The 115,343-nt window shown below is 37.7% G+C and carries 120 protein-coding genes, 2 pseudogenes, 1 riboswitch and 2 other annotated features (2 of these 125 cut by a window edge); of the genes and pseudogenes, 25 read left to right on the forward strand and 97 right to left on the reverse strand.

What is annotated here, in order from left to right; translation table 11 throughout:
- From SB717_RS11335 to SB717_RS11350, 4 genes are all read right to left on the reverse strand, one after another.
- A protein-coding gene (locus SB717_RS11335) for an ABC transporter ATP-binding protein (RefSeq protein ID WP_074681237.1) crosses the window boundary here: on the reverse strand, positions 1 to 400 show its start. 749 nt of this gene lie to the left of the window's left edge; the window shows 400 of its 1,149 coding nt (coding positions 1-400); its start codon is at positions 398 to 400; the stop codon falls past the left edge of the window.
- Positions 401 to 700: 300 nt separating this feature from the next.
- Complete coding sequence (locus SB717_RS11340) at positions 701 to 865, reverse strand: hypothetical protein (RefSeq protein WP_312036153.1); 165 nt, start codon at positions 863 to 865, stop codon at positions 701 to 703.
- A 258-nt stretch (positions 866 to 1,123) separates the two neighbouring features.
- Positions 1,124 to 3,790, reverse strand: coding sequence for an MMPL family transporter (locus SB717_RS11345; RefSeq protein WP_410903740.1), 2,667 nt, complete (start codon positions 3,788 to 3,790; stop codon positions 1,124 to 1,126).
- Positions 3,787 to 4,248 (reverse strand): MarR family winged helix-turn-helix transcriptional regulator, encoded by a 462-nt coding sequence (locus SB717_RS11350; RefSeq protein ID WP_074681241.1) that lies wholly within the window; start codon positions 4,246 to 4,248, stop codon positions 3,787 to 3,789. The genes SB717_RS11345 and SB717_RS11350 overlap by 4 nt, the downstream gene beginning before the upstream one ends.
- Positions 4,249 to 4,504: 256 nt before the next feature.
- Here SB717_RS11350 and SB717_RS11355 point away from each other — a divergent pair, with 256 nt between their 5' ends.
- On the forward strand, positions 4,505 to 5,713 hold the full coding sequence (locus SB717_RS11355; protein WP_410903741.1) for an MFS transporter: 1,209 nt from the start codon (positions 4,505 to 4,507) through the stop codon (positions 5,711 to 5,713).
- A gap of 65 nt (positions 5,714 to 5,778) precedes the next feature.
- On the opposite strand, the gene SB717_RS11360 is transcribed toward SB717_RS11355, so the two are convergent.
- On the reverse strand, positions 5,779 to 7,179 hold the full coding sequence (locus tag SB717_RS11360; protein WP_029714325.1) for an amino acid permease: 1,401 nt from the start codon (positions 7,177 to 7,179) through the stop codon (positions 5,779 to 5,781).
- 385 nt (positions 7,180 to 7,564) lie between these two features.
- Here SB717_RS11360 and SB717_RS11365 point away from each other — a divergent pair, with 385 nt between their 5' ends.
- Entirely contained in the window at positions 7,565 to 7,771 is a 207-nt protein-coding gene (locus SB717_RS11365; protein ID WP_029714323.1) for a hypothetical protein, read from the forward strand.
- A gap of 171 nt (positions 7,772 to 7,942) precedes the next feature.
- On the opposite strand, the gene thrS is transcribed toward SB717_RS11365, so the two are convergent.
- From thrS to SB717_RS11380, 3 genes are all read right to left on the reverse strand, one after another.
- A complete protein-coding gene (gene thrS, locus SB717_RS11370) occupies positions 7,943 to 9,160 on the reverse strand; it encodes a threonine--tRNA ligase (protein WP_410903742.1) in 1,218 nt (405 codons plus the stop codon).
- A 52-nt stretch (positions 9,161 to 9,212) separates the two neighbouring features.
- Positions 9,213 to 9,441, reverse strand: a binding site (T-box leader).
- Between the two features lie 39 nt (positions 9,442 to 9,480).
- Positions 9,481 to 9,706 (reverse strand) — a binding site (T-box leader).
- 401 nt (positions 9,707 to 10,107) lie between these two features.
- A complete protein-coding gene (locus SB717_RS11375; protein ID WP_410903743.1) occupies positions 10,108 to 11,850 on the reverse strand; it encodes a sulfatase family protein in 1,743 nt (580 codons plus the stop codon).
- A 486-nt stretch (positions 11,851 to 12,336) separates the two neighbouring features.
- On the reverse strand, positions 12,337 to 12,795 hold the full coding sequence (locus tag SB717_RS11380; RefSeq protein ID WP_029714319.1) for a cell wall hydrolase: 459 nt from the start codon (positions 12,793 to 12,795) through the stop codon (positions 12,337 to 12,339).
- Positions 12,796 to 13,052: 257 nt separating this feature from the next.
- Here SB717_RS11380 and rpsN point away from each other — a divergent pair, with 257 nt between their 5' ends.
- Entirely contained in the window at positions 13,053 to 13,322 is a 270-nt protein-coding gene (gene rpsN / locus SB717_RS11385; protein ID WP_071274461.1) for a 30S ribosomal protein S14, read from the forward strand.
- Between the two features lie 92 nt (positions 13,323 to 13,414).
- Positions 13,415 to 13,807, forward strand: coding sequence for a (2Fe-2S) ferredoxin domain-containing protein (locus SB717_RS11390; RefSeq protein ID WP_410903744.1), 393 nt, complete (start codon positions 13,415 to 13,417; stop codon positions 13,805 to 13,807).
- A gap of 165 nt (positions 13,808 to 13,972) precedes the next feature.
- Here SB717_RS11390 and SB717_RS11395 read toward each other — a convergent pair whose 3' ends face one another.
- The 41 genes from SB717_RS11395 to SB717_RS11595 all read right to left on the reverse strand — a co-directional run bounded on the left by SB717_RS11395 (position 13,973) and on the right by SB717_RS11595 (position 55,037).
- Positions 13,973 to 15,274: a valine--pyruvate transaminase gene (locus SB717_RS11395; RefSeq protein WP_410903745.1), complete on the reverse strand. Its 1,302-nt coding sequence runs from the start codon at positions 15,272 to 15,274 to the stop codon at positions 13,973 to 13,975.
- A 15-nt stretch (positions 15,275 to 15,289) separates the two neighbouring features.
- The gene (locus SB717_RS11400; RefSeq protein WP_410903746.1) at positions 15,290 to 16,525 is read right to left on the reverse strand and encodes a DUF6421 family protein; all 1,236 of its coding nucleotides are present in this window, start codon (positions 16,523 to 16,525) and stop codon (positions 15,290 to 15,292) included.
- A gap of 27 nt (positions 16,526 to 16,552) precedes the next feature.
- Complete coding sequence (locus tag SB717_RS11405; protein WP_029714313.1) at positions 16,553 to 17,491, reverse strand: DMT family transporter; 939 nt, start codon at positions 17,489 to 17,491, stop codon at positions 16,553 to 16,555.
- Positions 17,492 to 17,523: 32 nt separating this feature from the next.
- Positions 17,524 to 18,084, reverse strand: coding sequence for a hypothetical protein (locus tag SB717_RS11410; protein WP_029714312.1), 561 nt, complete (start codon positions 18,082 to 18,084; stop codon positions 17,524 to 17,526).
- Between the two features lie 15 nt (positions 18,085 to 18,099).
- Positions 18,100 to 19,362, reverse strand: a complete 1,263-nt coding sequence (locus SB717_RS11415; protein WP_410903747.1) for an ATP-grasp domain-containing protein — start codon at positions 19,360 to 19,362, stop codon at positions 18,100 to 18,102.
- 540 nt (positions 19,363 to 19,902) lie between these two features.
- Entirely contained in the window at positions 19,903 to 21,108 is a 1,206-nt protein-coding gene (locus SB717_RS11420; protein WP_410903748.1) for an MFS transporter, read from the reverse strand.
- Positions 21,109 to 21,289: 181 nt separating this feature from the next.
- A complete protein-coding gene (locus tag SB717_RS11425; protein ID WP_410903749.1) occupies positions 21,290 to 22,462 on the reverse strand; it encodes an iron-containing alcohol dehydrogenase in 1,173 nt (390 codons plus the stop codon).
- Positions 22,463 to 22,652: 190 nt separating this feature from the next.
- Positions 22,653 to 23,114 (reverse strand): GNAT family N-acetyltransferase, encoded by a 462-nt coding sequence (locus SB717_RS11430; protein WP_410903750.1) that lies wholly within the window; start codon positions 23,112 to 23,114, stop codon positions 22,653 to 22,655.
- A gap of 39 nt (positions 23,115 to 23,153) precedes the next feature.
- Positions 23,154 to 23,411, reverse strand: coding sequence for a SunI/YnzG family protein (locus tag SB717_RS11435; protein ID WP_029714305.1), 258 nt, complete (start codon positions 23,409 to 23,411; stop codon positions 23,154 to 23,156).
- A gap of 66 nt (positions 23,412 to 23,477) precedes the next feature.
- Positions 23,478 to 24,224, reverse strand: coding sequence for an MBL fold metallo-hydrolase (locus SB717_RS11440; protein WP_410903751.1), 747 nt, complete (start codon positions 24,222 to 24,224; stop codon positions 23,478 to 23,480).
- Positions 24,225 to 24,463: 239 nt separating this feature from the next.
- Entirely contained in the window at positions 24,464 to 25,945 is a 1,482-nt protein-coding gene (locus SB717_RS11445) for an amino acid permease (RefSeq protein ID WP_410903752.1), read from the reverse strand.
- 101 nt (positions 25,946 to 26,046) lie between these two features.
- Entirely contained in the window at positions 26,047 to 26,325 is a 279-nt protein-coding gene (locus tag SB717_RS11450; protein ID WP_335537973.1) for a YokU family protein, read from the reverse strand.
- Positions 26,326 to 26,327: 2 nt separating this feature from the next.
- Positions 26,328 to 27,737 (reverse strand): lysine 2,3-aminomutase, encoded by a 1,410-nt coding sequence (kamA, locus tag SB717_RS11455; protein ID WP_029714300.1) that lies wholly within the window; start codon positions 27,735 to 27,737, stop codon positions 26,328 to 26,330.
- Between the two features lie 42 nt (positions 27,738 to 27,779).
- Complete coding sequence (locus tag SB717_RS11460) at positions 27,780 to 28,259, reverse strand: GNAT family N-acetyltransferase (protein ID WP_410903753.1); 480 nt, start codon at positions 28,257 to 28,259, stop codon at positions 27,780 to 27,782.
- On the reverse strand, positions 28,247 to 29,767 hold the full coding sequence (locus SB717_RS11465; protein ID WP_410903754.1) for a M81 family metallopeptidase: 1,521 nt from the start codon (positions 29,765 to 29,767) through the stop codon (positions 28,247 to 28,249). The genes SB717_RS11460 and SB717_RS11465 overlap by 13 nt, the downstream gene beginning before the upstream one ends.
- A 29-nt stretch (positions 29,768 to 29,796) precedes the next feature.
- Positions 29,797 to 31,254, reverse strand: coding sequence for an aldehyde dehydrogenase family protein (locus tag SB717_RS11470; protein WP_410903755.1), 1,458 nt, complete (start codon positions 31,252 to 31,254; stop codon positions 29,797 to 29,799).
- 28 nt (positions 31,255 to 31,282) lie between these two features.
- The gene (locus SB717_RS11475) at positions 31,283 to 32,578 is read right to left on the reverse strand and encodes an aminotransferase class III-fold pyridoxal phosphate-dependent enzyme (protein ID WP_029714294.1); all 1,296 of its coding nucleotides are present in this window, start codon (positions 32,576 to 32,578) and stop codon (positions 31,283 to 31,285) included.
- Positions 32,562 to 33,947, reverse strand: a complete 1,386-nt coding sequence (locus tag SB717_RS11480) for an aminotransferase family protein (protein ID WP_410903756.1) — start codon at positions 33,945 to 33,947, stop codon at positions 32,562 to 32,564. The genes SB717_RS11475 and SB717_RS11480 overlap by 17 nt, the downstream gene beginning before the upstream one ends.
- The gene (locus SB717_RS11485) at positions 33,935 to 35,125 is read right to left on the reverse strand and encodes a thiolase family protein (protein WP_410903757.1); all 1,191 of its coding nucleotides are present in this window, start codon (positions 35,123 to 35,125) and stop codon (positions 33,935 to 33,937) included. Before SB717_RS11485 ends, SB717_RS11480 begins: the two co-directional genes overlap by 13 nt.
- Positions 35,125 to 35,787 (reverse strand): 3-oxoacid CoA-transferase subunit B, encoded by a 663-nt coding sequence (locus SB717_RS11490; RefSeq protein WP_029714289.1) that lies wholly within the window; start codon positions 35,785 to 35,787, stop codon positions 35,125 to 35,127. Before SB717_RS11490 ends, SB717_RS11485 begins: the two co-directional genes overlap by 1 nt.
- A 1-nt stretch (position 35,788) precedes the next feature.
- On the reverse strand, positions 35,789 to 36,445 hold the full coding sequence (locus SB717_RS11495; protein WP_029714288.1) for a CoA transferase subunit A: 657 nt from the start codon (positions 36,443 to 36,445) through the stop codon (positions 35,789 to 35,791).
- Between the two features lie 178 nt (positions 36,446 to 36,623).
- Positions 36,624 to 36,953 carry a DUF3870 domain-containing protein gene (locus SB717_RS11500; protein WP_013057066.1) on the reverse strand — a complete coding sequence of 110 codons (330 nt, stop codon included), beginning with the start codon at positions 36,951 to 36,953 and terminating at the stop codon, positions 36,624 to 36,626.
- Between the two features lie 213 nt (positions 36,954 to 37,166).
- Positions 37,167 to 37,415, reverse strand: coding sequence for a ferredoxin (locus SB717_RS11505; RefSeq protein WP_013083172.1), 249 nt, complete (start codon positions 37,413 to 37,415; stop codon positions 37,167 to 37,169).
- 37 nt (positions 37,416 to 37,452) lie between these two features.
- The gene (pdxS, locus tag SB717_RS11510) at positions 37,453 to 38,337 is read right to left on the reverse strand and encodes a pyridoxal 5'-phosphate synthase lyase subunit PdxS (RefSeq protein ID WP_410903758.1); all 885 of its coding nucleotides are present in this window, start codon (positions 38,335 to 38,337) and stop codon (positions 37,453 to 37,455) included.
- A gap of 192 nt (positions 38,338 to 38,529) precedes the next feature.
- A complete protein-coding gene (locus SB717_RS11515) occupies positions 38,530 to 39,513 on the reverse strand; it encodes a quinone oxidoreductase family protein (RefSeq protein ID WP_410903973.1) in 984 nt (327 codons plus the stop codon).
- Between the two features lie 14 nt (positions 39,514 to 39,527).
- A complete protein-coding gene (locus SB717_RS11520; RefSeq protein ID WP_308201684.1) occupies positions 39,528 to 40,301 on the reverse strand; it encodes an enoyl-CoA hydratase/isomerase family protein in 774 nt (257 codons plus the stop codon).
- 29 nt (positions 40,302 to 40,330) lie between these two features.
- Complete coding sequence (locus tag SB717_RS11525; RefSeq protein ID WP_410903759.1) at positions 40,331 to 41,092, reverse strand: SDR family NAD(P)-dependent oxidoreductase; 762 nt, start codon at positions 41,090 to 41,092, stop codon at positions 40,331 to 40,333.
- An 11-nt stretch (positions 41,093 to 41,103) separates the two neighbouring features.
- Positions 41,104 to 42,882 (reverse strand): acyl-CoA dehydrogenase family protein, encoded by a 1,779-nt coding sequence (locus SB717_RS11530; RefSeq protein ID WP_410903760.1) that lies wholly within the window; start codon positions 42,880 to 42,882, stop codon positions 41,104 to 41,106.
- Positions 42,870 to 43,613, reverse strand: coding sequence for a 2-phosphosulfolactate phosphatase (locus SB717_RS11535; protein ID WP_410903761.1), 744 nt, complete (start codon positions 43,611 to 43,613; stop codon positions 42,870 to 42,872). Before SB717_RS11535 ends, SB717_RS11530 begins: the two co-directional genes overlap by 13 nt.
- Entirely contained in the window at positions 43,610 to 44,668 is a 1,059-nt protein-coding gene (locus SB717_RS11540) for a phosphotransferase family protein (RefSeq protein WP_029714281.1), read from the reverse strand. Before SB717_RS11540 ends, SB717_RS11535 begins: the two co-directional genes overlap by 4 nt.
- A gap of 25 nt (positions 44,669 to 44,693) precedes the next feature.
- Positions 44,694 to 45,095 (reverse strand): acyl-CoA thioesterase, encoded by a 402-nt coding sequence (locus SB717_RS11545; protein ID WP_410903762.1) that lies wholly within the window; start codon positions 45,093 to 45,095, stop codon positions 44,694 to 44,696.
- Positions 45,096 to 45,109: 14 nt separating this feature from the next.
- The gene (locus SB717_RS11550; protein WP_410903763.1) at positions 45,110 to 45,892 is read right to left on the reverse strand and encodes an enoyl-CoA hydratase; all 783 of its coding nucleotides are present in this window, start codon (positions 45,890 to 45,892) and stop codon (positions 45,110 to 45,112) included.
- Positions 45,889 to 46,773, reverse strand: a complete 885-nt coding sequence (locus tag SB717_RS11555; protein ID WP_074681279.1) for a 3-hydroxyacyl-CoA dehydrogenase family protein — start codon at positions 46,771 to 46,773, stop codon at positions 45,889 to 45,891. The genes SB717_RS11550 and SB717_RS11555 overlap by 4 nt, the downstream gene beginning before the upstream one ends.
- 83 nt (positions 46,774 to 46,856) lie before the next feature.
- Positions 46,857 to 47,420: a TetR/AcrR family transcriptional regulator gene (locus SB717_RS11560; RefSeq protein ID WP_029714277.1), complete on the reverse strand. Its 564-nt coding sequence runs from the start codon at positions 47,418 to 47,420 to the stop codon at positions 46,857 to 46,859.
- 90 nt (positions 47,421 to 47,510) lie between these two features.
- Complete coding sequence (locus SB717_RS11565; RefSeq protein ID WP_410903764.1) at positions 47,511 to 49,127, reverse strand: long-chain-fatty-acid--CoA ligase; 1,617 nt, start codon at positions 49,125 to 49,127, stop codon at positions 47,511 to 47,513.
- A 19-nt stretch (positions 49,128 to 49,146) separates the two neighbouring features.
- Positions 49,147 to 49,920 (reverse strand): SDR family oxidoreductase, encoded by a 774-nt coding sequence (locus SB717_RS11570; protein WP_074681283.1) that lies wholly within the window; start codon positions 49,918 to 49,920, stop codon positions 49,147 to 49,149.
- Entirely contained in the window at positions 49,898 to 51,142 is a 1,245-nt protein-coding gene (locus SB717_RS11575; protein WP_029714273.1) for an acyl-CoA dehydrogenase, read from the reverse strand. Before SB717_RS11575 ends, SB717_RS11570 begins: the two co-directional genes overlap by 23 nt.
- Positions 51,143 to 51,293: 151 nt before the next feature.
- A complete protein-coding gene (locus SB717_RS11580; protein ID WP_013057050.1) occupies positions 51,294 to 51,557 on the reverse strand; it encodes a DUF1292 domain-containing protein in 264 nt (87 codons plus the stop codon).
- An 86-nt stretch (positions 51,558 to 51,643) separates the two neighbouring features.
- Complete coding sequence (locus SB717_RS11585; protein WP_410903765.1) at positions 51,644 to 53,368, reverse strand: PAS domain-containing sensor histidine kinase; 1,725 nt, start codon at positions 53,366 to 53,368, stop codon at positions 51,644 to 51,646.
- Positions 53,369 to 53,530: 162 nt separating this feature from the next.
- Positions 53,531 to 53,845 carry a YckD family protein gene (locus SB717_RS11590; RefSeq protein WP_013057048.1) on the reverse strand — a complete coding sequence of 105 codons (315 nt, stop codon included), beginning with the start codon at positions 53,843 to 53,845 and terminating at the stop codon, positions 53,531 to 53,533.
- Positions 53,846 to 53,918: 73 nt separating this feature from the next.
- Positions 53,919 to 55,037 carry an NAD(P)/FAD-dependent oxidoreductase gene (locus SB717_RS11595; protein WP_074681287.1) on the reverse strand — a complete coding sequence of 373 codons (1,119 nt, stop codon included), beginning with the start codon at positions 55,035 to 55,037 and terminating at the stop codon, positions 53,919 to 53,921.
- A gap of 337 nt (positions 55,038 to 55,374) precedes the next feature.
- Between SB717_RS11595 and SB717_RS11600 the strand changes: the two genes are divergently transcribed.
- From SB717_RS11600 to SB717_RS11625, 6 genes are all read left to right on the forward strand, one after another.
- The gene (locus SB717_RS11600; RefSeq protein WP_029714716.1) at positions 55,375 to 55,887 is read left to right on the forward strand and encodes a CBO0543 family protein; all 513 of its coding nucleotides are present in this window, start codon (positions 55,375 to 55,377) and stop codon (positions 55,885 to 55,887) included.
- 66 nt (positions 55,888 to 55,953) lie between these two features.
- Positions 55,954 to 56,136: riboswitch (Lysine riboswitch) on the forward strand.
- 138 nt (positions 56,137 to 56,274) lie between these two features.
- A complete protein-coding gene (gene lysA, locus SB717_RS11605) occupies positions 56,275 to 57,603 on the forward strand; it encodes a diaminopimelate decarboxylase (RefSeq protein WP_098623115.1) in 1,329 nt (442 codons plus the stop codon).
- A gap of 52 nt (positions 57,604 to 57,655) precedes the next feature.
- Positions 57,656 to 58,918 carry a dicarboxylate/amino acid:cation symporter gene (locus tag SB717_RS11610; RefSeq protein WP_410903766.1) on the forward strand — a complete coding sequence of 421 codons (1,263 nt, stop codon included), beginning with the start codon at positions 57,656 to 57,658 and terminating at the stop codon, positions 58,916 to 58,918.
- A gap of 134 nt (positions 58,919 to 59,052) precedes the next feature.
- On the forward strand, positions 59,053 to 59,187 hold the full coding sequence (locus SB717_RS11615; RefSeq protein WP_013057043.1) for a hypothetical protein: 135 nt from the start codon (positions 59,053 to 59,055) through the stop codon (positions 59,185 to 59,187).
- 157 nt (positions 59,188 to 59,344) lie between these two features.
- A complete protein-coding gene (locus tag SB717_RS11620) occupies positions 59,345 to 59,530 on the forward strand; it encodes a hypothetical protein (RefSeq protein WP_071274565.1) in 186 nt (61 codons plus the stop codon).
- A 132-nt stretch (positions 59,531 to 59,662) separates the two neighbouring features.
- Positions 59,663 to 60,574, forward strand: a complete 912-nt coding sequence (locus SB717_RS11625) for a LysR family transcriptional regulator (RefSeq protein WP_410903767.1) — start codon at positions 59,663 to 59,665, stop codon at positions 60,572 to 60,574.
- 229 nt (positions 60,575 to 60,803) lie between these two features.
- Here SB717_RS11625 and SB717_RS11630 read toward each other — a convergent pair whose 3' ends face one another.
- The 6 genes from SB717_RS11630 to SB717_RS11655 all read right to left on the reverse strand — a co-directional run bounded on the left by SB717_RS11630 (position 60,804) and on the right by SB717_RS11655 (position 65,836).
- Entirely contained in the window at positions 60,804 to 61,490 is a 687-nt protein-coding gene (locus tag SB717_RS11630) for an O-methyltransferase (protein WP_182005418.1), read from the reverse strand.
- A gap of 183 nt (positions 61,491 to 61,673) precedes the next feature.
- On the reverse strand, positions 61,674 to 62,393 hold the full coding sequence (locus SB717_RS11635; RefSeq protein WP_074681299.1) for a pentapeptide repeat-containing protein: 720 nt from the start codon (positions 62,391 to 62,393) through the stop codon (positions 61,674 to 61,676).
- A 15-nt stretch (positions 62,394 to 62,408) separates the two neighbouring features.
- Entirely contained in the window at positions 62,409 to 62,738 is a 330-nt protein-coding gene (locus tag SB717_RS11640; RefSeq protein ID WP_029714709.1) for a PadR family transcriptional regulator, read from the reverse strand.
- A 162-nt stretch (positions 62,739 to 62,900) separates the two neighbouring features.
- Positions 62,901 to 63,476 carry a GNAT family N-acetyltransferase gene (locus tag SB717_RS11645; RefSeq protein ID WP_410903768.1) on the reverse strand — a complete coding sequence of 192 codons (576 nt, stop codon included), beginning with the start codon at positions 63,474 to 63,476 and terminating at the stop codon, positions 62,901 to 62,903.
- A 181-nt stretch (positions 63,477 to 63,657) separates the two neighbouring features.
- Positions 63,658 to 64,131, reverse strand: a complete 474-nt coding sequence (locus SB717_RS11650; RefSeq protein WP_029714707.1) for a hypothetical protein — start codon at positions 64,129 to 64,131, stop codon at positions 63,658 to 63,660.
- Between the two features lie 244 nt (positions 64,132 to 64,375).
- Positions 64,376 to 65,836, reverse strand: a complete 1,461-nt coding sequence (locus SB717_RS11655; RefSeq protein WP_410903769.1) for an aminoacyl-histidine dipeptidase — start codon at positions 65,834 to 65,836, stop codon at positions 64,376 to 64,378.
- A gap of 516 nt (positions 65,837 to 66,352) precedes the next feature.
- Here SB717_RS11655 and SB717_RS11660 point away from each other — a divergent pair.
- Positions 66,353 to 66,952: a DedA family protein gene (locus SB717_RS11660; RefSeq protein ID WP_014460120.1), complete on the forward strand. Its 600-nt coding sequence runs from the start codon at positions 66,353 to 66,355 to the stop codon at positions 66,950 to 66,952.
- 35 nt (positions 66,953 to 66,987) lie between these two features.
- Here the strand turns inward: SB717_RS11660 and SB717_RS11665 are convergent, their stop codons facing one another.
- The 3 genes from SB717_RS11665 to SB717_RS11675 all read right to left on the reverse strand — a co-directional run bounded on the left by SB717_RS11665 (position 66,988) and on the right by SB717_RS11675 (position 70,810).
- Positions 66,988 to 68,295, reverse strand: coding sequence for a CitMHS family transporter (locus SB717_RS11665; RefSeq protein WP_029714705.1), 1,308 nt, complete (start codon positions 68,293 to 68,295; stop codon positions 66,988 to 66,990).
- A gap of 197 nt (positions 68,296 to 68,492) precedes the next feature.
- Positions 68,493 to 69,200 (reverse strand): response regulator, encoded by a 708-nt coding sequence (locus tag SB717_RS11670; protein WP_410903770.1) that lies wholly within the window; start codon positions 69,198 to 69,200, stop codon positions 68,493 to 68,495.
- Entirely contained in the window at positions 69,197 to 70,810 is a 1,614-nt protein-coding gene (locus tag SB717_RS11675) for an ATP-binding protein (RefSeq protein ID WP_410903771.1), read from the reverse strand. Before SB717_RS11675 ends, SB717_RS11670 begins: the two co-directional genes overlap by 4 nt.
- 206 nt (positions 70,811 to 71,016) lie before the next feature.
- Between SB717_RS11675 and SB717_RS11680 the strand changes: the two genes are divergently transcribed.
- The 3 genes from SB717_RS11680 (at position 71,017) to SB717_RS11690 (ending at position 73,104) form a co-directional block, all read left to right on the forward strand.
- Positions 71,017 to 71,787 (forward strand): SDR family NAD(P)-dependent oxidoreductase, encoded by a 771-nt coding sequence (locus SB717_RS11680; RefSeq protein WP_074681305.1) that lies wholly within the window; start codon positions 71,017 to 71,019, stop codon positions 71,785 to 71,787.
- A 205-nt stretch (positions 71,788 to 71,992) separates the two neighbouring features.
- Positions 71,993 to 72,133 (forward strand): small, acid-soluble spore protein L, encoded by a 141-nt coding sequence (sspL, locus tag SB717_RS11685; RefSeq protein ID WP_074681307.1) that lies wholly within the window; start codon positions 71,993 to 71,995, stop codon positions 72,131 to 72,133.
- 299 nt (positions 72,134 to 72,432) lie between these two features.
- Positions 72,433 to 73,104, forward strand: a complete 672-nt coding sequence (locus tag SB717_RS11690; RefSeq protein ID WP_182005427.1) for an NAD(P)H-dependent oxidoreductase — start codon at positions 72,433 to 72,435, stop codon at positions 73,102 to 73,104.
- A gap of 28 nt (positions 73,105 to 73,132) precedes the next feature.
- Here the strand turns inward: SB717_RS11690 and SB717_RS11695 are convergent, their stop codons facing one another.
- The 14 genes and pseudogenes from SB717_RS11695 to SB717_RS11760 form a co-directional block, all read right to left on the reverse strand.
- The gene (locus tag SB717_RS11695) at positions 73,133 to 73,420 is read right to left on the reverse strand and encodes a hypothetical protein (protein WP_029714700.1); all 288 of its coding nucleotides are present in this window, start codon (positions 73,418 to 73,420) and stop codon (positions 73,133 to 73,135) included.
- A gap of 119 nt (positions 73,421 to 73,539) precedes the next feature.
- Positions 73,540 to 73,758, reverse strand: coding sequence for a spore germination protein (locus tag SB717_RS11700; RefSeq protein WP_029714699.1), 219 nt, complete (start codon positions 73,756 to 73,758; stop codon positions 73,540 to 73,542).
- A 164-nt stretch (positions 73,759 to 73,922) separates the two neighbouring features.
- Positions 73,923 to 74,591: a fructose-6-phosphate aldolase gene (fsa, locus tag SB717_RS11705; protein WP_013057026.1), complete on the reverse strand. Its 669-nt coding sequence runs from the start codon at positions 74,589 to 74,591 to the stop codon at positions 73,923 to 73,925.
- 276 nt (positions 74,592 to 74,867) lie between these two features.
- Positions 74,868 to 75,608, reverse strand: a complete 741-nt coding sequence (locus SB717_RS11710; RefSeq protein WP_029715093.1) for a metallophosphoesterase family protein — start codon at positions 75,606 to 75,608, stop codon at positions 74,868 to 74,870.
- A 303-nt stretch (positions 75,609 to 75,911) separates the two neighbouring features.
- Positions 75,912 to 77,510: pseudogene (locus tag SB717_RS11715) on the reverse strand (M4 family metallopeptidase); the annotation flags it as partial.
- A gap of 605 nt (positions 77,511 to 78,115) precedes the next feature.
- Positions 78,116 to 78,247 (reverse strand): YjcZ family sporulation protein, encoded by a 132-nt coding sequence (locus SB717_RS11720; RefSeq protein WP_074681316.1) that lies wholly within the window; start codon positions 78,245 to 78,247, stop codon positions 78,116 to 78,118.
- A gap of 725 nt (positions 78,248 to 78,972) precedes the next feature.
- Complete coding sequence (locus SB717_RS11725; RefSeq protein ID WP_410903974.1) at positions 78,973 to 79,716, reverse strand: ATP-binding protein; 744 nt, start codon at positions 79,714 to 79,716, stop codon at positions 78,973 to 78,975.
- A 23-nt stretch (positions 79,717 to 79,739) separates the two neighbouring features.
- Positions 79,740 to 81,059, reverse strand: a complete 1,320-nt coding sequence (locus tag SB717_RS11730) for a PAS domain-containing protein (RefSeq protein WP_410903772.1) — start codon at positions 81,057 to 81,059, stop codon at positions 79,740 to 79,742.
- Between the two features lie 133 nt (positions 81,060 to 81,192).
- Positions 81,193 to 81,459, reverse strand: coding sequence for a hypothetical protein (locus SB717_RS11735; RefSeq protein WP_410903773.1), 267 nt, complete (start codon positions 81,457 to 81,459; stop codon positions 81,193 to 81,195).
- 61 nt (positions 81,460 to 81,520) lie between these two features.
- Positions 81,521 to 82,417 (reverse strand): GH25 family lysozyme, encoded by an 897-nt coding sequence (locus tag SB717_RS11740; protein WP_410903774.1) that lies wholly within the window; start codon positions 82,415 to 82,417, stop codon positions 81,521 to 81,523.
- A 26-nt stretch (positions 82,418 to 82,443) separates the two neighbouring features.
- Positions 82,444 to 82,683, reverse strand: coding sequence for a hypothetical protein (locus SB717_RS11745; protein WP_074681318.1), 240 nt, complete (start codon positions 82,681 to 82,683; stop codon positions 82,444 to 82,446).
- A 174-nt stretch (positions 82,684 to 82,857) separates the two neighbouring features.
- A complete protein-coding gene (gene fumC, locus SB717_RS11750; RefSeq protein WP_034266080.1) occupies positions 82,858 to 84,237 on the reverse strand; it encodes a class II fumarate hydratase in 1,380 nt (459 codons plus the stop codon).
- Between the two features lie 219 nt (positions 84,238 to 84,456).
- Complete coding sequence (locus SB717_RS11755) at positions 84,457 to 86,808, reverse strand: immune inhibitor A domain-containing protein (RefSeq protein ID WP_410903775.1); 2,352 nt, start codon at positions 86,806 to 86,808, stop codon at positions 84,457 to 84,459.
- A gap of 381 nt (positions 86,809 to 87,189) precedes the next feature.
- Positions 87,190 to 87,486, reverse strand: a complete 297-nt coding sequence (locus tag SB717_RS11760; RefSeq protein ID WP_013057017.1) for a hypothetical protein — start codon at positions 87,484 to 87,486, stop codon at positions 87,190 to 87,192.
- A 233-nt stretch (positions 87,487 to 87,719) separates the two neighbouring features.
- On the opposite strand from SB717_RS11760, the gene SB717_RS11765 reads away from it, so the two are divergent.
- Positions 87,720 to 88,313: an exonuclease domain-containing protein gene (locus SB717_RS11765; protein ID WP_013057015.1), complete on the forward strand. Its 594-nt coding sequence runs from the start codon at positions 87,720 to 87,722 to the stop codon at positions 88,311 to 88,313.
- Between the two features lie 237 nt (positions 88,314 to 88,550).
- On the opposite strand, the gene SB717_RS11770 is transcribed toward SB717_RS11765, so the two are convergent.
- From SB717_RS11770 to SB717_RS11785, 4 genes are all read right to left on the reverse strand, one after another.
- Entirely contained in the window at positions 88,551 to 88,718 is a 168-nt protein-coding gene (locus tag SB717_RS11770) for a Fur-regulated basic protein FbpA (RefSeq protein WP_074681320.1), read from the reverse strand.
- A gap of 231 nt (positions 88,719 to 88,949) precedes the next feature.
- Positions 88,950 to 90,443 carry a sodium:solute symporter family protein gene (locus tag SB717_RS11775; protein ID WP_410903776.1) on the reverse strand — a complete coding sequence of 498 codons (1,494 nt, stop codon included), beginning with the start codon at positions 90,441 to 90,443 and terminating at the stop codon, positions 88,950 to 88,952.
- Positions 90,443 to 90,640: a DUF3311 domain-containing protein gene (locus SB717_RS11780; RefSeq protein WP_074681322.1), complete on the reverse strand. Its 198-nt coding sequence runs from the start codon at positions 90,638 to 90,640 to the stop codon at positions 90,443 to 90,445. Before SB717_RS11780 ends, SB717_RS11775 begins: the two co-directional genes overlap by 1 nt.
- A gap of 321 nt (positions 90,641 to 90,961) precedes the next feature.
- Positions 90,962 to 91,813, reverse strand: coding sequence for an STAS domain-containing protein (locus SB717_RS11785; protein WP_410903777.1), 852 nt, complete (start codon positions 91,811 to 91,813; stop codon positions 90,962 to 90,964).
- A 234-nt stretch (positions 91,814 to 92,047) separates the two neighbouring features.
- On the opposite strand from SB717_RS11785, the gene SB717_RS11790 reads away from it, so the two are divergent.
- A complete protein-coding gene (locus SB717_RS11790; RefSeq protein ID WP_074681324.1) occupies positions 92,048 to 92,554 on the forward strand; it encodes a PCYCGC motif-containing (lipo)protein in 507 nt (168 codons plus the stop codon).
- 99 nt (positions 92,555 to 92,653) lie between these two features.
- On the opposite strand, the gene SB717_RS11795 is transcribed toward SB717_RS11790, so the two are convergent.
- Entirely contained in the window at positions 92,654 to 93,631 is a 978-nt protein-coding gene (locus SB717_RS11795; RefSeq protein ID WP_074681325.1) for a ring-cleaving dioxygenase, read from the reverse strand.
- Positions 93,632 to 93,870: 239 nt separating this feature from the next.
- A pseudogene (locus SB717_RS11800) lies at positions 93,871 to 93,981 on the reverse strand (acetyltransferase); the annotation flags it as partial.
- A 214-nt stretch (positions 93,982 to 94,195) separates the two neighbouring features.
- Between SB717_RS11800 and SB717_RS11805 the strand changes: the two are divergent.
- The 3 genes from SB717_RS11805 (at position 94,196) to SB717_RS11815 (ending at position 95,453) form a co-directional block, all read left to right on the forward strand.
- Positions 94,196 to 94,552: a hypothetical protein gene (locus tag SB717_RS11805; protein WP_410903778.1), complete on the forward strand. Its 357-nt coding sequence runs from the start codon at positions 94,196 to 94,198 to the stop codon at positions 94,550 to 94,552.
- Positions 94,553 to 94,559: 7 nt separating this feature from the next.
- Positions 94,560 to 95,096, forward strand: coding sequence for a PIN domain-containing protein (locus SB717_RS11810; RefSeq protein WP_029714834.1), 537 nt, complete (start codon positions 94,560 to 94,562; stop codon positions 95,094 to 95,096).
- A gap of 129 nt (positions 95,097 to 95,225) precedes the next feature.
- Positions 95,226 to 95,453, forward strand: a complete 228-nt coding sequence (locus SB717_RS11815) for a hypothetical protein (protein ID WP_074681326.1) — start codon at positions 95,226 to 95,228, stop codon at positions 95,451 to 95,453.
- Between the two features lie 13 nt (positions 95,454 to 95,466).
- Here SB717_RS11815 and SB717_RS11820 read toward each other — a convergent pair whose 3' ends face one another.
- From SB717_RS11820 to SB717_RS11850, 7 genes are all read right to left on the reverse strand, one after another.
- Positions 95,467 to 96,360 (reverse strand): helix-turn-helix domain-containing protein, encoded by an 894-nt coding sequence (locus SB717_RS11820; RefSeq protein ID WP_074681328.1) that lies wholly within the window; start codon positions 96,358 to 96,360, stop codon positions 95,467 to 95,469.
- Positions 96,361 to 96,503: 143 nt separating this feature from the next.
- Positions 96,504 to 97,157, reverse strand: a complete 654-nt coding sequence (locus SB717_RS11825; RefSeq protein WP_410903779.1) for a hypothetical protein — start codon at positions 97,155 to 97,157, stop codon at positions 96,504 to 96,506.
- A 40-nt stretch (positions 97,158 to 97,197) separates the two neighbouring features.
- The gene (locus SB717_RS11830; RefSeq protein ID WP_410903780.1) at positions 97,198 to 97,350 is read right to left on the reverse strand and encodes a hypothetical protein; all 153 of its coding nucleotides are present in this window, start codon (positions 97,348 to 97,350) and stop codon (positions 97,198 to 97,200) included.
- Positions 97,351 to 98,031: 681 nt separating this feature from the next.
- Positions 98,032 to 98,289, reverse strand: coding sequence for a hypothetical protein (locus SB717_RS11835; RefSeq protein ID WP_075419950.1), 258 nt, complete (start codon positions 98,287 to 98,289; stop codon positions 98,032 to 98,034).
- Between the two features lie 652 nt (positions 98,290 to 98,941).
- A complete protein-coding gene (locus SB717_RS11840) occupies positions 98,942 to 99,178 on the reverse strand; it encodes a hypothetical protein (RefSeq protein WP_410903781.1) in 237 nt (78 codons plus the stop codon).
- A gap of 117 nt (positions 99,179 to 99,295) precedes the next feature.
- On the reverse strand, positions 99,296 to 99,421 hold the full coding sequence (locus SB717_RS11845) for a hypothetical protein (RefSeq protein ID WP_410903782.1): 126 nt from the start codon (positions 99,419 to 99,421) through the stop codon (positions 99,296 to 99,298).
- A gap of 108 nt (positions 99,422 to 99,529) precedes the next feature.
- Positions 99,530 to 99,919, reverse strand: coding sequence for a hypothetical protein (locus tag SB717_RS11850; RefSeq protein ID WP_074895748.1), 390 nt, complete (start codon positions 99,917 to 99,919; stop codon positions 99,530 to 99,532).
- 238 nt (positions 99,920 to 100,157) lie between these two features.
- Here SB717_RS11850 and SB717_RS11855 point away from each other — a divergent pair, with 238 nt between their 5' ends.
- The 3 genes from SB717_RS11855 (at position 100,158) to SB717_RS11865 (ending at position 101,545) form a co-directional block, all read left to right on the forward strand.
- Complete coding sequence (locus SB717_RS11855) at positions 100,158 to 100,403, forward strand: hypothetical protein (protein WP_410903783.1); 246 nt, start codon at positions 100,158 to 100,160, stop codon at positions 100,401 to 100,403.
- A 370-nt stretch (positions 100,404 to 100,773) separates the two neighbouring features.
- A complete protein-coding gene (locus SB717_RS11860; protein WP_251443642.1) occupies positions 100,774 to 101,064 on the forward strand; it encodes a hypothetical protein in 291 nt (96 codons plus the stop codon).
- The gene (locus SB717_RS11865; RefSeq protein WP_346254796.1) at positions 101,054 to 101,545 is read left to right on the forward strand and encodes a hypothetical protein; all 492 of its coding nucleotides are present in this window, start codon (positions 101,054 to 101,056) and stop codon (positions 101,543 to 101,545) included. Before SB717_RS11860 ends, SB717_RS11865 begins: the two co-directional genes overlap by 11 nt.
- A gap of 273 nt (positions 101,546 to 101,818) precedes the next feature.
- On the opposite strand, the gene SB717_RS11870 is transcribed toward SB717_RS11865, so the two are convergent.
- On the reverse strand, positions 101,819 to 102,817 hold the full coding sequence (locus tag SB717_RS11870; protein WP_410903784.1) for a tyrosine-type recombinase/integrase: 999 nt from the start codon (positions 102,815 to 102,817) through the stop codon (positions 101,819 to 101,821).
- A gap of 397 nt (positions 102,818 to 103,214) precedes the next feature.
- Positions 103,215 to 104,147 (reverse strand): alpha/beta hydrolase, encoded by a 933-nt coding sequence (locus SB717_RS11875; protein WP_410903785.1) that lies wholly within the window; start codon positions 104,145 to 104,147, stop codon positions 103,215 to 103,217.
- A 200-nt stretch (positions 104,148 to 104,347) separates the two neighbouring features.
- Here SB717_RS11875 and SB717_RS11880 point away from each other — a divergent pair, with 200 nt between their 5' ends.
- Entirely contained in the window at positions 104,348 to 104,623 is a 276-nt protein-coding gene (locus SB717_RS11880) for a hypothetical protein (protein WP_025752355.1), read from the forward strand.
- Between the two features lie 33 nt (positions 104,624 to 104,656).
- Here the strand turns inward: SB717_RS11880 and SB717_RS11885 are convergent, their stop codons facing one another.
- The 3 genes from SB717_RS11885 to SB717_RS11895 form a co-directional block, all read right to left on the reverse strand.
- The gene (locus tag SB717_RS11885) at positions 104,657 to 105,505 is read right to left on the reverse strand and encodes a YihY/virulence factor BrkB family protein (protein ID WP_013056998.1); all 849 of its coding nucleotides are present in this window, start codon (positions 105,503 to 105,505) and stop codon (positions 104,657 to 104,659) included.
- 189 nt (positions 105,506 to 105,694) lie between these two features.
- Positions 105,695 to 105,898 (reverse strand): alpha/beta-type small acid-soluble spore protein, encoded by a 204-nt coding sequence (locus tag SB717_RS11890; protein ID WP_074681348.1) that lies wholly within the window; start codon positions 105,896 to 105,898, stop codon positions 105,695 to 105,697.
- Positions 105,899 to 106,023: 125 nt separating this feature from the next.
- Entirely contained in the window at positions 106,024 to 106,884 is an 861-nt protein-coding gene (locus SB717_RS11895) for a dimethylarginine dimethylaminohydrolase family protein (RefSeq protein ID WP_074681350.1), read from the reverse strand.
- Positions 106,885 to 107,091: 207 nt separating this feature from the next.
- Here SB717_RS11895 and SB717_RS11900 point away from each other — a divergent pair, with 207 nt between their 5' ends.
- Entirely contained in the window at positions 107,092 to 109,263 is a 2,172-nt protein-coding gene (locus SB717_RS11900; protein ID WP_410903786.1) for an MMPL family transporter, read from the forward strand.
- A gap of 43 nt (positions 109,264 to 109,306) precedes the next feature.
- On the opposite strand, the gene SB717_RS11905 is transcribed toward SB717_RS11900, so the two are convergent.
- The gene (locus tag SB717_RS11905) at positions 109,307 to 109,606 is read right to left on the reverse strand and encodes a YxcD family protein (protein ID WP_013056994.1); all 300 of its coding nucleotides are present in this window, start codon (positions 109,604 to 109,606) and stop codon (positions 109,307 to 109,309) included.
- Entirely contained in the window at positions 109,594 to 110,049 is a 456-nt protein-coding gene (locus SB717_RS11910) for a hypothetical protein (RefSeq protein WP_074681354.1), read from the reverse strand. Before SB717_RS11910 ends, SB717_RS11905 begins: the two co-directional genes overlap by 13 nt.
- A gap of 577 nt (positions 110,050 to 110,626) precedes the next feature.
- Between SB717_RS11910 and SB717_RS11915 the strand changes: the two genes are divergently transcribed.
- Positions 110,627 to 111,232, forward strand: a complete 606-nt coding sequence (locus tag SB717_RS11915; protein ID WP_029714758.1) for an RraA family protein — start codon at positions 110,627 to 110,629, stop codon at positions 111,230 to 111,232.
- 22 nt (positions 111,233 to 111,254) lie between these two features.
- Here the strand turns inward: SB717_RS11915 and SB717_RS11920 are convergent, their stop codons facing one another.
- The 5 genes from SB717_RS11920 to proC form a co-directional block, all read right to left on the reverse strand.
- Positions 111,255 to 111,617: a VOC family protein gene (locus tag SB717_RS11920; RefSeq protein ID WP_028408575.1), complete on the reverse strand. Its 363-nt coding sequence runs from the start codon at positions 111,615 to 111,617 to the stop codon at positions 111,255 to 111,257.
- Between the two features lie 38 nt (positions 111,618 to 111,655).
- Positions 111,656 to 111,853, reverse strand: coding sequence for a cold-shock protein (locus SB717_RS11925; RefSeq protein WP_013056990.1), 198 nt, complete (start codon positions 111,851 to 111,853; stop codon positions 111,656 to 111,658).
- A 353-nt stretch (positions 111,854 to 112,206) separates the two neighbouring features.
- Positions 112,207 to 113,469: a glutamate-5-semialdehyde dehydrogenase gene (locus SB717_RS11930; RefSeq protein ID WP_410903787.1), complete on the reverse strand. Its 1,263-nt coding sequence runs from the start codon at positions 113,467 to 113,469 to the stop codon at positions 112,207 to 112,209.
- A 114-nt stretch (positions 113,470 to 113,583) separates the two neighbouring features.
- Positions 113,584 to 114,690, reverse strand: a complete 1,107-nt coding sequence (gene proB, locus SB717_RS11935; RefSeq protein ID WP_029714760.1) for a glutamate 5-kinase — start codon at positions 114,688 to 114,690, stop codon at positions 113,584 to 113,586.
- Positions 114,691 to 114,777: 87 nt separating this feature from the next.
- Positions 114,778 to 115,343 carry the 3' portion of a pyrroline-5-carboxylate reductase gene (gene proC / locus SB717_RS11940; protein ID WP_410903788.1) on the reverse strand. It continues 277 nt past the right edge of the window, so 566 of the gene's 843 nt are visible here — the last part of the coding sequence; its start codon lies off the right edge, out of view; the stop codon is at positions 114,778 to 114,780.

The following is a 115,343-nucleotide window of genomic DNA, read 5'->3' on the forward strand; positions in this document are numbered from 1 at the left end:
CTTTTGGCTTTCTATTTAAATATGTTTCTAGACCTAATGTTTTGGCTGCTTCATTTACACGTCTATCAATTTCATCTTTCTTTATTTTTTTTAACTTCAAACCAAATGCCATATTTTCTCGAACAGTCATATGAGGGTAAAGAGCATAATTTTGAAAGACCATAGCAATGTCACGATCTTTTGGAGCTACTTCGTTCATATGATCTCCATCAATGTAAAAATCACCTTTTGAAATCGTTTCTAGACCTGCAATCATTCGCAGCGTAGTAGATTTACCACAGCCTGAAGGTCCAACAAATACAACAAACTCTTTCTCTCCAATCTGAAGGTTAAAATCATTTACGGCGATATTTTTTTTATCATATATTTTATATACTTTATCTAAATGTAACATTGTCATCTCACCTCGGCTCCTTATATTTAAAGTTTGAGATACATTATTGCAAGTTACGCGCCTCTTTTTCCTTAATGCTTAATTCTTTCCTCCTTTTTATTTAAATTGTTAACTTGAGACATTAAAGTAACTTAATAACTATACTAATTGAATCTAGTTAGACAGAAAATAAATATGTAAAGGTTGCTAACACAAAACATACAAGCAACCGTTCACTTCAAAAAAATAAAAACCTTCTCTAAAATAAGAAGGTTTCACATCATAATCTGCATAGAGACTGCCTTTGCCTTATTTCTGAAGATTTTATTACATATCTTCTTTGCCTTGACAGCTTGGACACTCATAAACATGCACAAAATAAAGTCCAATATGGTGGAATCGTTTACCTAAGCAATCTGGACATGTTCCTGCTCCGCGCATTTGTTCCCGGCGTTTGTCTCGCTGATTAGCTAAGAAATTTACAAATTTCATAAAAAAACCTCCCTCATGTTTTTGACTATAGGTTTTCCTGATGAGAGATCTTTTATTCGACTAGGTGTATTTATAACAGAACCTGCTTGATTGTACTTTTAAACTATAATCACGTTTTCCAATAATACAAAAAGGATAGATAGAGCAGTCTTATGACGCTCATCTATCCTTCATTTTTATCCTGTATAATGTTTAACGCTATATAGGCGTCTATCACTATTTCCTAACAAATAGCTGATTTTTGATACAGCTATCAAGTTATTCTTCTAATTTGTATTTTTCTTTTTTTCGAAGAAACGGCCACCAGTTTCCTTCTCCAAGCGTTACGACAATCGCTGGCATAAGAAGCGGAAGAATGACAAGGCCATAAAGTAAAAGACCAATAATAACAACCGTTGCTACATGTACAAGTGTTAATACACCCGATGGGATCATAGCCCCAAACGTTCCAGCTAAGATAATAGCAGCAGTGATAATAACCGACCCCATCTTACTCATGGACGTAACCATTCCTTCTGCTACGCCGCTTTTCACTTCTTCGTTAAAACGGTCTAACAAGAAAATAGAATAGTCAATTCCTAGGGCAACCAAAATAACAAAACTAAAGAACGGCACTGCCCAGCTGATTCCGTCATTCCCCATTATATCCACGAATAGAAGCTCTGAGATTCCCATTGCTGTATAATACGTAAGCAGCAGTGAAGCAATCATATATACAGGCATGATCATTGAACGGAATAAAATGGTCAAAACAATAAACAGTCCAATCATCATAATGACCATTGTGCGTGAAAGATCCGTTGTGGATAAATCTTTTAAATCCGCATTTGAGCTCGATACGCCTCCGTACACAATTTCCGTATGGTCAAACGGTGTATCGACAACTTCGTTTGCCACCGCTTTTTCAATATTTTTTACGGTTGAAATGGCTTCTTCAGAATATGGATTTTGATCAAGCACTACACTTAGCTTAACTCCTTTTCCATCTGCAAAGGAATAGTTATCGATGGATTGTTTAAACCCTTTATCTTTCATCACTTCTTCTGGAAGATAAATCCCCGTATCTCTAACTATTGAGCTGTCACTCATATTATCAAGCATATCCGTTGCTTTCGTTAAGCCATCTGAGATTTTCGTCAGTCCATCATTCGCGCTGTTAACACCTTTTGCTAACTGATTGATACTGTCTGATAGCGTTCCTACTTGACCTTGCTGAGCTGAAAGATTCTCATTTGCTTGTTGAAGACCGGTTTGAATGGCAGTAAGCTGTTTGCTGATTGCAGCAAGCTGAGGAACTGCTTGCTGCACATTTCCTGTTGTAGAGAGCTGAGTGCTGACAAGCTGCAGCTGTTGATTAATTTGAGCTAATCCGTCTGCAGCAGGGGCAAGTGACCCGTCAGATTCTTTAGAAGCAGAACCGGTTTGACCAGCTATTTGATTTAACCCTTTTTCAATATCACTTAATCCTTTTTTTACATCCCCGATTCCTTTAACAGCATCTTTGATTCCGTCTGATACAGAGCCCAGCTGTGAATTAACATATAAATCATCAATCTTTTCTCCAGTAGGCTGTGTGATCGTCATGACAGAATCCACGTGATCCACTTTTTCAATTGCTTTGCTTATATTTCCTAAATAAGGAATAACATCTGCCTTTGTTAACTCATTATCTCCTTTAATAATAACATTGACAGGAAACGCTTTTCCTTCTCCCAATGCGTCACTGATAGCGTTTAGTCCTTTTATAGATTTATAATCACTGCTGATTTCAGCAGTAGAATCAAACGACACTTTAGAGTCATACGTTACAATAAAAGGCACGGTAATAATCGCTGTAATAACTAAAAATACGAACGGCCGCGCCACTGCCTTTCTTCCTAAAAACCCCCACAGCTTATTATCGCTATGAGAAGCCACTTTTTTAGACGGCCAAAATAATTTTTCTCCAAGCGTAACCATAAAAAGTGGCAGCAGAGTAAATAAAATTACTAGCAGTACACCTACGCCCACTGCTACCCCGACAGCCGACTGGAAAATGGCAAACTTGGCAAATCCAATGGCTGCAAACCCAATAAATACGGCAATTCCGCTGATAAATAACGTTCTTCCTGCTGTACGATAAGCCGTGATTGTGGCTTCTACTTTATCATGTCCGTTTGCCAATTCTTCACGGAAACGATTAAGTAAAAGAATGCAGTAATCCGTACCAATTCCAAACAAAATAGCTACTAAGAACGTCTGCGTGAACGTTGAGATTGGAAAATCAACATTTTTAACTAAAATACCTAATAACGATTGACTGATTAAGTATGTGATTCCCACAATTAAAATAGGAATAAACGGCGTCACGACTGAACGGAAAACGAGTAAAAGCAAACCTAAAATCAAAAAGATAGTAATAAACTCAGTTTTCTTTAACCCTTCTTCTGAACTGTGTGCAAAATCCTGATTAATAAGAGATGCACCTGTTACATATGCTGTAACGTCTTTTGGCACGCTATCGTAAATCTGATCCGCTATTTTTTCAACTTTTTCATCCGATCCACTGACAGTAACCGGAACTAAAACGGTTTTTTTGTCTTTAGACATTAATTGATTACGAACATCTTGATCATCTGTTAAAGGCGTTGCGACATCTTCTACACCTTTAATTTTCTCTGTCTTATCAATGATTTTCTGTATTTGTTTCTCCCTATCTTTATCTAATGCGTTATCTAACTTGATAACCATGCTGATGGTATTACTGTCTTCTCCGGCATTTTTTAGAATTTGGCTGGCTCTAGATGAAACGGCATCTTCGGGAAGCTGAGACTGGCCTTTTTCACTTGCGAGCTTTGTTAAATTTGGTGCCGTTAGCATCAATATAACTGTTAAAGCTAAAATAAAGGCCGCAATCACCCATTTAAATTTCACGATAAATTTCATTTTTTGCTTTCCCCTTTTGTAGTTAACTTTTCTTTTGCCATTGTAAGAATTTCAATAAATGTATCTATTTTTTCTTCTTCTACATCATCAAACAAATTCTCAATGATACTAAAACACGCGGCATTTCCGTCATTTATTACCTTTTCTCCTTCAGCCGTAATCTTAATAAGCTTAGAACGTTTATCGCTCTCTAGTTCATTAGTGTCCCACTCCACAAGCCCTTTTTCGAGCAGTTTTTTGATTCGATTCGAAATGGCACTTTTATGAACACCTTGCAAGACAGCAAGACTGCCAGGTGAAGATGGACCTTTAATCATTAAACTATTTAACAAATCAAACTGCTGCCTAGAGACATGTTCAAAGAGGTTATGGCTGAGCTCTCTATGAATTACTTCTGTTCCTACAAACAGCACTTCTTCAAAAAGTTCTACAGCTTGATATAACTTGCTTTTCCTCACTTCTTTCCCTCCTTTGCTTATTTAGTTTATAGGTGTAAACTATTCAACTTTAAAAATAGTTTATATGGCTAAACTTTATTCTGTCAATAAATTTATGTCTGACTGTCTTCATATATGATAAAGATAAATAGAAATCTCGAAAGATACCGCTTACATCAGCTTTTTTGGTTGTCAAAGCTCCATCACTTAAGTATTATTAGTAATTGACTTCTTTTCAAGGAGATATAAATTTTATACACAGAAAGGGTGATTACACATGAATACAATGCATGCTAATGAGCAGGTCAGTAAGAAAGATTCCTTTCCAATTGCTCTCATCTCATTAACTCTTGGAGCTTTTGCTATTGGAATGACAGAATTTGTTATTATGGGGATACTGCCTAACGTTGCTGAAGACCTTCATGTTAGCATTTCGACTGCTGGACAGCTAATTACAAGCTATGCGTTAGGAGTAGCAATCGGCGCGCCAATTTTAACCATTTTTACTCATCGACTTCCTCAAAAGCTTCTGCTTTGTTTACTTATGCTTTTATTTATTCTTGGAAATGCAATTGCTATTATTGCACCCAGCTATGGAATTTTAATGGGAGCTCGTTTAGTTACGGCATTATGTCACGGTACTTTCTTTGGAGTAGGCGCTGTTATTGCTTCACGGCTCGTACAACCTCATAAACGTGCAAGTGCTGTCGCAACGATGATGGCAGGTTTAACCATTGCAAATATCATCGGCGTTCCTGTGGGAACATTCATTGGGCAACACTTAGGCTGGAGAGCTTCGTTTGGGGCTATTACGATCATGGGGATTATTGCATTTATTGGTATTATTCTGTTTATCCCAAAGCTTGGTCAAGACAAATTAACGGGTCTGAAACAGCAGTTTGCTGCTTTTACTCAACCAAAACTTCTTGTGATGCTTCTTTTAAGCGCAATAGGATGCGGCAGTTTATTTACTGTATTTACGTACATTACACCGCTTCTTGAAGACGTTACAGGAGTAAGTGAACATAGCGTTACGTGGATTCTTGTATTATATGGATGCGGCGTTACGCTCGGAAACGTTGTTGGAGGCAAGCTAGCAGACTGGAAGTTAATGCCTTCGGTTGTAGGTATATTTGCTTTTCTTTGTATTGTGCTGATTATTTTTACGTTTACCGTTAAAAGCCCAACAGCAGCGATTATCACGCTGTTTTTCTGGGGGGCAGCAGCATTTGCTGTAATGCCTGGTATTCAAGTGAAAATTATGAACTTAGCACAGGAAGCACCTGCTTTAGCTTCTACTTCGAATCACTCGTTTGCTAACTTAGGAAATGCTTTTGGTGCCTTTTTCGGAGGCGTAATTATTAACCATATGGGACTTACTTCACTTCCTTGGGTCGGCGCTATTTTTGTAGGAACAGCTTTTGTTATCAGCACTTGTCTTTTTATTGTGGAAACACGCAAAAAACATAGTGAACAATCGTCCTAACTGTCTAACAACCGAACAACAAGTAAAAAAGAGCCTTTCTTTGCTGAAAGGCTCTTTTTTTACTTTTAACTCGCTTTTTTCATTTCTTTACTTGTTAATCGACTGTGTTTACGCGAATAACTGACATATACAACTATACCAAGCACAATCCATATGCTAAAATACAGCCATGTTGTTTTAGGAAGATTAATCATTAAAAATAAACAAGATAATACAGATAAAATTGGTAAAACAGGGACAAACGGCATTGTAAATCCACGTTTTAAAGTTGGATGCGTTTTACGTAAGATGATAATGCTGACGCCCACCATGCCGAAAGTTAAAAGAGCTCCGATATTTGCTAAATTCGCAAGTTCTTTTAGATCAATAAACCCTGAAATTAACGCTCCGATAATCCCTACTAGCCAAGTAGAAAGAGTCGGAACTCCGGTTTTCTCATTTGTTTTAGCAAATGCTTTTGGCAGCAAGCCGTCGCGGCTCATTGAGAATAAAATGCGTGTTGCTGCATAAATGTAGGCGAAAATAACAGCCATGATTCCAATGACAGCTCCTGCAGCAATAACTCCTGCCACTGCATTTTGTCCTACTGAATGGAGAACATAGGCCATTGCTTCTGGAACATTCAGTTCCTTGTACGAAACAACTCCAGTCATAACAAGGCATACTGCTACATAAATAATCGTGCAGATCACAAGTGAACTAATAATTCCAATGGGCAAATTGCGCTGCGGATTCTTTACCTCTTCTGCTGATGTAGATAAGGCATCAAAACCTAAGAAAGCAAAAAATACGGCCGCACCCCCTGTCACAACACCTTCAATTCCATAAGGCATAAAAGGTGTCCAATTAGACGGTTTTACATAAAAAGCTCCTACAATAATAAAAAGAAGAATAATAAACAATTTAACAAGCACCATAAAGTTATTCACTTTTTTACTTTCTTTTGTTCCTCTTGAAAGCAGCCATGTAATAAGAAGCGTAATACAAATAGCAGGAAGGTTCACTAGACCTCCATTTGCAGGGATCGTAATCAATTCTTTTGGCAGCGAAAAACCAAAGCCTTCTAAAAAGTTGTTAAAATAAGAAGACCATCCGTTTGCTACTGCTGACATTGTTAACAAATAGACAGAAAGCAACGTCCACCCCATTAAGTGCGCTACCACTTCGCCGATGGTTGCATATGTATAGGTGTAAACGCTCCCAGATACAGGTATAGTTGAAGCAAATTCCGCATAGCACAGCGCTGCAAAACCGCATACAATAGAAGCCAATATAAAAGAAAAAATAACGGCTGGTCCAGCATCGTTAGCAGCTACTAAGCCTGTTAATACTAAAACCCCCGTTCCTATTACGGCTCCAATACCAAGAAGAGTCAAATCGAATGCTCCTAATGTTTTGACTAGAGATTTGTTTTGACTTTGTTCTAATAATTGCTCGATTGACTTCTTTTTAAATAGTTTTCCCATTGCACTCTCTCCTCTCTGTTGTCACTCATCCCTTAAAAAACTTGAAAATGACGTTTTTCCCCATTTGGCTGCGCGTTTTTACTTTAGATACAGAAGTAATTATATAGAAATAATTACTAACTTGTCTATTAGTATACTAATATCATTATATATATTTCAAGAGTTTTTGTAAGCGATTTCTTAATATCACTCCATTTTGGATTTATAAACTAAATAAAGAGGTTATCATTGTGTTCATGTATAATAAGTTTGAATAAAAATAATATTCTAAAAAATTATTTTATATGTTTTTAGATAACTTTTTTACTAACTATCTTTAGATGTAAATTCCTGACATAGAGATTATTTACAGAACGATGAATGTTTTAGCTTACCGGGTGTTATAATGATGAAAACTGAAGTGTATAAAGGGCGGAGAGAGATGCTTAACTTACTTATTGGCTGTATTTTACTAGCATTAGGAGTGTACTTTATGTTTAAATTTCTTTTTTACTCTCCTTCTAAAAAGAAGCGAGAGCAGCAAAACATAAGCAAACCGTCAGATGAGGCTTCATCTTCATCCCGTACAAACGATTCGAATGGAATAAGATAAATTTTTTTATAAAATACCGGCGTTTGTCTAAGGCAAAAGTTATACTGCTGATATATATTATCTTATACCCTTCTAGTTCAATATTCCCTTCATTTTGGTGTAAGACAAAATGAAGGGAATCACTATCCGACTTAAAAAATCGGATTTTTCTATTTAGTAAGGTAAATAGCTTCAATAAACTCTGTTTGAATTCTTTTCTTTATTCAAGTGTACAGCTGCCTCTTCCACACTTACTGTTCCTATATTTTTCTTCCCATGCTTTCGCATAGCAAGCGATTCGTTTTCCACTTCTTTATCTCCTATCACAGCCATATAAGGAACTTTCAGCATTTCTGCTTCTCGAATTTTCAGCCCTATTTTTTCAACGCGATCATCTACTTCAACACGATACCCTTTTAACTCCAGCTCGTGTTTCACTTTATATGCATATTCCACATGCGGCGGTGCAATAGGTAATAGTTTGAGTTGAACAGGAGCTAACCAAAGAGGAAATTGACCTTCGTAATGTTCAATCAAGATGGCCATAAACCGTTCAACGGAACCGTATATAGCGCGGTGAATCATTACGGGACGATGAGGTTTATTGTCTTCTCCAATATACATACAGTCAAACTTCTCCGGCATTAAGAAATCAAGCTGAACTGTTCCGCACTGCCAGCTGCGACCTAAGGAATCTAAAATATGAAAATCGATTTTCGGCCCATAAAAAGCTCCGTCTCCTTCATTCACCTGATAGTCTAAGCCTTTTTCACTTAACACAGATTGAAGCGACTTTTCTGCTTGATTCCATGTTTCAATATCTCCCATAAATTTTTCAGGTCGTGTGGATAGCTCCACTTTGTAATCGAAGCCAAAATGTGAGTAAAAGTCATGGATAAATGCTAGAATGCGACTAATCTCAGCTTTGATCTGACTAAGTTCTACGAATAAATGAGCGTCGTCCTGTGTGAATGAACGGACTCTTAGCAATCCGTTTAAAGACCCAGAAAGCTCGTGACGGTGAACTAATCCAAGCTCTGCGTATCGAATCGGAAGTTCTCGGTAGCTTCTTCGCTTGCTGTTAAACAATAAAATGGCTCCCGGACAATTCATCGGTTTAATCGCATAGTTTTGTTTGTCAACATTTGAAAAATACATATTCTCATGATAGTGCTCCCAGTGCCCTGATTGTTCCCAGAGTTCCTGTTTCATCATGATAGGTGTTTTTATTTCTTGATATCCTGCTTTATAATGCTTTTGTTTCCAGTAGTTCTCTAACTCGTTTCGAATAATCATTCCGTTAGGTAAGAAAAATGGCATACCAGGAGCTTCTTCCATTGACATAAAGAGCTCCAGTTCTTGACCTAATTTTTGATGATTTCGCTTTTCTGCTTCCATTTGTTTTGACATGTTCATTCCTCCAATATGTTTTTATTCAACAAAAAACCGCACTCATCCCTAGTAAAGGGACGAATGCGGCCGTGGTACCACCCTAATTCCGTAAAATACCTATACGTATTTTACGCTTAAAAAGATAACGGTTTTACCGGTTGCGGTTTCAGTGTATACACATTCCCCGCCGCAGCTCCAAGGTGGTAAATTCATTTCGTTTTCTAAGGGTTCTCAGCCAGTGACCCTACTCTCTGTAAAAAAAATTCAAAAATGATTCATGTCCTTTTCATTGCTTGTATATTCTTTTTTTCTACATAAAAAACCGCACTCATCCCTAGTGAAGGGACGAATGCGGCCGTGGTACCACCCTAATTCCGTAAAATACCTATACGCATTTTACGCTTAAAAAGATAACGGTTTTACCGATTGCAGTTTCAGTTATGCACGTTCCCTGCAATAGCTCTAAGGTGGTAAATTAGATGTTTTCTTAAGGGCTCTCAGCCAGTGGCCCTATTCTCTGCGAAGAAAACAGCATCTAATTCGTGTCCTTTTCATTGCCAAATACTGTTTATTAGTTGTTAAAAGCGATTATAGTGTATAAATTTAACAAAAGTCAAGAAGTATTTTTTTGTTTTTTAATGGTATAGAATTACTTTATGCTTGAATTCCCGAAGAGTTACTTAGGAATACAATGGCTTGAAAAGTTTTTTATTATAATATTAACATCTACATTTTATTCTTGTTTTTTCCTTTATTGTGTGAAAATAAAGACGGAAAAGAAAGATAGCACAAGTACGTATTTGTTTTACCTAAGTATTATTAACGAGGTGAAATCCAGTACTACCCAAAACAGAATAAGTAACATAGCACAAGTATCATGAGGTTTTTTATTTGTATACTAAAATATTAAATATACCTTTTTCTACTTACAAAAATATTTGGCTTGAATCCGTCGAAACTATTTTTTATCTATCTTTATCCGGAAGCTCATCATTCATGCTTCCACTTTGCGGAAAAATCCGTTTTTTCCTGATTTGTTCTTTAAGAATAACATCAAGCTGCCGCTGAATTTTCCTTGTTTCATTTGTCGAAAAATACGGATGAGCCAGATTTACTGTTTCTAACGGATCCTTGGTCAAGTTGTACATTTCAATTTGATCGGGAACCCCTGTTGTTTTTGGGGTAGTAAGACTTACTGGGTAACCTTCATATTGCCCTCGGTGAATGACTTCATCTGGTTCGTCAGATACTGACCGAAATTGCGGATTATCATGGTAGCGAGCGTATTTCCAAATTTCCTTTCCTGCAGCTGACGGAAACTCTACAATGACCGCTTGAATGTGATTAGGCTGAACAACTGACGGGTAGCTTTCTCCTAAAAAATTTGTTTGGTGAAGTCCTTTTGTCGGATCATCATCCGTCATGAAGAAAATCGGTATTTTTTCTTCATGAAGCGATGTTTCTCCTCGCAATGTTCCTGAGAGGTCACGCCCAACAAATGGATGTACTTCCGTATGGCTTTTTTGCAATTGCTTTTGAACAGCGGAAGCATCGATATTAGCCCAACTAAGCATTGTCGGGATCAAGTCAACGTGACTAGTCAGCAGGTCTGTACGTCGATAACTCGGAAACAAATGCTTGTTGTGAATGAGAAGGGGCACGTGAATAGACTCTTCATACATGTTGTACCATTTTTGATGTAGCCCTCCGTGAGCTCCAAGTAAATCACCGTGATCCGACGTAAAAATAATAATTGTATTTTCATAGAACGACGATTGTTCTATAGTCTGAAGAACTTTCAAAATTTGTTTATCAACATTTTTTTGAAGCTGGTAATATAAGCGCGGGTAGAAACTAGAATTTGGCGTCGGCTGCAGCGCTTTTGGATAGATGTATTTATAGCTGCTTTGAGCGCTAGGCTTTGTTTGTAAAGATTCTCTAATGGTAGGTGGCGGCTCGATGTTCGGAATTGTTTCGTCAATAGAAAACTGAAACATAGGAAGGTGTGTGGTAATCGCTCCGAACAGCGCAATGTCATGCGGGTTCACAAACGAAGCTACCATGAGCCAAGGCTGCGCAGTCTTTTGATATTCTAATCGTTGAATAAGCTCTATGATTTCCTCTGCATATATTTCGTCTCTTCCGCTCACTCCAATGGCCGCAGATGAACCAGAATTGTGCGGGTTTCTCCCCTCTGGCTCTGGACCAATCCACCCTGAAAAACCAAACTTTTCAAGCTTATTAGCCCGTTGATAGAGGGACTCTTTTTTTGGATCCGGTATTCCTGTTTGCATCTGGTAGCTAGAAAAAACGTTATGTGTTCCTGGAATTAAGATGTTCTCATCAGAAATATGCCATTTTCCTTTATAAAAGGTTTGATACCCAGCCTGCTTAAAATAATCTCCCATCGTTGGGACGGTATTAGGCTGCAACCAAAACATTTCAGGATCTTGTGACTTCTTTGCGATACCTTGCGTTTGCGTAACGCCGTGCAAGGAAGGGTACTGCCCTGTAAACAATGTAGCTCGACTCGGTGAACAGGCTGTAGAACCGACGTAGTGACGAGTGAATGACATCCCATGCTGTTTTAAAAATTCATGTGCTTTTAAATGTTTTTTTCGCCACTTTTTTACGTCTTTACTTTCATATACGGGTGGAAATCGTTCTTCGTCCACCATAATTAACAAAAAATTAGGCTGCTCCTTCATATTTACTCCTCCGCGTGTTTATCAAATTTTCTGTATTGATAAACTATGTAAAAAGGACTTTTTTTAGAAGAACGGAGTACGGTTCATGTCTTTTTATACCCAAACAAAAAAAGACTTGGAGGATTTCTCTAAGTCTTTCATAACTCGTTTCAATAAGATATTCCTTATTTTTTGTATGCTTTTAGCTGCTGATTGCGTTTATAGGTAACAATTATACTAGATATACGTACAATTATGCTTATCATAAAACTCCATATCATGTAGCGCTACTCCCATAAAAAAACGAGCTGACCAACAAGAGCTAACCATGAAGTTATCCAAGCAAACATCATATTCTCTTTCAAGTTATCACCTTATATTTTTAATTATGAATGACTTCTTTTATTTTACCATAAAATTCTAGTTTCAAAGGCTGTTCTACTGCTTATTTTATGTACATAACTAAAAAAGCTAATGACAGCGCGTAGCTAACCATTAGCTTTTTCATTATTTCGCAAATACATGTTGCCCTATTTTAATTGTTTCTTGTTTTTGGCGCAGCCATTGATCTCCCGTTTTATCAGGATTAAAGAAGAATAATGAACCTTTTCCTTGACCTTGGAAGTTAATTGCTTCTTCTACAGCTTTTTTTGAACCTTTGTCTGCAGGTTTATTAATTTGACCGTTGCTGACCGGGCTGTACTGACCTTTTTGATAAATAACGCCTTTTACAGTATCCGGGAATTTGTTGCTGTCGACTCTATTTAATACAACTGTTGCCACGGCTACTTTACCTGCATACGGCTCTCCTTTGGCTTCAGCTGATACAAGACGAGCTAATAATTCTTTATCATTTTTATTTACTTGAATGTGCTGTTCATGTGCGGGCGCTGCAGCAAATGCAGAGTAACCTGCACCAAAACTTGGAATAAGCATTGCGATAGCAATCACTAATTTCTTCATCATAAAAATAAAAGCCTCCTTGCTATTTCTTTACGTGGTTCATATGCTAGCAGAAATATAGGGGTCTTTCATTGCAAAAAATTATCCAATCCCAAAAGAAACTGGATGTTGCTGTTCTTCTTCAGCTGTTTTTAACAGTATAAAACGGCGGTCTGGATTATAAGTATTAGTTGCATTTACTTCATTAGTGGTTTATGATGTAAAAATACAAATAGTAATGATTACGATTTAAGAGAGTGCTTTAAGAAAGGATGGAAGATTTGGCTAAAAAATCAAAAATAGCAAAAGAAAAGAAACGACAAGCACTTGTCAAAAAATACGCTGAGTTAAGAAAACAATTAAAGGAACAAGGAAATTATGATGAACTACAAAAACTCCCGAGAGATTCTTCGCCTACTCGCCTGCATAACCGCTGTGAGGTAACGGGAAGGCCTCGCGGATATTTGCGTAAGTTTAAACTTTCTCGAATTGCTTTTAGAGAGTTAGCTCACAAGGGACAGCTTCCTGGAGTGAAAAAATCAAGCTGGTAAATTTCTAATTAAGTAAAGGCAGCCTTTTGGCTAAAAAAAGAATGAACACGCCCTGTAAATCGTAATCATTACTTTTAGTAGGAGGAATTAATATGGCTACATGGAACTTAGATACAACGAAACATCACGTTCTTATTTGCAATGGAAGCAGCTGCAATCGGGTTGGAGCCGAAGAAGTTACACAAGCGATTCGAAGTGAGATAGCCAATCAAGAATTAGATCCATACATACACACTACTCGCACTCGATGTAATGGAAGATGCCACGACAAATGCGTCGTCATTTCCTATCCAGACGGTATTTGGTATAAAGATGTGAAACCTCAGGATGCACGAGAGCTTATTAACTCATTAAAGAAGGATCAGCCTTTTGTAGAAAAAATAAGCCATACTCTTTGCGAAGAAGGTTTTCAGCGAACAGAAGGTACTGTGAAAGGTATCTCAAAAGAAAAAGAAACCGGCATCAAAGTATCTAAAAAACTTTAATTTACATCAGCGAGAACATAGCCCTTGTAAGATTAACCAACGAACAGAGAAACATCATTAAAAATGTCTGTTTGTTCTCTCTGATTCACCTGTTACTTAATCTAAACACCAAAAGCCGCTTCTGGTGAACAGGGCGGCTCTTGTCATCTTTAAATAGTTAAGAAATTATATTTTCTCTGTTTCAAATATGGAATTTGAACTGTATATTTCCTTAACTACTGAAGAAAGAATATCAATTCCTTTCTTTAACTCTTTATCTGTAGCGGTAAGACTTATACGAATGCACTCCCGGTTGTGAGAAGAAGATTGACTGCCGTGAAAGAATGATCCGCCTGGCACTACAATCAAGTTTTCTGCTTTTAATTTATTGTATAGATCGTTATCACTGAAAGGTAAACCTTCTAACCAAAGCCAACCAAATAACGAACCTTCCGCTTTGTGCAAATACCAAGGAATATCATCCGGCATACATGTAGTTAAAAGTTTTTTTAAATAGTCATGTTTTTGTTTATAATGAGCTCTTATATAGTTAGCTGAAATTTCGGCTAACTGCCCGCTCTTTAAGGTGCTAACCACCATTCGTTGACCTAACCTAGAAGAGTGAATCAAAATATTTGATTGAAATGCTTCCATTACTTTTATGAAGCCACTTTTTCCTATAGCAATTCCTATTCTCTCCCCAGGCAAGCCGACTTTAGAAAGACTCATGCAGTGAATGATATTATCATGTATGATTGGATCCATTTCAATAAAATTAATAGCAGGAAAAGGTGGTGCGTAAGCTGAATCAATTAGCAATGGAATGCGATAGTCCTTGCACACTTGGGATATAAAGTGTACGGCTTCTTTTGAAAGAATGTTGCCGCTTGGATTATTAGGTCTTGATAATACGACAGCTCCGATATCTGGGTCCTGAGCTATTTTATCTTTGAATGCCTGTTTGTTAAATTCATAACGAAACGTATGATGATCAAGCTTTGAGACGATAGGAGGAATTCCTTCTATTACACCTTCCTCAAGCGCGACTCCACTATACCCAGCGTAATCTGGCAGCATAGGTATTAATGCTTTTTTTACTCTTCCTTCTTTACTTGTGCCGCAAAACGAATTTAAAGCTAAAAAAAACAGATTTTGACTTCCGGAAGTTATCAAAACTTGTTCTCTGTCCAGTTTAATACGATACTTCGTAAAGAAGTATTCTCTTATGCAATCAATTAATTCATGCGTACCGTAACTAGAACCATATTGGCTAATCAAATTCTTTAGTTGTTTATCGTTCACAATATCTTTTAAAGCTTCTTCCCACATTTCATAAACTTGAGGGAGTATGTCAGGGTTGCCAGCGCTTAAATTTACATATTGGTTGAGATCAGAATTGAGCACTTCTTGGATGTCATGCATAATCGCGCGAACGCCTACTTTATTAGTCATTTTGTTTCCTATTTTACTTAAATACAAACCAGTCACTAGTGCATCTTCTCCTTAAAGATTATGGTCATCGAATAGTAAGTATGGAACTTCAATCTTTTTATTTTGCTGATTAATAAAGTAATTGTCCGGAATAGTAAATTTATCACCGTTCTCACTAGGCAGTAAGTATTTTCGAACATAGCGTTCAGCTTTTTCTTTATAGTCAGAGTCACTTTGAATCGTTTCAAGTTCTTCAATTTCTTTTACTAAGAGATCCAGTTCTTTTAAGCACATGTCTAAATCTAAACAAGCATGTTCTCCTTTTCGGGAAATTGAACGACCATTTGCAACCAGCCAGCTAAAAAGAAAAAACCCCGTTCCAGAATCAAAGTTTCGAGGTGCATTGTGCTGACTAGGGTATCTTAACAGGCGTTCAAAGAGAACGAATTCCGTTATCTCTTCCCAAAAAGGATATTTTCTTTTATGAAGAGTCAGCACCGTCTGGCAGTCTACTTTAACTTCTTCCAGTATGCCTGCAAAAAAATTCATTTTCGCCTGTATATGTTGGTCAAAAGGTTTATTTCCGCAGTGATGGTAATAATCATGCAGATATCCCCAAATTACCCTTGCCTGATAAGTGTCTTCTCTATTCATAGCGCGAGATTTAAAGTTAAAATCAGGAAATATAGAACACGCTCTTTTTAATGTATCATCATTGTATATGCTGTGAAATTTATTAAAGAAAAATATTGCGAAGTTTTGACTTGTTATCTTTTCTTTTGTTTTTACATTCTCAGGAAAAAATACAATACACTTCCCTTCTATAAATCCTTGAGTACCAGCCAACAGCTTTAACGATTGACATCCATTTTTAGGATGAGGAAGGTCTGCTTCAATGGATTTCATGATTTCAGGCTCATCGCGAACGGCGATAAAGGCTTCTAAATAAAACCCTCTTTTTGTAGGGCCATTTGGCGTTACAATCGGTCCTAAAAAGAACGTCGCTTCCCCGTTTGCAGGTGGGCTATAAGCAATTAATGTTTGATCAAAATAAGGAACCTCATCGAGCCCTCTTTCAATCCAATTACATACGTCATTTTTTAATGCGTTCCACACTGCAGGTAAATTTAAAGAGTTATATATTGTTTCAGTTTCAGCAACTACTTTTAATAAGAGTTCTCTAGCTTTTTCATAATTTCGTTTGACCTCTCCATTTGGGCCCTGATATTTTCTTATCTCATATAGAGCAGGTACTATTTTATCGTTTAATAACTCCACTAAACTTTGAGTATGATTTTTTGTTAACATGATTAAAACCCTCCTTTTTTAGAACAGCTACTTAGCAGAAATATTTTTAGATGATTTAAGAGTAGAGTTATGTGTGTTTTTCTCTATTTGCTTTTTCAAGTTAATAAATATAACCCCCGCTATTACAAACGCTGTACCTATATAAACCTGTTTGTTTAATGTTTCACCTAAAAAGACAAATCCTACATATAAGGCGATAACCGGTGAAATAAATAAATGCGCCGTTGCTTTTGATATATGCCATTTTTTTAATAAATAAATATTAATAGAAAACCCTAAGACCGACCCTATAATAGCCAAGTATAATAATGAAATAAGACTAACCCCAGAGAAAGTGCGGTTTCCGTTCTCTACAAATAAACTAAAAATCAGTAAACAAGCGCCTCCACTTAGCATCGAAAAAGAATTAAAGGTCATAATAGGCAAGGATTTTATACGAGATTGTACTTGAACAGTTATAAAAGCAGAACCTAGCATAGCAGTTAAAATGACGATCATGGCTACTATTTGAATAACATTTCCCTGTATAAGCAGCTGATTTCCAAATACAACGCTCATACCAATTAAGCACATGACTACACCTATCTTTTGTCCTTTTGTAGCTGGTGTTCCTTTAAATAAGCGATTAAATAAAAGGGCAAACACTGAAATGCTGGCAGCTAAAACGGAGACAAGTCCACTTGGCAAATAGACAGATGCCCAATAAACAGAACCAAACGGTATAGCAAAATACAAAATTCCGTTTAATGCTGAAATGATTACTACTTCTTTTGAAACGGCCATTTTTTTTGTAAATAAGAGGTAGAGGGCGATTATTAAACTAGCAATTAAAAACCTCATACCTGCTGACCATAGAGGCAAGCTATCCTTTAATCCAATCTTTTGAAAAGCCCATGTCGTTCCCCCAATGACGGCTAATAGACAAAACAAAAGATGTACATGAATACGGTTTAATTTAGAAATCACTGTTTCACCTTATTTCTTTTTTAAAGTTGAGCCTATTTTCTTCCGTGGAGCGTAAAACACATCGGCACTTCTCCAAAATCTTTTACAACTGTTAACCCCTGCTCGTTAGCAGCTTTACTTGTTGTGATACAAGCGTCTACTTTCCCTGCTAAGCAATCAATTGCCGCTTGAGCATTACTATTTACTAACTGAACATTGGTACTGATGGAATGAGCTAAATCTACAGGGGCAGGATGTGAAGCGATTAATAAACTGTTGTTCGCTATCACCTCTTCTTTTGAGGCAAGCACCATGTTATACGTTGGCATAATAAAGCTATCTACTAGCTCTAAACTAGTTAAATTTTTGAACACAATATCATGTAAGTAAGGATATACCGCGCAGCCTAAAAGAGCAGAACTCTCCGTTTCTTTCACATGAACTAAAGCTTCTTCCAACGTTTGATGCAAAAACACCTGACCTTGTATGCCTTGACGTTCAAACCAAAGATAGCCTGCTTTTTCACAATTTGTTCCTTCAGGACCTAAGGTATGGATAATGCTAATCTTTTGAAGCTGCTTATTTTTCTTACTAGACGACTCTGCAACTATCATATCCTTTGATACCCCCTATACATTTACTTTATTTTGATAAACGATCTTTACTTTGTTATCTAAATAGCTGTAATATTGCTCACAGTCGGAATAAGAGTCATGAGTGGTTAAAATAAATCCAGGGTAACCTGAAAAGTGCGGATACGGTAGAATGTCTGTTCCTTTAGCTATAAATTGAATAACCCTTTTTACTTTAGTATCTCTACGCACGTCTTCTAAGCCTTGAATTTCTTTAAAAATCCCATGGCCTTGCACAGGAATAATGTAGTTACCTACTACTTTCTTTTGTTTACTTTCATTTTTTAATGCAGGCGGTTTTAATCCTAATACATAGTGAAAAACTAGCCCCATATAGTTAATACCTGTACTTTCTTTTACGATATAATGAGAAATCCCAGATCCTCCAATTCGCGCTCCTATTTCAATCACATAAGGTTTTCCTGTCGGATCCAGGCGTAATTCAATATGAGCCGGTCCATCCTCGATCCCTAAAGCGCTGGCTGCCCTAGCTGCTTCTTGTGCAATAGATTCCCAAACGTTTTCTTCTAGCTGAGCTGGAGCTATATAAACACCTTCTTCAAAGAAAGGTCCCTTGGAATTTCCTTTATAACCTATAGAAAGCACATAAACTTCTCCTTCTACAGTAAACGTCTCAATAGCAAACTCTGGCCCGTCTATAAATTGTTCAATTACCATGCCCGTTTTATTTTTTGTGAATTTACTTAGGTCTTCTTCATTTACGCGTCTCACTTTTTCTATGCTGTCAATCAGTTCCTTTTTATTATTAGCTCGTGATACACCTTGACTGGAAAATCCGTTAGAAGGTTTTACTACGACAGGATAAGGCAGTGAAAGATTCTTTAATTCCTCCGTATTTTCAACCTCTTTAAAATACGGAGTGTTAAGATCATTATCTTTTAAAACCTCTCTCATCTTCTGTTTGTTGCGACAGTTACTAATCACAAACGGTGATAAGCCCGGTAAGTTTAATTCTTCTGTCAGCTGAGATACAAACTCTAATGCAGGCTCATATAATGTCATAATGCCGTCAAAAGGATTTTTGTGATGCTCTGCTTTAATAATCTCAAGAGCTTTGTCTGGGGTGTGAAATAAATCGATGGGTATGAAATTTTGTACGTTTTTAAGATGCTTAGGTTCTACTTCTTCTTGGTTATAAAAAAACGTCACTTTAATTCCGAGAGCTTCTGCTTCTTCAAAAATAAACGGTAAATATGTATTTTGTAACACAACTGCCAGATGCTTATTTTGTAACGGCATTTACTTCCCCCCTACTTTTAAACAGCTCTTCACTGTTCGATGACTAAATTCTAATGACCGCTTCATATATTTGTCAATTTAATTTTATATAACATTAGGAATATATAGAATATTTGATATATTAGTAAAAAGTAAAGAAAAGAATGGTTTATAGGTTTGATACTAAAGCAAAATTAAAAGCAGGAATTTTGCTATTTGATTATAAAGATATTTTCAGAAAAAATTTGATGAGAATTTTTATAAAGAAAAGAAATTGAGACTTAACTAAATCAATAGACGAACAAATTGGATAAAGTAGCTAGTATAAATCACTTATTACACCACTGTTGATTTCCGTGCCAGACTTCGCTTTCCGCGGGGGAACTCACCTATTCCGATTTTCCCGCAGGAGTCTTCGTCTTGTCCTTCAACCACCAGATAGAAGCACCACCATACATGAAATCTACGTTCATCCTGACCATAAAAAAATCCGAACGATTCATCGTTCAGATCTTCCATCAATTAAAATACTTTTATCCCAGCCTCTTTTCGACTTAGCATTTATTTCATAGCCTGCAAACGATTATTAGCTTTTTGTTTTGCATCACGCTGAACGAAAAAAATGATGCAAAGCGCCAGAAGATATAAGCATGCAAAAGCTGTTATGTACCAAAGTGCTGAGGTGATTCCGCTTACATCCATAGTAAAGCCAATAAGTGCAGGGAAAACAGCTCCTCCAAGCCCTGAAAAACCAGTAATTAAACTTGTTACAATACGAGCAGATTCAGTAAACGTATGGTTAGCATATACCATTGTTATCGAATAGATACCTGACATTGCAAGCCCTAAAAACCCTAATAAAATATAGCCTGCTACTGCTTCTTTTAACACAATAAACAGCACTAAACTCACAATTGTTCCTCCAATGCTGCCAAAAAGATAACGTTCGTATGTAACAATTTGAATAATCCATCCAGTAGCCACTCGTCCTATTAGCATAGCCACCCAAAAAACACTTATGCTCAAAGTAGCCTGTGACGGAATTACATCTAGATACGCGATAAAAATAGACGAAAGAAAATTATTCATACTGCTTTCTACTCCGGCGTACATAAAAATCATCACACTAAAAAGGGCGAGTATTTTCCATCTTTGATTTTTAGCAAGCACAGGCGCAGGTTCTGAGTTGGCGTCTGAAGCATCACTTTCTGAAGTTAAAACAGTCTCTTTTTTAAAAGGAATCATTTTACAGACCACAACCATTAGTAAAGCTAGCACACTCGTTATAAAAAATGAAAATCTCCAGCTGTTCTGTGAAATCAATAAGCTAGCTACTAACGGCATCAACAGCGCACCTAGACCAAATGACACTTCTAAATAACTCATAACAATAGCTCTTCTACCGATAAATACTTCCATCATTAAAGTAGCTACAACTACTTCCAATGCGGCCACACCAATACCGTTTAAAAAATTGAATGCAATAATCCACTCAAATGGAGGCAATAAAAGCATACCTATTTGTGATAGCGCTATCATTATTGCGGCAATTGTAAGTAAATTCATTTCTTTGAAGCGTCCTAAAAGAAAAGAAGATAGCGGAACTCCTATTAAAAATCCTAAAGAACCTAATAATACAAGCTGCCCGCCAACCGTATAGGACACATGATAATGTGTTAACAATTGCGGTAAGACGGACCCTACGGCTGTAATGACTAATCCGCCGAGCAAATAAAGCGCATATGAAGCTAGCGCAAACTTTTTCATCTCCCCACTCCCTTAAATTCTCTAAAACTTTCTTTCTGTACTTAATTATAAAGCTTTTCCTTTAGTTGTTAACTGAAATTTGAGAAAAAAACCATTCTTCCTACTCTACTTAATTTCCAGTCATTTATAAGATAAAACAAAAAGAAGAAGACAGATGTCTCCTTCTTTTTTGTTTTTCACTTTACAGTGACGCTTTTAAAATAGCTAAAATATCATCTTTATTTAGTTTTTTAAAGTTACCGAAACCTCCGTACTCCATTTCACGAGCAGCAATTCCAGCAATTTCGTCTAGTCGCTCTTCTCCGATATCGTAATCTGCTAAGCGAGAAGGTGCACCAAGGCTTGACCAAAAAGCGCTTAGCTTATCGATTCCTTCTAATGCGATTTCTTTGTCGCTTTTACCTGCAGTTTCAATATCGAACATGCTTGTCATTACACGCTTCATACGAGTAACATCTTGATTTACAACGTGTCGCATCCAATTTGGGAATAGGATTGCTAAACCGCCTGCATGAGGAATGTCATATACCGCTGATACCGCGTGTTCAATTGTATGTGAAGCCCAATCGCCAAAGTAGCCCATTTGAAGTGTTCCGTTTAATGCGATTGTTCCGGAATATAAAATCGTTTCGCGGTGCTCGTAGCTTTGCAGATCTTCTAGCAATTTTGGTGCTGTTTCAATTACTGTTTGTAATACGGAATAGCACATACGATCTTGTAAATGCGTGTTTTTCACGTTATGGAAATATTGTTCAAACACATGGCTCATCATGTCTACCATGCCGTAGATAGTTTGATCTCTAGGAACAGACATCGTGTTCACAGGATCTAGTATAGAAAATACAGGATGCGTAACGGCGCTTCCCCAAACATATTTTTCATTTGTTTCCCAATTCGTAATAACAGAATCAGGATTCATTTCAGAACCTGTTGCTGCCAATGTTAATACCGTTCCAAACGGCAGTGCTTTTGTAGCCGTTACTTTTTTGTTAATAATATCCCAGACGTCTCCTTCATACTCAGCTCCGGCAGCGATTGCTTTTGTGCAGTCAATAACGCTTCCTCCGCCGACTGCTAACATGAAGTCAATGTTTTCATTTCGGCAAATTTCAATTCCTTTTCGTACCGTAGATAGTCGAGGATTTGGCTCCACACCCGCTAACTCATGTATATTTACGTTTAACTCTTTTAACAGCGTAAGAACTTGATCGTATAAACCGTTTTTCTTAATGCTTCCTCCGCCATATACAAGCAAAATATTTTTTCCGTATTTCGGGAGTTCTTCTGATATTGCTTGAAGCTGATCTTTTCCGAAGATTAATTTTGTGGGATTATGATAAATGAAAGTTTCCATACTATCTGTATACCTCCTAGTTGAATATAAAGTAAGTTGTCGCATTACGCGAACAAGAATGTAAGTATAAATGTAAAACAAAAATTTTTCAAGAGTTAAGTTCTCAAATCGCGTACTTTATTTTATTGAGTAATTAAAATGAAGAAAATGGCTTCTTAGATATAAAAAAGAGAGCAAGTAAATGCTCTCTTTAAAGTTCTTTATACGCCATTTTTCTATACGTAACAAATCCTTCTTTTTCGTAAAAGCTCCCGGCAATCGTATTGTCACTCCAGTAATCTAACTCAATTATAGTGATCTCTTTTTCACGAGCAATGTTATAAATTTCTTTCATTAAGCTGGAACCAAACCCTTTATTTTTGTAGGGTTCTGCGATGTTTATTTGATGAACATAAATTGACTTGTAAGTCTTTTTAAACACTGTCTCTGAATACAGTTTTATTTCCAGCCAAGCGAATCCTATATGCTGACCTTCGTCTTTTCCTAAAAGAAAGATAAACCTATCGTCTTTCATCACTTTCTTAAAAAATTCATGTATCTGATGAAAATCATATGTTTGAAAGCGCTCGGGGTATAATTCTACATGCAGTTGATGAACAGACTGATTGAGCTTGGCAATTTTACTAGCATCATAAGTACGGCTAATCTTCAATTTTCCCTCTCCTATATATCGCGTATTTAGTAATGGGCGTTATGAACGTATTTCGTTTAATATAGTGGGTGCGTTTGAGGTAAATAACAAATAGTTTTTACTGGTCGTTTTTATAAAGATGCGGTCAGTCGTTCCGTATGGAGGGCCAATTCGAATAGCGTTTGCTTCTTTCCCTCCGTACGTGTCGTCTTCCGTTACTTCGAGAATGTCTTCTAACGGAATTGTAAAGTGTGCAAGCTGCCATTTTATAATAAGATTATCATTTATTTTTCGGACACTGATAGTTGGTGTAAACATTTTATCCATCCCCTTTGGTTTCTATTTTCCCTTCCTCGTTCTAGTAAAAAACAATTTCATTCCCCTTTAACTTTCTCCCTGTACAACGTGTTCTTTTATCCTTAAAATCGCTTCTTCCGGACAGCCTTGAAAATAGCCTCCATGATAACAAATAACATGCTCAATGTCGTAATGTAAGAAGTTTTCGAGTGATTGAACTGCTTGGTCCATATTTAAGGTCGTTTGTTTAACAGGCCCCATTAGTTGTCCATTTGCTAATACTAAAGCATCTCCGGCAACCAGCGTTTTTGATTTTTTTAAATAAAAACTAACATGCCCAGGCGTATGTCCGGGAGTGAAAATAACCTCAATGCCTCCGCAGTATGGAAGCAGTTGACTTCCTTTTAATACTCTATCCACGTCAATTTTTGGAGGGTTTTTATACAAATATTTTATGTCATCAGGTATAGCTGCTAGTTCTTCGTTACTCATTTGACTCGCATTCGTTTTGATAAGCGGAAGTTTCCCTTCAATATACGGCTTATCAAATTCATGAGCATATACGATGATATTTTCATTTGATTTTTTTCGTATATCAGCAGCACCTCCTATATGATCTAGGTCTTGATGTGTTAAAAAAATTGCCTTTAGGTCTTCGATAGACATATTTAATTCGTTTAACACTTCTTTAAGTTGATCGGTTTGTCCAGGCATTCCTGTGTCAATTAGAATAGCTTCATCGTTATTCCAAACTAGCGTAGGATTTAATATTATATTTTGGTCAAAAGCTCTGGCAGTCAACTGTAGCATTTCAACACCTTCTGAAATTCTCATCACAAACCCCTTTTCTTATTAAAATTACAAAAACTTTAACCTTCTATAATTGCGTAGCTTACAGTGCTATTCTTGAATTTTATCAATAAACAAAATAAAAACCAGTCTGGAAAAAAATAACTTTTTATGCTATGATATCTATAAAATAAAGCTTATTATGATAGATTTTTATAAATAAAAAGGTGAACCTTGTTGTCCAAAGTTCACCTTTTTTGCTTATCGTTAGCCGTATAGCTTTTTTATTTCTTATCTTCTCTTTGGATACACGCATGCAAAGGTACAACCTTGGTTTTCTTTGCTATTTTATATCCCCACCACGTCACTAAAAAGAGAGGCAGTCCGATGTATGAGACCGTTAAGCCGTACCAATCAATTTTGTCAGAAAGTACCGCTTGATAATTCTGTCCTAAAATAACGATGAGGCACATTCCAAATGCAAGAACAGGACCTAGAGGAAACCATTTTGCTTTATACGCCAGTTCATTTATATCCCGTCCTGAAGCAACATATGCTTTTCGGAAACGATAGTGGCTGATGGCAATACCAATCCACGCAATAAATCCGCTCATGCCTGAAGCGTTTAAAAGCCACATATACATTTGATCGCCAAAAATTGATGTTAAAAAGGCAAGGCCGCCAATGATAGTGGTTAAAACAAGCGCGTTTACTGGAATTCCTCGACGATTAATTTTTCGAAGCGCTTTAGGCGCTTGCCCTTCATTGGCCATGGACCACAACATTCGCGTAGAAGCATATAAGCCAGAAGTTCCGGCTGATAAAACCGAGGTAAGAATAACAGCATTCATCACTGAAGCAGCTGCAGCAATTCCTGCTTTTTCAAAAACAAGCGTAAATGGACTAACAGCAATGTTATCCACATCTCCTCCTAGAAGAGATGGACTTGTGTAAGGAATGATAAGCCCGATTACAGCAATGGCTGCAATATAAAATAGAAGAATGCGCCAAAAGACTTGGCGAATGGCTTTTGGTATATTTTTTTGAGGGTTTTCACTTTCCCCCGCCGCAATGCCGACTAGCTCTGTACCTTGAAAAGAAAATCCCGCGATAAAGAAAATGCTTAGTACGGACAGAAATCCGCCGTTGACCGGCGCTTCTTCTAATGTAAAGTTTTTAAAGCCGATATATTCACCGCCGAAAATGCCAAAGATCGTCAGAAGACCCACTCCGATAAACACAATGATGGTTACTACTTTTACGAGAGCAAACCAATATTCAGATTCTCCATAGCTTTTTACAGATAGGAAATTAAGTAAAAAAATTAAGCCTAAAAACAAAGCGCTCCAGATAATACTTGGCACATCAGGGAACCAAAACTTCATGATAATAGCAGAAGCAGCTATTTCTACAGCGAGCGTAACAGCCCAGTTAAACCAGTAGTTCCAGCCGAGCGCAAAGCCGAGAGCTGGGTCTACATAATGACTGGCATACGTAGAAAAAGAACCTGATACCGGCATAAACGTAGCCATCTCCCCAAGACTAGTCATGAGAAAGTAAACCATAATTCCAATGGCCCCGTAAGCAATCAGCGCTCCTCCAGGTCCAGCAGTTTGGATGGATGATCCGGTAGCTAGAAATAAGCCAGTTCCTATTGATCCTCCAATGGCAATCATGGTCATATGACGTGCTTTTAAATGACGTTTTATATGCTTATCGTCCTGCTTTTTTTCTTCTTCATTACGATTGATATCGAACGCTTCCATACTTATCCCACCTTTATAAATGAACTATGCGAACATGTTTGACGTAAAGCGTATAAGAATATCCATCTCCCACAAAAAGCAGGAGATGGACTCTTCATTGCCTACTTTGAAAAATCAAAGTAGTTTCGTTTTAATAGACGAGGCAGGCTCATAAGCTGTTCGTACGTTACACTTTTTTCTAAGGCAGAGGTGTTGATTAAAAACAGTTGATCTTCAATGTGTCCAACCGTTTCATCTGTTTGATACGTAATTCCGCATTCTGAACATGTAATGGAAGGCGTCTCTTTAATTTCTATGGCTTTTGTGCCGTCAGGAAGCTCCCAATAAACCGTTGCATTCGTCTCTTTCGCTTCATAGGATTCGCACCATTGACATTTCAATATTATTCCTCCTTCGCTCCCGCCGTCTCGTATTTTTTCATTTGCGTTTCAAATTTTTTCTCTTTTAATTGATCGCGCTTTTCACGCTTGTCTTTCAAAGAGCTATGCTCTGGATTTTGGTCATACGTTTTCCGGCGATCAAGGCGGTTTAGACCTTCTGGCGTTAAATTGAACTTTGTATCATCAATAATCGAAAGAACACCGTTGCTTTCAAATTTTTCAAACACTTCAGGATATACCTTTTTATAAAATTCTTCTGCGCTGCCACTTTGGTAATTTTGCGGCTCCGGATAAGACGTAATAACACCTTCAAAGTTTCGAAGCACCACTTTATTGGAGCTTTGAGAAATAATGTAGTTTGGCTGCAGCGGAATTTTACCGCCTCCTCCAGGAGCATCCACGATAAACGTAGGAACTGCATAGCCGGACGTATGGCCGCGAAGTCCTTCCATAATTTCTAGCCCTTTACTGATCGGCGCACGGAAATGGCCGATTCCTTCTGATAAATCACATTGATAAATGTAATAAGGACGCACGCGAATTTTTACTAAATCATGCATAAGCTGCTTCATGATTGGCACGCTGTCGTTGATTCCGGCTAAAATAACCGCTTGGTTTCCAACAGGAACTCCTGCATTTGCAAGCATTTCACAAGCGCGCTTTGATTCTTCTGTAATTTCAATTGATGTGTTGAAGTGCGTATTCAGCCAAACCGGATGATATTTCTTTAAGATGTTGCAAAGATTTTCTGTAATGCGCTGAGGGAACACCACAGGTGCTCTTGTACCGATACGAATAATTTCTACGTGCGGAATATCGCGCAAATTTTTCAAAATATATTCTAAAATATTATCATTGATTAATAGGCCGTCTCCTCCGGAAATTAATACATCACGGATTTGAGGGTTGGCAGCAATGTAATTAATAGCTGTATCCAGCTGTTTTTTTGGAACGCCCATGCCAATTTGTCCTGAAAAACGTCTTCGTGTACAGTAGCGGCAGTACATAGAGCACTGATTTGTAACTAAAAACAGCACGCGGTCGGGATAACGGTGCGTTAAGCCAGGAACCGGTGAATCTTCATCTTCATGAAGCGGATCTTCTAAATCATACCTTGTCTTATGCAGTTCTTCTGAAATAGGAACGGACTGCATTCTGATTGGACATTTCGGATCATTCTCATCCATTAACCATGCGTAATAAGGCGTGATGTTTAACGGAATCGTTTTGGTTGCAATTTTAACGCCTTCTTCTTCTTGAGGTGTTAAATTGATCACTTTCTTTAAATCTTCCAATGTTTTAATCGTGTTTGTCAGCTGCCATACCCAGTCGTTCCACTGCTCGTCCGTTACATCTTTCCAAAGTTCAATTTCTTTCCAATGTCTGCTTGCTTTATATAATGTATTTTTCATTTTATATTCCCTCCAAAGTTCATTTTTTGAATAGATGTTCTACTAAGAAATTGACCGTACCATGTAATAGCGGTCTTCTCCTTCGCCAAACTCTCCTGTTCGCGTTTCTTTAATGGTAAAGCCCATTTTTTTATACAGTTTAACAGCGCCTTCATTTTTTACATTCACAGTCAAACAAACGCTTTCAAAACTATCTTTTTGTAGAATCGAAAATATTTCTTCTAAGAACAGCTGTCCAATTCCGCTTCCTTGTTTATCAGAGCGAACGTAGAACCCAAAGATATAAGCTTTTGTGACATCTTTGTAATCTCGAAGAAGCTCGCAAATGGCAATTGGCCTTGCGTCATTTTCCTGGAAATATTGAATGAGCTTTCCGTAGCGCGCTAGAGGTACAAGCGTCTGTTCATCCACGGCTCCCATGCCCGGAAACGCATCTTTTTCAAGTTCGATCATCATCTTTTGCTGTTCAGGAGTTAACGATTCCGGCACTTCGATATGATAATGCTCTTTTAATGCATCCATTTTTCTTTCCTCCTTTTTTCACTTTCATACTTGACATCTTGCAGCGGCCATATTGGTTCTGGAATGTGCTGATACTTAAAGGTCGTTAAGCGATTTGATGCTACGCCTGGCGCATCCACATAGATGATAGATCCTACAAGCGGTTCAAAAGCGGCTCTGAAATGATTTTTAGCTTTTAAACCAATGATTTTTTTCGTCGCTGGCTCAATGCCAATATGGCGAAAAAGTTCAGGATCATTGGCTGATACCGGCCTTCCAATCAGCAAAATGTCTAATTCTCCTACTTGAATGTGAGCTGCACCTTTTACATTTACTTTTAAATGCTGATTAAACGGTCCCGAATTGTAAAACTCACCTTCCGACAAAGCAACGACCTTCGCCTCAACTTCAACGGGCTTTCCGAACTCAGGAGAAACTTTTCCTCCTAAGGAAAGAGAGACGTAATTTCCTATTCCCGCCTGCACGCAGTGTTTGATAGAGTCGGGGTCATAAAGACCTCCAAACAAAGTTCCCGGCATATTTAGTTTCAACATGTATTCCAAAAGCTCTGTTGTGTCGCCGCTTCCGCAGCTTAAAGGATTATCTGCTATATCTGCGAGCACAATGGGCTGTTCGTTTGATCGTTTTAACGCTGTTTGCAGACCTTCTTCAACGGTAGGCAAATCGACTATAAATTCTTCTTTTATACTCCAAAACTGAGAAGCTAGTGTATTTGCTGTTGTTTCTGCTGTGTCAGGATTCAAAGCTGTTACGAGCACGCTTGCTCCCGCAATTGGAATATCAGAATAAGGAAAGCCTCCAAAAATAGAAACATTGTATACGTCTTCTTCTTGCTCAGCTTGCTTAGCAAGGTCAATCATTTTTTTCATAGGGCCTTCTGCTGTTCGCATATTAATTGAGGGCAAAAGCATAGGCAATTTATTTAAAGACGCATAATAGATAGCGCTTTCTTTCACTTGTGTTATAAGCGCTCGCGCAGCGTTCACTCCTTGTTCGTACATATCAACATGAGGATATGTTTTAAAACCAAAGTGAAGCGGCGTGTACGTAAGCATATCTTCACTGACATTTGCATGCATATCGAGCGTAGTAGCAATAGGAACGTTATTTCCTATACAGCTTCTTATTTGACCTAACAAATGAGCTTCAGGATCGAAAAGATGCTCTACTACCATTGCGCCGTGCAAAGCAATTAATAAGCCATCTAGCGGGCCGGCGTGAGTAAGCGCATGCAGCATTTGCTTTTCAATTGTGTAATAAGCCGCCGAAGATACAACCCCAGACGGAACTGCAGCTGCACAAACAAGGGGAACGATCTCTACTTGCTCTTCTTGCTTTAACACATCCAAAAATCCCCCTACTTCTGTTTTGGTTCCTGAGTATGCTTTATATATTTCCGTTCCAACAAAATATCCTTCTTGTACAAACTGTTCTATTTCTGTTTTTAATGGACTAAAGCTGTGAGATTCATGATAAAAAAAGGCAATGCCAATGCGATATGAAGACATGTGCTCCTCCTTTTCGCTAAGGTGCGAGATTAATAGTTGGTGTAGACAGACTTCCATTCTGTCATCACATCAAATGCATGATGAGAAACTTCTCTGTGGCCGTTGCCAGACATTTTCATTCCTCCGAATGCTACTCCCATTTCAGCATTAGATGTTCCGTTATTGATATAGACTAATCCGCTAACAGCGTCTTTGGCCGCTCGGCTGGCGTAATGTAAGCTGCTTGTATAAATAGAAGTGGAAAGTCCGTACATCGTTCCATTATTGACGCTCATTGCTTCTTCATAGCCATTTACTTCAATAAAAGCAAGCACGGGGCCAAAAATCTCTTCTTGAGCAATTGTGTGATTCGAATGGACGTTATCGATGATTGTAGGCATGTAATAACAAGTCCCTAATTCTGATAAAGCACGACCTCCAAGCGCAATATTCCCGCCTTCCTCTACCGCTTTTTGTACGTAATCTTCTACTAAACGACACTGCTGTTCATTAACAAGCGGTCCTATCACAACTCCTTGTTCAAGACCATTTCCAATCTTCATTTCTTCTGTAAGAGCTATTACTTTTTTCAACAGCTCTTCTTTTACTGAACGATCCACGATGACTCTGCTAGCTGCGGTACAGCGCTGCCCCGTGGTCGTAAATGCTGATTTAACAATTCCTTCTGCTGCTTTATCCAGATCGGCATCCTTTAATACGATAACCGCGTTTTTTCCTCCTAGCTCTAAAGAAATACGCTTTAAGGTTTTGCTGCTCATTTCTGCTAATTGCTGACCAACTTCCGTAGAACCTGTAAATGAGATGATTTTCACTTCAGAGTGTGTAGCAAGTCTTTGTCCAACGATTCTACCCGATCCTGTAAGCAAGTTAATTGTTCCTTTTGGAAGCCCCGCAGCGTGCAATACTTCCATAAAAATCTTGGCTGAGAGCGCCACTTCTGAAGCCGGCTTCCAAACAACCGTATTGCCAGCGATTAAAGCGGCAAACATTTTATAGGAAGCGAGAGAAACAGGAAAGTTCCAAGGTGTAATACATGCCACAACTCCAAGCGGTTCGCGAACCATTTTTATATCCCGGTCAGGAAAGCCAGCGGGCACTATTTCGCCAAACAAGCGTCTTCCTTCTCCTGCCATATACTGAGCTGTTGCAATGACGACATCAACTTCCCCTATGGATTCTGTTAGCGGTTTTCCCATTTCTTTTGTCATCACTTGAGCTAGCTCTTCTTTTCTGTCTTCAAAAAGCGAAGCTGCTTTTGTTAAAAATGCTGAACGTTCAGGAATAGATGTATTTTTCCAGTGGTTGTAGGCTGTGCTAGCCGCGTTTACCGCAGCATCGACTTGACTAGCCGTAGCGGCTGCGCACATTCCGACGAGCTCTTGTGTTGCAGGGTTTATACTTTCAAAGTAGGTTTGCTTCTCTTCACTTACCCACTCGCCGTTAATATATAAATTTCCTTGCAGCAGTTCGGTTTTAGTTTGACCCATATTGTTACCCTCCTTTTCATTTAAAAAGCTAGTTAATTGAGACTGCTTCTGTGATGACTTCTTCTAATAAAGAAAGCCCTTGGTCCAGCACGTCTTTATCGATATTTAGCGGCAGCATTAAGCGAATGGTCTGTCCTTTGACTCCACAATTCATGATAAGCAGTCTTCTTTCCAGCGCTTTTGATTTAATAACAGGGACATAAGCAGCTGCTGTTTCAACATGAAATTCAATGCCAATCATCATACCAATTCCTCTAACCTCTTTAATAGCCGGTAAATGTCCGATAGAATGCTGAAGACGTTTCACAATATCGGCACCCACTTTTTCACTGCGTTCTACAAGCTTTTCTTCTTCGATGATTGAAATATTAGCTAAAGCAGCTGCGCACGATACTGGATTCCCACCAAAAGTAGAACCATGTCCAGCTGTTGGCCATTTCTCATGCAGTTCTCGGCTTGCTACAATCGCTCCTAGTGGCATACCACCGGAAAGAGCTTTTGCTAAAACTAAAATATCTGGTGTGACTCCAGCATGTTCCGCGGCAAACATTTTTCCAGTGCGACCGAATCCCGTTTGCACTTCATCAAAGATAAGCAGAATACCATAATCATTCGCTATGTCTCTCAGTGCGCGTAAAAAGCTAGAAGGAGCAGGGTAATAGCCTCCTTCACCCATGACTGGCTCAATTACAATCGCCGCTACGCGTGAAGGATCCACTCGCAGTTCGAACAGCTTTTGCAGTTGATTTAAGCAATATGCTTCCGCTTCTTCCTCGTCAATATTAGGAAGCTGACTTGGATACGGATAAGGCGCGTGATACACTTCTCCTAAAATTGGCTCGTAGTAGCTTCGGTACTTGGAGCTTGAAGCCGTAATAGCTGTAGCTCCTAATGTACGGCCGTGAAAAGAACCTTCAAAAGCAATAATCGCTGGTCTGCCAGTGGCCGCTTTTGCTAACTTAAGTGCTCCATCAATGGCTTCTGCGCCTGAGTTTGAAAAGAAAACCGTATCTAAGTTTCCTGGCGTAATTTGCGCAAGTTTTTCTGCCAAATTCACAGCTGTTTCGTAGTATCCGTAATTTAAACCGAGGTGAAGCAGTTGATCTGCTTGTTTTTTAATCGCTTCTACCATCTTTTCATGTGTATGGCCCACTGCATTAACGGCTACTCCTGATACAAAATCAATATATTCCGTTCCATCAGCTGTCCAGAATTTAGCACCGTGCGCTTTTTCAATAACAAGCTCTGTTACTCTTGTCATCACCGGTGATAAATGTTTTTTTCCTTTGATTTGAAGCTCTTCCGTTTTATTTTGCACTTTCATATGACTCATCCTTTCTTATGTGCTGATGAAAAATAGAAAATGCATGATCGAGCAATCTCACTATTTCATCAACTTCTGATTTCGTTATATTTAAAGGAGGACTGATAATCATATGTTCTCCTTTATGTCCATCTATAGATCCGGATCCTGGATAAAACACGCCTCCAAGCTCCATACAAATTTCATTGAGCTTTTCGCTGGCTGCTTCACTTGGATTGAAAAATACTTGTTGACTAGCATCTTTCATTAATTCTAATCCGATTAAAAGCCCGCGGCCGCGAATATCTGAAATATAAGGATGCTTGCGCTGCAGAGCTACTAAACATTCCATTAAATACGCGCCTTGAGCTTCTACGTTTTGAAGAATATTCATTTCTTCATATATATCCAAAGCAGCAAGTCCTGCCGCTATCGAAACAGGATGTCCGCTGTACGTGTAGCCATGAAGAAATTTCCCGCTGCTATTTTCTAACAGTCCTTGAATCAGACTGTCATGGACAATCATTCCTCCTAAAGGAGCGTACCCTGCTGAAACTCCTTTACCAAACGTTAGAATATCCGGTTCGATTCCGAATTGTTCCACTGCAAAATTAGTTCCTGTTCTCCCAAAGCCTGTCATAACTTCATCAATAATTAAAAGAATGTCGTATCGGCTGCAGAGCTCACGTATTTTTTTGAAATAGTCAAGCGGAGGTACAACAGCTCCTTGCTGACTTCCTACGATGGGCTCTGCGATAAATGCTGAAATATTTTCTGGACCGAGCTCTAAAATGGTTCGTTCAATATCAGTGACACAGCTCCAGTTTTGATTTGCCACGCAGTCTTCTTGATTGCGATTATACGGACAGCGATGACAATAAGGAGAATAAACGTGCGCAAAATGTAAAAGATTAGGTGTATACGGATATCGTCTTTTTACATCCCCTCCAGCTGATAGTGCGCCTATCGTATTTCCGTGATAGGATTGCCACCTTCCGATTACGATGTGTTTTTGCATCTTTCCGGCATCTCTGTGATATTGCCTTGCTAATTTTAATGCACTTTCATTTGCTTCTGATCCCCCTGATGTAAAATAGACTTTGTTTAAATGAGGTGGCGCCATTTTACCAATGACACCTGCAAGTTTATGCAAAACATCCGTTTCAAAACGTAATGTATGGACAAACGCCGCTTTTTTTGCCTGCTCAGCCATCGCCTCGGCTATTTGCGCAATGCCGTGCCCTAAGTTTGCCGCCACGGCGCCGGAGCAGCCGTCTATATACTTTTTTCCTTGCTCATCTATTAAGTAGCTTCCTTCACCATGCGTAATCATTGGATACTTTTTTGTTAAATCTCTATGAAAAACATAATCTCTTTTTATTTCGTCCATCTTTCCACCACCATCGCCATTCCTAACCCTCCTGCAACGCAAATAGTAGCCAGGCCGTATCGTCTTTTTTGCTTGTGAAGCTCATGACACAGAGTTGTGATAATTCTTGCCCCGGAGCACCCTAAAGGATGTCCAAGCGCAATCGCTCCTCCGTTTACATTCACTTTTTCTGATGTGATGTCCCATTCTCTTAAGCAAGCAATACTTTGAGCGGCAAATGCCTCGTTTAATTCAATCAAGTCCATATCACCTAAGCTTAAACCGGCTTTATTTAAAGCAATTTGCGAAGCAGAAACGGGGCCAATTCCCATTTCCTTTGGAGAGACGCCCGCTGCGGCAAACGACACAATCTTTGCCATAGGCGTTAATCCAAGCTGCTCAGCTTTTTCTTCCGACATCAACAGCATCATTGAAGCGCCATCGTTTCTGCCGGATGAATTGCCGGCTGTCACCGTTCCATTACTTTGAAAAACAGGCTTAAGCGCACCAAGCTTTTCTTTACTAGTAAGCCGCGGAAATTCATCTGTTGCAAAATGCCTCATACCTTTTTTTCCTTCTTTTACAGGCACAGGGATAATTTCTTCTTCAAACAAACCAAGTTCTATAGCCCGCCTAGCTTTTTCCTGACTATAAAAAGCAAACTCATCTTGTTCCGCTCGGCTAATGCTATACTTTTCAGCGAGCCATTCGGCCGTCTGTCCCATCGTAAACGTTCCGTATAAAGTTTCAGGCTGTGATTTTGGCTGACTTTCTGTATTAGAGTCATAGAGTGTTAAATCACCAACGTGAAAACCAAAACGAGTGCCTACCGTATAGTGCGGTGCTTGAGACATGCTTTCCACTCCTCCGGCTAATACCGCTTCGGCTTGACCTGATAAAATTGACATAGCTCCATTCATTACAGCCTGCATGCCTGAACCGCACTGGCGGTGCACGGTATAAGCTGGAATACGTTCAGAGAATTGAGCTTTCAGCCCGGCTACTCTTGCTATATTAGGAGCATGAGCGCTTTGTTTCGTTTGTCCGACGATAATTTCATCAACAATCTCTGACGTGTATCCGGCTGAAGACAAATTGTTTTTCATCACAAGAGAGACTAGTTCTTCCGGAAGCGTATCTGCAAGCGAACCGCCAAACTTTCCAATAGGCGTTCGAAATGCATTTACAATCACTGCCATTATGCTGTCACCTCATTGTTTTTATTAAATAATTTAGAGACGCGAAAAGAAGCCTGCGTTTTTTGTTGCACTGTCTCTAAAGAAACACCCGGAGCTGTTTCAAGAAGTTCAAGACCAAGGTCTGTTACCGAAAAGACAGCTAATTCCGTAATAATCATATCGACTCGTCGCTCTGAAGTAAGCGGATAAGTTAACTCCCCAACTAGCTTTGACTCTCCTTGACTATTCGTATGAAGAGTCGTCACAATTACTTTTTTTGATCCTTCTAATAAATCCATTGCTCCTCCCACGCCAAGAACACTTTTCCCAGGAACAGCCCAGTTCGCAATTCGGCCTGCTTCATCTACTTGAAGCACTCCAAGAATCGATACATTCACATGACCTCCGCGTATCATCGCAAAAGAATCGGCGCTGTTAAAAAATGAGGCACCTTCCAAGACCGTGACGGGAAGCTTCCCCGCATTCACAAGTTCTGGATCTACATAAGCTTCTTTAGGAGTAGGACCAACGCCGAGAATTCCGTTTTCTGAATGTAAAAACACCTGAACATCGGGTGAAATATAATTAGCAACCAAAGTAGGAATTCCTATCCCTAAGTTCACTACATCTCCGTGACAAAGCTCTTTTGCCGCACGCGCAGCAATATATTGTTTGACGTTCATCTTATTTTTCTCCTTTCACTACGATATAAGTAACGTATAAATGAGGAGTGATAATTTCTTCAGGAGAAATCTGCCCAACTTCAACCACTTCTTCTACTTCAACAATCACGATATCAGCAGCCGTTGCCATCATGGGATTAAAGTTTCTTGCTGATTTGCTGTAAATAAGATTTCCGAGTCGATCTGCTTTTTTAGCCTTTATAAGCGCTACATCTGCGTGCAGCGATTCTTGCAAAACATATTTTTTTCCTTTTAACACTCGTTCTTCTTTTCCTTCAGCGAGCTGAGTCCCTACGCTAACAGGCGTGTAAAACCCACCTATGCCTGCTCCTCCTGCTCGAATAGCCTCGGACATTGTTCCTTGCGGGATGAGCTCCACTTGAAGTTCTTGTTTTTGATAAGCGTGTACAACCTCAGGGTTAGAAGTAAAATAAGACCCTATGGCTTTTTTTACTTGTTTTTTTTGAACTAATACACCTAATCCTTTTCCAGGTTCACCGAGGTTATTACTAATAATCTCTAAATCTTTAAGATTTGATTTGGCAATTGCTTCAATCAGGCTAAGCGGGCTTCCAACAAGACCAAATCCACCTACCATAATGCGTGCGCCATCTGTTATTTTTCCTACTGCTTCTTCGCGCGTGATGATTTTATTCATTTTATTTCCTCCTTTTCTTTTTATATTTCACAGCGCTTTACACGAAAAAAACCAAGCAGGACACAATGACTCCCCAAAGAAACAGGGATGTCCCCACTCTTTGTAAAGCGTGTGTGTCTGCTTGGTTTTAATAAGACCATGAAAAGAGGTTGTCTTCTCACTTTATTCTAACCAAACGCTATGTAATTTTTTGATTTACATTATCCCAGTAACGTTGGATTGCAGCCTGAAGCGCTACGATAATCGCCTGTTGAGATGGAGCAAAATAATAATTTTGAATACGTTCAATAAGAGGTTCAATTCCATCTGCAAGGCAGTAACCAATAAGCAGCTTCCGGAAAAAATTTTGCGTCAGCTCCGTAATAAACGTAAACTCAGCATTTACAATTTTATGCTCTGTCAGATCCACTTCTAGTACAATTCCCGCATGCTTATACATTTCATACATGGAAGTTCCCTGTGGAGCTTTTGCATATCCTGTCACAATGACTGTATTCAGTATTTGCATGCCCCTTAATCTCCTTTTAAAAACTATTTGATTACTCCGCACTTTTACACTAATAATTCTGAAAAATCAAATGAGATTAACTCATATGCCTCTAGTTATGTAAGTGCTTTCATTTTTAAAAAGATATGTTCTTACACAACTAATATTTCGCCTTTTCTAGACAAAATCCTTCTTTTCTTTTAAAAAACTTTCTATTTTTTTATTTATTCCGCTTTATTGAAATTTATTCGAGTCTCCATCAAACTTTTCATCTGCTATACGGATGGACTCTGTTGGACAGCCTTCAAACGCATCTATTAAATCGTCTTCCAGCTCTTGGGGCACTTCAGCCGTGCCTTGATTATCATCAAGTATAACAAACGCAATTCCTTCATCATCATAATCATAAATATCAGGTGCCGCAGCTCCGCATGCACCGCATGCAATACACGTTTCTTTATCGACTATCGTATATTTCCCCATGATCATTCTCCTAACTAAGTTTAAAAGTTATTACTTATTACCAGCCGCGTTCTTGCATGCGATTTTCTGGTAATAACGATGAAATTTCAATTCCTTTCATTGCACTTCCTAATCCTTTTGATAAGCTTGCAATCAGTTCATAGTCGTGATAATGCGTTGTTGCCTCCACGATTGCTCGCGCAAATTTTTCAGGGTTGTCTGATTTGAAGATTCCTGATCCAACAAATACACCGTCTGCTCCAAGCTGCATCATTAACGCTGCGTCCGCGGGTGTTGCTACGCCGCCTGCTGCAAAGTTTACAACCGGTAAGCGGCCTTCACGTTTAATTTGCAGTAATAGCTCATAAGGCGCACCTAATAGTTTTGCTTCTGTCATTAACTCGTCTTCATCCATGCCTACAACTTTACGTACTTGAGCGTTTACTTGGCGCATATGACGCACTGCTTCGACGATGTTTCCTGTTCCTGGTTCGCCTTTTGTACGAAGCATCGAGGCACCTTCACCAATTCGTCTTGCTGCTTCCCCTAAATCACGGCATCCGCATACAAATGGAACCGTAAATGTACTTTTGTTAAGGTGGTATTCCTCATCAGCTGGAGTGAGTACTTCACTTTCGTCAATGTAGTCTACACCCATTGCTTCTAGCACGCGTGCTTCAACAATATGACCGATACGAGCTTTTGCCATAACTGGGATGGACACAGCGTTCATCACTTCTTCAACAATTGTTGGGTCTGCCATACGAGACACGCCGCCTGCTGCACGAATATCAGCTGGAACACGCTCTAATGCCATAACGGCAACAGCGCCTGCTGCTTCTGCAATTTTTGCCTGTTCTGCATTGATCACGTCCATGATAACGCCGCCTTTTTGCATTTCCGCCATTCCCCGCTTCACGCGGTCTGTTCCATTTCTCACCATATTCAATTCCTCCTTTATACGTTCAAATACTTATTATGCAACTTCCATGCCAGCGTTAAAATATAGAAGAAATTAGTAAAAAATATTGATTTTTGCGCCAAATTATTAATCATCTTCTAAATTTTTGGCATGTAAGAGCCAATTTTTTAAACAAAACAGCTTCCGTCTCTATTAGAGACGGAAGCTGTTTTGTTAAGGAACTAACACTAATTTTCCGATCGTTTTTCTTCCTTGAAGCAGACGATGTACATCTGCCGCTTTATCAAGTGAAAATGTACCGCCTAGCATCAGTTTTAACTGACCAGCATTTACGTAGTTTAATAGTTCATGCAGGCTTTGCTGATAAAGCGTTGGTTTTGCCATCATTTGAGGCAAGAAAAAACCAAGAACCGATTGATTTTTCTCCATCAGGCGGGCAGGGTTAAATTTTACAGGTTTTCCGCTAGCCATGCCGTAAAAAACGAGACGCCCAAATGGTGCAAGACATTGAAGAGATTCATAGAATATATGCCCTCCTACCATTTCTAAAATAATATCGGCTCCTTTTCCTTCTGTTATTTCCAAAATTTGTTTTTCCCATCCTGTTTCTGTATAGTTAATCGCTTCGTCAGCTCCGAGATTTTTTGCAAGCTCAAGCTTTTCTTTGGAACTCGCTGTAGCAATGACTTTTCCAGCTCCAAAAATTTTAGCAAGCTGAACAGCTAAGGTTCCAACACCGCCTGCTGCCGCATGAACGATGACGGTTTCTCCTTTTTCAAGGCGACCCATTGTTTTTAAAATATGATAAGCCGTTAGTCCTTGAAGAGGCAAAGCAACCGCTTGTGTTAAATCCACATCGTCCAGCAAAGGAATGAGCCCTCTTGAATCTGCCAGCGTGTACTCAGCGTAGCCTGTTGCACGATTAGACCCGAGCAGCGTCACAACCTTTGTCCCTACTTTTATTCCTTTTACATCTTCACCTACTTCGACCACTTCTCCCGCAACTTCAGAGCCTGGAATAAAAGGAAGCGGTGTTTCTACTACATATGCTCCTTCACGCCGCGCAGCGTCGGCGTAATTAACGCCAATTGCCGCAACTTTAATGAGCACATCTTTCTTTTTCGGTACAGGGCGTGCAATATCGATAACTTGCAGAACATCAGGTCCTCCGTACTGCGTAAATTGAATGGCTTTCATCATAGATCCCCCTTTTATTTCCCTTGAAATAGTGGCTTTCTTTTTTCTTTAAACGCGGATATTCCTTCCTGGTGATCCCTCGTTTCTACCATAAGAACTTGCGTTAGCCTTTCCTGTTCGAGAACTTGTTCTAACGTTAAATGGAATGAATCATTAACAATTTTTTTCATTTTTCCATACGCTTTAGTCGGTCCTTGTGATAAGCGGCTTGCAAAGGATGTAACCTCATCTTTCAGCTGATTTAACGGCACTACACGGTTTAAAAAACCAGCTTTGTAAGCTGTGTCGGCATCCATAGGCTCTCCTAAAAATAACAGTTCCTTAGCTCTGTGAGGGCCGACGACCTTTGTAAGAAAGTAAAGACCTCCTCCGTCTGAAATCAAGCCAACTTGAGAAAAGCTTAATACGAACCGGCTTTCTTCTGAAGCAATGATAAAGTCAGAAGCGAGAGCTAAATTAAAAGCTGCTCCTGCTGCAAATCCATGAACTGCTGAAATAATTGGCTTCTCTAAATTTTGCATCGCTAAGATACATTCATTTAAACGGCCGATATGTTCATAAACATCAGCTCCGGATGCTTGACCCATCGTTTTTACATCGCCTCCGGCAGAAAACGAGCGCCCTGCTCCATTTAATATAACGACTTTAATAGACTCATCGCTTTGTGCCTGTTTTATTTCAAATGTTAACTTTTCAATCATTTCCTCACTGAATGCATTTAAACGATCCGGACGATTTAACGTTAAAGATAAAATATTCCCCTGCTTTTCTACTACTAAATCACTCATAATTCGGATTCCCTCCTCTTTACTTTTCATTAAACGATAAGCCATCCGCCGTCTACTAATAAATCACTTCCTGTCATATACGATGCCTCTTTAGACGCTGCAAAAGCAATAACATTTGCAATTTCCTCTGGTTTACCTATACGTTTTAAAGCCGTATTTTTTTCGATTGCCTTAGTGAAGCGCTCATTTTCAAGTCCAGACTGTGTTAAAGGTGTTTCTACGAATCCAGGAGACACAGAGTTTACTCTGACTCCGTGAGGTGCTAATTCAAATGCCATTGCTTTTGTAAAGTTAATTAAAGCAGCTTTAGCAGCGCTGTAGTGGGGAATTTGTGCACCTGCTTTATGTCCTGAGAGAGAAGCGATGTTAACAATAGATCGATTTCCTCCTATCTCTTCAGTTAACAAAGGAATTAAATGTTTTGTTACAAGAAATACGCTTGTTAAATTGACGTCCTGCACGTGTTTCCACTGTTCAAGAGTTGTTTCTTTAATTGTTGAATTAACTGATCCGCCTGCATTATTAATTAATAAATGTATTTGTCCATACTTTTCTTTTATAAACGCAGCCAGCTCTTTGACGTCTCTTTCTTTCGTTACATCAGCTAGGAAAATATCCGTGCATTTTCGTTCACAACGTGTGTCAATAGCGGATGCAGCCTGTACTAGTTTTTCTTTCGTTCGCCCGACAAGAATGACGCGAGCGCCTTCTTTCGCCATTCTCTGAGCAGTTGCTTCTCCAATGCCGCTTCCAGCTCCTGTAATAACAGCTATTTGCCCTTCAAAACGCATAATATCCCTCCTTATACAACATATCGCCCGCTGTCGATAAATTCACGGGCAATGCCTCGATTGCGCGTGAACTCTCCTTCACTTTGCAAATCATTCATCCATTTCCCAAGAATTGTGCGGTACTGTCGGTGTTTTTCACCCGTCAACATCCCGTTTATTAATTGTCGAGCCTGCTTTTCAATTTCAAAGAGCGTTTCACTAACAACCGTTGCTGTCAGCTTGCTTTTTAACGTTTCTTTTTCTTCTCCATTTTTGTTTACGGCTTTTTCCGCGCGCAGCACAGATGACTCCATAGCAAATAGTCCAACAGCAATTTCTGCTAATTTCATCAGCGTTTCTTGTTCTTGCGCTAGATTTTCTTGAAACGTTTGGAATGCTGTTCCTAACAAAGCAAGAAACAAGTGTCTTGTTGTAATAACAGCCTGCTTTTCTCGTGCTAGAAGTTTATTTGAAGATATTTCCCACTGACCGCTCATCAATTCACTAACGGCATGCTCTACTTGTTTACTCAGCTCTATTTCTCCTTTGCCCGCTTTTTTTAGAAGCTGAGTTGGAAGCAAAAGGCGGTTGATTTCATTTGTACCTTCAAAAATACGATTGATGCGTGAGTCACGATATACTTGTTCTATTTTATATTCTTGAATAAACCCTGCGCCGCCATGAAGCTGCAGCGATTCATCGGCAATTAAATCAAGAGTTTCTGAACCATACACTTTACAAACTGAACATTCCATTGCAAATTCAGCCAGCTGTTTAGCTACTAACTTATGATTTTCACTTTCATATAGGCCACCAAGCGCCTCTTCTAGTAAACCAGCTGTACGGTACTGAATAGATTCAGATGCAAAAATACGAGCCGCCATTTTTGCTATTTTTTCTTTTGAAGCATTAAATTCCGCAATAGCTGTTTTAAACTGCTTGCGTTCTTTTGTATAAGCTAAAGCAAGTTCAAACGCATATTTCGCTGCGCCCATACACGCAGAACCTAAGTTAAAACGTCCCAGGTTTAAGACGTTCAACGCAATCAAGTGACCTTTTCCTACTTGTCCAAGTACGTTTTCTACGGGTACTAAGCAATCTTCATAAATAACTGGACGAGTAGATGATCCTTTAATCCCCATTTTCTTTTCTTCCGGCCCGAGAGACAGTCCTTCAAAATCTTTTTCTACAATAAAAGCGGTAAAATGTTCTCCGTCTACTTTTGCATATGTGATGAACGTATCTGAAAAAGCAGCATTGGTAATGTACTGCTTCGTTCCATTTAATACATAATGCGTTTTTTCAGGGTTTAATACGGCTTTTGTTTGGGCTGCAAGAGCATCAGAACCAGCTTCTGGCTCTGTCAAACAGTAGGCGCCAATATATTCACCGCTTGCCAATTTAGGCAAGTATTTTTCTTTTTGCTTCTTGGTGCCAAAATACGTAATAGGAAGGGTCGCAATGCATGTATGATTAGAATGAGCCACTCCATATCCGCTTGTCCGGCCAATGATTTCACCGACGAGTCCTTTGCTTACTTTATCAAGACCTAGTCCTCCATATGTTTCTGGAATACTGTGAGCAAGAAGTCCAAGCTCGCCTGCTTTATGCATCAATTCTACTACTTTATTAAAATCTTGCTGCTCAATGTCATTATGGTAAGGGTCTACTTCTTTTTCAATAAACTTCTTTGCTGTCTGAGCAATCATCCGATGCTCATCCGTTAAGTCTTCGGGTGTATAAACGTGATGCGCAGGTGTTTTTTTTAGTAAAAATGATCCACCTTTTGCTTCGGTTTTCATTTCAGACATATCGTTTCCTCCCCGTTTACTAGCTTTTTTTTCACTACCTTAGGAACTACGGAATAGACGTTTTTTCGGCTTACAAAGTCAATTTCTTCTAGAAAGCCATACTGAGTGAGCATTTCTCCTACGGCTGAGCGCTTCAATATTTCAACAGGTGAATGCTCATAAGCCTCATATAAAAGCAGTGCGGCTTTTGCAGCATCCGTTAAATGAAATTTTTTTAGTTGCAGCAGACAACTTATAAAGTACCCCGCTCCATATAAATCTTCTAGACAGAAGCGATTGGATGAACCTGAACAAACTAATAAAACAGTTTCATCTTGACTTGGTTGACAAACAGCACTGGCAACCGCTTCTCCGTTTAAAAGCGAAGCTGCATAGACATGGTTTGCTTTTTCAACGTTATGAATGGCTACGGTTCCGTTAGTCGTGGACAAAATAACTGTTTTATTTTGAACATGCTGCTTTAACGTGCTGGGGCTTGGATCAAAAAAGCCTTCAATCGTTTTCCCTCTATATTCGCCTACAAGCGCAATATCATCAGGCTTGTACGTTTTTGCTTTTTCACGCGCTTCTTCTTCGTTTTTTACTGGAATAACTTCTGTTGCTCCTTGCTGTAAAGCAACGGCAATTGTTGATGTAGCTAATAAGATGTCAAATATAACAACCGTTTTTCCTTCTAGCTTTTTGGCGAGAAGCTCTTCTTTTTTTAATATCACGTGAACTTTTCCTTTCATATATGTCCTCGTTCTTTGTGCAGAGCATGAATAATTAGTGTTTTTACATAATCTCCAAATTGTGAAAATCGTTCATCATTTGTTTGGCCTTTTTTATAACGGTAATAAATTTGCTGACAAATGATAGCAAGTTTGAAGTACGCAAACTTTAGGTAAAAGTCAATGGGTGAAACATCTCTTCCGCTTTTTTTAGCATACGCTTCTACAAAATCTCGACGGGAATAAAAGCTTTTTTGCACAGTAACAGGCGGGTTCCCCAATCCTCTTTTTAAAAGTTCAGGGTCGCCGTCTTCCATCCAATAGCTCATCGCAACTCCCAAATCAGCAAGCGGGTCTCCAACGGTTGTCATTTCCCAGTCGAATAATCCTACAATTTTCTTTCCATCCGGTGAAAATAACGTATTGTTAAGCTTATAATCATAGTGAATAATGGTTGAATGCTGTGAAGTGGGGATGTGTGTGGTCAACCATTTCTTTAGTGCTTCTACTTCCGGTATGTCACTTGTTTTTGATTTTTCATAACGATGAATCCAGCCGTGTACTTGACGTTCTAAAAAACCTTCAGGCTTGCTCATTTTTTCAAGGAGCGTACCTTTATAAGGAACATCATGAAGCTGAACAAGGACATCCACCATTTGTTCTGAAATACAACGGCAAAGTTCGCTAGTTCCTTTCACGTCTTCTGGAAACGCTGTGTCGATGAGAACACCGTGCTTTCTCTCCATTAAAAAAAAGGATTTCCCGACCACCGTTTCATCTTCACAAAAAACATAAGGCCTAGGAGCGAGAGGGAAAGACTTCGATAAAATAGATAAAATCTTGTATTCTCTTTCCATGTCATGCGCTTTTGGTGCAACTGGCCCAAATGGCGGGCGTCTCAACACCGCCTCCCACTCTCCGACTGAAAGAGCGTAGGTTAAATTGGACGCACCTGATCCAAATTGCTTGATTACAAGAGGCTCTTTAGGTAAATCAGGAATCGAAACACGGAGAAACTGATGCAGTTTTTCCGTGTTTAATTCCTCTCCTTTTCGTACAGGAATGATTTGTGACATTCTTTTACCACCTGCTTTTTTATAGTTAAACAGCTACTTTATAATTCATCAAAAACTGCTTAATATCCGCTGGAATAGAAACGCTTTTTTGTGCATCAAAATCAAAGTACACGATGACAGCTTCTCCTTTAGCAATCAGCGATCCCGTCTTGCTGTCGGTAATTTCATGGCCAATTGTAAAGCTTTTATTGCCGACATTAGATACAAAGGTTTTAATCATTAGCACTTGATTAAAATAACCTTGCACAACAAAATCACATTTAGTAGAGGCTAAAATATACTCCCACTTTTTTGTATGCATAGATGCTCCCATTTCTTCAAAAAAAGCAATCCGGGCCTCTTCTAAATAAATGAAATAGCTTGTATTGTTAATGTGACCGAGTGCGTCTGTTTCGCAAAAGCGCACTTTGACCTGTGTTTCATACATGATCTTCTCCTCCTTTACTTATGTGAAAAAACAGCGGGACGCTTTTCAATAAATGCTGATACTCCTTCTTTAATATCTTCTGTTTGAAAGACTTCTTCAAACAGCTCTGCCTCAAGTTCAAGACCTTCAGATAATGTACGATTCATTCCTTCGTTTACCGCTGTCTTAATTCGAGAAAGTGACGGAAGAGAGTGACGGTTAAATTTCTTAGCCAGCTCTTTTGCTTTTTCGAGCCCTTTTCCTTTAGGCGTTACATGATTAGCAAAGCCTGCATGAAGCGCTTCTTCTGCAGAAACAGGACTTCCGGCAAACATCCACTCTTTAGCTTTAGATACGCCGATTACGCGTGGAAGGCGCTGAGTTCCGCCGCCTCCAGGAAACAATCCGAGCTTCACTTCCGGAAGACCGATTTGAGCATGTTCTTCGGCAATGCGTATATCAGCAGTTAGCGCAAGTTCGCACCCTCCCCCAAACGTTAAACCGTTTAACACGACAATTGTTGGTTTTTCAACATTTTCAAGTTTTTGCAAAACGCGATGGGTTTTCATAAACTCTTCTTTAATGCCGCTTTGTCCCATTAACTGAGGAAATTCTTTAATATCAGCTCCAGCCATAAACGCCCGGTCGCCCGCTCCTGTTAAAATAATTGTAATGACATCAGGATCTTTACTAAGCTCTTCATACATTTCTTCAAGCTGCTGCACAACAGCCTGACTCATTACATTTAAAGGAGGGTTATCAATCGTTACAATAGCCATTTTTTCTTCTTTTTCAACGCGTACAAATTTTTTCATCATTGCTTCACTCCTTGTGTGTGGTATGTGTAAAAACCTTTTCCTGTTTTACGTCCAAGCTCGCCTTTTTGAACTTTTTCTTCAATGCACGCAGCTGGCTTGTCCTCTGGATCCCCCGTTTCACTATAGCGCTGCTGCATCACAAAATATCCGACGTCAATTCCCGAGAGATCCATCAATTCAAAAGGACCGATCGGGTGATTGAGCGCTTTTTTGCAAATCGTATCAATGTCTTCAAAATCTGCGTATCCATTTTCGTAAAGGAAAATGGCTTCTTTTTGCAACGCTCCTAAAATTCGATTGGCGATAAAACCTGAGATTTCTTTTTTCAGAAGGACTGCTGTGCGATTAATTTGCTTACAAACTTCCATGGTCGTTTGAGCTGTTTTTTCACTTGTCTTTTCACTCATCACAACTTCTACGCAGTCCATTACAAGAGGAGGAAAAAAGAAATGCATGTTAACGATTTGCTCTGGACGGTTTGTTGCACTTGCAATAAGCGAATTAACAATTGTTGAACTATTGGATGCTAAAATGGCGTGACTTGGTGCGTACTCATCTATTTCCTTAAAAACGCTTTGTTTTACATCTAACTTTTCTACAACGGCTTCAATGACAAAATCAGCATTTGAAACCGCTTCCTTTAATGTGTTTGTAAAAGACAACCTTTTAAATGCGGCTTCTTTAGCATCAGAAGAGATTTTGCCTTTATGAACCCATTTGCCTATAATTGCTTCCAGCTTATTTTTAGCCTTAATGAGTGATTGTTCATTCATATCTTGAATAATTGTTTCATATCCTCCAAGTGCACAAAGCATACCGATTTGATGTCCCATTTGTCCTGCTCCAATAACAGCAATACGCTGTATATCTTTACTATTCATGTTATAGCCTCCTTTTAATATAAAAGGAGAGAAAGAGCCTATACTTTCCCGCCTTTTACGAGCACTGTCTAGCCCAGCAGCTACTATGACTGAATACCTTTCATCAGCATCTTGTAAAAAATAGCCGCAACTTCTCGATCTGATTTTTCACCATCCGGCTGAAACCAAAAATAGCTCCAATTTGTCATTCCTAATATGCCTAGCGTCACGATATCTGAAGGCAAATCTGAACGGAATTGCCCTGCTTCCATTCCTTTTTCAATAATTTCCTGTACGTTTTCTTTAAAACGATCGCGCTTTGGAATGATTTGTTCTAAGTGTTCTTCACTCAAATGACGCATCTCTCGAAAAAATACTTTAGCTCGAAGCCCTTCTTTCTCGATACCATGAACAAGTTTAAAAATAATGCTGTGCAGCTTTTCTGGATAAGATGTCGTTTTATCTGCAAGAATCGTCTCTTGGTTTTCTATTAACCTTTCAATATATTGAAGGTGAATATCCATTAAAAGCTCTTGCTTGCTTTTAAAATAATAATAAAACGTTCCTTTTGTGACATTTAATTCATTTACAATATCTTGAATCGACGTTTCTTTGAAACCTTTTTGAGCAAAAAGCTGAATGCTTCGTTCCATCATCAAATCTTTCATCGTCAAACCCTCTCTGTCTTTTCTCATTTTCACAAATTATACCATGGCTTAGAGGGAGCTTTTGAAAAAGTTTGTTTATGTTCAGCTTATTTACGTTGTTTCTTTCACCACTTCTTCTCGCAGTGCCCGTCGCAAAATCTTTCCTACATTGGTCTTAGGAAGCTCAGCGCGAAACTCAAAGATTCGCGGAATTTTGTAAGCTGCAAGGTGCTGTCGACAATAAGAAGTAAGCTCTTCTTCGGAAAGAGATTTCCCTTCTTTCACTACCAAAATCGCTTTAATGGTTTCTCCTCTGTAAGGATGCGGCACACCAATTACAACGGCTTCTTTAATGTGGCTGTGTTCGTATAAAACTTCTTCAATATCTCGAGGGTACACATTAAAACCACTCGCAATAATCATATCTTTTTTGCGATCAACGATGGATAAATACCCGTCTTCATCTATCTGTCCAATATCTCCTGTGTACAGCCAGCCGTTTCTAAGCGCGTGAGCCGTCTCTTCAGGCTGATTCCAATAACCCTTCATAACTTGAGGGCCTTTAATTACTATTTCTCCAAGCTCTCCTCTTGGCAGTTCTTTTGTTCCTGTAGCTACATCAACAATTTTATAAGCGGTTTGCGGAACGCCAAGTCCGACTGTACCCGGCTTTCGTTCACAAAACGGCAGGTTGCAATGCGTGACGGGGGACGCTTCTGATAAGCCGTACCCTTCTAACACTTTAGCGCCCGTTTTTCGTTCGAACTCTTTCATCAGCTCAACAGGCATCGGCGCACTGCCGCTGTTGCAGATGCGAATACTTTCGATGTTGTATTCTTCTGCCTGAGGATGATTGGTAATCGCGACATACATAGTTGGCACGCCAGGAAAAATACTAGGCTGCTCTTTTTTTATTGTATTTAGTACTTCTTCCAAATCAAAACGCGGCAATAGCAATATTTCATTTCCGCAAAGAATTGATAAATGCATACAGGAAGTCATGCCAAATACGTGAAACAATGGAATAACGGTTAAGCATTTTTCTTTTCCTAATTCAATATCATGCTTAAATATTTCGTATGATTGAACTGCGTTTGTATAAATGTTTGTATGTGTAAGCATCGCACCTTTAGATGGTCCGGTCGTTCCTCCCGTATACTGAAGAACAGCAATATCGTGTGATGGATGGATAACCGGCTGATTAAATTCATGTTTTATGGTTAAAAAATCTAAGAAGGAAAGGTCTGGTGATGTAGGAACAAAAGGTTTTTGTAAGCTGACAGTTATCGCTTCTTCTATATCAACGCGGTTTCTTATCTCTTGAAGTCTCGTATAAAAATCATCAAGTAGAATTATTTTTTTTGCCCCGGAATCGTTTAAAATATGCTCTAGCTCTTGTTCGACAAGCATAGGATTGACCTGAGTAACAATGCCGCCCGCTGCTACAATGCCGAAATAGCTTATTATATATTGCGGACAGTTTGGCAGCATAATTGCTACACGATCTCCTTTTTTAATTCCTTTTTTCTGCAGTGCTCCTGCAAATACGAGCACTGAGTGGTACAGCTCCTGGTACGTTAACGTATGCTGATACATGCGCGTGGCTGTGTGAGCAGGATAACGTTCGGCTGTTTCTTTCAGCATATCAAATAGTGAAATATCCTCGATGTGAATGTCATGGATGTAGGCTTCTGGATAAGGTGTAAACCATTTTTTAACGTCTTCCATCAAGTTACTCCTTTCTTATTCACATAGCATGAACTCCGCCGTCTACTGTCAGAATATCACCCGTAATATAATTAGACGCTGCAGAAGCAAGAAAAACAGCCGCTCCTTTTAAATCAGCTTCGGAGCCAAAGCGTTTTAAAGGGGTTTGACTTAGAAAATAATCTTTTCCTTGTTCCATAATCGCACCTGACATCTTAGTAGGGAAAAACCCCGGCGCAATCGCATTAACTTGAATATTATGCTGTCCCCATTTGACAGCTAAATCTTTCGTGAACGTAATGACCGCTCCTTTACTCGTGTTGTACCCGATTGTATCCATATACTGAGGATCCGTTCCTCCAAGACCCGCAATTGAAGCAATGTTAATAATCTTACCAGCTTTTTGTTTAATCATTTCTTTTCCAGCTTCTTGGGACATTAAAAACGTGCCCGTCACATTAATATTCATTACTTTTTGCCATGCTTCAAGAGGCATTTTTTCAACTGGAGCACCCCACGTAGCTCCGCTGTTGTTAATTAAAATATCGATGCGTCCAAACGTTTCAATTGTTTGATGCACGACATTTTTAATATCTTCAGGCTGACTGATGTCGCATGCTAAAGCGAGAGTTTTTACGCCCATGGTGGCCAATCGATCAGCCACTTGCTGACATGCTTCTTTTTTTCTTGAACATAGAACAATATTTGCCCCTGCCTCTGCAAGCCCTTCTGCCATTTGTTCTCCTAACCCTCTGCCTCCGCCGGTAATAATAGCTGTTTTTCCAGTTAAATCAAACAAATCCTTTATGTGCATATGTTGCCTCCTGTTCTTGATAGGACTTTAGCTCAAGTCTTGCAAGCTGTGCTTTGTGCACTTCGTCTGGACCATCAGCGAGGCGAAGAGTGCGAGCATTTGCCCAAAGTGCCGCAAGCGGCGTGTCTTCTGAAACACCTGCTGCTCCAAATGCTTGAATGGCGCGATCAATGACTTTTAAAGCCATAGCAGGAGCTATTACTTTAATCATGGCAATTTCTTTCCGCGCTTTTTTGTTCCCAACTGTGTCCATCATATAAGCAGCTTTTAATGTTAATAAGCGAGCTTGCTCAATTTCAATACGGGATTCTGCCACCCATTCTTGAATAACTCCTTGCTGGGAAAGCAACTTATTAAATGTAGAACGACTTTGAATACGCTTACATAATTCTTCAAGCGCTCTTTCTGCTGCTCCTATTAGACGCATGCAGTGATGAATACGTCCAGGCCCTAATCTGCCTTGAGCAATAGCAAACCCTTTCCCTTCGCCTAAAAGCATATTGGATGCTGGCACACGCACATTGTCATAATGGATTTCAGCGTGTCCATGAGGAGCGTGATCGTATCCAAAGACTGGCAGCATTCGTTCAATTTTAACTCCTGGAGTATTTAATGGAACTAGAATCATAGACTGCTGTTCATATTTAGATGCGTTAAAATCACTTTTTCCCATGACAATAGCAATTTTGCAGCGAGGATCTCCCGCACCTGAAGACCACCATTTTCTTCCGTTAATTACATATTCATCGCCTTCTCTTACAATACTGCACTGAATGTTTGTGGCATCAGAAGAACCTACATCCGGTTCTGTCATAGAAAAGCAGGAGCGAATGTCTCCATTTAACAGAGGCTTTAACCATTTTTCTTTCTGTTCAGGCGTTCCGTATCGAACCAGCACTTCCATATTGCCGGTGTCAGGAGCTCCGCAGTTAAAAGCTTCTGGTCCAATAATAGAACGGCCCATAATTTCGCAAAGAGGAGCGTAGTCTACATTTGTTAGCCCTGCTCCGTATTCGCTTTCTGGCAAAAATAAGTTCCATAACCCAGCTTGCTTTGCTTTTTCTTTTAACTCTTCCATGATTGGAGGAACAGCTGACCATCTAGATGGCTGTTCATTCAGCTGTTGTTCGTATAGCCGTTCATTTGGGTAAATATGCTCTTCCATAAAAGAGTTCAATTCTTTTTGCAGCTTCACTACTTTGTCAGAGTAAGAAAAATACACGGCGGTCCCTCGCTTTCATTTACTTACTAACCGGTTGGTATGTTACATATTCATCATAAATGAAGGAAAATAATTCAGCAAGATATTTTTAGAAAAATTCTAAATATTATATTATTTAGGGATAAAAAAAGAGAGGTTTTAACCTCTCTTTTTACGCGGATGTCATTTCCTCAAATACGGCTGATACCTTTTCGAACTCATCATCATCTTCAATTGAAGACCATTCACCATCGTCTTCAATTTTTAAAAAGAAAACATCAATTTCTTCTTCTGTTTCAATTAAAACTTCTTCCACAAACGCAACGGCAATATAATCGTGCCCTTCAATCGTCATTTTTCCAAGCACTTCAATATCTTGCTCTTGATCATTTTCATCTAAAATTGTAAAAATCTCTCCCGTTTCAATGCGTTCCATCTTATTCCCTCCTATTTTAACCTCATTATTCGTTCACTAACATGTATTCCCCTTTAGAAAAGGTTTCATGCTTATAAAAGTAGAATCTACTTTTTAAAAGGCAAAAGAATGTCTACGGTAGTTCCTTTTCCAAGTGCACTTACAAAGTTAATTTCTCCTCTATGTTCTCGAATGATCTTATAGCACACCATCAGTCCAAGCCCCGTGCCTTTCTCTTTGGTACTATAAAAAGGTTTTCCTAAATGCTGCATTCGCTCCTGCGTGATGCCTGGCCCCTCGTCGCTAAACCGGATAACAAGGTTCTCTTGATTAAATCTTTTTAGCTGAATCGTTACAGTTCCTCCACTTGGCATAGATTCGACTGCATTTTTAAATATATTGCTAAACACCTGTTTTAACTGGTTTTCTTCGCATAATACGAGAGGAAGCTGAAGATCTATCTCTTTTTTTACGTGAATTTTCTCTGTAATCCCCTGCACCTCAGCTAGCTTTAACGTATTCTCTAAAATATCTTGGACGTGTTTGTCTTTGTAGGTTTTCGCCTGAGGCTTTGCAAGGCTCAAGAATTCATCGGCAATCAATTCAATTCTATCTAACTCATGATTTATCATTTCTACATAGTAAGGCTGACCGCTCGTTTCTTTTAATAACTGCATAAATCCTTTTACCGCCGTCAGAGGGTTTCGAATTTCGTGAGCGATACCCGCTGCTAACTGTCCGACTAAGGAAAGCTGAGCGGATTCACGCAGCAATTTTTCAGTTTTTTTACGTTCTGTAATATCCCGAAACAAAACTTGAATGGCCTGCTTTCCCATATAGGGAATAGGAAAGGCAATGGTTTCGGCATCAATTGTATGACCGTCTTTATGAATAAACTTTTCCTCCTGCAGATCTACAGATTTATTTTCTGTTTTCATTCGATAAATTCGCTGTTTTACAACATCATAGTAATCAGAGTGAACAAACTGATAAACACAAGCTCCTAATATGTCCTGAGGATTCTTGTATCCTAGCGCTTTGGCTCCTGCAGGGTTGATATAATCAATTTTCCCTTCACTATGAACGATAATCGCTTCCGGGGATAACTCAATCAAACTTCGGTAGCGCTGTTCGCTTTCTTTTAAAGCCGTCTCGTCCTGCTTGCGCGATGTTATATCTCGATAGACAAAAGCAATGCATAACGGCCAATCATTCATATTTTCAACGCGGAATAATGTGACGCTTACATTAATTAAATGACCGTCTTTATGCTGTCTAACCGTCTCGAATTCCGTTTTCGATTCACCTGATTGAATAGTCTTATGAAGTTCGCACACTGGCTCCTTTAAAAACGAAGGTATAATCGGAAGAGGCTTTTGATAAATTTCTTCAAACGTCCAGCCAAATGTATTCTCAAACGCAGGGTTCACTTGAAGCGTTTTACCCTCTAAGTCAACGATAGCAACAGCATCTGCGTTATGATAAATAAAAGGCTGAATCTGTTCTTTTTTCTCCTGATAACTAGTTATATTCACGCAATGTCCCATAATTTCAGGCTTTTCTGTGTAAGATAAAGGGGTTAAGTTTACTACATAGCGTTTATCATTTATTTGAAGCTCGTACATAAGCTTTTTCTTTTTATTTAGCGCTTCGAAAAAATGCTCATACGAGACCCATTCTTCTAGAGGTATTTTTTGCTCAGAAACGCTTTCTCCTTGATACATAATGTAAACAAGATGGTCGCCTTTTTGTTTGTAAGCAAATATGATTCCTAGATCCTCAGCTGAATGATTTTCTGCATGTAATCGGACTATTTTTTTATTTTCGTTCATCGTTCATATTTACCTACCCCTCACTAGCATCTTTCCTAATCGTTCTCATTCTCCTAATTTTACATGAGGTGTTTAAAATTTACTAGATAAAGAAGCGGATATTTTCCATTCATTCACATAAAAAAAGCGCCTGTATAGGCGCTTTTTTTATGTGAATAAGAATTACTTTGAATGATGCATTTTATGACAGTGACGCTTCGGGACAAAACCATTTTTCTCCATATGCTGATAGCGATTTTCCATATGTGAAGAAATGTTTTGACTCTCCGTTTTGCTTAGCACGCCGTACTCCACATATTTTGAAAGTATTTCTTTCTTTTTTGCTAGCATTTCTTTATACAGAACGGATAATTCCTGCTTTTGCTGAGACGTCAGCTGCACGTCTTTTGTTTCTGGCTGAGGATTGTTTTCCGCTAATACAGGCGTCGCGCTCATAAATAAAAAAGCTGCTGCTGCACTTATCATAATCTTTCGCAAACAATCTACTTCCTTTCATCATATAGTAGTTATAGTTTGCGAACTTCTATTTGTTTTCATTCATTCTGTTTGCTTAAGACTCGATAGCTCCTCTTACATCATAGTCGCTAAGATCAATTTCCATTTCCATTTCAAGTGCTAATTTAGCAAGCTCTGAACCAAGATAAGGGCCCGACGTTAAGCCTGAAGCCCCAAGACCATTTGCTACTAGTATTCCTTCATAAGCCGGAAGAGCTCCAATGACTGGCAAGAAGCCTGGAGTAAATGGTCGAAATCCTACCCTTGTTTCTAAGACTGTGCTTTCTGTTAAGCCGGGAGCAATGGATAAGGCCTTTGAAAAAATTTCATGAAGCCCCCCAGCCGTTACTCTCAAGTCATAACCCGTGTCGTTTTCATGTGTTGCTCCTATGACAATTTGACCTTGTTCAAACGAAAGAATATATTGGTCGCTTGGAGGCATCACAACGGGCCAGTCTTTGGTATCTAAATCTGGAAGATGCAAGTGGACAATTTGCGCTTTTTGAAAGCTTGCTAAAAATTTCACTCCAAGAGGCTCTAGTAATTGATTTGCCCACGCTCCTGCTGTCACGATTGTTGTACTTGCTAGAAGGGTTTGTCCATTTACGGAAACGCCCGTTACTCGATTATTTTCATAAAGAAGTTCTGCGTTTCCTTCTATTGTTTTTGCACCGTTTTTCTTCGCTGCATTCACAAGTGCATTTCGAAGAGCTCTTCCGTTAACGCGAGCGGCTCCGCTAATATGAACTGAATTGTATTCTTCGGAAAGAACCGGAAACAAAGCCTGTGTTTCTTTAGCTGATAAACGTGTAATCTCGCCTATTTCAGGAGCTTCTTCCCGACGCTTATATGCTCGTTCTTCCATTTTTTTAAGCTTTTGGTCATCAGTATGTAAGCTAATTGCTCCTACTCGCTTATATCCCGTATCCGTCTCTCCATCTTCTTCTAATTGCTGAATTAATGTTTGATAGTACTTGGCGCCGCCTTTTGCTAAGCGGTACCATGCTTTATTTCGACGCTGCGAAAGCCATGGACAAACAATTCCTGCTGCTGCATCAGTAGCTTGACCAGCATCCTTGCGATCTATCAATGTCACATCTGCTCCTGCTTTTGCTAAATGATATGCTGTAGAAGCTCCAAGTATCCCCGCTCCAACTACGATGTATGTTTTCATACCAAAACACCCTTTTCTTTCTTCTAGTATTCTCATGCTATATGTATGCAATTTTAGCATAGCAAAAAAAGAAGTCACATACTAGGCGAAGCTATTTTGAGCTTATTTTTACGTCTTTCTGCCTTTAACATATAGCTCCTTTCATCTCATAAACAAAAGTGTTAAAAGTTCCTTTACGGAGATTATAGCAGGATGAAGAAAGCTATAAATAGTGGTAGTACGTCTTTAACGCTGTTTCTTACGGCTTTTCTATTATAGTTTCTGAATAAAAGCAGAGAGAATAAAATTTCTATAATATGTAAATAAAAAGAAATAACTATTATTTTAAGGAGAGCGTATGCAATCTTCATTTGTATTATTTTTTATCATTCTTGGTTTGCTATTTGGCAAGTGGCGAAGATATCAAGAATACTATCCTACTTTGCTGTTTTGGGTCACGGGAAATTTGCTTTATGAAGTGCTGCTGTTTCATCACCGTGTATGGGTATTTCACCCTGTTGGTATTGATCACCTTTTTCTACCCGATCACCTAATGGTCTCCCTTGGAATAACCTTAATTATTTATCCGTTTGTCATACCGGTATTTTTAGGAAGGCTGCCGCTGAATGTAAGCGGCCGACTGTGGTGGATTCTTTTGTGGGCGCTTTTATTTACTGTGATTGAGTTCATTGCTTATGTTAATCACAGTATCACTCATCATTATGGATGGTCGCTGCTGTGTTCTTTTCTCTTCAATATTGTCACGTTCTCACTTTTAGTGATTCATCAGAAGACAGCTCTTGCTGCTTGGATACTATCTGGAAGCTTCATAGCTTTTTTATTTATCTTCTTTGATATTCCTATGCCTTAATTTTTCATTGACTAGACGGAGGAAAAGGAAATATAATAGGAGTTACATTTAAATATAATTTTCCTCTCTGAGAATAGAGGTGCATGAAATCAAGAGTCACTTATTGGAGACTAATGGAGTCTGTGAAGATAAGTAAAAGGGATTTCGTGCCGAAGTATATAAACATCCATTGTGTTCATATACTGGTTCAGTATTGAATAAATGCTGAGCTGTCACAAACCATTTGGTTTGTGGAGAGCTATTGAAGAGATGTTGATGCCTAGAATATAATAATACTTTATTATTATGAAACCAAGACGCGTGAACATCACTTCACGGGTCTTTTTTGTGTTTTTCTACTGACCATCAAAGTTATAGTTGAATGATTTAAATGGAGGGATACGGATTATGTACTTACATGGAACGAGTAAAATTAACAGCAGCAATCATTTAGAAATTGGGCAGTGCGATACGGTCGAACTGAAAAAACAATACGGCACTCCCCTATACATCTACGATCAAGAATTAATTGAGACGAAATGCAAGGCCTTCCATTCAGCCTTTCAAAGAAGCGGATTTTCATATCAAATCGCCTATGCAGGGAAAGCGTTTCTTTGTATGGAAATGGCTAGCCTTTTAACGAAGCTTGATATGTCATTAGACGTGGTCTCAGGAGGCGAATTGTTCACAGCGCTTGAAGCTGGATATCCAGCTGAACGCATTCATTTTCACGGAAATAACAAAACCATTGAAGAAATTGAAATGGCTCTTGATGCGAATATTGGCTGTTTTGTTGTGGATAACTTCACCGAACTTGAAGTCCTGCATGCCTTAGCAGCTGAGCGCAAACAGAAAGCATCTATTCTTCTGCGTGTTACTCCAGGGATTGAAGCCCACACACATGAGTATATTATGACCGGACAGGAAGACTCCAAGTTTGGATTTGGTCTTTCCAATGACCAAGCTATGAAAGCGGTAAGTTCTGCATTAGAAAAGCCTTACTACGATCTTTTAGGCATTCATTGTCATATTGGTTCGCAAATTTTTGAAGTAGACGGTTTTTCTCGCGCCATTGATATTTTAACTGATTTCTTATTCAGTATTCGTGATAAAATGGAGTTTGAAGTAAAAGTTTTAAACGTAGGTGGTGGTTTTGGTATTCGTTATACCGAAAGCGACTCTCCTCTTCCAGTTGAGTATTATGTAGATGCACTGACAGAAAAGCTAAGCCGCACGTTAACTGAACAAAATTATACTCTTCCAGAAGTCTGGATTGAGCCTGGAAGAAGCATCGTAGGAGAAGCAGGTACAACGCTTTACACAGTTGGCTCAACTAAGGAGATTCCAGGTGTACGTAAATACGTAGGAATTGACGGCGGTATGACCGACAATATTCGTCCTGCCCTTTATGATGCAAAGCATGAAGCTGTCTTGGCTAATAGAGTGACGGATAAAAAAGATGAAACGGTATCAATTGCGGGGAAATGCTGTGAATCAGGAGATATGCTTATTTGGGATATTGATTTACCGCGCGTTAATCAAGGAGATTTACTAGCAGTATCCTCTACAGGTGCCTACAACTATTCAATGGCTAGCAATTACAACCGTATTCCGCGCCCTGCTGTTGTATTTGTGAAAAATGGAGAAGCTCGTCTTGCTGTAGAGCGAGAAACATACGAAGATTTGGTGCGTAAAGATGTAAAGCCAGTCGTTACTACGTATGCAATGAGCAAATGATAGCTGTTCTTGCGTAGTAAAGAAGCTATTGTTGTTTGGAGGAAATCTAACTATGGTTTTAAGTGTATTTAAAACGTACAGATCATCGCTTATTCTGCTTCTCGCTATTTTAATTGGCGGGATAGCAGGATATGCTATCGGGCCTGATGTGGCAGTCGTAAAGCCCTTTGGTGATTTGTTTCTTAATCTAATGTTCATGATTATCGTTCCCCTTGTCTTTTTTAGTGTTGCTTCGGCGATTGCAAACATGAACGAAATGAAACGTCTTGGTAAAATTATGCTGGGTATTGCCGTTGTGTTTGTCGCCACTGCTGCTGTTTCAGCCGTTCTAGGCTTTTTAGGCGCCTCACTTTATAATCCACTGCACAACGTAGATACTTCTGCCATTAAAGAATTAATGGGTGACAGTGAAAATACAGCTGAAAAAATGACCCTTTTAACCCAGCTTGTTAGTACATTTACTGTACCTGATTTTGTTCAGTTATTTTCAAAAGAGCATATTTTACAATTAATTGTCTTTGCCGTTATTTTCGGTATTGCTACAACGATGGCTGGTGAAAAAGGACAGCTTATGGCGAAATTTCTGACTTCGGGTCAAGAAGTATCGATGAAGGTTGTTAAAATTGTGATGTACTATGCTCCAATTGGTTTAGGATGCTATTTTGCTACTGTAGTAGGAGAACTTGGACCAAAGATCTTACAAGGGTACGCTAGAGCATTTATTCTTTACTTATTAATTGCAATCGTTTACTATTTTGGTTTCTTTACGCTATATGCATGGATTGCTGGCGGTAAAGCAGGAATTAAGCTGTTTTGGAAAAATGCAGCTGCTCCTTCTATCACCGCTATTGCTACCTGTTCTTCTGCTGCATCTATTCCAGTCAATTTAGATGCAACAAAGAAAATGGGTGTGCCGCTGGATATTGCTGAAACGGTGATTCCACTAGGAGCAAACACGCATAAAGATGGTTCTGTTATCGGCGGTATTCTAAAGATTGTTTTCTTATTCAGTTTGTTTGGCAAAGATATGACGTCTGCTACGAGTATTTTGAGCATATTAGGCGTAGCCTTTTTAGTTGGAGCCGTAATGGGAGCGATTCCTGGAGGCGGTATGATTGGCGAAATGTTAATCATTACAATTTACGGATTTTCTCCAGAAGTCCTGCCTATTATTGCGGTCATTTCAACGATTATTGACGCCCCTGCTACGCTCTTAAACAGTACGGGAAATACAGTAACAGCGATGCTTGTTACAAGGTTTACAGAAGGAAAAGACTGGATTAACAAAATTATCACCACCGATAAAGTCGCCTAGCAAAAAAGCAAAGGGAACAGTCTTAGTGACTCTCCCTTTGTTTTTTTCGTGTGCAGTAATATAGCAGTGCATAAAGTCTGTAAATATACACATTCTATAGGTATGTTTCATAACCGGACTGGAGGTGTCGTCTAATGAGTAACGCTGCAGGAGGTTCAAAAAAGAATCAACCGAATGATGCCAATCACGTAAGCGCAGAAACAAAAGCTCATCAAAAACGTCTCACTGAGCAAAACAAACAAGAGCATCAGGCTGAAGAGCGAAAATAAAATGACGTTAAAGAACGTGTGGCACAGGCCCTGCGTTCTTTGGCGTCATTTTATTTTTAGAGGGAGCTTCATAGCGCCGCTCGTTATAGGTCTATCGTACAACCTCCTTTCAAACTTTTACATATTCTATTAATAGGTTTGTAAAAGGAGGAATGATATGATGTTTTCTTGGCTAGAGATTACAGCCGCAGCCTTTGGACTTTCAGTTATTTTGATAAGTCTTGCATTTTTGCCCGAACGTAGATGCAAAAATCTTTATATTCCCCATCAGCTAATAGCAAAATCTAGGTTTCTCTATAAAAAGATTATTCGTTTTATCAATCAACTTCGACAGAAACTTTAGTTTATTTTTTTCCCTGTTTTATTCATTGAATAAATTCTCCCTTTTTAATCAGCGCATTTACAGTAAATAATTTAATAGGTAAAATAAAGAATAAAGAAAAAGGATAAGCAGTTTGCAGAAATGGAGTTTCACATGGAAATCAGAGACTTAGAATACTTTATAGAGGTAGCCAATCATAAAAATTTTACAAAGGCAGCGCTACAAGTTCATTTGTCACAAACGGCTTTAAGTAAAGCCGTCAAAAAAGTAGAAAATGAACTAGGATTTGAGCTTCTTGATCGTTCGACGAGAGAATTAAAGCTGACTGATGCAGGAGAAGTTGTGTATCACCAGGCAACTAAAGCTCTGTCGGTGTTAAAAGACATGCCTCACTTGTTGGGAGATTTAATGAACTTGCAAACCGGGCAAATCAAGATGGGAGTCCCTCCGCTCATCGGGACCTTGTTTTTCCCGAAGATTGCAAAAGCATTTAATAAACAATACCCTAAAGTATCTCTAGAGCTTATTGAATTTGGAGCAAAAAAAATTGAAGCGCTTGTGGAAGAGGCTGGTGTAGATATGGGGATTGTTATGCTTCCTCTCACAAGCGGTCATGATGGGCATTTTCACGTATACCCTTTCGTTAAGGAAAGGTTCCTTTTATACGCCCATAAAAACCATCCTTTAGCGAAACGTTCTTCCGTCTGGATGAAAGAATTGGAACATGAAAAATTCATTATGTTCAGTGAAGAATTTACGCTGCACGACCGGTTAATCCAAGATGCTTTAAAATCAAGCTTTGTGCCTTCAATAGCGTATACAAGCTCTCAATGGGATTTAATCATTGAATTAACAGCGGCAGAACTTGGTATTGCTATTTTACCGGAATCGCTTTATGTCAAAGTGAAAGATCCCAATATTATTACCGTACCTATTGCACATCCTGAAATGATGTGGGAGCTTGGAATTATTCTGTTAAAAGAACGTTACAGTTCATTTGCTGTACGAGAATTAATTAGTTTTTTAACCGAAAAACAAATAACAAATAAGTTGGACGCAAATTAAATAGAGGCTGGGAGATAACGACATCAATCCACTCTAAAGACGAACGGATTGGATACATGATCTGAACAGCTAAAAACGAATACATGCATGAAATCTACGTTTACTATCACCGTAAAAAAAACCCAACGATGAATCGAGATTCTCCATCAAGAATTTGAATTCATCGTTCGGATTTTCCTTCAACAAAACTACTTTTGTCCCAACCTCTTTATATGTAACACGAGTTCTATCATTCAACAATTCCTAAAATAAAGCCATCATACCCTTTGCTCCCAACGGTTTGTATAGCCGTGGCACTGATTCGTTTTTCTTGAGCCAGAGCATTCATAAATTGGCGAATTCCTTTTACATTTTCATCTTCACTTTCTGCATTCACCACATGCCCTTGACGAACAACATTATCACAAATAATCAGACTTCCTTTTTTCGATAATTCTAGAGCCCACTTTAAGTAATTTGGGTTATTCGGCTTGTCAGCATCAATAAAGATAAGATCAAAAGGATCTGTTCCCTTATCCTTTAATACAGCTAATGTATCAAGCCCGGGGCCGACAATGACTTCTACTAAGTGGCTTACTCCCGCTCTTTTTAAATTAGCTCTTGCAACTTCTGCATGCTGAGCGCTTAATTCGAGCGTAATTAGCTGTCCGTCTTTGGGAAGAGCTCTAGCTAGCCAAATCGTGCTGTACCCTCCAAGAGTACCAATTTCTAAAATGCGTTTAGCTCCTTTTAGTGAAGCTAACAAATGCAGAAACTTTCCTTGACTAGGCGAGACGTCGATAGCAGGTAGTCCAGCCTTTTGATTTGCCTTCAATACCTCCTCAAGAATGGGGTCAGGTTGTATAAGCTTATTATTCATATAAAGATCCACTTCATTCCAAATTTCATATATAGACATTTCCATACTCCTCCACATAAGTCATAAAAGCTTTATTATTATTTAAAAGATACGAATATGTTTTTCTCATATCCAGCTTGTTGCCGTAATCGTTCGTATTATGAATGTGTTCTAGCTCTCTAATAAACTATCCTGCTCGCTCTTAAAAAGAATTGTTATATGTCCATAAAAAAGAGACCTTCAGAGAGGTCTTTTTTATCTTTAAATAATCGTAACTTTACTAAGATCTATCTTGGCACTTTTTAAAAAGTTATATGTCAATTTATCCATTTTTGCACCTTCAAAATCGGATTTCTTTAAATCTGATCCTCGAAACTGTACATTTAGCAAAGTTGCGTTGCGAAATGAGGATTTTTTTAATGATGTTCCTTCAAAGATTGTTCCGTTAAATGTTTCTTCGTCAAACACAATCTCTGTTAAATTACATTGCTTAAAGTACGTATTGTCATAGATACAATCTTTAAAACTAGCCTGTTTAAAATTTGCCCATTTAAACTGTACGCCTGTCAAATTAACGTGATGAAATATCGCTTTCGTTAAATTACTGCTTTTAAACATGCTTTCTGTAAGGTCTGCGTAGCTAAAATCAGATTCGTTCAAATTACTTGCATTAAATTTCCCTTTATACACCGATACAGAACGAAAATCAGATTTTGTAAGCTCAGTCTTTGAAAAATCCATAGGAACGGTTTGCTTCAATTCCTTTGTGGCTACATTCATTGATTCAATCAGTTCAGTGATATCACCAATAGAATTGATTGTCATATGATAAGCCTGTTCCTCACTGTGTCCGTCTTCTTTGTAGTCTGTAAACTTTTCCTGCAAATTCTGAGATAGTTCTTCTTCTAAATCTTGAACGTTTTTTACATCCTGATAAGGAGCAAAAATGTTATGCACATGATTTTTTATTCTTTCGTTCATTTATAACATCCTTTCTTACAGCAACAAATCAATAATTTTTTTCGCTTGCTCCCAGTTTTCTTTGTTTTGTTTATATACGCTTTTTCCTTGTTCTGTAATTTTATAGTATTTTCTGCGACCGCCTTGTACGGCATCTCCCCAGTAAGAAAGAATATGTTCATCCTTTTCCAGACGCTTCAAGCTTGAATACATTGTGGCTTCTTTTAATTCATACTGCTCTTTAGAGCGGGTATAAATAAGCTTACTAATTTCATAACCATACTTATCGCCGCTGAGAAGTAATTTTAGAATCATTGTATCTGTATGTCCCCGAAGTAAATCTGAAGACATTTTTGCATAAACCAAAGTATCACCTCTTTATGTATAATTTAAATCATATTACTATGACAGTCAAGGTATTATATTTAATAAACTACTCTAATTTATAATTGCTCATACATGCAAGCAGCTCAATCCGTAAAAAATAGCCGGTACGTTTCTGCCGGCTATTTTTTAGAAGACATCTTATTATCCGTTATGACTGAATTTAAATACTATAGGTGTACGTTCTGTTTCTATTTTCCAAATCATGTGATGATATCCTTTGCTCCAGTAATCTTTTACTAGATAATGTGGTTCTCCAAATGTTTTTTTCCATACGTTCTGAGCATTCTTGTATCCGCTGTCCAAACAGATTTTTTTAATTTCTCTGCTTTGAAGCGTAAGCAGCATAATATGTACAAGCAGTGTTCCTACCCCGTTTCTTTGGTATTTTGGATGAACAAAAACTGTGCCGATTTCAATCCATCCTTGCAGCTTCCCTTTTGTACACGCCGTAATTAATTCACTAACAGGACCATATTCAATACAGCCAATAATTTTATTGGTACACGTATCTATTCCGAGCCAAAAGAATCGATGTTTTCCACCGCTATCAAGGTCACTTTTTAAATATTGTTCTTTACTTTCAATTTCTATTTGTATATCGTTCACCATTTCAGATAGACCCTCTTTATGAAAGGTATCTGTGATTACTTCATTAAAAAGCTCGTGGAGTTCTGCGCGGTCTTCTATTTTTGGTCTTCTTATTTCAATATGATGCAATGTTCATTCCTCCTTGTTATTTCACTGCAGAATATGAAGCTTTACTATTATTATTTATTATTTATCAATCTATGTTGATAATCCTTTTCTCTTTCTACTGTTTTTCCAACAAAAAAGCACGAGAAACTTTGAGTTCTCGTACTTTTTTATAATATGGATTCTACTTTTCTATTGGAAGCTGTTAATACGGATTCACAAAGCTCTGTATTTTACATACGAAATCAGAAAGATCCTCCTTTATTTCTTTATCCTCTGTTTTCTCTATTTGCTCCTGTATGGCGTCAATCATTAAACGTGCTTTTTTAGGATCTATAGATGCCTGTTGACTGCTATTGTTTGATAAACTCTTCAAAATTTGATTAGTCATTTTATTTTTATCATGAATATAAAATAACATTTGAGGAACTTGATTAATTAAGAGATTTACGTATCTGCGAAACTCCTCTATCTCATATAATTCTCTTGAATTACTTTTAAAGCCATCAACGGAAAGCATAAGACTTTGATAGCCTTTATCACTGCGTTGATTAAGTGCTTTAATGACTTTTAAAAACCGATCGAACTTTAGATAACGTATTTCTTCTTTCTTTAATTCTAAAAATTCAATTTCTCCTTTTTCCAAAAAGGGATCTTTGATAAGACTATTATCATTCATATACATTCTCTCCCTACTAATTTATTAGTTGCAGAGCTTGTTTTGAATTCATTTGTCTATCGTTTTAGTAATTGTTTACCTCTTTTAGGGCCATTTTAAAACCTTTATTTGTAAAACGCTTACATAAATGTTCTCGATTGCCTGTTGCGTTGAGGGCACCCTGCTTATTATCTAATAAATGACGAATGAAAAAGAGCTCCTTTACAGAAGCTCTTTTTTTAAAATTATAGGGATGCTGATAACTTTATATTTTATTTGCTTCTTTTAATACCGCTAACAAATATTCCCATGTCTTAATAGTAGACGGAATGCTCAGATGTTCATCAGGTGTATGAACGTCGTACATATCGGGTCCAAGCGAAATGGCGTCTAATCCAGGGATTTTTTCTAGGAAAATACCGCATTCAATTCCAGCATGGATAGCGATGATCTCCGCCTCTTCTCCATACTTTTTTTTGTAAACCTTTTTACATAATTCACGAATTTTTGAATCTCCGTTGTACGCCCATTCAGGATAATTACCTTTTGTTTCAACTGTTCCTTCGACCATCTGAGCAAGTATGCGCACTTGGCTTACTATTTTTTCTTTTAAGCTTTTTACCGAGCTGCGAATTTCATTTTGAAAAACCACTTCAGATTCTGTCGTCATGATCACACCTAAGTTGGTGGAAGATTCTACCAATCCTTCGATATTCATGCTCATGCTTTGAACGCCGTTTGGTGTTAGCATAATGGCTTGTACAATTCGTTCTGTTGTTTCTTTTGTAAAACATTTCTTAACGGAAGAAGATTTGTTCATTTTCACATACACACTAGGATCAGCCGCTTGTAATTCGTTCTTTACTATTTCGTTCCACTCACGAACCTTATTTTCGAGCTTTCCTACCTCAGAAGGCTCCATCGTTAGAATTGCTTCTGATTCACGGGGAATCGCATTTGATTTTAATCCTCCGCTAATGCTGCTTAAAGAATAGGGAAGCTCTTGCTGTAAATCGTGTAAAATTCTCCCTAGCAATTTATTAGCATTTCCTCTTTCTTTATCAATTTCCATTCCGGAATGTCCCCCGCGCAATCCACCGATGCTTAAGCTGTATGTTTCTGACTTATCGGAAGACAGCTCCCAGTTTACAGGAATACGAAGCACACCTTTTACCCCGCCTGCGCTGCTCACAAGCAGCTTTCCATCTTCTTCTGTATCAAGATTAATAAAGACTTTCCCTTCAAAGTGAGCTGGATTTACAGCAATAGCTCCGCCCATAGTTGTTTCTTCTTCAGTAGTAATGACTACTTCAAGAGAGGGGTGAGCTATATTTTGAGCATCTAGTAAAGCCAGTGCATATGCAACTGCAATCCCGTTGTCAGCTCCCAGCGTAGTACCATCTGCATAAAGCATATCTTCCACAATTCGCAGTTGAAGCGGATCTTTTTCGAAATCATGGACAGTTCCTTTATTTAACTCGCATACCATGTCCATATGTCCTTGCAAAATGATGGCTGGAGCATGTTCATATCCTTTAGCTGCCGGCTTTTTAATGATTACATTTAAAGCTTCGTCTTGTATAACCTCAAGGCTTCTTTCTCTTGCAAAAGAAACTAAATAGTTACTAATTTCTTTTTCATTTCCAGATCCTCTAGGAATAGCTGAGATTTCGTTAAAGAAATAAAAAACCGGATGTTTAATTAATTCATTTACTGTTTGCACCATATGTATCATCCCTTCTAATCTGTACGCTCTTTTATCATACTATTTATCTTTACAGTAGAAATAGCATATGAGGCTTTTTTTATGTATAGCCTAGTTATATTCTAACGTTGATTAACTCAATAGAATAGATATAACCTAAAAAAGCATAAATGAGCCCGTTGGACTCATTTATGCTTTTAATGATTTATTCTATTCCTTTTAGTACATATACATAATGGATTATTTCACAACACAACAAGTTTACACCCGTTGGTTTTATAAGTAAATTGAATAAAAGGAACCAAAACTATGAATAAAAGTCGTAGTTTATTTAAAAATTTAAACTCAATTATTTTTTTCCTATAATTTTATTTTGAGTAGAACCTATAAAGTACACTTCTTTCCTTTTTCCTTGTCCAAGCTAAGTTTTTTTCTGTCATACCCCGTACTTTTCCTTTATTTTCTTTTCTCTTATAAGTTTTTCTGAACATATAGGTGGGTATTTGAATGTTATGACACAGAAAAAGAGGCGATCTTATGCTACACTTCATAACAGACTTACTGAAACAATTTGGAATTTGGGGACTTTTAAGCGGACTGGCCATTGAGGCTTCCTCCCTGCCGTTTCCTGGTTCTCTTCTCACCCTTACCTACGGATACTTATTAAACATGCACATAGTGAAATTATTATTAATCGCTCTTGCAGGAAGCGCCGTTTATACAGCTTTTAGCTTTATACCGTATGGGATAGGCTATAAATTAGAAGATAAAGTAAAGAAAAAATTATCAAAAAAGAAAAAAGCGTTTGAGAAATCACAAAAATGGTTTAAAAAATGCGGATTATGGAGTATTGCGATTGCTCGTCCTTTAGGGCTCGGCAACTACATTTCCTACCTTTCAGGGCTATCTAAAGTGAAACCTATGCCGTTTGCTCTGCTCACATTTCTTGGTATTTTTCCTTTGAATATTGCCATGCTTTGGCTAGGACAAATCGGAAACTTTAAGTCCATTCAATCTTTTATCTCAGATGCACAAACTTATATTCTAATTGCAGCGGTAGTGGCTGTATGCGGATTTTTAATTTATAAGTTCTATTTTAAAAAAAGCAGCTGCAGCGAACAGTCTAGTTCGACTTAAGAGTATAAAAAAAGACCCCGAGGGGTCTTTTTTTATTAAATGGAAATAACGCCTAAAATTAATGCAGCTAGTGTCATCACCGCCGTAGTCCCTAGCGCCCACTTAATTAAAAATCGTTGCAAATCACTAAATTCAATTCCTACCATTCCAATTAATAAGTGAGCTGCTGCTACCAAGGGACTTATCACGTGAACAGGTTGTCCTAAGATAGCAGCTCTTCCAATTTCAGCTGCGCTAATCCCATAACTTTCGGCAGCTTGAGCAATAATCGGCAATACACCAAAATAAAAAGCATTATTAGACATAAAAAATGTAAATGGTGCACTTAAAAATGCTACTACAACTGGCAAAAAAGGGCCCATTGCATCTGGGATTATGCCTATAAGCGTATTGGCCATAGCATCAATCATCTTTGTTCCAGACATAATTCCTGTAAAAATACCTGCTGCAATAACAATTGAAACGACGGCTACCGCATTATTCGCATGAGATGAAATTCGCTGCTGTTGATCTTTGATGTTTGGATAATTTATTAATAATGCAATAGCGAACGCTACCATGAACAAAAGCATCAGCGACATAAAGTCCATAATTAAGCACACCATAAGACTAACGGTAAGTAGAAAATTAAACCATACTAACTTAGGACGTCGATAGTCTGAATGTTGCACTGTTCCCTCTACTTCATGTGCATGTGCAATTTCATTTGCCGAATGTTTAATATTGATAACTCCTAACCTTTTTCTCTCCCTTCTTCCAAGGACAAAAGAAACAATCAGCACCCATAGAAGTCCAAAACCCATTACAGGTATTAAAGGTAAAAACAACTGAGACGAATCTAAATTTAATGAACTCATAGCCATAGCAGAAGCACCTCCCCAGGGAGTCATATTCATAACTCCCATAGATAGCATCGCAACTCCTGCAAGGATAAGTGGATTCATTTCTAAGCGTTTATATAGCGGAAGCAAAGAAGAAACCGTTATCATATATGTAGTAGTTCCATCCCCATCTAAAGCAACCATCATTGAAAGCACAGCAGTTCCTACAACGATTTTTAGAGGATCTCCTTTTACAACCTTTAAAATGAATGAAACAAGAGGGTCAAACAATCCTGAATCAATCATTAACCCAAAATATAAAATAGCAAATAAAATCATAATAGCTGTAGGCGCAATGTCTTTTACACCCTCTAGCATCATAGGTCCCATTCCACTAGCAAAACCGCCTATTAAACCAAATATAATTGGAATAGTGATAAGAGCAACCATTGGGGTAAGTCGCTTTGACATGATTAAATACATGAACACTGCAACCATTAAAAAGCCTAATAAAGAAAGCATAGATATTTTTCCTCCTTTTTGATAACGTTTTCATTTTTATTTGCTGCACGTTACTAAAAAGGTATCACTTGTTGAAGCAGGTTCATAGATAACCAACATAAGTTTAATATCTTTTATAAAAGTAATTTTTTTCATTTTTTTCATGCATCATCTCTACGTAAAAACGAGATAGCGGATAAAAAACCGCTATCTCGTTTTTATGAAAGATTCGTTACTCGATATTTCCGTTCAGGCCTCCCTACACTTCCATACACTATTTCCACCTGCATTTCCTTACACGATACTAAATACTCTAAATACCTTCTCATTGTTGAATAACTGATACCCACTAATTGAGCAAACTCATCTACATTCAAGCTTTCCTGAACTTTGCAAACTTTATCTCTTACTAAACGAAGAGTATGTTTATCAATACCTTTAGGAAATTCTTTTACTGCAGCCGCTGATTGATTGCGTCGATTATAATGTGTTCTAAATAAATGGTCTATTTTGTCTTGGTTAATCATTTTATTTTCAGTTAATTCTATTCTCGTAGACTGATAATGTTTTAAGGTAGATAAAAATTTATCAATAATTACAGGTTTCACCAAATAACCAAATGCTCCGCCTCTTATTGCTTCTCCTACTGTTTCAACATCATTGGCTGCCGTTATTAAAATAATGTCGATCCCTCGATAGTTCTTTCTAATTTCCCATAGCAGTTCCACTCCATTGATATCCGGCAAAAAGACATCTAATAAAATTAATTGCGGCGTAAATATTGTTAGTAATTCTAAAGCCTGTTCTCCAGATCCTGCTGTCGCAACAATAGAGAAATGTTCTAATTTCTTAGTAAACTGCTCATAAATTTGTGCAGCTGTAGAATCATCTTCTATAATCATGACATTAATTTGATTTTCAGTCATATCGATTCTTCCTTTTCGTTATTTAATAGTTTTGGGATAACTAATGTGAACCTTGCCCCTTGTAACATGCTTTTGCCTATGTACAGTTCGCCTTTAAGCAACTCTACGGATCTTTTAACAATGGTCAATCCAATCCCGTGATTTTCACCTTTTTTCGTCGTATAACCGTCTATAAAAATCATATTTTCTACTTCTTTTGATATCCCTTGTCCGTCGTCTTCAACTTCAAAAATCAGGTCGTTTCCTACATCTGTAAAAGATACCAATACGTGACCTTTATGTTCTCGTACAGCCTCGAGGGCATTATCAATTAAATTCCCCAAGATGGAAACAACGTTTTTTGCATCTTCGATATCTAAAGTACTAGTTAAGTTACTATCTTGATCAATTTCTAAAGTGACGTCTAATTCTTTCGAGCGATTGATTTTCCCAAGTAAGCAGGCAGCAATCAAAGGATCCTTCACAGAAGACATTAAAAAAGAAATAATATCTTGGCGTTCCTTTACCTCTGATGAAATCATTTGCATGACATGCTCATATTTCTTTAACCTTAATAACCCGTAAATCACGTTCAGCTTATTTAAAAATTCGTGATTTTGAGCGCGTAAATTATCAGAGAACATTTTAATTTTAGAAAGCTCTTCAGTCAATTCTTCAATTTGTGATAAAGTTCTTATGGTAAGAACGATACCTTGCACTTCTTTTTTTCTTACAATAGGAGATAAATCTAAAATATACTGCTGACCATCTAGTAGAAGAGATTGGTTAGAATATACGCATTGCTCTTCTATTGCTTGATCAATTAGCTGTCCTAAACGGACGTTCTTTATCTCTCCTCCTATTGCTAAATGAAGGTTATCAAAGAGCTCTCTAGCCCTTCTATTCATCGACGTTACATATTTTTCGACATTTACAGTAACAGTAGCATCTCGAATAGATTCAAGGGTAGCCTCTTTTTCTTCAAAAAGAAAGGAAATTTCCTCTGGTTCCAGTCCAAATATTAGTCGTTTTACCCGCCTTGCAATAAAGAAAGCTCCAAATGCTCCAATAAGAAAAGGAATACAGGACAATTTAATAATTTTTATTCTATAATCATTAATCTGTTTTTCTATATTGCTTACAAGAAACCCTACCGAAGAAACACCTATTACGTTTCCTTGGTTATCCCATATGGGGGTTTTGGCTTTAATTGCAAATCCTGAAACTCCTTTTCCTTTATAAATAATGGATTGATGCTTCTTTAAAGAAGCATCATTGCTTGTTTTGGTATGTTTTCCGATGTAACTACTATTGGGATGAGAATAGCGTATTCCTTTATCATTAGCGATGGTGACGTAATCTGCCCCTGTGGTTTTTCTTATTTTTTCAGCAACAGGCTGGATGTGCTCAGAAGGATTTTTCTTCTTAAAAGCTTTTACAATAATTTTATCTTCAGAAGCTAATTTTGCTACTGTCATAGCTTGATTACCTACATATTTTTCGACAATTTCATCTACCATTGCAGAAAATAAAATGCATACAAGGACGGTACTAACAAGAATAACTATCGTGATGAGTAATGTAATTTGGGCAAGTAAGCTAGGTCTTCTATTGACATAAAGAGAGCGCATACATTCCTCCTTTTAAGGAATTAATAATGAAATAAAATACCGCCTTTTGTTTTAAGTTTAGCATAAAAAAAAGAAAGTTTAGCACGAAACTTCAAATGTTTATAATCAGACTTATAAAGGGAAAAACAAATCGAATAAACGCTTGACTTAAAGTATACTTTAACACTTATAATCAATTCGAAAACATCGAAAATGGAGGAATCAACGTGAAATATACAGTAATCACCGGCGCAAGTTCAGGAATTGGATATGAAACTGCTTTAGCTTTCGCAGCGCGCGGAAAAAACCTTATATTAGCTGCACGTAGAGAGGACAAGCTGGATGAGTTAAAAGGAAAGATTGAAGAACTGAACCAAGATGTAAATGTTATTATCCAGTCGGTTGATTTATCCGTGGCAGAAAATGCTCACACGTTTTATGAATCGCTTAAAGAATATGAGTTAGAAACATGGATTAACAATGCTGGATTCGGAAATTTTGCTTCTGTTGGTGAACAAAAATTAACTAAAATTGAAACAATGCTCCATTTAAATATCGAAGCCTTAACCATTCTTTCATCTCTATTTGTAAGAGACTATGAAAACGTTGAAGGTACACAGCTTATTAATGTCTCTTCTGGAGGCGGCTACACCATTGTTGCTGATGCAGTCACTTATTGCGCAACAAAATTCTACGTAAGTGCATTTACAGAAGGTCTTTCTCAAGAATTAAAAGGAAGAGGATCAAAAATGCAGGCTAAAGTTCTAGCTCCGGCAGCTACTGAAACAGAATTTGCACAGCGTTCGATGGATATGAGTGATTTTGAATACGAAGGACGAGTACCTAAGTTTCATACGTCAAAAGAAATGGCTGCTTTTATGCTGGACCTTTATGATAGCAATAAAACTGTAGGACTTGTAGATGGAGTGACTTACGAATTTCAATTAAAAGATCCTATCTATCCATATGCAGAAAGAGCAACAAGCTCAGATTCGTAATGCAGAAAGAGCAACAAGCTCAGATTCGTAAACAGAGAAGCACCCTTTTAGGGGTGCTTTTTTATGGACTCTTAAATGGCTATCTTGTTTATGTGATAAAAGTCCTTGAAGGTAGTCGTATTCAAATCCCACTTATACTTTCACTCTTTATTTCCTGATTTTTGTTTCACTTTTTGCACATACTAACCAAACGGAGGTGACGAAAATGGGTACAAAAAAATCTGCTAACCGAGGTCAAGTAGCTCCTGGTGTTAACCCTCAAGGACACGGAAAAGCTGTTGAATTTTCAACAGAACCAAAAAGTGAACTTGAAAACAAAGCAAAAAAATCAAATACGAAAATTTAATTAAAAAGGAGAAGATGGCTCTTCTCCTTTTCCACCTCTGAACTACTTTTCCCAAATACACTTCACAGGTCGTTTACTTCTTTCTGCCTCTTATAAAGTTGTATCAATGGTATAAAAAAGTATACTATACAACAAAAATGTGCGTACTTGTTAGGATGAATTATATGATTTATGATAAATCTGCAAACGGATTTTATAGCAAATTGTATGTTAACTAGCTGTTAGTTGTAAGCTATACAGGTTATAGGATACTCTAAACAGTTCATTACTAAATATTTTTATAGAAAGGTTGTTTACACATGAACAATACAGATAAAAAACAAGAAATTTTAGACGCATTTAACTTTCGTCACGCTACAAAAGAGTTTGACCCAACAAAAAAAATTCCCGATGAAGATTTCCAATTCATTTTAGAAACGGGGCGCCTATCTCCAAGCTCAGTAGGTTATGAGCCGTGGAAATTTTTAGTCGTTGAAAATAAAGATTTAAAAGAAAAATTAAAAGCTGTTTCTTGGGGAGCACAAGGCCAAATTCCTACAGCAAGTCATTTTGTTATTATTCTTTCTCGCACAGACGCAAGATATGACTCTGAATATGTGTTGAATCTTCAGAAAAACGTAAAAGAAATGCCGGATGATGTATTAGAGACATTAATGCCACGTTATAAAGATTTCCAAGAAAATGATTTTCACTTGTTCGAAAGCAAGCGAGCGCTATTTGATTGGGCGAGCAAACAATCTTATATTGCACTAGCTAATATGATGACATCAGCTGCTCAAATTGGCATTGATTCTTGCCCAATTGAAGGATTTAACTATGACCAAGTACATGAAATTCTAAAAGAAGAAGGATTACTAGAAGACGGTAAGTTTGATATTTCCGTTATGGTTGCGTTCGGCTACCGAATTCATGAACCTAAGCGCGGAAAAACAAGAAGAAATATGGATCAAGTTGTACAGTGGATAAAATAATAACGAAAAAGAAGGGCTGACAGCAATGTTACCCCTTCTTTTTTATATCTTTATATGCTGTTATAAAGGCCGCAGGATCGGTTTGTATGGTATAAGCGAACATCCCTTGATTTGTATGTAAATATAAAAAGCCGCTGTCTTTTGAAACGCATTTGTAAGAGATGTCAAATACGTCATCAATGTGAAAGCGATCGTTTTGTGTCTCAATACTATCAGCGTATAAGCACATGTCTTTTGAATGCTGAATCGTCACCTTTTGTGTTCGTTTTATTTTTCTTTCAACGTATGTATAAGGAATCATAGAAATAATGCTCATAGCACCGCTCAATCCCCTTCCTCATGAATGTTTTTTCTTTAAAAGTCAAAACAACTTGTTAACAAAACTCTATCACTTACCAAAAAACAATTCCAGAAATACTCTTTCTGGAATTGTTTTTAAGATTGCTGCTCTTTATTTTCTTCATCGTTGCAAAAGTCGATATTACTGTTTGTCATAGAGGCAATGACAGGAGAGCCATTGCCAAACGAAAAACAAGCTCCTACCGATTTTGTATTTGCCGTGTGACTATTTTGTACAACACAGCCTACGCTTACGTTCGAATTGTCTTTTAACCCGTTAGTCACGATATTCTCAATGTTAATAATACAGCCCATTTTAACACCTCTTTCGTTTCTATTAACGTATGTCAGCTCTGCGTATATGTATAGGATGTTCGCCTATTAATGATAAGTTGTTTGCTGCAAAATAGAAAAAAAGAATCTTTGTATACCTTTTAAGCAGAGAAGACACTAAAATGATGTCTTCTCCTTAAGTGAATTTAACTTTTTACAGCTTTTTCCCAGTCTGATGCGAATTTTTCTATTCCTTGTTCTGTTAATGGGTGTTTTACTAGTTGTTCAATTACGGCATACGGAATGGTCGCAATATGAGCCCCAGCAAGAGCTACTCGTGTGACGTGATCCGGGTGTCTGACTGACGCTGCTATAATTTGTGAGTCAATGTGTTGAATTCGAAATAGCTCGGCAATTCGAGATACCAGATAAACACCATCTTCTGAAATATCATCTAAGCGTCCTAAAAATGGCGATACGTATGTGGCACCGGCACGGGCTGCTAGAAGCGCTTGATTCACTGTGAAAATTAACGTGACGTTTGTTTTTACGCCTTTTTTGGCTAGATAACGGGTTGCTTCCAATCCAGCAATGGTCATAGGAAGTTTAATCGTTATATTTTTGTCTCCTCCGTTAATTTTGATAAGCTCTTCTGCTTGAGCAATCATGTCATCTGCTGTTACTGTGTCGGGCGTGACTTCTGCCGAAACGGATTCTACTTCCGGGACGGTTTTTAAAATTTCTTCGATGCGATCTTCAAACTTTACACCTTCTTTAGCTACTAGCGAAGGGTTTGTGGTAACACCTGATAATACCCCAATTTTATATGCTTTTTTAATATCTTCCAGGTTAGCTGTATCAATAAAAAATTTCATCATGTATTCCTCCACTCGTTATATTAAAAGCAGCTTTTCAGGGGCATTTTTGCATGACTTTATGTTCAGATAGAATTGCCCTCTTCATATTGTCTTCATAAAATAAAATTTGTTTCCTTTCAAATGCTGTATGTTTTTCTCCAAGTTTTCCCTCCTTTAAACTCATCGGAATAACTTCTATTTTCATGTATCATACTAATGATGTTAAATAATCTCTCATATACTCAACTAAAAAACCTCCAGCATTTATGCTGAAGGTTGAGATACATTCCAATCTTACTTTTTTAGTCCTCTATAGCGAGCTGTTTTTAATTCTTGAACGTAGGGTTCAAAGTCCGGCATCTCTACAGCTCTCGCCAATTCGATTGCCTTTTCAATATCGTATGGAATACGCACAAATTGTATAGAAAAGGCTGAAGGACTTTCGCCTTGAGCCTTTCCTTCTAAGATAAGATAGGAAGCTTGTGGTAAATCAAGCGGGTTTCCTACACTTCCTACATTACATAGCGTTTTCCCTTTAATATGTTGAATAAATGCATTATGTACATCTCCGTAACAAATGACATCCGGCTCTCTTAATCCTTTTATATTTTCCGTATATTCCGTATTAGCAAATAGACTAAGACGCTTTTCAAGTGAATCCCAAGGTTGAATGCGGTCATAAAGACTTCTAGGTGAAGCGTGAAACATTCTAATTAATTTCCCGCTCATCATAAACTCAACAGAAAAAGGAAGTTCCTTTAAGTATGCTTCTTGGTTGGAACTTAACTTCTTCTGATGCCATTTTAATGCTTCAAATTCCGCAGGCTTTGTAATGAAATCATCCCAGTTACCCATTACTGTTACTTCACACTTTTCTTTTATGATATCAATCGCTTTACTTGAATCTGGTCCTTTTCCTACTAAATCACCTAGACAAATGATGCGATGGATATCTCGTTGTTGTATGTCAGCTAAAACTGCTTCTAATGCAGGGAGATTTCCGTGGATATCTGAAATAACAGCAATTTTGTCCATCGATTCCTCCACTCCTTTTTCATATGTATGTATTCAAGCCTTTCCTTTATTATAACATTTTATAATAAGACCGTTTACTAAAACGGGTCCTCTTCATTTAACAAACAACGGGATAATTCGAATGGATATAAAAGGGAGGAATAAGAAGTGGATTTTTATGGATCTAGAAGAAATCTACCTTATTTATTAACATAAAATAAAGGAGTACTGTAATATATTTATACGAGTACTCCTTTATTGGTAGTTAGGTAGTATAGAGAGTCGCCAGATACCTCATTTATCTTGCGACTTTTGATTTATAGCTTATTGAACACCAACTGCGTCGAATGACTTGCCTACTGAAATTACTTCTTGAGAGCCTGAACCGTATAGATCAGCAGCAGCTTGTACTAAACCTGCGCGCGCTTGGCTGAACGTTGTAGACTGAGTGAAGTATAGCGTATTGGCACGGTAATAAATTTTCCCTAGCTTATCTCCGCCGATGCCTGTTACAGTAACCCCGTAATGCGTTCCTCCGTTAGCTAGCAAGTAGGCAGCTTTGTTGATAATACCGCTGTTTGTATGAACTCCGCCGTTGTCACTAGAACCTGTATAGCGCTTTGAATAATGATCCGGATCTCCATATTTCGCTGGGTTGCTCATTGAACGAAGTGCATCGCCGCTTGTTCCAGGCGTATAAATATCTTCTCCAATTTCCCAATCTGGATTTCGGTTGTCATAGTATTCTACCAATGTTCCGAAAATATCAGAAATCGCTTCGTTTAATGCACCTGATTCATATTGATAGATTAAATTAGAACTTCTTTCTGTGACCGCATGCGTCAATTCATGTCCAATAACATCTAACCCTCCTGATAACGGAACAAAAGTAGTTCCATCTCCATCTCCATATACCATTTGAGAGCCATTCCAAAACGCATTGTTGTAGCCGCTGCTATAATGAACAGTCGATTTTAGCGGAGCTCCTGCATTGTCATAGGAGTTGCGGTTAAATTTGTTTTTATAATAATCATATGTCACGCCTGCATAATAGTGAGCATCTACTGCAGCTGCATCGCGGGTTGCATTGTACGTATTATCGGTATCTGCCCATAGCGTACCCGGAAGAGATGTACGATTTTTTGCATCGTACGTATAGATTGTAGCGCCTCTTGTATTATCTTGTAAGTAGTAAGTAGAACTAGATAACGTTGTCTTTAAGGATTTAGTATCTCCAAGCACTCCTTTACCTGAACCGATAGCATTTGTGCCTGTTACAGGTTTCGCTGCCGGCTTTGCCGCTTGCTTCACGTCAGCTTTTGGACCAGCTACGGAATCAATTGTATTGTACTTATCTAGCACTTTACCGTTAGTAGCATCAACAAAGTAATAATAGTTGCCTGGTTCAGGGCTTAAGAAATTTAAATTTACTACATAAGCATATGTGGTATCTGAACCATTTTGATAAACATACAGTTCAGATGAAGGAGATTTTTCATACGTCGGTTTAAAGCCTAAGTCTTTTTCAGCTGCTTGAATCGCTTTTTTGCTGTCAACTTGCTTTTGTTCTTTTAATTTTTCCTTTTTATCTAAATCAGGAGCTACTGTACCTGATACAACTTTTAAGGTTCCATCTTTCGCTACGTGTGCTAATTGAGTAGATCCCCAAACAGGAACATTATTATATACTTGCTGCAAGCGTACCACGGTTGCTTGTTCCACAGGATCTTTCACCACTTCTGTCACTTTAAATGAGTTTTGAGCATTTTCGTTTCCTAATTTATATTTGTCTTTATTTTTATTCATATAATGAAATACGACGTCTTGAGCCTTCTGTGATGACGGGCCTGAGAGCTTTCCAGAAATAAACTCAGGAGATTTAATTTCTTTGTTATACTTTTCAGTTGAAAGTACATTATTTGGCGCAGCGCTGCTCGTATGTGCAAAAGCAAATGATGAAGAAAGAATACCAACTGATAATAATACCTTTAAAGCCTGTTTTTTCTTTTTCATAGTTTTTTCTCCCTATCCCTAGTAAATTTAATTACCTCAATTTTTCTGTTAATTGTGATAATTAGCAACATTATAGCAACTAAAAATTACTACGTCTATATATTATTTTAATATTCCTATTATTATGAAAATTAGAAATAAAAACTCTGCAATAAGTCTTTTTTACCTATTTAAACTATATGAAAATCATTTATGTTGATTTTCATACAAATAAAATAATTCTTTTAGTCAGCTGATAAAAACTAGCGGGCCAGGTAGTGTTATTCGGTCTTTGTATTAGTTTTATTAAGCATTTTACAAAAATTACTTATAAGGAAAATTATAAATTTCAGACCATTTTTGCGACTTAAATATACTCTTCTTCTTCATTTTTTTATTTTTTTAATCTATTAATTAAATTTTTTATATGTTTTTTATGTACATGCACAACATTATTTTATTATAGTACTGTACTTCTCATGAACATAAAAAAGCACGAATCTACTAAACTCTTTGTAAATCCGTGCTTTTTCTGTTTATTTCAAGCATGTACAACCAACGATAACTAATAAAACAAATAGTACAACAATTAATGCAAAACCGCCACCGTAACTACCGTAGCCGCCGTAACCATAACCACCGCCGTAACCCCAGTTGCAAAATCCCATTTCACTTCACCTCCGTAGCCTGTTTACTCTATAGCATATGTACAGGCTAGAAAAAATGCTCGCCCATTTATCGCCCTTTTATGACGATAAAAAAGAGACTGAGACATAAAAATCACTCCACTCTAAAAACGAACAAATTGGATACAGGAGCTAGTATAGATTGCTTGTTACACGCTGTTGATTTCCGTGCAAGGCTTCGCTTTCTACAGGCGGCAGGCGAACCTCCTGTCTCTGGACCTGCGGGATCTCACCTATTATTCCACAGCAGTCTTTACCTTACCCTCTAATCAATAGCTAGAAGCAACTAATAAATGAAACCTACGTTCACCCTACCAACAAAAAGATCCGAACGATTCATCGTTCGGATCTTCCTTCAACTAAACTGTTTTTGTCACAGCCTCTTTTAAGATAACAAATATTAACTTATTTACTTTTAGAAGCTTGTTCTTTAAAGCGAAGTATGTAATACGGAACAATACAAATAACCGCCAAAACGAGAGCCGTTAAACTGACTATGCGGGGATTATTAAGCCCGAAAGAATAATCTCCAAAAGATGCTCCAATCGCAATAATAGCAAAAATAATATACAGAATACGAAATATGTTAATCCACTTTTTCTGTTTAATCGTAACCACTCCTTTGCTTATTTTACTCCAACATAGAATATTATAACTTTACTAAACAACTTGTTGCAAAATTTCTTCTGCCTTTAACTGATTACCTTTTATTCTAACGGTAAACAAATTTCCACATTCGTCCCTTTGTTTACTTCACTTTCAATACTAAGAGTTCCTTTATGCTGCTGGATAATATTAAAGCATATCATTAACCCTAACCCAATGCCGTCTTCTTTAATACTGTAAAATGGTTCACCTAAATGTTTGATACGATCTTTTGAAATTCCTACACCTTCATCAATAATTTGAATATGAAGGTGATTGCTGTCTTTTTGTCTCAGCTCAACTTTAATTTCTCCTCCGGAAGGCATTGCTTCAATCGCATTCTTAAGAATATTTATAAACACCTGTTTCATTTGATTGCTTTCACAATATACAAGAGGCATTTCTCCATATGGGTTAAGTTCAATAAAGATGTTTTTCATGGTTGCTTGAGGCTGTAGCAATAAAATTACTTGTTGAATTAACAGCTGCAAATCAATTGACTGAAATGTTACGGCCTGTGGTTTTGCCACTGACATGAATTCATCTGTAATCATTTCAATACGCTCAATTTCAGAGGATATAATGTTCATATAGGTTAACTCTTCTTTACTCGCTTTTTCAGTTAATAGCTGCATAAAGCCTTTGATGGCCGTTAAAGGATTTCTAATTTCATGAGCAATAGCTGTAGCAAGCTGACCAACCGCTGCTAATTTCTCAGATTTCTGCAGCAGCTCTTCTGTTTCTAGGTATTCTGTCCTGTCTCTCGAAACAATAAGAAGAACCTTTTTGTTTTCTATATTGAACAATTTCCCACTATATTCTAGTTTTTTTACTTCTCCAGACTTAAATGTAAACTGTGATTGCAGCGTGAAAGAAAGATTTCCTTGGCGAATTTCTTCAACCGTTTTTCGAACAATGTCAGAATCTCTAGGTATAATATCTTTGCATGGCATGGATAAAAGCTCTTCTCTCGTATACCAAAGCGCTTACAGCCAGCTTCATTTACTTCAATAAAACGAGAAGGAAAATGATTTGAACCTATTTCAAGTAAATAAATTGCGTCGTTTGCATATTCAAATAACGTGCGGTACTTTAACTCACTTTCCTTAAGCTTACGGTGCAGCAAGTCAAGCTCTTTTCTAGCTTTTTTAGCTTCAGATATATCCACACAAACTCCAGACAGACCTATTAACTCATCTTTGCCATTAAAAATTGGCGAAATAGTGATGCGAAGGTCTACTAAACTTCCATCTTTACGAGCTCTTACTACTTCTACTCGATTGATTGCCTCTTTTTCAGCAACCGTTTTTTTTATATTCTCATGTACGTCCTCACTAAAAGCCCCTGCTATTTCGTAATATTTTTTCCCAACTACTTCGTGGGCTTTCCAACCATATACTTTTTCGTAGGCTTCATTAACTCGCAAGATCCGTCCTTCTAAATCAGTTATAATCACCGCATCCATGTGATGATTAATAAAAGACTCCAGCTGTTCTTTTGTATACTCTAATTCTTTTTTCATTATTCTGACAAAAATAGAATCTTCTCTCTCCTGATATGAATCTGATGCAGCATAAGCAGCTTCTTCTGCTACAGCGTAAAATTTACGATAAAATTCTATCGTCGCTACGGCTACTCCCAGTCCGAGAATCCCGAACACTAAATATTCTATTTCGCTATAAAACGGCGACTGAATAGGTGTATTCCAGAAGTAATTTGTCAGTAAGACATGAACGATAAAATGAATAAAGAAACAAAGAAGAGATTGTCTTAATAAAGAAAACTGCTTTCTATATCGAATAAGAGGAAGGGAAAACAAAAAGGTAAAGATTAAAATTAAGGTAGTCAGTAACCAATGACTTTCTAAATAGATACTGCACATAGCCATACTAATACCCGCAATTGCACCGGCTCTATAACCAAAATATAGAATGGTCAAAATGAGGGGCAGAAATCGCAAATCATATGTAACCTCTTGATAGGTAACGCTATAAATCATGAGAATAGCAGAAACGATACTTGCATAAATACCGCTAACCAATTTGTATTTGTGGACTAGACGCTGCAGCAAAAATATCCGTATGGCAATCATAATGCTGACTAAAAATGAGAAAATACATAAGTTAACAAATAATCCGCTACTAATCACGCATTGTATTCCTCCTTTACTTGTACACAGTCATTAAAAAATTCCCTTATATAGAGAGTGTAACATGAATAGACGCAACTCTTTCTAAAATAATAAAAAAACTAGTCTCGCCCGAGGCAAGACTAGTTTTTTATTATCTATGTTGGTCTTGATACATAGGTCCTTCTGAAATCATATTACTTTCAGAAACGTACGTAGGATCTGAATGAGCATCTTTATTTAGGCTAGCATTTACCTGCTGTTTCTTAGATAAACTTGAAAATTTGACTTTAGCACTTCGAACAAGCCCTTTTACTTTTCGACGTTTTGCAGCATCACTTAATATATAAGACGTAATGCCGACTCCTACCGTTGATAGCGTAATACCTGAGATCAATGCTTTTTGTTTTCGTTTTTTCATAATAGCTCCTTCCTTGTACCTTTTTGAATCTTACAATAACTTTTCCCTCTCAGGTACTCTCTCAAACCCAATTATTCAGATTATTCACTTCTTTAACAAGACGCTGAAGCGTGTCTGCTCCTGCTACTCCATCCGAAAAAAGGCCATATTGATTCTGGAATGTTTCCACTGCAGCGATTAATTCATCTCCGTAAAAACCGTCTGCTCCAAACTTCGGAAGAGAAAAACCTAGCGCAAGTAAGTTTTGCTGAATTTGTTTGACTCCTAACCCTCTATCACCTTTGGAATAGACAAAGGGTCCTTTTGCATTATTCGTCATAGAGAGATTTGTTGTGACTTCTTTAAAAAATGAGCAGTCCATTTCATTTATATCCACATTTGTAGAAATTCCTTTTACTCTGCCAGAATCCGTATACTGAAACATTGCCCATCGCTGCCATTGACTTAGCTCACCAGGGTGCTGCATACCCCCTTGTCTGTTGTTTGCGCTATATCTTGCTACCCACAAAGGATACTTACTTATTTCGTTTGTAAAAAAAGTTTTAGCAAAATGATAGTTCGTATATACGATAGGCTTAATCCCTGTTGTTTGGTGAACATGCTCGAGCCAGCTTGCGGCAAAGCGAGAAACAAATTCTTTGGATTTTTTCTTATCTTCTTCTAGATCCAAACACGGCGGAAGGTCTAGTTTCATTTGTCCAAGCTGAGCAATAAAAAAAGCAGCTTCTTTCTCCGGGCTGTTTGTGCAGTGAGCATAATGATAAAAGCCTACTCTCAAGCCCGCATTTTTAGCACCTACATAATTTTCATAGCATTTAGGGTCTACAAAAGTTCCGCCTTCTGTTAATTTTATATACACCCCTTTTACTGAGGTGTTTTTTATTTCTTTCCAATTAATGATTCCTTGATGATGAGAAACGTCGAGAATAATAGGATTATTTGAATGTCGCCTTTGCATAGTTTTCACCTCTTTTGCTAGCTTCCTTATGTATACGACGAATCTCTCAAAACCCCTGTTTTTTCCGGATCCTGATATTCTTTTATAACGATGTGTAAAACGTTGCTCATTTGAATAGCTAAATAAGCTTCGTGTTTTTTGTCATAATAACGATACCATCCCTGCGTATGAATAATAGATTCCTCAAGCTTTTTTACATTTTCTGATTCAACCAATGTACTGATTGATTTTTCATTTCCAAAATAAAATTTCACTTCGTACGTCACTTGAATCCCTCCTTTATAAAAATGTAAATACCCTACTTTTATGTACTTGAATCTAGTACATAAGAGTAGGGTAAAATTTCTTTTAATCCGCATTTTCTTTTTATATGTTTATTTAGAACAATGTTTATTTTATTAAAAAGAAGCCAAGCATTCTAAGCTGCTTGGCTTCTTTTTTTATTTTGATGGATGAATCATGTTAGCAGGATTTACCCATTGCTCAAATTGTTCTTCAGTCAAAAGGCCTGTTTTGACCGCTGCTTCTTTTAATGTCGTACCTTCCTGATGAGCCAGCTTGGCGATTTTAGCCGCATTTTCATAACCTATGTGCGGGTTCAATGCTGTTACAAGCATAAGAGAATTTTCTAGATTATGCTGAATCTTTTCTTTGTTGGGTTCAATTCCTACTGCGCATTTATCGTTAAAAGCCTGCATAGAATCTGTCAGCAGTCTGACTGATTGTAAAAAATTATAAATAATAACCGGCTTAAATACATTTAATTCAAAGTTTCCTTGGCTAGCCGCAATGCCAATCGTCACGTCATTTCCTAACACTTGTGCAGAAACCATTGTTAGAGCTTCACTTTGAGTTGGATTTACTTTTCCAGGCATAATAGAACTTCCTGGTTCGTTAGCAGGAATCGTAATTTCACCTAATCCGCTCCGAGGACCGCTTGCCAGCCAGCGTACGTCATTGGCGATTTTCATTAAGTCAGCTGCTAAGGCTTTGAGTGCACCGTGGGCATAAACCACTTGATCGTGACTTGTTAATGCATGAAATTTATTAGGTGCTGAGATAAATGTTTTTCCAAGCGTGCTGCTGATTTCTTTCGCTACTTCATCTCCGAAATCAGGATGTGCATTTATCCCCGTCCCAACAGCTGTACCGCCAATAGCTAGCTCCTTCATATACTCTACGCTTTGTTTAATCATTTCTTCATTCTTTTCGAGCATATGATGCCACCCGCTAATTTCTTGTCCTAGTGTTAGCGGTGTAGCATCTTGTAAGTGGGTTCTTCCTATTTTAATAATATCTTTAAACTGCTCTTGCTTCGCAGCGAACGTTTCTTTTAATGTTTTTAAAGCAGGCAATAATTGATCTTCGACTTCTAGTACAGCTGCAATATGAAGAGCTGTAGGAAAAGTATCGTTAGAGCTTTGTGACATATTGACATCATCATTTGGATGGAGCGTTTCGTCGCCGTTTATTAGCTGGTTTCCTCGGTGGGAAATCACTTCATTTACATTCATGTTTGATTGCGTTCCGCTTCCTGTCTGCCATACGACTAAAGGGAAATGTTCATTCCATTTCCCTTCAATAATTTCGTTAGCAGCTTGCACGATGGCTTCCGATTTCCCTGCTGATAGTTTGCCTAGTTTATGATTGCTAATAGCCGCACTTTTCTTCAACACCGCAAAAGCGCGTATTACTTCAATCGGCATTTTTTCAATCCCTATTGGGAAATTCTCTTTACTTCTTTGCGTTTGTGCTCCCCATAGTTTATCTTCTGCCACTTTGATTTCTCCAATTGAATCTCTTTCGATACGATAGCTCATAGTTAGAACTCCTTTTCAATATTTTCTTTACCTATTAGTATTGATTATATGGATGAATTTCATGACATAATAACAATTATTCACTGTTGAAAATTCCCTTTTTTCTATTTTTTAAACGGGCTGAGCATATTTGATTATTTAGCTCATAGTTTATTTTGATTTTATGATACAAAAAAAGATCCGAAGAATACGCTCTTCAGATCTTTTTAATACGTCTATTTACTTATGAATCCATACAGCACCAGCTGAATTGTCTTTTGCTTCACCAATTACGTCTAATTTTAATCCGTTTTGAGGAAGCAAGCGGCCTGCATCTTTAATTCTTTCATCTAAATACGATTTTTTGTCGTTAAAGCTTGTGACGCCATTTGATTCTTTAGATGAAATCGTTCCCCACGTTTTATGAGAATATGACCAAGCAGGTGATTTATCAAATGAGAACGCCGCGTCTGCAATTTGATATCGGCTTGAATTTGCTGTAGTGCTAATACCATTCACATTAAAGTAAAGAACTTTATGAGCATGTGAATCAACTACACCAAGGAATCCTTCACCCGGATGTTGTCCTACCCAGTTATCAAGATAGCTTTCATCTGCGTACCAAAGCAGCATGCCTGTATTATATTTTGCACCGCGCGCGAATTGAAGTGCTTTATCACTGCCTGCATAGTTTCTCCACTCAAGGTAATAATAGTTATCTTTATAGTTGATGCCGTTTGTCTTTTCAAATCCATCTAACGTTACTTTTGGAGCTCCTTCAGCATCGTCTGTAAATACCGTTTTTCCATCTACTACTAAACTAGCATTATCAAGAGCGAATCCTTGAAGAGCAAGTCCGCCGTCCGTTACGTATTCAAATTGAAGCTTGATTTTTTTACCTTTAAACTGCGCTAAGTCATAACTTTTATCTTCCCATTTTCCGTTAGATGTTTCAGCAGAACCGTCTGCATTATTCGCTTTATCACCAATTGTATCTAAAAGAACTTTTGAACCGTCAGGAAGAATCGCATTTACATATAAGTAATCGTATTCTGCCTCTACTTCATAGAACGCTTTGTAATTGAATTTAGCTGTTTTTGCTGCTGTTAAATCAAACTCTGGCGTCGTCATCGTCGTATGCAGATCGTCTCCGCGTTTACTGTAGTAATAATTGCTTCCAAACTCTGGCTTAATCCCTTGAACAGCTTTTTTAGGTAAATTAATCTTCACAATACCCGGTCGTTTCGATTTTGTCACGCTTTGATCAACCACGCTCACAGAGCCCGATTTTGTAATGTTTTTGCTGTCTATTTGTTGAATATTTGCCCAGTTTCCACCCATATTTGCTTGGAAAAACTCTTTATTTTGCGGGGAGAAACTTGTCGGTTCTGTTCCAGCTACTTCACCGGCCCAGCTCCCTCCACTCATAATTGACCAAACGCCTACCGGCTCACCTTGACCCGTATACTGTGTATCATACTCATCCGGCAAACCTAAATCATGGCCAAATTCATGAGCAAAAACGCCAACTGCTCCGTCTTCTGGTTCAATTGTATAATCATAAGCAGCCATGTTTGTTCCAGGAACTTTATACACTTGTCCCAAAGTAGAGCGATGAGACCAGATAGCATCGTTTCCTAGTTTACCTCCACCTGCTTCTTGCCCAGTTCCAGCATGAATGACCATTAAGTGGTCCACTATGCCGTCAGGCTCATTTCGGTTGCCGTCTCCATCGATATCATATTGATCGAACTGATCATAATCTGAAAGATTAATGCCGCTTTTTGCTGCTGCAGCAAGCGCTTCTTTTACAAGATTACGAGGCCCTTTAGATCCAGGCGCATTATCGTTTCCTCCCGCTGGATTGTCTGCTCCGTATTCTTTTGCGTTTCCAGGTACAGTTAACCAGTCAGAAACCGTTCCATCTACCGTGTAACTACCTCCAGACTGTTCTTCGTAATATTGTTTAAACGTTTTAATTTTCTTACCATTAAATAACGTAAAGTCTTTCTTTCCAAACATTAATTGCTGATAGTGATTTCCATTAAAATCTTTTGCATACATGTAACCAGGTTCTTGAACGACATTGTTGTGCTTAAAGTCTGCGTACTCAACTAAAAGAACAAGAACTTTATCTTTTCTTACTTGTCCGTTATATTTTGCCTGAGCCGCAGGTTTAACGTTTACCCCGTTCCCCGAATTATTTCCTTGAGACTTAATATTAGCAAATTCGCCTCGTTGAAACTTTTCTTTTTGTTTTGTTTGCATTTCTTTCGCTTTTAAGTCAATTTTACTAGCTTTATGTCCCTTCATGCTTTCTTTATGTGCATCTTTTTTGTTTATGTAAGAAGTAACGGCTTTCTTCACTTCTTGCGGTGTTGCACTTTGAGAAATAACTCCTTGGTTTTTCAGTGCGTTAGCCAATCTCTCTTCCGGTACTGTATTCATATCAATTGGTGAACTCGGAAGTTCCTCCGATTGTGCGGTTTTAGCTGAAGCAGTACTTCCATTCATAAGTACTGGACCTACTCCGCTTAATGTAACAGTTGTGGCAAGAAAAGATGTCCCCAAAATCTTTTTCCAGCTTTTCAAGTAAACCCCTCCATTTTAGAATTTTCAAACTATTAGCAAGATTTATTTTATATTCTAAAACTAGGAAGGTCAACTACATTTTACTATATTATTAAAATTTTTTGATTCTAGTAGATAATGTAAAATAGTTTTATAGTATGTAACTAGTTTTCTTTGCCTGACAATTAAAATGTCTGATAAACCCTTCTTACATATGCAAATTCCATGCCAAATCGATAACCAAAACTAAAACTATATAAAGCGTATTTTTTTAGGGAATTAGAACCATCTTTTTCGTATTACTATTATATAAAAACAAAAAATTCCCCATTATGGATACATAAAGATAAAAAAATCACTTCTCGATAGACGAGAAGTGATAATCTCTGTATGGAAGTAAATTCAAGAATGTTCTTTTTGACGCTGAAGCAAGATATGATAGAGTGACATGCTCCAAATAGACATATTACGCGCTGCGATTTCATAAGGTTTTTCATCAATTTTAAACAAGAAATCCCCTTCATAACTCACAGATTTCCCTTGCTTTTCTAGCTCTTGTTTCACAGCTTCAATCCATTCTACTGCATTCGTATAATGTTTGTTCAAACGAACTTTAATAGTTTGATTCCTGTAATGAATAAAAGATGTAATTCCCCAAAAAATTAAGACAAGAAAAAGTACCATATACAGCAATTGCATGATAACGATCCCCTTCTTTCTTCATTTCCTTATTTTCAATGAAGACTTAATTTAGATGAGTAAATATTACTATTCTCCTTTGCTATCGTCATCTCCTTTAAAAAAGTAAATTCCTTTTCCACGTGGGCGTATAAAATAAACCCGTGTACGTGCTCCCTCATCTTTTTTACTAACGTTTTCTGTTAAAAAATGATAAGCTAATAGAATGATAAATAGAAAGGGAGGGCGACGAGTTGTCAACTGAACAAGTGAAATTAGCAGCCGTTTTAGATGTTGAAACAACGGGATTAAGTGCGCAAACATGCGATATTATCGAACTAGCAATTGCTGTTGTTTCTTATGATTCTTCTACCGGAGAAATAATCGACATTGTAGAAGAGTATGAAGAATTTAATATGCCTTCAACTCCCATTTTCCCGTACATTACAAACTTAACGGGAATTACAAATGAGATGGTTAAAAATAAAACATTAGACGATAAAAAAGTGGAATCGCTGTTAACTAGCGTTTCGGCTATCATCGCTCATAATGCTTCTTTCGATCGCAGTTTTCTTTTAAAACGGTATCCATCTTTATTTAACCAAAAATGGCACTGCTCTATGCGTGCTGTCAAATGGAAAGAGTACGGCTTTCCTAATAAAAAACTAACAACGCTTCTTGACCATCATAATATTGAGAGAGAGCACGCTCACAGAGCTATGGATGACGTGAAAGGAACCATTGACTTGCTAAGACAGCAAAATCCTAGCGGAGAGCCTTATTTTTCTGAAGTACTAAAAAAAGCAATGAGCAAACCTAAAAAAACAGCGGCTTCCACTCGTTTTTAACGCATCAAAAAAAGCGCAGCTTCTGCGCTTTTTTTTGTTTTTTATTCGCCTATTTCTTAAGTGTTGAATTATATGTTTGAGGATTACGCTCGGAAACAGCGAGGTTGTAAACGCACCGGAAGAAAAAGAAAAGTGCCTGCTTTCAAACAAAAAAGCCGAGGAGGAACAAACTGAACAGCTGGTGTTTGCACACATATATGAAATCAGCTAAATTTCTAATAATCTGGGAGGTTTTAATTATACTTCTCTTACCTTTTGGTTTTGAAGATTGTGATGCGTTTGTTCTAGTTCACTTAAATTCAATTCGTACAAATGTCTCCCGTCTTCTGCTTTAAAGTAACCTGATTCAATAATTTGATTCATTAAAAGATCTTTCTTTTGCTCAAATGCTTTTTCAGATGTCATGTTATCATCTCCTTTTTTAGGTGAATATCTTTCATAGAAAAGACGTACACCGCTCATGGCATACGTCTTGCTGCTTTTCACACTCGTTACCTATGTTTAAAAACAACGCAATCGTTACATTTTATCGAGAAGGCTGCTCTTTGTATGTCTTGCAGCCATATTGAATATTTTGTTGATGCACTACTTTTATACCCGTCATGATATTCTTAAAACGCAATTGGAAAAAGATTTTCACAAAATTTGTTTTTCATCTACTGCCCCGCTTTCAAAATGCGGCTGTGCTGCGATTTTTTTCGTTGCTAAACTGACCACCATTAATACAACTAAATTAATCAATAAAGAAATAACGCCGACATTTGTATCTTTAATGATTTGTGGCAACGCAGGAAACAACGTGCCAAGCGTTGTTTCAGTAATCGTTATATACATCACAGACGCAATGCCGGCAACAATACCTGCACACGCCCCGTATTTAGTCACGATATTGTTTTTCATCAAACTAAAAATAAAAGCTGGAAACAGCTGCGTCACAATGCTATAGCCCATCAGTAAAAGCGTTACAATCGTATTTCCTCCATGAAGCGTAAAATAAACTGAAACAAGTGCAATAACCGGTACGAAGCATTTAGCCAGCATCGAAATTTGTTTGCCCGTCGCTGAGGGAACAAGAACGGCATAAACGTTTTTAGATAGTGACGTAGAAGCTGCCATCAAAAGCATCGACCCAGGCACAAGTGCTGTTAATAAACCAGCTGCGCCAATAAAGCCGACAATCCAAGGATCAAATGTTTGAATGGAAAGACGAAGCAGTGACAAGTCCGCTTCTGCGCCTTGTAGTCCAGGTACCTGCATAAGAGCAGTAAACCCTACAAAAAAGACAAACAGCAGCATTAACGTATAAATAGGACTTATAATAGAATTCTTTCGAAATACATTCTCGTTTTCAGCTGAATACGTTGCATTAAACGTATGCGGCCACATGTAAAACCCTAATACGGTCAGCATGACTGTAGAAATAAACCACGAAATACTTAGCCCTGTCTTGGGAAGAGTAAGAAACGTCGGATTTGCTTGATGCACAGCCTCAAACATTGGCTGTAAGCCTCCGTAGTAATGAAACGGCATATATATTCCTAAAAATAACACGACAATAAAAATCATAATGTCTTTGACAATAGCCGTCCACGCGGAACCGTGTATGCCTGATATCATTAAGTAAACCGTTAATGATATGGCTCCAATCCAAATGGCTGCGGTTGAAGAGATAGAGCCATAAGAAGCTTCAGATACAATAATACCTAAACCTTTAAATTGTAAAATAATATAAGGAACAATTGCCAGCACCCCTGCGCAAGAAACAACGATGCCTAGAAACGGGCTGTTGTATTTTAAAACAAAAAAATCCGGCTGAGACATGAGCTTATGTTTCTTCGCATATCGCCATATTTGCGGACCAATCCAATACCCTAACACGTAAGCTAAAGAAATATAGGCTAAAATATAAAACGCCGGCCCTCCTTTTCCATATGCCCAAGCGCTTCCTCCTAGAAACGTAAAAGTAGTATAGATTTCACCCGCCATCAAAAAGAAGATAAAAATAGTTCCAAAACCTCTGCCGCCTACGCTCCACTGTTCTAAATCCATTTTTTTGCCCCGCGTAGCTCGAATTCCAAGATAAATAGCTAAAAGTAAAAAACCAAAAATAATAATCAGAGCGGTATTCATTATTTATCTCCTCCTTTAACAGCAGGATCGAGCTTGTACACAATGCCCATAATAAAAGACGTAAGGATTACCCACATAACAATCCAAAAAAGAAAAAAAGGCATCCCTAAAATAAACGGCGTCACTGTGTTAACAAAAGGCAATAAACCTAATATTCCTACAAACGGAAGCAGGCAAAGAAGATAAATTATTTTCATAGAACTCCTCCTTAATTACACGGCTTATCAGTACTTATCTAAGACTTTAACTATCTCATTATGTACTTCTCTTATTCTTCTCTTTACACCTCCATTCTTGAGCTAAACGAGACGTTTGGCATAGAAAACCGCCGTTTGTTTGCTCCTTAGTATCTTCCATTTGTCCCCATGTGAAAAGGAGTTTGTAAGACATGCTTACAAAATTTTGAATGCAGCAGAATATTATTTTATATTTTCATGTACAGAATATAGACAAACAAAAAAACGGAACTGAAAGTAAAGGTCTCAAACAGTTCCGTTTCAATCTAGCATTTCTATACTTTATTCTTCTTTTTTCTTTACACCAAGCGAAGAGAGCGCTTGTTTTAAATGGCCAAACGTTTCAATTTTATTAAAACTAATTCCTACATTAACAGCCGTCTGAGCCATGTCAGGACTTACTCCTGACATAATCGCATGGATGCCTAGCAGCTGCAAAATGTTAATCAAATCAAAAAATTTGTGAGCGACATACGTATCTACATAATTTACACCCGATAAGTCAATGACTAGATGCCTTATATGTTTCTCTGCACACCTTTTTGGAACAACCTCGATAATAGAGTCACCTTTGATTTCATCAATAAGACCTACCAAAGGCAAGACCGCGATGTGATCTACAATCGGAATAACAGGAAAACTCGTTTCGTCGATTAGCTCTTGCTGAAGACTTATTTTTTGCCTTGTGATTTTATAATACTGTTCGGAAAATTCATTAATGAGTTTATCAAATGTTGTATGATAAACTTCACTCCAAGACAGTATATCTTCTTTTGTAATAGATGAATGTATCAGGCTATACGTTTTGACATACGTCCAAATAATTTTTCTTGTTTTGCTTAGTGCTTCTACTATCTCGTAAATCGGCGTATCAAATTTAATTCTGCTGTTTACTACTTCCGTCGTCCATTTCATCATACGCTGTTTGAAAATCTCTTGATCTTCAAGAAAGCCGCTCGCAATTGTTTCGATCGTATAACGATGCTGCTCGCGCAGCTTTTTCTCAACTGAAGCATCTGCGTCCTTTGAGTAAATTGATCCTTTAATATTACTTCTTTGGCGCAGCCATTCTTCACTGATAGAGGCTGAATTCTCTAAAATATATTCAAAAAGACGTTGATTTTGTTCACTCACTACTGTTTAACCTCCGTTCACTTTCTCCTTCTGTCCAATTACTTACAAAACGCACCTTATTATAAATTCATGCTTCATATTTTTTCCTCGTCCACCTCTATCATACACGATAACCGCTCTGCATACTTATAGAGAATTAGATATAAACAAGCAGGTATTTGATTATCTACATAGATAAACTGCCATGTATGATGCAACTATCATTTATTTTTACATGAAAGGGTGTTAATTGTATTGAAAAAATCAATTATTTTGTTGGGGGTTCTCGCTACAAGTATTGGATTATCCGCTTGCTCAAACCATACAACAACTTCTTCTGCTACAAACTCTTCTGCACATTCAGATCATGAACATCATAAAGCTGCAGTTGCTGATATTCGCGAAGAGACTCCAGGAGCAGATGTGTTACCACAGTTTTTGAAGAACCAGCCTAAAGACATGAAACTAGTTTATCTATCCGTTGCTAAAAATCGTGAACTACTTGAAAAAATCCCTTGCTACTGCGGATGTGGCATGGAAGCGAATCACAAAAATAGCTATGACTGCTTTATTTTTAAAAACAAAAGAAATGGAGCAGTTGTCTGGGATGATCATGGAACAAAATGCGGATTGTGTATAGAAATTGCAGCTAAAGCTATGCTCGACTATAACCGAGGCAAATCAATAAAAAATATTCGCAAAGACATCGATGAAAAATATAAAGAAGGCTATGCACAACCCACTCCTACTCCTTCCTTGTAGAACATTGGCATTTTTTACGTAAACATTCGCAACAGGTATATGTAAAAGTAGAAAACATCAATAAAAACACTCAAATAGCTATTTGAGTGTTTTTGTGTACTATTCTTTCACAAACTCTTTTGTACTTCTTACTGTATCAATCGGACGCACGAGCTTCTCAATTTCTGCACGTTTTGGCTCTAAAAACGGAGGCAGTGATAATTTTTCTCCGAGCGTTTCGTAAGGTTCATCTCCCATAAATCCTGGTCCATCTGTCGCAAATTCAAATAAAATTTGCGGAGCCACTCTTGCATATAACGATTCAAAGAAGTGACGATTCACATAACCAGACGTATGGAAACCGAAGCTTGGCATTCGGTTAATCCATTCTTCAAGAGCCTGTCGATTTTCTACGCGAAAAGCAACATGATGAACAGTTCCAAAACCTTGCTGAGCCTGCGGAAGTTTTTCATTGTGTTCGACTACTACTTGCGCACCGTTTCCTCCTTCTCCTACTTCAAATAGGTGCAGATCTCCTTCTTGAGCAATCTCTTTAAATAAAAGGACTTTTTCCATCATTTCTTTAAAGTATTTAAACTCGGCAATACGAATAAAGATAGGACCAAGTCCCGTAATAGCGTATTGAAGAGGTACAGGGCCTTTTTGCCAAGGAGTACCTGATTCAACTCCTTGATTTCCTTCATCGGAAATTAACTGATACTGCTGATCATCAAAATCAATAAACGAAAGCGTCTTTTTCCCAAATAGCTCTTGAATCCCCGTATGCTTTACTTCTAAGCGATCAAAGCGCTTTACCCAATAATCTAAAGCCGCATCATTTGGAACGCGGAAAGATGTTTTTGAAATTTCATTTGTTCCGTGAAAACCTTTTGGAATGCCTGGAAAATCAAAAAAAGTCATGTCCGTTCCGGCGCTTCCTTTATCATCTGCAAAAAACAAATGATACGTTTGAATATCATCTTGATTGACCGTTTTTTTAACTAAGCGCATGCCTAACACATATGTGAAAAATTCATAATTCTTTTCGGCACTGCTTGTAATAGCCGTTACGTGGTGTATTCCTTTTAAGTGGTTCATTCTACATTCCTCCGAATAAATCGTCTAGTTTATTATTTATCTTTAATTTAAATATCTTTAATTAAAGATAATATACCATGAATAATTTTCCCTTGTCAATAAAGTATGGATGATCCCGGAAGTAAATATGCAAGTTTTTACATTTTATCAAAATCTCATAAATGAGGACGGACCAAATTGGCAATAAAACACCGTATAAACAAAGAGTTTTTACAATTCAAAAGCTCTTTGTTTATTCTTTACTCTTCAATACGCTTGATTATAACTGCAGGATTACCTTCGACTACCACGTTATCAGGAACATCTTTTGTCACAACGGCACCCGAAGCAATGACCGTATTGCTGCCTAGTTCCTTCTTAAACCTATACTGATTTATTCTTTTACACGATATGATGTTTTTAAACCTTTGTCCGGTATTCGCTGAGATGATCACCCACCAGGCAAACATTAGTTAATTTAATAACTCCCGGAAGCTAATTTTTTAATCTTTTTATATAAAAGGAATAGTAAGAGAAAACTTCATCACATATACTATATAAATTTATATAAAAGGCAGGGGTATCATGAAAGCACAGCGCTTGGTAGATGACCAAAAAGGAACGTACAGCAAGGAAGTTCAAAAGCACTTCAAAATAAAAATAAATGGGAAAATTTATACACAACCCTCCCCACAATCACCTTCCTCACCCCCTATACAGAAGAAAAATCTTAAATACAAACCTCAAAATAAAGCTCTACGCACGTATGATAAAAAAGCTAAAACATTAAATGATACACAAGAAAAGCTCATAAAATCTGCAAAAACTAGATTAACTAAATATGAAAAGCTTCTATTAAGCAATCAGCTTTCAGAATCTGCGGCTCTTTACTCACCTTTTGGGTTAGAAGAGTTGGTACGAATGGCTAGTAGAGAGGAGTGAACGATTTGTGTTGGGTGAAAAAGTAATCATTGATACAAACATTTGGGCTTCACATGCGCTTAATTATCCAGAAGTTGTGGAATATATTAATGAACTTATTTCAAATAATGCGGAATTTTTAATGCCCACCGTTGTACAAATGGAACTGCTGTCGCATTGGGAAGTAGAAACAAATCCTCAAGTCAAAGCAGTAAAAAATCATTATATTTACGATATGACAGATAAGATCGTAGACGTTACAAGTGAAATTGCACAGCTAGCAGCTCAAATTCGCAGAAAAGCTAAAATAGAATCCAATAAAAAAATTAAAGGCCCGGATGCGATGATTGCCGCATCTGCTTTTATACATAATGCAAAACTGATTTCCAACAATAATAAAGATTTTGCTTGGATTACATTTAATTTCAGCTACCGGGGTCAACCATTATCTTATGTAAACCCTATTAAAGACACGATTGCTTACGCTTCCTTTATTAAAAGCTTTGAACTGCCTACTTTGCCTCACACAGCAGATACCTTACAAAAAAATAAAAAGGACAACTAATTTCTTTTTATTATTAAAATACTCTTTATCTCCCGTCGAATTTTTAAAGGGAAAATTTGATGGGTACATACTCCAATTCTTTCTATAATGAATACAGTAAAAAGCATAAAAACTTAGGCGGTGAAAAGAGTGAATTATCCATATTACCCGGAACAACCTTTAGAAGAGTATCAATATGGCTATGATTATTATTCAAATCCTCAGGAAACTGATGAAAGATTCCCTTATGGTTATTATCCATATCCTCGCCCACGTCCATTTTATCCTTACCCTTACCCTCGTCCTATTTATTACCATCCCCCTTACTTTTACCCTCGTCCTCGTCCGTTTTACCCACACCCAGTGTATTGGAGATAAAAAAGAAGAGCTATCAGCTCTTCTTTTTTGTTTCTTGATATTTAGACATCTCTTCTTTAATAATGGTCACAAACGCTTCATTTTGCTCAATTTCAAAAATAGTAATAGCTTTTTCGAGGTAGGCTATTCCTTCTTTAAGCTCACCAAGCTGACAGAGTGCTTCTCCAATTTGATAGTGCAGTTCTCCTAATAAATAAAGCGTCTCATGCTGAATACACAGCTCTAGTCCTGCTTGTGCATATTTAACCGACTTTTCATAACGTTCCATTTGCAAAAGCGCATGTGATAATCCATATAAAATTCGAATTTTGACAAGAGGATCTTTTAACTTAGGAAGCAAAGCAATATGCTGTAATCCTTCCATAAACGTACTGAATGCTTTTTTCAAATGACCTTCTTCTTCGTAAATAATGGCAATACTATTTAAAATAGCAATCTCTTTTTCTGAATAAAACTGTTCGCCTGTACGCGTGAATGCAATGGCTTTTTCCAATTTACGAAGCGCTTGTTCAAATTTATTTCCAATATAATAATCACATATGGCTTCGTGCCATAGGAAAAATTGTGCGTGAAAAGGATCTTGAAACATAGGATTATCTTTTTCTTTGTTCACCATATGTAACACGGTTTCATAATCGCGTTTTCGTATATAATGCCTAATGGTCGATTTAATTTCTTTTGAATAATCGTTGGGCGTTAGCTCTCCTGCTTCAAAGAAATAATTCATCGGTACCCCTAAGCGTTTCGATAAATGATAGAGAACTTCACTGCTTGCATGAATTTCACCTTGTTCAAATCGATGTAGCTCTTCTTCTGTACAAATTCCTTCTGATAACTCTACAGTTGTCATTTCCGCAATCTTTCGCAGATCTTGAATCAGCTGACCTACTTGTTTTTTATCATTCAAAAAATCACCTTACTTAATGTCAATAAACCCTGTCAAAACAACGTTCCATGATATAATTATAAGTATATTGTACATTTAGATAGTTTTTTTATCAATAGAATAAAGAAAAATATTCCAATTAAATTTTTCAAATTATAATTAAATTATTTCAAACAACCTCCAGCCTCATCTTTAGACATATCACCCCTTTGCACAGCAGTCATTACTTGATCACAGTAATATGAAGTTTTACTGTATCCTTCCTCATCAATCTCTTTTCGAATTTGCTCTTTTGCTTCATCAGAAAAATTAGCATCTTGTTCTGCGATTATTTGTTTTTCGTATTCTTCTTGCTCTTTAGCCAATTTTTCTTCCTCTTCTTGATTTAACTGTTCCTCGATCTCAGCCTCTTCAGCCCATGTTTCAGCTTGATTTGCTTCATAATTATCGATTGTTTCTTGACTAACTGGAGATTCCGCTTCCTTCTTTTGCTCTGCTTGTTGAGTTGCTACACGTTGTTGTTCGGCTATTTCTGCTTGTCGTTTAGCTTCCGCTTCTTCTTTTACTGTTTGCTGTGCTAATTCTTTAGCCTTTCTTTCTTCTTCAATTTTTGTAGCGTACGCACGTAAATCTTTCTGTTCATCTTGAATTTGTAGAGATTCAGATTTCTTATTTAATTCTCTTTCATCAGTCTTTTTTTCTGGCTTTACAACAGTTTCTTTCTTAGAAGTCTCAGCGTTCTTCCCTTCTCCTTGGTCACATGCTCCTATAGTTAAACTCAAAGACAACAAAATGCTACCAACTAACAACTTTTTCACAGCATTCTCCCCTTAACTTTTCTCTGTATGGAGTGTTACACTAAACAGATAAACTGATTTGACTAACCAATTTTTCTAAGTCCTTGATTAATTCTTTAGGGGTAACTATATTGTTCATTACGTTATTACATATCTTTAGAAGCTCAAGTTTAACTTCTATGCTAATTTCCTCAGGTTTCAATTGTCCATCCACAACACACAGCCCCCTTACTGAGTAAATAATACCATAAAAAAGGTTATTTTTGTTACTATCTCAATTATTTTTCTTCTTAGTTTTTCGATAATTTCCTTTTTATATCATCTGCATTTTCTTCCCTATAATTAATGTAATCCACCATTATATTTTCTATAACTCTTAATAATTCTTTTCCTTGCTCTTCTGTAAATAAGCACTCTCTATTACCTTCTTAACTTTCATGTACTTCTTACCATCTACACCAAAGTGAACCTTATGGTAATGTGCTTTACGATCACTTTATAAGTTACCTATAAATAAACGTTTACTCCAATCCTATTTCACTTCTATAAAGTGAAAGACTATTTCAACAGGAGTAGGCGAGTACGCCTACCTCCTTCAAGACAGACTTCACATAAAGGATTTAACCTCTTCTTCCTATTGCGTAATTTAATCCATAGGCTACCAGAATAAAAGGCTTGCTCTTGCTCTTTCTTATCTACTCTCTGTTCCTTGTACTCTTTATGAGTATCTTTTTTGCACTTGTCACAATATGTATCGTAAGCTAATTGACGACATTTCTCTGTGTTACATATCTTAGATGGCTTTTTAGGCATGTTGTTTAGCCACCTTTTTTATCATTTATTATTTAGCATATATTTTAATTTGCATACCATAGATATAATAAAAAGCCACTCATCAGAGTGACTTAACATTAGATTTATTCTTTACTTCTTCTGGTACATAATCTAAAAGTGTGGATATTATCATATTAAAATGCCATGGAGTAAGATTATTTCCAGCACTTTCTTTCAATTCATTTCGTAGCTTTTCACCCCATACAGGGTATCTGTCATTACTTTTTGCTTCTTCTAACATATGATCTACTACATTTAATACCTTATAATACTCATTTTCTTTTGCACTAATATAATAATCCTTCTGTCCATAATTCATAACTCCACCTCCTTTTGGTTACCCATAATTTTCCCTGTTTTAACCAAATTAAACTTGTTAACTTCCTAAAATAAAAAGCCGACCTTATGATCGACTTTCTTTACTGAACTAAATATCATCTCTTTCAGGTACTTTAAATACTGCTTTAATTTTGTATATATCTTTCTTACCTTTTAAGGCAGTAACCCTTGTAATCAGTTCAATAGTAACCCCTGAAACTAAAAGGTATGGCAGGTCCTGAAATAGGCGTCTGTCCCCCACCCAAAGGTTTGGGAGCTTTAGCAGGATATCCCAGCGGGTAATTCCCCCACCAGCTTTCCACTTCACCACTAGAATTCAGTACATATCCAGTTGGACGTCCAAAAGAAGGCATGAAATAAGGATAGAAAGCATAGTTAAAAGGAGTATAAAAATTAGAATAGAACATTTAATCACCTACTTTGTTCCAGCATGTAAAAAAAATCCTTCATTAAGGTATGAGAGCTTTTCTTTTATTATGAATCATCATTTTCAACAACTTTTTATTATTTGCACAAAATAAAAAACACCCAAGCTATGGGTGCTTTTTATACACTTAACATGTTAAAGGAGAAAACGATTCGTCAGCAAAAGAAGTACTGACCATTAATATTATGCTCGAATGTGAGTTTACCTATACTGTGCGTTTCTCATTTTTTATTATAAAGCTTGCTAGTCCAATATCAAGGACTGTTCTTTCATGAGATTGTATGTCCCATAATTGTTGATGGTAATCTGGTATATATACACTTCCGTCATATTGAGCTTTAATAACACGTCGGAAATTCTCACTTGAGCATTGCACAATGTAACACTTTACGCCATTTTCCTCTACAACATTTAGTACTTTAAAATCAAACCGAATTTTCATTCTCTAACCCCCGACTTTCTACCTAATAATTTCTACAAAAAGTTTAATAATCCTTCTCTATATATTACTAAATGAATATTTTTTAACTTTCATTAATCAACATAGCTTTTAGTTGCTCTATCTGAAAAACCATAATCTCATTTCATGACTTTGCTCATCAGTTAACTCTATGTCCGTATCTTCTGGAACATCTTCATATTCAATATTTCCCTCTAACAACTGTTCGAAGAGTACTTGATTCATTAATATTAGCTCCATTTTTAATAATGATTTTATGTTTCAGCATATTAACTTCTACAAAATAAAAAGCCACTCTAAATGAGTGACTTAAACTTATAAAAATATTAACTTTCACTTTAGCTCTACAAGTAAATAACTTAGTGCCCTATCTAATGCTTCAGGTATAGTTTCAACCTCTTCAATCAACTTTGAACCAGTTTTCAGCTGATAAGCTAAACCTGTATCGAAAATTTTAATTCCACCAGCAACTTGATTGTTAGATTTTAAAACTTTACTCAAACTCAATATAGAGCCTTGCACTTTTAAAAGAACTGAACAATCTGGAAATGAAATTTTATTTTCCTCTTTAATAAATTCAACTTCAGTTTGTTGGTTTTCATTTAATTTTACATTTAACATGTCAATAAAAGAATCAATGACACTTTGAACCGATAACAATTCGAAATGTTTTCCTGCAACTTTAGAAACATAAGCATCCATCCAGTTTCTACTTTTCCCCATTAATATTCCCACCTTTTGTGTAGACTATTTTATTCTACAAAAGGCTAGTTATTCTCACTTTTTTAAATATTAATCAATTTTCAAGATTCTTTCTCACATAGGTAAATCCGAATTCAATTTATGAAGTTATAACAATAATAACCTCGCCTAGTTCTCTAGCCCGTCTATACATAATTGACAAGCTAAACATATGTTAGTGTATATTCTATTTTCTTCATCGATGAAAGGATGAGAACGTATGGTAGCTAAAATCAATTCACTTACGATTGGTAACATTTCTGGAGGAACTTTTATTTTTGGAAATGGAAATCAAGTATGTCCCGTTAAAAGTACAGAATCCAATTCACAAACAGGTTTGGGATCAAATGCAAGTCCTAGTTCAAGTTCAGTAACAGGCTCTCAAAACACTTCTTCTCAACAGTCGCCTAGTTCAACACCTACTCAGACGCCTACTTTAGGAAGTGGAAATACAAATACACTTTGAAAAGCATCCCTACGTATAAGGATGCTTTTTATTACAACATTTAATTTACATATACTTTTGATAGAATGTAAACTAATAATTGATATATTCAAAAGTAACTTGATAAGCTTCATTCTTGGTTAAACCTTGTAAACTCATTAAATACTCAACCAACATTACTCTTCAATTACTAGCTAAAGGTTCATCATCTCCTTCACTAATACATAATATTTCTTCATCACTGAGTTCTCCATCTAATATTTCCTGATAAAGTTCATCGATTATTATACAACCAACCTTTCTAGACATTATTAAAAGTAGATACTATGTTCTAATTTCACAATGAACTTAATATCATTTATTGTATTTAAGACAACGGGAGATGATATTGATGAGCAGATTTGATATTGAAACCTTAAAAAAGATTCGTGATGATTTACAAGAAATTCACTCTACTGCTATTTCTAACTATCATGACTATCCAGAACTTATGGATACAATTGATCATTTAGCAAGAGTTGCTAACATGTTCGCAAATGATAAAATTGAGAACCTTGTGAATAGTAACTTGCGTGCTGATCCACAAGGTTATATTGTGTCAAAATTATCGTCTGCTTCTTCACGTATGAAAAATTACAAGAAAGGCATCGGCAGGCGTGAAGTAGGTTCTTATGAAAATTGAATACACAGGCTGGAGATTTTATGATGACTATACGGAAATTTATGGTAGAAACTACTTAATTCATCATGTTGGCTCAATGTTGGTGCCAGTTTCAAGAATAAAAGGATTGACTCATGATAATGTTTTGTCTGTAGAAAAGTTAAATCGTCTTCTTAAATCGATCGAGAATCATGGATATGTAACAACCAGTTCCTCTCATATGGATATTAATCTAACATTATTTCCAAACGGTGATTTCTGCGTTAGTAATGGAGGTAATCATAGACCATATTTAGCAAAGAAGCTAGGTATAACTATTATTAGAGCCGTTGTGGATGTTTGCATTCCACTTAATCTTTTGACAGATGAACAAATTCAATATTTTGAGTCTATAGATCCTTATGATTTGCCTCACAGTACAGAATTAAAAAATGCAGCATACGCCCTAGAACTAATGCCTAGCCAACAACTTGCTAAACAAACTATAATTCATATTCAATAAGCATCTAATAGGTGCTTATTTTTTATTAGCTAAAATAATAAATATACTGATGAATATATCAGAATCCTTTAATTTATATCGTTCAGAAAGTCATAAGTTTTAGACAGAGATAAACCGTTTTAAAATGTATAGTCAAATAAGCGTATGACATTATTGATTTTTCCAATAACTATCATATACTTTCATTGGGTAAATCTTATGTATTTGACTATACAAGATGGAGAGTAGAAGTTGTGAGCATCTGCTCTCTTTTTTTGTACAAATTAACTTTTTTTATTTCCGTTTAACAATTTTTTCTTTATGATTTTCTATCAGATTTATCGCTGAATATTTCTTATGTTCATCTCTAATTGTAGTATCCAATACATGAGCGTACACCTTAGCTGTAATAGATAACTCAGAATGACCTAAGAGCTGTTGCAAAACTCTAATGTTACCCGATTGCCGTAGAAACATTTCAGATCTAGTATGGCGACACAGATGAGGATGAAATCGTTTATTAATACCTGCATTTTTCAAGACCTTTTCTAAATGCGCTCTGAACGTACTTGGTCGCAATCTATTTCCATCATTCGTTAGAAAAATATATTCGCTACTGAATAACTTCTCATTATCTGCGATGAGTTCTTGGAGAAGTTGTATAGTTTTAACCGATACAGGAACTATCCTAAACTTCTTTGATTTTGTATTTTGAAATGTTACGGATCTTTTTTCAAAGTCCACATCCTGCATTTTTAAATGAACTGTTTCTTCGACTCTTCCTAATGTGTCTAACAAGGTATGTAAGAGTACATAAGATCTAAATTGAGCGTAGTAGCTCTTATTAAAAGCATCAAAAATTCGCTTTATCTCCTCTACATTTAAAACCTCAACCTTTTTTTTCTGAAATTTAATGTTCTTGATTTGGCTAAACACATTTTCATCCAATATTCCTTCACGTATTAGGATATTAAACGCTGCACGTAATTTCTGTAGATAGTTGTTAGCACTAGAGGGCTTAACTCCTTTTTTAGCCACTTGTTTAAACCTACTCTTCTTATCAGATTTTTCATGTAGTAGCCAATCTACAAAGTCTCTGGCATTATTGAGATCAATCGAAGCGATTAACTTCTCTTTTCCAAAAAAATTGATTAGATCGTTGAAGGCTATGTTGTACTGATGAATAGTAGATTGTGCCATACCTTCAAGTGTTTTTATCTTTATTATTCTGTCCTTCGCATCACTTAAATCAACTTGATTCAGCTTTGTTCCTTTCCCAATCTTTTTGCACACATAAAAAGGCAACCTCCTTTATATATGGAAGTTGCCTTAACAATTTAGGTGGTTTTTTTATTATGAACAAGTTTCAGTCTCAAGGACTATTTACCCATTCATTAAAAACCTTGTTATATCAACGTTTAGGAAGTGACAGTTGTCATTTCCGCAATCTTTCGCAGATCTTGAATCAGCTGACCTACTTGTTTTTTATCATTCAAAAAATCACCTTACTTAATGTCAATAAATGTTTTTATCCTACTTTTCTACTATACTCCAAACAAAATGACTTTAAAAGAGATAATAGGCTATTTTTTGAAACTCTTGTCAATCTTTTCTCCCTATCAATAAAGAAAAACAGCACATTAATGTGCTGTTTTTCTCAAGTTTATATGATTTATGACACTATATACCCTTAAATAGAATCAAATACTTGACGCAGTTGAGCTGCGCTTTTATTAATCGCCTGCTGAGCGAGTGGGACAAATTCATGAAACCCTAAAAACCCGTGAATCATTGTTTCATAATTTTCATAGGTGACGGGGACACCGTGATTTTTTAATGCGTCCGCGTAGTCTTTTCCGCTATCTCTTAAAGGATCATACTGTGCTGTAATAATGGTAGCGCTTGGTAGACTCGATAAATCTTCTAGTAATACCGGAGCGTTATAGGGATGCTGTTCTTCTTCTTTATTATTTAAGTACTGAAGGCGAAACCAATTTATAAGATCTTTTGAAAGAAAATATCCTTCGGCGTTTTCTTTCATAGATGCAGGGTGCTGGTTTTTAAATCCTACAGATGGATAAATAAGCAGCTGATGAACAATGGATGGACCTTGCCTTTCTTTTGCTAAAATGCTTACAACCGCAGCAAGGTTACCACCGGCACTATCCCCTCCAACAGCAATTTTGTTTGAATCGATATTTAATTGAGACGCATGAGCTGCAATCCAATCCAAGGCGTCATAGGCATCGTTCACCGCAGCGGGAAATTTATCCTCAGGAGCAAGGCGGTAATCAACAGACACTACAATACAGTTTGTTTCATTTGCATAAGATCTGCATATGGAGTCATGACTATCTAAGCTTCCTAATACCCAGCCTCCTCCGTGATAATAAACAAGAGCGGGAAATGGCCCTGTTCCTTCAGGTTCATACACTCGTATAGTGAGCGCACGTTCATTTAATTGGATTTCTTCATTATATACTTTTTTAACTGCTTCTTTGGAAGGAGTTAAAGACATCTTTTCCATTTCCCTCAACTGCGGGGGCGTAACGTCCTCTAAAGAAGGACGGGGCATTTCATTATATTGATTTAGAAATATTTGAATATGCGGATCTAACGGCATTCTTCTTCTCTCTCCTTTCATGGTAACTCTATATGTAATGATGAATGAAATTTCAGAAAAAATCCAATATATTGTCTTCTCGGCAGGCTTTTGTTTGTTTTAATTAAAAATGGGTATAACAATTAAATAAAGAGGATGATATTCGTATATATTTTATTCTCGCCTATATAAATATAAATACGTACAAAGGAGGCACACCGATGATTATTGTGTATATAAGCTTAGCTGTTGTTTTGGCATCACTTGCGTATCTTATTTACGCAGGCGTATCATTTAATAAAAAAATCAAGCCAACTGTGAACTCTGTAAATGCCACTTCTCAACATCTTCAAAACGAAACTGATCATATTAAAGAAAAAACAAATCATTTAAAAGTAACACAAGCAGCGATTAAAACCGATGTACAGTACAAAAAAGATTCGGTCAAATATACAGCCAACTCATTTAAACAGCTTGTTAATAGCTTTAAACGTTAAAAAAGGAAACCTCTATAAAGGTTTCCTTTTTTATTACATCGCCTGAGACGTATCTTTAGGAGGTGCAGCCGTTTTGTTTCGGTGATAAATCGCGTTAATCTCTCCTCCAATAACGAGAATTAACCCCGTTAAAAATAGCCAAAGCATCAGAACAATCACGCCTCCTAAGCTCCCATAAGTAGCAGAATAATTGCCAAAGTTGCTTACGTAAAATGAGAACCCTAAAGATGTTAGCTGCCATAACAGCGTAGCAGCGAGTGCTCCGGGCCATACGTGAGCAAAAGGAAACGTTTTGTTTGGCGCTAATCTGTATAATACGGATAAAACAAGCACCATAATGCCGACACCAACAATCCAGCGCAGAATATTTAAAACCACTGTTGTACCTGAAGGAAGAGAAAACCATTCGCTTATCCAATTTAACAAAACTCCTCCGAACACTGGTAAAAGAAGCGATACAACAATTGTTACAATTAATCCAATTGTTAAAAGAATAGACAAGCCTCTTACTTTAATAAACGAGCGCTGTTCTTTCACGTCGTAGGCTTGGTTCATTGCACGGATAAAGGCGTTCATACCGTTTGAAGCGGACCAAATGGTTCCTAAAATCCCTACAGTTAGTAGCCCGCCGTTTGGTTGGCTTACAAATTGAGCTACGTTATCTTTAAAGATTGCAGCCGTTTCTCCCGGCATAACGCTTTGAAGAAGATCGATTGCCTCTTCCGGTTTAATCGATAGATATGGAACAATCGATATCAGTAAAATAAGCATAGGGAATAATGATAGCATATAATAATAGGCTTGCTCAGCCGCTAGTCCCGTTGCTTGGTCTTCTTGAATTTCTTTACCAAGACTTTTTCCAAATGATAATAGCTTTTTCATGATAAACCTCTACTTTCTCTTTTTTTGTTCTTTTCCCATTTTATGCACTTTTCAACCTTGAAAGTGGAGAATTTCAGGCAAAATCTCAAATCAAGCGACCAAGAGAAAGTAGAATGATGTTTCCTACACAAAAAAAGTTCCGGCTCAAAAGGGCCAGAACTTTTCATCAAAGTGTTTATGTAGAGCAGACTAGCGAATGTGTCCCTGCGCACCGCTTAATTGCTGCTGCGCCATTGCAACAAGATGCTTCGTCATTTCTCCACCAACAGAACCATTTGCGCGAGCCGTTTGTTCCGCGCCAAGCTGAACGTTAAATCTTCCCGCGATTTCCGTTTTTAACTGATCAAGAAGCTGTTCAGCACCTTGAACTAAAATAGGATTACGATTTGCCATGTTTATCACTCCTTTCCTTCAACAGCTTATATAGGTTAATGTTCCTTTCACTTGAAATTTTATACAACATCCTTCAAAAAAAATCCCTGGCTATCGCCGAGATCTTTTTTTCTTTTTAAGCTTTTTTATACTCGTTCAAGAGGCATTGTACAGCAGCGGAAAGAACCGCCGGATTTAATAATTTCAGATATATCAACTTCAATTACTTTATAGCCTCGTTTCCTTAACTCTTCATTCACTTCTGTATTCATTGGCAGACTGATTACCCGTTGATTACCGATAGATAATACATTGGTTCCCATCGTAAACTGCTCTTTTTTTGTTACTTCAATTAAGTCATATTTCATGCGAAGTAAATTTAATTCTTTTTCATGTAAAGCGGGTGAAAATACGAGCGCTTCTGTAGGTGATAAAATATTTAACACACAATCAAGATGAAGATAAGACCGATCAATAGGAATCGGAACAACCTCATACGCTGGAAGCAGCTCTTGGATATGCTCCAAGCCTTCTTTACTTGTACGGTCGCTGAGTGCAATAAAAATAGCTTGTCCATCAATTAGCACATCTCCACCTTCAATGGGATGGTCCGGTACCTGATGGAAGGGAATCCCTTGCTGCTGCAGCCAGTCTGCTAGCACTTGCTCTTCTCCGCTTCGAATTTCGCTTCCCATTTTCGTGACAATAACGGTATCTCCGAGCGTATAGCCAATATCCCGCGTAAATACTTGTTCTGGAAATGGCTCTTGTGCAGATAGCCCGATGACTTCAACCCCTTCTTTTTGAAGGCATTCGACAAATTGACGGTGCTGCTTTGAAGCCAAGCTCTCATCAATATTTTCGTCCGCATAATGCTTTTGTGTTTCATTAATAATTTCTTCAATTTTCATATATGTAGGTGGGCAAACGACCACACGTTTTAATGTATCATACTCATTTTTACACCCATAACTATTCGTCATTTTAGCTGGCTGTTTCATTTGCATCTTTTTTAATCCCCCTTCGTGCATTTATGTACAGTGTTCCCTAAATCGCCTGAAACATAAACACGATTTTACTGAGGAAACACCCCTGCGCATCTATCTAAAAAGCTTTTTCAGACAAGAAAAACAAAAAAACACAATACTTCTTCTAATTACAATAACTGTTAGTATAAAATAGTCTAGTAACTGTACAAAAAATTGGAGGTTAATATGAATAAAGTAGCGAACGCATTATATGCGGGGAGAAAAATTTTATTAATACTGTGGATCATCCTAATTGTCGGATTTGGCTTTTATGCGGCTAAGCTTCCTTCTGTGCTGGGAGGAAACGGATTTGAAATGAAAGGAATGTATAAAGGTACCGAGCAGCTTTTAGTTAATAAATTTGATGTTAGCGAAGCTCAGATCATCGTTTTGTTTGAAAAAAAAGACGGAGTTTCTGACTCGAAATTTCAGCAAACGATCGCTCAGTATATGCAAAAAGCAAAGGACAAATCAGACGCTTCGAAAGTTGACATACCAACGGCTTCTAACAAGATGATAAAAGGAAGCACAGCGTATGGAATTATCCACTTTAATCACGATGATGGAACGATGGATAAACGAGTGGAAAAGATCAGAACTCTTTCAGCTGAAGAAAAAGAAGTTAGTGTAAAATTAACCGGTGGCCCTATTATTGAAAAAGATATGAATACAGCAAGCCAAGCAGATTTAGCAAAAGCAGAAGCCATCGGTATTCCTGTTGCTTTAGTTGTGCTCCTTCTAGCTTTTGGCGGCGTGGTAGCAGCTGCAATCCCTCTTATGATAGGAATTGTAACCGTCGTTACCACCATGGGCGTTGTCTATTTCTTTCATCCGTACACAGAGCTGTCCATCTTTATTTTAAATGTGATTCCGATGATTGGATTAGCTCTTAGTATTGACTTTGCCCTTTTATTTATTAATCGCTTTAAAGAAGAAATTCAAACAAAATCGGTAGAACAAGCAATCAAAATCACCATTCAAACAGCGGGACGCTCGGTCATCTTCTCAGGATTATGCGTATTTATTGGATTAGCGGGAATGCTGTTTATTCAAGTTGATATTTTTCAAAACGTCGCTCTTGGAGGAATGGCTGTTGTTTTTATCGCTGTGTTTTCAGCTCTTACGCTGCTTCCTTCCATACTTGCTATATTAGGTACACGCATTAATCGTTTACGTATCTTAAAAGTCAGTGAACAAGGCGGTCAGTCTAGGTGGCGTTCATTTGCTACATTTGTCATGAAAAAGCCTGTAACTATGACGATTGTTTCTCTTATTATTCTGTTAGTAGCACTTATTCCCGTTCGAGACATGCATCTAGAAATACCGTCTTCAGAAGCGCTGCCAACAAAATACGAGTCTCGTCAAGCTTTTGATACGTATAACGATACGTTTATAAATAAAAACACGGCAGACGTTTATTTTGTGCTAGAAGCTAAGCAAGATATGCTGAATGAAAAATCTTTAACAAATGCCTTTACTTTTATAGAACAATTAAAAGAAGATTCGTTAGTTAAGCAAGTCGATTCTATTTCTACCGCTTTAAACGTAAAATCGAGTGATCAGCTTCAAGCTATGCTGGAAAACCCGCAGATAAGTGCGCAGACAAAGCCAGCTGTAGATTCGTTCATTAACGGACATTATATGCTTATAAAAGCTATGCTAGATACAGACCAAAATTCAGATCAAGCAAAAGATTTTGTTCGAAAATGGAAAGACAAACATTCACCGTTCACCGTTCATATTGGCGGCTATCCAAAATTTGAGCAAGAAATATTCGATGAAATTTATGAAAAAGCTCCATATGGTTTGGCTCTTGTTTTATTTTCAACGTATGTCATTTTAATGATTGCTTTTCGTTCTGTCCTCATTCCTTTAAAGGCTATCATTATGAATATTTTAAGCTTAACAGCTACGTTTGGTTTACTTGTATGGCTGTTTCAAAATGGACATTTAGGTCTTACTCAATCTAATATTGCTTTAGTGCTGCCGGTCTTTGTTTTCGGCCTTGTATTTGGGCTTAGCATGGACTACGAAGTCTTTTTGATTTCGCGCATTCACGAAGTGTATCATCAAACCCGTGATAATAATGTGGCAACGGTAGAAGGATTAGCTTCCACTAGTAAAATCATCACAAGCGCTGCTTTAATCATGATTGTGATTACAGGAGCCTTTGCTTTTACAGACGTAACGCCTGTTAAACAAATGGGTGTAGGAATTGCTTTAGCAATATTTATCGATGCAACGATTGTCAGAATGCTCCTTGTCCCTTCTCTTATGAAATTACTTGGAGATGCCAACTGGTGGTTTTTCACTAAAAAAAGCAATAAGTCCAGTTCCAACGAACAGGTAAAATCATAATAAAAAACCCGCTCAAGTGAGCGGGTTTTTTATTATGATTTCTTTATCGACTTAATTTAGCAAAAGCGATAATGCCTTCTTCATCGTCTAATTCCAGTTCTAGTCCTGCTGCGTATGGGTCTACGTTCATTTCCGTATCCAGCCAAAAGCGTAGCGCTTCAATAATATTTAAAGTAATATGAACCTGCTTACGATCATGTACGTATGACTCTGCTGAAAAACCGTAGTCATCATCATACATTAGCTCAATCTCTACTTCTTGAGGCTGAACTTGTTTTTTTTCTGCGATATACAAACACATCGCATTGATAATATCTTGTTCAGAAATTTTTATTGTCTCCAAGATTTCACTTCCTCGTTTTTACGCTTGTTGCTACGTACGCTTTGGAATAACTTTACTACAAGAAGAATTAAAGCGACAATCACAAGCATATTTACCATAAAGCCTAAAATTGGGCCTAATGGTCCTAAGCTAGATAGCAAGCTTCCGAATAATAAGCCCGCAATTCCTCCCATTAAAAGACCTTTCATTAAGCCGCCGCGCTTTGAGCTAGCCGCTGTACTTTTAGATGTTGAGTTTTTAGACGTATTGTTTTGCTTAACCGAATTGCTGTTATTGTTTTTAAATAAGCTTGATTGGTTATTGCTTCCGCTGTCAAAAGAGCGCTTTCCTGATTTATACCCTTTTGCGCTTGCTACGTTTGAACCGTCATGAATAAGTGATCCACCGATTGGTGAAAACACAACCGCTAATGCGATAAATGCGGCCAATAATTTTTTTACCATTGCTTTCCCTCCACTAAATGACTAACGTCACATATGTTTTTTCATGTATGATTTCCATATATGTTCCTACGTTTTATCATACCAAAAGGTTTCACTTTTTTATATAAAAATGCATCAAGCTCCATCAAATGTTCACAGGATTAAACATTTGCACGCGTTTCGTGTGTATATAAGACCATTTAAGTGTAAATCAGAGACATTCATAAAACTAACAAAAGTTCTTCCTTCATCCTCGTTAAATACAGCTTATTTTACACTTTGCGGAAAATATTATTTAAAGTAACTTTTGCAGAGTTCTTTCGTTTCTCCCTTTCTTTAATAATGTCTTTATAGGCTATCTTCTCCTTTGTTACTAATTAAAGGATATATGTGCTTATATGACGAATACCATACGAGAAACAGCTCCTCAAAAATATAGTAAACGGAAAAATTGGCTCTGCAATATTCTAGTGCTGTACGTTTGCAGTTAATTAATTGGCGGTCAATGCTTAACGTTATCTACTTGCCTTCTCATAAATAAGAGCTTTCTCTTATATGAATATGTATAGATAAACTAAAGTTAAAAAGGAGAGATACAATGTTGAATGAACAGCTCCCATTATCAACAGCAAATTTATCGGATGCAATGGAAGGTGCCAACCACTTAGACTTTTCCATTAAGCCATTGCAGCGTCATTACAAACTATTTGGGCCGGCTCTTACGGTAGATACGCCTGCTGGCAATAATTACTCAGTGCTTGAAGCGATTCGACTAGCGGAGCCCGGAAGCGTGCTCGTTATTGATGGAAAAAGCTACTGTAACCGTGCCTTAGCAGGAGATTTTGTAGTAGCCATGGCGAAGCTTGTTGGAATAAGCGGTATTGTACTAGATGGCGTTATAAGAGATCAGGAAGACATTGAAAAGCTCGATTTCCCCGTATTTTGTAAGGGCTCTACGATCGCAGCAAGCAGCAAAAGAGAAAAAGGAAAAGTAAATGAAAGCATTTCCTGCGGGGGCGTGAAGATTCACCCTGGCGATTTTATCGCAGGTGACGATGGTGGTGTTATTGTCATTCCTAAGGATGAAGCGGAAGAAGTATTAGCAAAAGCACGAGAAAAATGGCAAAAAGATAAAGACAGAGAAAATCAAGTATTAATTAGCAAAGAAACGGTATATACGTATTTGGATAACGCCCTAAAATAAAAGACCTCCGCTTGGAGGTCTTTTATTTGTCATATTGTAAAAATTCTAATCGATTTCCAAACGGGTCGTGGACAAAAAAACGCTCTCTCCCTGCAATAGGCTCTTCTTCAGAAAGAACACACCCCGAATTTGCCAACTTCCGTCTAAGCGTCTTGATATCTTCCACAACAAAAGCAGGATGCGCTTTTTTAGCAGGTATGTAGTCATCTTGAATACTGATATGCACTTCTTGAGTCCCACATTGAAACCATATGCCGCCTCTGTGCCTTAAATTTTCTGGCTTAAGAACAGTTTTCATCCCTAAAAGATTTTCATAAAAATTTCTTGCTTCTTGCTCGCATCCCTCCGGACCAAGAAGCTGGACATGATCAATTCCTAGAAACATCCACAAACCCCTTTCAAAAAACGTCTTCCTAAAAGTTATTAATCAATGACTCTAGGATTATGAATAACCTGCAGTTCTTTTACAGCTTGCTTCATTTCGCTTTTGCAAATTGGACAAGTTGGCTGATCTCCGCTTTTAAAGTTATCTCGAACCCAGCAATTACACGTATCTGATGTACATTCCCAAACTTTTGTTTCTTCAATAACAGCCGGCTCTAAATTTTTACGATTATACATACACATCGTCTCCTTTAAACAGTACTTTTTAAGTGGATAATAAATGAAGATTAACTTAGCGTGTAAATGTGGTAAATGGTGCAAGATAAAGTGATACTATACATCCGTAAATCAATCTTTGAGGAATACATACGGCGTCTTGAAAGACTAAAATAAAAATGAAGTTATAGCAAAGCAGATAGCAGTTGCTTTTCTTAAAACAACGGGATAGTCTGAAAAGAACAAAAATGAAGATCACAAAAATTATATATTTTACTATTATAACAGAGTTTATAATTTTTTACAAATCAGCTTCCATTTACTTGTCTTTTCAAAAAAAAAGCGAGCACATGATGAGGCTCGCTTTTCATTTCTTATCGAATTTGTCCGTTTCCACTCATAATATATTTAATTGTCGTAAGCGCAGGAAGTCCCATTGGACCGCGTGCATGAAGCTTTTGAGTTGAAATCCCAATTTCAGCTCCAAATCCTAAAGCTCCTCCGTCAGTAAAACGCGTAGATGCATTATGATACAGTGCCGCTGCATCCACTAAAGACATGAAGCGTGAAACGGCTTGTTCATCTTCTGAAATGATGGCTTCAGAGTGTTTTGTTCCATATGTTTCGATATGGTCAATCGCTTCATCCACACTCTCTACTACTTTCATCGCGATCGCTAAGCGTAAATACTCTTCAGCCCAGTCTTTTTCAGCCGCTGGTTTTGCTCCAGGAATTTCACCTACTGTCGCTTTGTCACCATATACTTCAATACTATGATCATTGAATGCTTGAATCAATTCATTTTTGTGAGAATCGAGCCAGTTTTTGTGTACAAGAACGGTTTCTGCTGCGTTACACACCGCTGGTCGATCTGTTTTTGCATTAATCAAAATCGGAATGGCCTTCTTAACGTCAGCATGTTCATCGATATAAATATGGCAGTTTCCGACTCCCGTTTCTAACACAGGAACCGTTGCGTTATTGACGACCGCTTGAATCAATGAAGCCCCTCCGCGCGGAATTAGCACGTCAATATGCTCTTTCATTGTAAATAATTCTTGCGTAGCCGCACGATCTGTACTTGAAATAAACTGTACCGCTTCTTTAGGAATTGGCGTTTCATCGAGAGCTTTATGAATAATGTCCACGATAGCTTGGTTAGATGAAATAGCTGAAGATCCGCCTTTTAACACAATGGCATTTCCAGATTTCAACGCTAGCCCTGTTGCATCTACCGTTACGTTTGGACGTGCTTCATAAATCATTCCGATAACGCCAAGAGGTACGCGTACTTGTTTTACATCTAGACCGTTATCCAATGTCCAGCTTGATAGAATATCGCCTGTTGGATCATCTAGCTCAGCAACTTCACGAAGGCCGTTTGCAAATTCTTTTACACGTTCCGCTGAAAGAGCAAGGCGGTCCATAAGCGCTTCGTCAAAACCTTTTTCTTTCCCGTTGTTTAAGTCTACTTCATTTGCTTTTAAAATATACTCCGTGTTGCTTTCAAGTGTAGAAGCAATGGTTAACAGCGCTTCGTTTTTTTGTTCTGTTGTTAGTAAACTTAATTGCTTAGCTGCTTTTTTTGCTGAAATAGCTTGTTCTTCTACTGAATACTTTTCATTTGTTTGTAACACCAAATCACTCCTGGATTCGTTTTAGTTTTGTTTGATTTTAAAGTGTGAGGCATAAGAGGTAACTGCAATCATGCAAAGAAAAGGAAGGGCTCCTTTTCTTTACAGCATGCTTGCTTACAAACCAACCGGTACTGGAATTTCTAAGTGACACACCAGACCTTCGCTGTCTACAATCGGTTGATCAATTGGCTCGTTCAGGGCAAGTTCATCAGATGAATAATTTGTCACGCCAAGAGCCAGCTCATTTTCGTCTTTGTCTAGAATACGTACAACTGCTCGTTCACTAAAGTGGCCTTTAATATATTTAACGTGCTCGCGAAGTAAAGGCTCTTTATCTTCAATAATTGCACGCTTCGCGGCATCTTCGACTACTATTTCCCCTTCAGGACCAGAGTTAAACGCAATCCACTGCTTTTTCTGATTGAGGTTCGCAGAATCATCTTCAGATTCAAAATACGTTCCTGTTGCATCGCCGTCAACTGCTTGTGTTAAAATGTTTGGCACGCCAGCTCTTCCTAAAAATGCTGGAATTCCTGATGCCATAGCGATTTTGAACGCGTCAATTTTCGAGCGCATACCGCCTGTTCCAACTGAACTTCCTGAATCTCCTGCAGATTCTTCGATGTCTTGCGTGATTTCCCCTACGTGAGGAACTAATTTTGCATTTGGATCCTGGCGAGGGTCCGCGCTGTATAAGCCATCGATATCCGATAAAATAATAAGCAGGTCAGAATCCACTAGTCCAGCAACTTTAGCTGAAAGTGTATCATTATCGCCAAATTTTAATCGATTGATGGTTACCGTGTCGTTTTCATTGACAATTGGCACAATGCCGCGTTCTAACAGCACGTTAATTGTATTTCGTGCATTGTTGTAACGATTTTCGTCTGAAAAATCGTCTCTCGTAATTAAGATTTGAGAAGCAACGTATCCATGTGATAGAAACAGTTCTGAATAAGCCTCCATTAACAGTCCTTGACCGATTGAGGCAGCTGCTTGTTTTTCAGGTAAAGAGCTAGGTCGCTCTAAGCAGCCAAGCTTGCGGTATCCTGCAGCTACAGCTCCTGATGAAACCAATAGTACTTCATGACCGCTATCTTTTAAGTCTACGACTTGATCCACAAGGCGCTCGAGCTTCCGTCTGCTGATTTCACCGTGTGAACTTGTTAATGAACTACTTCCAATTTTAATTACAACCCGCTTCTTATTGTCGGGACTCATCAAATCACTCCTAGTGTGTTCTGTATGTTTTCTTGTTTATGATTATTTTTTTGTGGTGAGGAATTCACGAAGAAGATAAGTGACGAATTAATTAGTACTTGCCACTTTTTGTAGTTGAGCACTCATTTCTTTTGAACGCTTTGATGCTCCTTTGACTGCTTGCATCATTGCTTCTCCGCCGCCGTGTTTAGCTAAGGCGTCTAAACCAGCTGCTGTTGTACCGTTTGGAGACGTCACATTTTCACGAAGCTCCGTCGGCGTTTTATCTCTTTCCATCATCATTCTTGCTGCACCGTAAATGGTTTGGGCGCCAATTTCACGTGCTAGCTCAGGATCGAGACCTTCTTCTTTAGCGGCTTTCTCGATATGCTCCATAAGGAAATAAAAATAAGCGGGTCCACTTCCGGCAATCCCTGTGAAAATGTCCATTTGAGGCTCATCAATCAAGTACACTTTTCCGATTGCAGAAAGCAGCTCTTTTGCTGTTAGCACAGCATCCATTGCAGCATATTGACCTGGAGATATAGCCGTTGCTGATTGCTGAATCATACTTGATGTATTCGGCATCACTCGAATGACCTGCTGTTCATCATGCAACAACTCTTCCATGTAAGAAGACGAAATCCCTGCAAGAACAGATAGGACAAGCTGGT

The sequence above is a fragment of the Priestia sp. SIMBA_032 genome, assembly GCF_046535215.1.
GTDB classification, from domain to species: domain Bacteria; phylum Bacillota; class Bacilli; order Bacillales; family Bacillaceae_H; genus Priestia; species Priestia aryabhattai.

Coding starts and splice junctions, on each gene's coding strand:
- SB717_RS11340 (WP_312036153.1), bottom strand. CDS start 865: ATGAAATTTGTAAATTTCTTAGCTAATCAGCGAGACAAACGCCGGGAA.
- SB717_RS11345 (WP_410903740.1), bottom strand. CDS start 3,790: ATGAAATTTATCGTGAAATTTAAATGGGTGATTGCGGCCTTTATTTTA.
- SB717_RS11355 (WP_410903741.1), top strand. CDS start 4,505: ATGAATACAATGCATGCTAATGAGCAGGTCAGTAAGAAAGATTCCTTT.
- SB717_RS11360 (WP_029714325.1), bottom strand. CDS start 7,179: ATGGGAAAACTATTTAAAAAGAAGTCAATCGAGCAATTATTAGAACAA.
- SB717_RS11365 (WP_029714323.1), top strand. CDS start 7,565: ATGATGAAAACTGAAGTGTATAAAGGGCGGAGAGAGATGCTTAACTTA.
- thrS (WP_410903742.1), bottom strand. CDS start 9,160: ATGTCAAAACAAATGGAAGCAGAAAAGCGAAATCATCAAAAATTAGGT.
- SB717_RS11375 (WP_410903743.1), bottom strand. CDS start 11,850: ATGAAGGAGCAGCCTAATTTTTTGTTAATTATGGTGGACGAAGAACGA.
- SB717_RS11380 (WP_029714319.1), bottom strand. CDS start 12,795: ATGATGAAGAAATTAGTGATTGCTATCGCAATGCTTATTCCAAGTTTT.
- SB717_RS11390 (WP_410903744.1), top strand. CDS start 13,415: ATGGCTACATGGAACTTAGATACAACGAAACATCACGTTCTTATTTGC.
- SB717_RS11400 (WP_410903746.1), bottom strand. CDS start 16,525: ATGTTAACAAAAAATCATACTCAAAGTTTAGTGGAGTTATTAAACGAT.
- SB717_RS11410 (WP_029714312.1), bottom strand. CDS start 18,084: ATGATAGTTGCAGAGTCGTCTAGTAAGAAAAATAAGCAGCTTCAAAAG.
- SB717_RS11415 (WP_410903747.1), bottom strand. CDS start 19,362: ATGCCGTTACAAAATAAGCATCTGGCAGTTGTGTTACAAAATACATAT.
- SB717_RS11420 (WP_410903748.1), bottom strand. CDS start 21,108: ATGAAAAAGTTTGCGCTAGCTTCATATGCGCTTTATTTGCTCGGCGGA.
- SB717_RS11425 (WP_410903749.1), bottom strand. CDS start 22,462: ATGGAAACTTTCATTTATCATAATCCCACAAAATTAATCTTCGGAAAA.
- SB717_RS11435 (WP_029714305.1), bottom strand. CDS start 23,411: ATGTTTACACCAACTATCAGTGTCCGAAAAATAAATGATAATCTTATT.
- SB717_RS11440 (WP_410903751.1), bottom strand. CDS start 24,224: ATGAGAATTTCAGAAGGTGTTGAAATGCTACAGTTGACTGCCAGAGCT.
- SB717_RS11445 (WP_410903752.1), bottom strand. CDS start 25,945: ATGGAAGCGTTCGATATCAATCGTAATGAAGAAGAAAAAAAGCAGGAC.
- kamA (WP_029714300.1), bottom strand. CDS start 27,737: ATGAAAAATACATTATATAAAGCAAGCAGACATTGGAAAGAAATTGAA.
- SB717_RS11460 (WP_410903753.1), bottom strand. CDS start 28,259: ATGGATGCATTAAAAGAGCATTATCATATCGAAGTGCCGGAATCGTTA.
- SB717_RS11465 (WP_410903754.1), bottom strand. CDS start 29,767: ATGTCTTCATATCGCATTGGCATTGCCTTTTTTTATCATGAATCTCAC.
- SB717_RS11470 (WP_410903755.1), bottom strand. CDS start 31,254: ATGGGTCAAACTAAAACCGAACTGCTGCAAGGAAATTTATATATTAAC.
- SB717_RS11475 (WP_029714294.1), bottom strand. CDS start 32,578: ATGAAAGTGCAAAATAAAACGGAAGAGCTTCAAATCAAAGGAAAAAAA.
- SB717_RS11480 (WP_410903756.1), bottom strand. CDS start 33,947: ATGGACGAAATAAAAAGAGATTATGTTTTTCATAGAGATTTAACAAAA.
- SB717_RS11485 (WP_410903757.1), bottom strand. CDS start 35,125: ATGGCAGTGATTGTAAATGCATTTCGAACGCCTATTGGAAAGTTTGGC.
- SB717_RS11490 (WP_029714289.1), bottom strand. CDS start 35,787: ATGAACGTCAAACAATATATTGCTGCGCGTGCGGCAAAAGAGCTTTGT.
- SB717_RS11495 (WP_029714288.1), bottom strand. CDS start 36,445: ATGAATAAAATCATCACGCGCGAAGAAGCAGTAGGAAAAATAACAGAT.
- SB717_RS11500 (WP_013057066.1), bottom strand. CDS start 36,953: ATGCAAATACTGAATACAGTCATTGTGACAGGATATGCAAAAGCTCCA.
- SB717_RS11505 (WP_013083172.1), bottom strand. CDS start 37,415: ATGGGGAAATATACGATAGTCGATAAAGAAACGTGTATTGCATGCGGT.
- pdxS (WP_410903758.1), bottom strand. CDS start 38,337: ATGGTGAGAAATGGAACAGACCGCGTGAAGCGGGGAATGGCGGAAATG.
- SB717_RS11515 (WP_410903973.1), bottom strand. CDS start 39,513: ATGAAAGCCATTCAATTTACGCAGTACGGAGGACCTGATGTTCTGCAA.
- SB717_RS11520 (WP_308201684.1), bottom strand. CDS start 40,301: ATGAGTGATTTAGTAGTAGAAAAGCAGGGGAATATTTTATCTTTAACG.
- SB717_RS11525 (WP_410903759.1), bottom strand. CDS start 41,092: ATGCGTTTTGAAGGGCAAATAGCTGTTATTACAGGAGCTGGAAGCGGC.
- SB717_RS11530 (WP_410903760.1), bottom strand. CDS start 42,882: ATGTCTGAAATGAAAACCGAAGCAAAAGGTGGATCATTTTTACTAAAA.
- SB717_RS11535 (WP_410903761.1), bottom strand. CDS start 43,613: ATGAAAGGAAAAGTTCACGTGATATTAAAAAAAGAAGAGCTTCTCGCC.
- SB717_RS11540 (WP_029714281.1), bottom strand. CDS start 44,668: ATGTCACAAATCATTCCTGTACGAAAAGGAGAGGAATTAAACACGGAA.
- SB717_RS11545 (WP_410903762.1), bottom strand. CDS start 45,095: ATGTATGAAACACAGGTCAAAGTGCGCTTTTGCGAAACAGACGCACTC.
- SB717_RS11550 (WP_410903763.1), bottom strand. CDS start 45,892: ATGATGAAAAAATTTGTACGCGTTGAAAAAGAAGAAAAAATGGCTATT.
- SB717_RS11555 (WP_074681279.1), bottom strand. CDS start 46,773: ATGAATAGTAAAGATATACAGCGTATTGCTGTTATTGGAGCAGGACAA.
- SB717_RS11560 (WP_029714277.1), bottom strand. CDS start 47,420: ATGAAAGATTTGATGATGGAACGAAGCATTCAGCTTTTTGCTCAAAAA.
- SB717_RS11565 (WP_410903764.1), bottom strand. CDS start 49,127: ATGGAAGACGTTAAAAAATGGTTTACACCTTATCCAGAAGCCTACATC.
- SB717_RS11570 (WP_074681283.1), bottom strand. CDS start 49,920: ATGCACATAAAGGATTTGTTTGATTTAACTGGAAAAACAGCTATTATT.
- SB717_RS11580 (WP_013057050.1), bottom strand. CDS start 51,557: ATGGAACGCATTGAAACGGGAGAGATTTTTACAATTTTAGATGAAAAT.
- SB717_RS11585 (WP_410903765.1), bottom strand. CDS start 53,368: ATGAACGAAAATAAAAAAATAGTCCGATTACATGCAGAAAATCATTCA.
- SB717_RS11595 (WP_074681287.1), bottom strand. CDS start 55,037: ATGAAAACATACATCGTAGTTGGAGCGGGGATACTTGGAGCTTCTACA.
- SB717_RS11600 (WP_029714716.1), top strand. CDS start 55,375: ATGCAATCTTCATTTGTATTATTTTTTATCATTCTTGGTTTGCTATTT.
- lysA (WP_098623115.1), top strand. CDS start 56,275: ATGTACTTACATGGAACGAGTAAAATTAACAGCAGCAATCATTTAGAA.
- SB717_RS11610 (WP_410903766.1), top strand. CDS start 57,656: ATGGTTTTAAGTGTATTTAAAACGTACAGATCATCGCTTATTCTGCTT.
- SB717_RS11615 (WP_013057043.1), top strand. CDS start 59,053: ATGAGTAACGCTGCAGGAGGTTCAAAAAAGAATCAACCGAATGATGCC.
- SB717_RS11620 (WP_071274565.1), top strand. CDS start 59,345: ATGATGTTTTCTTGGCTAGAGATTACAGCCGCAGCCTTTGGACTTTCA.
- SB717_RS11625 (WP_410903767.1), top strand. CDS start 59,663: ATGGAAATCAGAGACTTAGAATACTTTATAGAGGTAGCCAATCATAAA.
- SB717_RS11630 (WP_182005418.1), bottom strand. CDS start 61,490: ATGTGGAGGAGTATGGAAATGTCTATATATGAAATTTGGAATGAAGTG.
- SB717_RS11635 (WP_074681299.1), bottom strand. CDS start 62,393: ATGAACGAAAGAATAAAAAATCATGTGCATAACATTTTTGCTCCTTAT.
- SB717_RS11650 (WP_029714707.1), bottom strand. CDS start 64,131: ATGAATGATAATAGTCTTATCAAAGATCCCTTTTTGGAAAAAGGAGAA.
- SB717_RS11655 (WP_410903769.1), bottom strand. CDS start 65,836: ATGGTGCAAACAGTAAATGAATTAATTAAACATCCGGTTTTTTATTTC.
- SB717_RS11660 (WP_014460120.1), top strand. CDS start 66,353: ATGCTACACTTCATAACAGACTTACTGAAACAATTTGGAATTTGGGGA.
- SB717_RS11665 (WP_029714705.1), bottom strand. CDS start 68,295: ATGCTTTCTTTATTAGGCTTTTTAATGGTTGCAGTGTTCATGTATTTA.
- SB717_RS11670 (WP_410903770.1), bottom strand. CDS start 69,200: ATGACTGAAAATCAAATTAATGTCATGATTATAGAAGATGATTCTACA.
- SB717_RS11675 (WP_410903771.1), bottom strand. CDS start 70,810: ATGCGCTCTCTTTATGTCAATAGAAGACCTAGCTTACTTGCCCAAATT.
- sspL (WP_074681307.1), top strand. CDS start 71,993: ATGGGTACAAAAAAATCTGCTAACCGAGGTCAAGTAGCTCCTGGTGTT.
- SB717_RS11690 (WP_182005427.1), top strand. CDS start 72,433: ATGAACAATACAGATAAAAAACAAGAAATTTTAGACGCATTTAACTTT.
- SB717_RS11695 (WP_029714700.1), bottom strand. CDS start 73,420: ATGAGCATTATTTCTATGATTCCTTATACATACGTTGAAAGAAAAATA.
- SB717_RS11700 (WP_029714699.1), bottom strand. CDS start 73,758: ATGGGCTGTATTATTAACATTGAGAATATCGTGACTAACGGGTTAAAA.
- fsa (WP_013057026.1), bottom strand. CDS start 74,591: ATGAAATTTTTTATTGATACAGCTAACCTGGAAGATATTAAAAAAGCA.
- SB717_RS11710 (WP_029715093.1), bottom strand. CDS start 75,608: ATGGACAAAATTGCTGTTATTTCAGATATCCACGGAAATCTCCCTGCA.
- SB717_RS11720 (WP_074681316.1), bottom strand. CDS start 78,247: ATGGGATTTTGCAACTGGGGTTACGGCGGTGGTTATGGTTACGGCGGC.
- SB717_RS11735 (WP_410903773.1), bottom strand. CDS start 81,459: ATGAAAAAACGAAAACAAAAAGCATTGATCTCAGGTATTACGCTATCA.
- SB717_RS11740 (WP_410903774.1), bottom strand. CDS start 82,417: ATGCAAAGGCGACATTCAAATAATCCTATTATTCTCGACGTTTCTCAT.
- fumC (WP_034266080.1), bottom strand. CDS start 84,237: ATGAGCTATCGTATCGAAAGAGATTCAATTGGAGAAATCAAAGTGGCA.
- SB717_RS11760 (WP_013057017.1), bottom strand. CDS start 87,486: ATGCAATTGCTGTATATGGTACTTTTTCTTGTCTTAATTTTTTGGGGA.
- SB717_RS11770 (WP_074681320.1), bottom strand. CDS start 88,718: ATGACATCTGAAAAAGCATTTGAGCAAAAGAAAGATCTTTTAATGAAT.
- SB717_RS11775 (WP_410903776.1), bottom strand. CDS start 90,443: ATGAATACCGCTCTGATTATTATTTTTGGTTTTTTACTTTTAGCTATT.
- SB717_RS11780 (WP_074681322.1), bottom strand. CDS start 90,640: ATGAAAATAATTTATCTTCTTTGCCTGCTTCCGTTTGTAGGAATATTA.
- SB717_RS11795 (WP_074681325.1), bottom strand. CDS start 93,631: ATGAACCACTTAAAAGGAATACACCACGTAACGGCTATTACAAGCAGT.
- SB717_RS11805 (WP_410903778.1), top strand. CDS start 94,196: ATGAAAGCACAGCGCTTGGTAGATGACCAAAAAGGAACGTACAGCAAG.
- SB717_RS11835 (WP_075419950.1), bottom strand. CDS start 98,289: ATGAATTATGGACAGAAGGATTATTATATTAGTGCAAAAGAAAATGAG.
- SB717_RS11840 (WP_410903781.1), bottom strand. CDS start 99,178: ATGAAAATTCGGTTTGATTTTAAAGTACTAAATGTTGTAGAGGAAAAT.
- SB717_RS11845 (WP_410903782.1), bottom strand. CDS start 99,421: ATGAATCAAGTACTCTTCGAACAGTTGTTAGAGGGAAATATTGAATAT.
- SB717_RS11850 (WP_074895748.1), bottom strand. CDS start 99,919: ATGGGGAAAAGTAGAAACTGGATGGATGCTTATGTTTCTAAAGTTGCA.
- SB717_RS11855 (WP_410903783.1), top strand. CDS start 100,158: ATGGTAGCTAAAATCAATTCACTTACGATTGGTAACATTTCTGGAGGA.
- SB717_RS11860 (WP_251443642.1), top strand. CDS start 100,774: ATGAGCAGATTTGATATTGAAACCTTAAAAAAGATTCGTGATGATTTA.
- SB717_RS11865 (WP_346254796.1), top strand. CDS start 101,054: ATGAAAATTGAATACACAGGCTGGAGATTTTATGATGACTATACGGAA.
- SB717_RS11875 (WP_410903785.1), bottom strand. CDS start 104,147: ATGCCGTTAGATCCGCATATTCAAATATTTCTAAATCAATATAATGAA.
- SB717_RS11880 (WP_025752355.1), top strand. CDS start 104,348: ATGATTATTGTGTATATAAGCTTAGCTGTTGTTTTGGCATCACTTGCG.
- SB717_RS11885 (WP_013056998.1), bottom strand. CDS start 105,505: ATGAAAAAGCTATTATCATTTGGAAAAAGTCTTGGTAAAGAAATTCAA.
- SB717_RS11890 (WP_074681348.1), bottom strand. CDS start 105,898: ATGGCAAATCGTAATCCTATTTTAGTTCAAGGTGCTGAACAGCTTCTT.
- SB717_RS11895 (WP_074681350.1), bottom strand. CDS start 106,884: ATGCAAATGAAACAGCCAGCTAAAATGACGAATAGTTATGGGTGTAAA.
- SB717_RS11900 (WP_410903786.1), top strand. CDS start 107,092: ATGAATAAAGTAGCGAACGCATTATATGCGGGGAGAAAAATTTTATTA.
- SB717_RS11910 (WP_074681354.1), bottom strand. CDS start 110,049: ATGGTAAAAAAATTATTGGCCGCATTTATCGCATTAGCGGTTGTGTTT.
- SB717_RS11915 (WP_029714758.1), top strand. CDS start 110,627: ATGTTGAATGAACAGCTCCCATTATCAACAGCAAATTTATCGGATGCA.
- SB717_RS11920 (WP_028408575.1), bottom strand. CDS start 111,617: ATGTTTCTAGGAATTGATCATGTCCAGCTTCTTGGTCCGGAGGGATGC.
- SB717_RS11925 (WP_013056990.1), bottom strand. CDS start 111,853: ATGTATAATCGTAAAAATTTAGAGCCGGCTGTTATTGAAGAAACAAAA.
- proB (WP_029714760.1), bottom strand. CDS start 114,690: ATGAGTCCCGACAATAAGAAGCGGGTTGTAATTAAAATTGGAAGTAGT.